This is a genomic window from Curtobacterium sp. PhB137, assembly GCF_003814955.1.
Classification (GTDB): Bacteria; Actinomycetota; Actinomycetes; order Actinomycetales; family Microbacteriaceae; genus Curtobacterium.
Window position 1 is genome coordinate 294,745 of the sequence record NZ_RKQO01000007.1, and the last position, 115,343, is coordinate 410,087.

The window sequence follows — 115,343 nt, forward strand, 5'->3', positions numbered from 1 at the left end:
CAAGCTCGCACGGGGTGACGAGGTGCGCACGGTGCGGACGGGAGGCGCGGGGCGGGCTGGCGCCGTGCCTCCCGTCCGGCGCTGGGTCGCGGTCACGGCACGGTGTGGCCTGGCTGGGCTGGTGCGGGGTTGGTCGCTGGGTGCGCTCTTGTGGCGCGGCACGGAGCGTGCAAGCTCGCACGTGGTGACGAGGTGCGCACGGTGCGGACGGGGCGCGCGCCTCAGGACAGGGCGTCGAGGGCCGCGGGGATCGGCGTGTTCCCGCTCGTGACCTCGAACTGGACCCCGACGGCAGAGTCGTCGAGCAGCGCGTGCAGCACGACCGTGGCGACGTCGGCACGGGGGATCGAGCCGCGCGGCACGGTGCGCCCGACGTCGACCGTTCCCTGCGGCGGCGTGTCGAGCAGGCCTCCCGGACGCACGATCGTCCACCGCAGCCGTCGGGCGCGCAGGTTCGCGTCGGCCTCGGCCTTCGCCCGGAGGTAGACCTGGAACACGGCGGCGTCGTCCTTCGCAGGGACCACCGCGGCCTCGGCGTCGTAGGTGTCCGCCGCCATCGCCGACACCATCACGTAGCGGTCGATGCCCGCGCGCTCCGCGGCATCCGCGAGCAGGATCGCGCCGTCCCGGTCGACGGTGAGCTTGCGCTCCGCACCGCTGTTCGGCCCGGCGCCGGCGGCGAACACCACGGCGTCGACCCCGCGGAGGCGCAGTGCCAGGTCGTCGTCGCCGAGCTGTTCGAGGTCCGCGACGATCGCCGTGGCACCCTGCTGCTCCACGTCGGCGACGTGCGCGGGGTTGCGGACGATCGCGACGGCGTCGTGTCCGGCGTCGGTGATCTGGCGGGCGAGGAGCAGTGCGATCTGGCCGTGTCCTCCGGCGATGGCGATCTTCATGTGTCAATCCTGCCCGGTCGCATCCGGTAGAGTTGTCGGCGGCTCCTCACGTGACGCCATCCAGGTGAACTCCCCCAGGGCGGAAACGCAGCAAGGGTAGCCGGGCTCTGGCGGGTGCGTGAGGAGTCTTTTCTGTCTCCGCGCCGTCTCCGCGCCGTCTCCGCGCGTCTCCGCACCGCTTCCGCATGTCTGTTTCGTAACGGGTTGCGGACAGCAACCTGATCGTGTGTAAAGATCTGCCTCAGGAACTCCCAACCAGGGTTCCTGACTCCACCGCCTCACCAGCGGGGGAGATCCGAGGATCAGGTGGCGGGTGCGCCCGCCAGGATGAGAGACACGCATGCGCAGGCACGCGTCGCAGCGCGGCACCCGGGTACCGACCGCAGCGAACAACTGGACACGACGGATCATCGATGCTGGCGACCGAGCTCGACGACGAGCATCGGACGATCGGCGTCTCCTCCTGCGCGGCAGTGTCATCGCCACGGTGACGGCGCTCGTCGCCGCCACCGTGGCGATCCAACCGGCGGCGGCGGCACAGACCGACGTCGCCGAGGGCGAGGGCGTCCTGCTCAGCGGCTCCGGGATCGTCAACGTCGACGACATCGCCCAGCTCGGTGGTGCGTACTCCGCACGCGGGGTGACCACGGGCGGCGGCACGACGAACCAGCCGCTGAACCTCACCGCCCTGAACGCGGTGGGCGTGGACCTGGGCAACGACATCGACCTGCTCGGCACCAACGGCATCCTCACGCTCGGGGTGGACGGGCAGTACGCCACCACCTCGGCATCGGGGGCCACGGCCTCGTCCGGCCTGCTGACCAACGACGGCGGCATCGGGGTCGGCACGGGACTCGGCACCGGCGCCAGCACCCTGAACCTGAACCCGCTGTTCTCGCGGGTGGGGGCGGACACCACGGTGCTGTCGAACGCGCAGCTGCAGATCGGTGCCCTGGCGTCCCGCATCCAGTCCACGCGCGGCGCCACGGTCAGCACCACGACCGACTACCGCATCGCCGGCGCGAACCTGAACCTCACCAGCCCCGCGGTCGCGGGCCTGACGACGTCGCTGCGGACCGACCTGCGCACGCTGTCGAACTCCGTGAACACCACGGTCGGGGCGAACGGCGCCCTGTCCGGCACGACGACGGCGCTGACCGCCGAGCTCCAGCGGCTGCTCCGGTCCACGGCCCTCGGACTCGTCAACCTCAACGGCACGAACGTGACCGCCTCGGTGAACCTCAACCTCGACGGCACGCTCGAGCAGGTGCTCGCACAGCCGCTGACGGACGGCGCGGTGACGATCACGCCGGCGACCGGCGCGATCACCGTCGACCTCGACAAGCTGACGACACTGAACAACCAGCCGGCGAACACCCCGGTGCTGACCGAAGCGGCCGTCAGCTCGATCAACCAGAGCATCACGACGATCCTCGGCACCCAGCTGCCGACGGCGCTGCAGACCGCCGTCGTGAACACGATCAACTCGACCGCGGTGGCCGTCAACGTCACCGCCAACGTGAACCTGGCCGGCGTCCCGCTCACCGCCCTGGCGCTCCGGGCAGACACCACGCTCGGCGCCCTGGCCGGCACCGCCCCGGCGAACGCCACCGTCACCGCGACCGGCGGCCCGCTCGGGCTGACCGTCCTCGGGAACCTGCTCGCCCCCGCCGTGAACTCCATCGTGGTCCCGGCACTCCAGACCATCGTGCGGCCGCTCGTCACCGGCACGGCCCTGACGACCCTCGGCACCACGCTCACCGCGACGACCACCGCGGTGTCCACGCTGCTGCGCCCCGTCGTGCTGCTGCTCCGCCAGGTGGTCGACCTGACCGTGAACGCACAGGACACCACCACCGGCTTCCGCGACCAGCGCGGGTACGACCCGGGGTCGCGCAGCGTGCACGCCCTCCGGCTCTCGGTGCTGCCCGGCGCGAACGTCGCCACCGTCGACCTCGCCACCTCGACCGTCCGCGCGACGGCCATCGCTCCGCCGACCATCACGGCCCCGACGGCGAACCAGCAGTTCAGCGTCCCCTCGGCCTCGTCCACCCGGAGCATCACCGTCAGCGGTGCCGGTGAGCCGGGCGCGACCATCGCCGTGAGTCTCGGCGGCGGACGCACCGGCACGGCAACCGTGGCGGCGAACGGCACGTGGACGACCTCGATCCCGAACGTCCCGGTCGGCGACCACACGGCCACGGCGAACCAGACGGTCAACGGGACGGCGGCGGGCTCCGCGACCCAGACCTTCTCGGTCGTCGCACAGCAGGCACTGACCATCACGACCCCGACGGCCGGTCAGACCTTCACGACCACCGGGACGACCACGCCGGTCACCCTGACGGGCACGGCGACCGCCAACGCGCGGATCGACGTCGACCTCGGCGGCGGCCGCACGGCGACCACCACGGCGAACGGCAGCGGCGCGTGGAGCGTCACGGTGCCCGGCGTCCCCGTGGGCGACCAGACCGCGAGCGTGACCCAGACGGTCGGCGACACGACCTCGAACCCCGTCACCCGGGCGTTCCGCGTCGTGGCCGCCGCGGGCCTGACGATCGACACCCCGACGGCGGACGAGGACTTCCCGCTCGCGGGCGACACCCGGTCCATCCCGTTCTCAGGCAGCGCGCAGCCAGGGGCCCGCGTGGACGTGGACCTCGGCGACGGCCTGACCGCGACCACCACGGCGAACGCCGGCGGCACGTGGTCGACGAGCGTCACCGGTGTCCCCGCGGGTGACCGCACGGCGCAGGTGACCCAGACGGTCGGTGGCACCACGAGCAGCCCGGTCGAGCGCGACTTCACGGTGACGGCGGCTCCGGGGCTGACCATCGACGAACCGGCCGACGGCAGCACGATCACCGTCGCGGACGCCACGTCGACGACCCCGGTCACGGTCTCCGGCTCCGCCGCCCCGAACGCGCGGGTCGCGGTCGGCATCGGCGGCTCGTTCACCACCACGGTGGACGCGGACGACGACGGCGACTGGACGGCGACCTTCGTGGGCGTCCCGACCGGCGACCGCACGGTCACGGCCCGGCAGACCGTCGACGGCACGACCTCGGCAGCGGTGACCTCGACCTTCACCATCGCGGCCGGTGACCCCATCACGATCACCTCGCCCGACGACGGTGACGTGGTCACGGTCCTCGACGCGGACACCACGGCCGACCTCGAGCTGACCGGCACGGCCGAGGGCGGAGCCGAGGTCCGGGTCTCGCTCGGTTCCGGGCGCACCGCGACGACCACGGCCGAGGACGACGGCTCGTGGACCGTCACCGTCCAGGACGTCCCGGTCGGTCGGTACACGATCGCGGCGACGCAGACGGTGAACGGCACGACCTCGCCCGCCGTCCGTCAGGTCGTCACCGTGCAGGCGGGCGCTCCGCTCGCCGTGACTGCCCCGGTGCAGGACGCGACCGTCACGGTCGCGACCGACGACTCGGTGGTGGACGTCACGGTGCGGGGGACCGCGCAGGCGAACGCCGACATCGAGGTCGTCCTGGACGGCGGCGACGCGGTCGTCACGACCGCGAACGCGCAGGGCGCCTGGTCGGTGACCCTGTCGGACGTCGGCACGGGCGACCACACCGCCTCGGTCACGCAGACCGTCGGCGGAGCGACCTCGGCGCCGATCGACCGCGACTTCACGGTCGAGGCCGGCGACGCCCTGGTCATCGAGGCACCGGGCGACGCGCAGGAGATCCCGGCGGGCACCGGCGGACAGGCGAACGTCGTCGTCCGGGGGACCGCCGAGCCGGGTGCGACCGTCGCAGTGACGATCGACGACGCGGACGCCGTCGAGGTGGTCGCGGACACGGCCGGCAACTGGGCGGTCCCGAGCACCCAGCTCGGCATCGGCGACCACACCGTCACCGCGGTCCAGACCGTGAACGGCACCGACGGTCCCGTCGTCACGCGGGACTTCACCGTCGTGCCGGGCAACGCGATCGTGATCGACACCCCGGCGAGCGGCACCCGCTTCGTCGTGGTCGACGACGACGCCACCGCGACGGTCCGGATCACGGGCTCGGCCGAACCGCTGGCCGCCGTCTCCGTCTCGGTCGGACCGGGCACGCAGTTCACCACGACCGCGGACGCCGACGGCGCGTGGGCCGTCGACGCCACCGGCCTCGCCCCCACGGGCGTGTACACGGTGACGGCGAGCCAGGAGATCGAGGACGTCGTCACGAGCGCCATCCCGACGACCTTCCAGGTCGTCACGGCGAACGCCCTGACCATCACGGCTCCGAGCACCGACCCGATCACCGTGGCCGGTCCGGACGTCGAGCGCGACGTCACCGTCTCCGGCACCGGTCAGCCCGGAGCCCGGGTCACCGCGTCGACCGCCGGCGCGGACGACCAGCTGGACACGATCGCGGCCGACGGGACCTGGTCGGTGACGTTCCCGGACCTCGGCGTCGGACCGCACCCCGTGTCGGTGACGCAGACGCTCCCGGGCACCGTGTCCGACCCGCGCACCTCGGCACCAGCCCAGCGCACGATCACGATCGAGGCCGCCGACGCGGTGTCGGTCACGTCGCCCGACGCCGACGACGTCCTGCTCGTGCCGGACGCGGACGCGACGCGTGACGTCGTCGTCTCGGGGACGGCGGAGCCGGACGCGCCGGTCACGGTGCGGCTCGGCGGCAGCACGCTGACCACCACCGCGAACGGCGACGGTGACTGGACGGTCACGTTCGGCGGGGTCGGTGTCGGTACCCCGACGCTCACCGCGACCCAGACCGTGGGCGGGACCACTGCCTCCAGTCCGACCCAGACCGTCACGGTACGGGCGGGGACGGCCCTGACCATCGCGACCCCCGAGGACGGCGACGTCCTGACGGTCGCGGACGCGGCGGGCACCGCCGACGTCGCGGCGAGCGGCCTCGCGCAGGCCGACGCCGAGGTCACGGTGCGGCTCTCCACGGGCGAGACCCAGACGGTCAGGGCCGACGACGACGGCGCCTGGCAGGCGACGTTCGCGGACGTGCCCGTGGGCGACCACCGCGTCACCGCGACCCAGGTCGTCGGCGGCCAGACGTCGTCGCCGGTCACGGCGGCGGTGTCGGTCCGTGCCGGTTCCCCGCTCGTCGTCTCGACGCCCGCCGGTGCCACCGCCGTCACGGTCGCCGACGGCGACGCCACCACCGACGTCGACTTCGCCGGCACCGGCCAGCCCGGCGCGACCGTCACGGTCGACCTGGGTGACGGCGGCAGCGCGACGGCACGGGTCGACCAGCAGGGACGGTGGTCGACCACGGTCGACGGCGTGCCGACCGGGTCGTGGACGGCCTCGGTCACACAGTCGGTCAACGGCACCACGAGCGCCGCGGTCGAACGACCGGTGTCGGTCGTGGCCGCCGCCGCGCTCACGATCCGGCAGCCGGGCGACGACTCGATCACGGTCGCCGACGACGACGCCACGACGACCGTGACGGTCGCCGGCGACGCCGAGCCGGGCTCCACCGTGACGGTCACGGTCGACGACCGCGACCCCGTCGAGGTCACCGCGGGCGACGACGGCTCGTGGACGGTCGACGTCCCCGACCTCGGAGTCGGCGAGCACACCGTCGAGGTGACCCAGACCGTCGACGGCTCCACCTCGACCACACCGGCCTCGAGCACCTTCGAGATCGTGCCGGGCGCCCCCGTCGTGATCGACGAACCGACCGTCGGCCAGGAGTACACGGTCGCCGGTGAGGACGCGACCACCGCGGTCGACGTCAGCGGCACCGCGCAGCCCGGAGCGACCGTCGTGGTCGACCTCGGCGGCGGCCGCAGCGAGTCGACCACCGCGGACGACAACGGCGCCTGGAGTGTCACCGTCCCCGGGGTGCCGGCCGGCAACCGGACCGTGAGCGTCACCCAGCGCGTGGGCGACACGGAGTCGGCTCCGGTGACGGTCCGCATCCGCGTCCTCGTCGCCGCCCCGATCACGATCGCGACCCCGGCGGACGGTTCGACGGTGCGGGTCGCGCAGCGTGACTCGGTCGTCACCCTCACCGCAGGCGGTGCGGCCGAGCCCGGTGCACGGGTCCGCGTCACGATCGACGGGGGCGACCCCACGACCGTGACCGCGACCGACGCGGGCACCTGGACCCTCGCGCTGCCCGGCCTGGACGTCGGGGAGCACACGATCCGCGCGACCCAGACGGTCGACGGCTCCACGTCCGAGCAGGTCCGGAGCACCTTCACGGTGGCCCCCGGTGCCGCCCTGACCGTGACCGCCCCCGCCGACGACGCGACCTTCTCCGTGCCGGACTCCGACCCGACCGCGACCGTCCCGGTCAGCGGCCAGGGCCAGCTCGGCGCCGACGTCCGGATCGTCCTGGACGACGACGACCCGGTGACGGTGCGGGTCGGGTCCGACGGCCGCTGGTCGACGAGCCTGACCGGCGTGCCGGCCGGTGACCACACCGTGTCGGTCACCCAGGTCGTGAACGGGACCACGTCGTCCCCGGTCGAGCGCGACGTCACCGTCGTGGTCGCCGAGGCGGACGCGATCGTCGTCACGGCTCCGGCCGACGGCACCGCGTACCGCGTGCTCGGCGGACGGACGGACGTCCGCGTGGTCGGCACCTCGGCGCCGAATGCCGCGGTCTCGGTACGCATCGACGGCGGCACCGCGGTCACGACGACCGCGGACGACGACGGCGACTGGGCGGTCACCGTCCCGGGCGTCGGCACCGGTCCGCACACGATCGCCGCCAGCCAGACGGTCGACGGCGCCACGACGGACGCACCGGAGGTCGGCTTCCGGGTGACCGTTGCGACCCCGGTCACCGTGACGAGCCCGACCGACGGACAGGTGGTCCCGACGACCGGCACGACGGCGTCGATCCCGGTGAGCGGCACGGCCGAGCCCGGGGCGACGATCACGGTCGACGTCGACGGACGGACCGCGACGACGACCGCCGGCGACGACGGCTCGTGGACGGTCACGGTCGGTGGCGTACCGGCAGGCGAGCACACGGTGTCGGTGACGCAGACGGTCGGCGGTCGGACCTCCGACCCGGTGACCAGCGCGGTCACCGTCGTGATCGCCCAGGCGACCGACATCACGATCACCAGCCCGACCCCGGGTCAGCTCATCCCCGCGAACGGTCCCGGCGACACCGGTTCCTTCACGGTGACCGGGCACGCAACCCCGGGGGCGACGGTGACGGTCACCCTGTCGAACGGCCAGGTGCGCACCACGACCGCCGACGCGGACGGTGACTGGAGCGTCACGTTCGACCGCGTGCCCGAGGGCGAGTGGACGATCCGTGCGACCCAGTCCGTGAACGGCACGACGACCGCCGCACCCGAGGTGCCGATCGTCGTCGACGCCGTGGACCCGCTCGCGGTCACGTCGCCCACGCCGGGTGCGCACCAGACGGCCTCGGCCGCCGGGTACGTCGACTGGCTGGTCACCGGCACCGCCGAGCCGGGAGCGACCGTCACGGTCGTCGCCGACGACGGGACACCGGTCACCACGACGGCGGACGAGACCGGCGCCTGGTCGGTGACGGTCCGGCTCGCGGTCGGTCCGCACGCCCTCCGGATCACCCAGACGGTGGCGGGTGCGACCTCGGCCGTCCAGACGATCAGCGTGGTGGTGGACGCCGCCACGGTGACGCCGGGTGAGCCCGGGACCCCGGGTGACCCCGGGACGCCCGGCACCCCGGGGAACCCCGGAACGCCGGGAACGCCGGGAACGCCGGGAACCCCGGGGACGCCCGGCCTGCCGGGCACGCCCGGGACCCCGGGAACGCCCGGTGCGCCCGGCAACCCGGGCAACGGCACGGGTGCCGGCACCGGGTCCGGCACCGGCCCCGGCGGACTCGCCTGGACCGGCGCGGAGGTCGCCCCGATCGCCGGGACGGCAGCCGGACTCGTGGTCCTCGGGTTCCTGCTGCTGGGGCTCTCCCGCCTGGCCAGGGGCGCCCGCCGCCGCAGCCGCGGCTGAGCCCGAGCAACGTCCCGCACCGCGCCTCCTGTCCGACCCCGTGTCGGCCGGGAGGCGCGGTGCCGTCCGTGCGCTCGGCCCAGCCCGCGCAGGCGGTCCGGTCCAGTGCCCGTGGACCTGTGGAGGGGCACGCGGGTGTCGGTCGTCCCGGCTACCCTGGTCGCGTGGTCACCGCCCTGTATCGCCGTTACCGGCCCGAGAACTTCGCCGAGCTGATCGGGCAGTCGCAGGTCACCGACCCGCTCCGCACGGCGCTCCGCACCAACCGCGTCAACCACGCCTACCTGTTCAGCGGTCCGCGCGGCTGCGGCAAGACGACCTCGGCCCGCATCCTGGCGCGGTGCCTCAACTGCGCCGAGGGGCCGACCGACACCCCGTGCGGCGTCTGCCCGAGCTGTGTCGAGCTCGCCCGTGACGGCAGCGGTTCGCTCGACGTCATCGAGATCGACGCCGCGAGCCACAACGGTGTCGACGACGCGCGCGACCTCCGTGACCGCGCCGTGTTCGCCCCCGCGCGCGACCGCTACAAGATCTTCATCCTCGACGAAGCGCACATGGTCACCCCGCAGGGGTTCAACGCGCTGCTCAAGCTGGTCGAAGAACCGCCGGAGCACGTCAAGTTCATCTTCGCGACGACCGAGCCGGAGAAGGTCATCGGCACCATCCGGTCGCGTACCCACCACTACCCGTTCCGGCTCGTGCCGCCCGCCGTCATGCTCGAGTACATCGAGCAGCTCTGCACGCAGGAATCGGTCACGGTCGCTCCCGGCGTCCTGCCCCTGGTCGTGCGCGCCGGCGGCGGTTCCGTCCGCGACACCCTGTCCCTGCTCGACCAGCTCATCGCCGGCAGCGAAGACGGCGCGATCGCCTACGAACGCGCGGTCGCCCTGCTCGGCTACACCGATGCCGCGCTGCTCGACGACGTCGTGGACGCCCTCGCCGTGGCCGACCCGGCCTCCGCCTTCGCTGCGATCGACCGGGTCGTGCAGACCGGTCAGGACCCGCGTCGGTTCGTCGAGGACCTGCTCGAGCGCTTGCGCGACCTGATCGTCGTCGCGGCGACGAACGAGAGCGCCGCGGCGGTCCTGCGCGGTGTCTCGCCGGACGAGCTCGACACCATGACCCGGCAGGCCGGTGTCTTCGGTGCCACCGGGCTGTCCCGTGGCGCGGACATCGCGAACAAGGCGCTGACCGACATGACCGGAGCGACCTCGCCCCGGCTGCACCTCGAGCTCATGACGGCGCGCATGCTCGTGCCCGAGGCCGACGACACCCAGCGCGGTGCCCTCGCCCGGGTCGAGCGGCTCGAGCGCCGCGTCGGTGTCGGGGACGCCGGCGGCCACCAGGCACCGTCCGGCGCGGTCGCAGCGCAGGGGTCGGCACAGCCGGCCGCCACCAGCACGGCGCCCGCTCCGGCCCCGTCGTCGACTGCGGCACCGCGTCGGCAGGTCCCCGCCACGCAGCAGGTCCCCGCCGCGCAGCAGGCCCCGGCCGTCCAGCAAGCGCCGGCGGCGCAGCAGGAGCCCGCCGCGGCGTCGGCGAACGCGGCTGCGGCGGCTCAGTCCGACGCCGGAAGTGCGGCACGTGACGCCGCAGCCTCCTGGGCCGCAGCCGTCCCGAGCGCTCCCGAGCCCGCTGCTCCGACCACCGAACAAGTCAGTGCTTCGTCCACGGGCCAGGGCACGACGATCGGTGACGAGCCGGCGGTCCGGACCGTCGGCGCCGTGGGCTTCCAGCAGATGCGCGACGCCTGGCCGCAGATCGTCGAGCACGTGCAGCACGCCAAGCGGTCGGCGTGGTCGGTCGTCGTCACCGCACAGGTGACCGCGCTGCGCGACGACGTGCTGACCCTGACCTTCCCGAGCCAGCAGGACGTTGCCTCGTTCAAGGAGATGTCCGACCCCTCGGCCAGCGTCAGCGAACTGCTCCGCGCCGCGATCATGGACGTCATCGGGCTCCGCGTGAAGTTCGTCGCCCGCGGTCCCGGGGGGCCTGGTCAACAGCGCACCCCGGTCCCCACGCAGCAGCCGTCCGCCCCGGCCGGCCGTCCGGCGCCGGCGAGCCAGCCCGCTGAGCAGGCGCAGCCGCAGTCGCAGCCGCAGCCGCAGACGTCGTCGGCGCCGCAGTCCGCCGCGCCCGCTCCGACGTCGGCCCCGGCCCCGGCCTCCGAGGCCGCTGCAGCCACCGGGGACGGTCCGGCCGCCCCTGCTGAGGCCGCCGCCTCCGCAGCGCCCGACACGACGGCGGCACCCGAACCCGCGGCGTCCACGCCGGAGTCCGGTCCCGCCGCCACCGAGCCGGAGCCCCGTCCGGCGCAGGCACCCGCTCCGGCGTCGGCGCCGGCTCCCGCTGCTGCGTCGGCACCCGCTCCGACGCAGGCACCCGCTCCCGCGCAGGCGCCCGCACCGTCCGGCGCACCCGTCACCGACTGGGCGGTCGCGACGATCCCCGCGAGCGACCCCACCGCCGACGCCGTGCCCGAGTCCGTCGAACCCGGCTGGGCGGCACCCTTCGGCACCGCTCCGGCCGCCGCGCCCGTCGCCCCGGCCGAGTCCGTCGACCCGCAGCAGCCCCGGTCCGAGGCGCCTGCGCAACCCGCCGGTGCCACTGCACCGCAGGGGGTGCAGCCGACCGACGGTGGCCCGCAGGCGGCGTCGTCGACGGTCGCCGCGCCTCCCGGAGGACCCGTCGTACCGGGCGTGCCCGTCGACGACTACCCGCTGGACGACGAACCGTACGACGACGGCGCGCCGTTCCCGGACCCCGGTCACGGCCGATCCGCCGCAGCGCCCGCGCAGGCGCCGGCCGCCCCGCGCGCGCAGATCGCTCCGCCGGCCGCGCCGCGGACCGCACCACCGGCACGTCGTGCGCCGGTCGCCGGTCGCTACGGCGAGGCCGTCGTGCGTGAGATCCTCAACGCCCAGTTCATCGAGGAGACCGCTCTCCACCAGGACGGTGCCTGATGTACGACGGGATCGTCCAGGACCTCATCGACGAGTTCGGTCGCCTGCCGGGCATCGGCCCGAAGTCGGCGCAGCGCATCGCGTTCCACATCCTGCAGACCGAGTCGTTCGACCCGTCGCGGCTGTCCGAGCTGCTGGCGGACGTCAAGGAGCGCGTGCGCTTCTGCGAGATCTGCGGCAACGTCACCGAGAACGTCCAGTGCAGCATCTGCCGCGACCCGCGCCGGTCGCCGGCCACGATCTGCGTGGTGGAAGAGGCGAAGGACGTCGCGGCGATCGAACGCACCCGTGAGTTCCGCGGGCTCTACCACGTGCTCGGTGGCGCGATCAGCCCGATCGACGGCATCGGCCCGGACGACCTGCGGATCCAGCAGCTCATGACGCGCCTGGCCGACGGCACGGTCGAAGAGGTCATCATCGCGACCGACCCCAACCTCGAGGGCGAGGCGACGGCGACCTACCTGAGCCGGCTGCTCGTCCCGATGGGCATCCGGACGACCCGGCTGGCCTCGGGCCTGCCGGTCGGCGGCGACCTCGAGTACGCCGACGAGGTCACGCTCGGCCGTGCGTTCGAGGGCCGTCGCGTCGTCGGCGGCTGAGACCCACGCAGGATCGTTGCGTGCGGGGCGGCTCGCACGCAACATCCTCGAAACACCGACTACCATTGTGAGACCGCGTGACCTCGCGGTGTCGCCGTCTCCGGGAGTACCAGCCAGTGGCCTTGATCGTGCAGAAGTTCGGTGGATCCTCCGTCGCGGACGCCGAGAGCATCAAGCGCGTGGCGAAGCGGATCGTCGAGACGAAGAAGGCCGGCAACGACGTCGTCGTGGCGGTGTCGGCGATGGGCGACACCACCGACGAACTCGTCGACCTGGCGCACTCGGTCACCCCGATCCCCGCCGGCCGTGAACTCGACATGCTCCTGACCGCGGGGGAGCGCATCTCGATGGCGCTGCTCGCGATGGCGATCAAGAGCCTCGGGGTCGAAGCCTCGTCGTACACCGGCAGCCAGGCGGGCATGCTCACCGACGCGCAGCACGGCAAGGCGCGCATCGTCGACGTCACCCCGAAGCGCGTGCGTGAGGCGCTCGACTCCGGCCACGTCGCGATCGTCGCGGGGTTCCAGGGGTTCAACCGCACGACGGGCGAGATCACCACGCTCGGCCGGGGCGGCTCGGACACGACGGCCGTCGCCCTCGCCGCCGCGCTCGACGCCGACGTCTGCGAGATCTACACCGACGTCGACGGCATCTTCACCGCCGACCCTCGGGTCGTGCCGAAGGCCCGCAAGGTCGACCGCATCACGAGCGAGGAGATGCTCGAGCTCGCGGCGTCCGGCGCCAAGGTCCTCTACATCCGTGCCGTCGAGTACGCCCGCCGGCACGGCGTCACCCTGCACGTCCGGTCCTCGTTCAACAACACCGAGGGCACCATCGTCTACAACCCTGCCGAGGGGGAAACCGTGGAAGAACCGATCATCACCGGGATCGCCGGAGACCTCTCCGAGGGGAAGATCACCGTCGTGGGCGTCCCGGACCAGCCGGGCAAGGCCGCCGAGATCTTCACCAACGTCGCACGCGCCGGGGCGAACATCGACATGATCGTCCAGAACGTGTCGGCGGCGTCGACCGGACGGACGGACATCTCGTTCACCCTGCCGAAGGACCAGGGCCAGACCGTGCTCACGGCGCTCGAGGTCGCGAAGTCCGACATCGGCTACGAGAGCATCCAGTACGACGACCAGATCGGCAAGCTCGCCCTGGTCGGTGCCGGCATGCGCACCAACGCCGGCGTCTCGGCGAAGCTCTTCCGCGCGCTGCACGACGCGTCGATCAACATCGAGATGATCTCCACCTCGGAGATCCGCATCTCGGTCGTCACCCGCGCCGACACCCTGAACGAGGCGATGCGGGTCGTGCACAACGCGTTCGACCTCGACGCCGAGGCCGAAGCCGTCGTCCACGCCGGCACCGGCCGCTGACCCACGCTGACCCGCTGAACCAGGAGCACCGCATGAGCACCCTCACCGTCGCCGTCGTCGGCGCCACCGGACAGGTCGGCGCCGTGATGCGTCGTCTGCTCGAAGAGCGCGCGTTCCCGGCCGACCAGGTCCGGTTCTTCGCGAGCGCCCGGTCCGCCGGCACGACCCTGCCGTTCCGCGGCGAGCAGATCGTGGTCGAGGACTCCGAGCTGGCCGATCCGTCGGGCATCGACATCGCCCTGTTCTCGGCCGGTGCCACCGCCTCGCGGGCCCTCGCGCCGAAGTTCGCCGCAGCCGGGGCACTCGTCGTCGACAACTCGAGCGCCTGGCGCATGGACCCCGAGGTCCCGCTCGTCGTGAGCGAGGTCAACCCGCACGCGATCGACCAGGCCCCCAAGGGGATCATCGCGAACCCCAACTGCACCACCATGGCGATCATGCCGGTGCTCAAGGTGCTGGACACCGAGGCCGGGCTCCGCCGTCTGGTCGCGACGACCTACCAGGCCGTCTCCGGCTCCGGGCTCGCCGGCGTCGAGGAACTGCTCGGCCAGGCGCGTGCCGCCCTCGAGCAGGACACCGCAGCGCTCACCCACGACGGTTCCGCGGTGACGTTCCCGGAGCCGGTCAAGTACGTCCGCCCGATCGCCTTCGACGTCGTGCCGCTCGCCGGCAGCATCGTCGAGGACGGCCTGGGGGAGACCGACGAAGAGAAGAAGCTCCGCAACGAGAGCCGCAAGATCCTCGAGCTCCCCGACCTGCTCGTCGCCGGCACGTGCGTGCGTGTGCCGGTCTTCACGGGCCACTCCATCTCGGTGCACGCCGAGTTCGAGCGTCCGCTGTCGCCCGAGCGTGCGACCGAGATCCTGTCGAGCGCACCCGGCGTGGAGCTGTCGGACGTGCCGACGCCGCTGCAGGCCGCCGGCCAGGACCCCGCGTTCGTCGGCCGCATCCGTGCCGACCAGTCCGCGCCCGAGGGCCGTGGGCTCGCGCTGTTCGTCAGCAACGACAACCTGCGGAAGGGTGCAGCGCTCAACGCGGTGCAGATCGCCGAGGCGATCGTCGAGCGCCGCACCGTCGCCGCGTAGCGGCAGAGTCGCCGCTCAGCGGCGCGGCCGCGCGCAGCGACTCGGTCACCGCGCGCGGCTGACCGGCCTGTCGGTCGACGCCGGTAGGATCGACGGGTGGCAGTGAAGCAGGTGGACCCGATCGATGTCGTCCTCGTCGGGGGAGGCATCATGAGCGCCACCCTCGGCGCGATCATCCACCGGCTCGAGCCTTCGTGGAAGATCCGCGTGTACGAGCGTCTCGGCGCCGTCGCGCAGGAGTCCTCGAACCCGTGGAACAACGCCGGCACCGGGCACTCCGCGCTCTGCGAGCTGAACTACACGCCCGAGCTCGCCGACGGTCGCGTCGAGATCGCGAAGGCCGTCACGGTCAACGAGCAGTTCCAGGTCTCGCGGCAGTTCTGGTCGCACCTGGTCGAGATCGGTACGCTGCCCGACCCGTCCAACTTCATCAACCCGACCCCGCACATCTCCTTCGTCTGGGGTGCGGACAACGTCGAGTACATGCGCAAGCGGTACGAGGCGATGCGGGGACACCCGCTGTTCGCCGGGATCGAGTTCTCCGACGACCCCGCTCAGATCCGCAAGTGGGCGCCCGCACTCATCCCCGGCCGCAAGAAGGACCAGCCGATCGCGGCGACCTACTCGGCGGCGGGCTCCGACGTCGACTTCGGGTCGCTCACCCGGCAGCTGTTCGACCAGCTCGAGCTCGACGGGCTCGAGTTCGAACCGAACCACCAGGTCAAGAACATCTCGCGGGTCAAGGACTTCGACGGCTGGGCGCTCGACGTCCTGAACGAGGTCGGTCGGTCGACGCAGAAGATCGCCGCGAAGTTCGTCTTCGTCGGTGCCGGTGGTGGGGCCCTGCAGCTGCTGCAGAAGTCCGGCATCCCGGAGATCCGCGGGTACGGCGGCTTCCCGGTCTCTGGCGAGTTCCTGCGCACCGACGACCCCGAGGTCGTGCAGAAGCACGCCGCCAAGGTCTACGGCAAGGCCAGCGTGGGGGCGCCGCCGATGTCGGTGCCGCACCTGGACACCCGCATCGTCGACGGCAACGCGTCGCTGATGTTCGGGCCGTACGCCGGGTTCAGCCCGAAGTTCCTGAAGCAGGGGTCGATGCTCGACCTGTTCAAGTCGATCCGACCGCACAACCTGCGCCCGATGCTGAGCGTCGCGTTCTCGAACTTCGACCTGGTGCGCTACCTGATCGGCCAGCTGCTCGCCTCGAAGCAGACGAAGTTCGACGCGCTGCGCGACTTCATGCCGAGCGCCGAGCCCGAGAACTGGCACAAGATCATCGCGGGCCAGCGGGTGCAGGTCATCAAGCCGGACAAGGACAAGGGCGGGGTGCTGCAGTTCGGCACCGAGGTCATCACGGCTGCCGATGGTTCGATCGCCGGGCTCCTCGGAGCCTCGCCGGGGGCGTCGACCGCCGTGCCGATCATGCTCGGCCTGCTCCGGAAGTGCTTCCCCGACCGGTGGGACGGCTGGCAGGACGCGGTCCACGAGATGGTCCCGACCTACGGGCAGAACCTCGGTGACGACGCCGCCCTGGCCGACGCCACCCTCGAGCGCACGGCGAAGGTGCTCGGCCTGCACCACTGACCAGCTCCGGCTTGCGGCCCGTTCGAACATGTGTTCGAATGACGGCATGCGGTGGAGTGGACAGGCGATCGATGCCGAGCAGAGCGACGCACTGCCGGGCATGGAGTCGAACAGCGGGTTCGTCCGGAGTGTGACGACGCCCGAGTTCGCGGGTGTCACGTTCCACGAGGTGCTGGCGAAGAGCGCGCTGAACCGGGTGCCGAGCGCCGACGGTTCCGGCACCTACGGGTGGACCATCAACCCGTACCGGGGGTGCAGTCACGCGTGCGTGTACTGCTTCGCGCGGCCGACGCACACCTACCTCGAGTTCGACGGCGGAGCCGACTTCGACCAGCAGATCGTCGTGAAGACGAACGTGGCCGACGTCCTGCGGCGTGAGCTCGGCAAGCCCACGTGGGACCGTCACCCGATCGCGCTCGGCACGAACACCGACCCGTACCAGCGTGCCGAGGGTCGGTACCGACTGATGCCCGGGGTGATCCAGGCGTTGGCAGACAGCCGCACACCGTTCAGCATCCTGACGAAGGGCACGCTGCTCCGGCGCGACCTGCCGCACCTGGCCGAGGCGGCGAAGGTGGTGCCGGTCGACCTCGCGATGTCGATCGCCGTGTACGACGACGACCTGCAGCAGTCGGTGGAGCCCGGCACCCCCACGACGGCTGCGCGGCTCGCCACCGTGCGGGCGATCCGCGACGCCGGGCTCGACTGCGCAGTGTTCCTCATGCCCGTGCTGCCGTACATCACCGACACCCGTGCACACCTCGACGACGCCGTCGGTCGGGCGGCGGCGGCCGGTGCCACGAGCGTCATGTACTCCGCGCTGCACCTGCGGCCGGGCGTGAAGCCGTGGTGGTTCGAGTGGCTCGGACGCGAACGGCCGGACCTGGTGGCGCGCTACCGGGCGATGTACCTCGACAACACCTTCGCGCCGAAGGACTACCGCCGCTGGCTGTCGGAGCGCATCCGACCGATCCTGGCGGCGCACGGCGTCGGCCTCGGGCGCGTGGACCCGGCGACGGGGTCGATGGGCTTCTCGGACCCCTCGACGGTGCCGCAGGAACAGTCGATCCCCACGACGTCACCGCTCAAGCGCGCGGATCCGGGCTTCGACCGCCGTCTGCTCCGACCGGTCGCGCCGCAGACGTTGTTCTGAGCAACGAAGGTTGCGCGTTCGGGGGACATCGGTGCGTGGTGGGGGCCGGTATCATCGACCGGGTCGCCGAACGGACGCTGTTTCGGGGTACACGGTCAGCACCGAGGTGTTTGATCGTGGGCGGCATTCCCGCCACCCGGAAGGACCCATCTCGTGCTCGGCATCCCCACGCACCTCGCTCCGCGAGTGAACGCGTGGTCGACGGTGCGGGCCTTCCACGCCGGTGCGATCGGATCGTTGGTGGCGGCGGCGATCGCGCTGCTGCTGTACCGGCTGTCCGAGCCCGACGTGCAGGTGATCAGTGCGGTCCTGGCGCTCGTCCCGATGCTCGGCATGATCGGCGTGCACGTGCAGTTCGGCACCTGGCGCTCCGCGGTCGCGTTCCTGATCGTCGGCGGCGTCTGTGCGTGGTGGTTCGCGATGGTCGTGCAGCAGCAGGTCCCGTTGGGCTGGGTCACCTCGTACCTGCTGTCGTTGGCGGTCATCCCGCTCATCCTGGTCGGCGGTGCCGGCGCGGTGCCGAGCCGCGTCGTGCTGTGGTCCTTCCTCGGCTTCCTGACCGGACGGGTGGCGACGTGGATCGCGGTCGTCCAGGCCGACGGCCCACCGCGTCCGCTCGTGCTCGCCTGGGTGACGCTCGGCTTCGTGGTCGTCCTGGTGCTGTTCACGAGCCGGAGCACCGGTCGGTCGGAGCGGGTGCAGCCGGAGCTGTTGCGCTCGGCGCGTGAGGAGCACGTCTCCGCGTACCGCGCCGGGGTCGAGGCCGAGGCGGCTGCGATCCTGCACGACACCGTCCTGAACCACCTCAACGCGATCGCCCTGGCGCCCGACGGACCGATGGACCCGCACCTGGCACGGACCGTCGAGGCCGACGTCGCCGTCCTGACCGGCAAGGGGTGGCTGGCTCCGGCCGCCCGGCAGCGACCGGGTGCAGCCGTCGACGCGTTCGCCGTCATGGTCGACGAGCACCGTGCGGCCGGTCTCGATGTCACGGTGTCCGGTGATCCGTCCGCCCTCGACCGGCTCGACCAGCGGGCCGTCACCGCGCTCGTCCGCGCCGTGGGGCAGTGTCTGGCCAACGTCCGCAAGCACGCCGGTGTCGACGCGGCCGAGGTCAGCGTCTTCGACGACGGTGCGTCGTGCACCGTGATGGTGGTCGACGACGGTCGCGGTTTCGACGAGGACTCCACGGGCTCCGACCGGATGGGCCTGCGTGGCTCGGTCCGCGACCGCATCGGTCGGGTGGGCGGCGACGTCCAGATCTGGTCGTCGCCCGGTTCGGGCACGAGCGTGATGATGACGGTGCCGTTCGGACCGGTCACCGCCACGACGGACGCCGTGGCCACCGACCACGCCGGCACCGTGGTCCCCGACGAGGTCGGCGGCGTGCAGGGAGCCGACCGGTGAGCGCCACGACCGAGGCCCGTCGGACCGCGCAGCAGTACGACCCGCTCGGCGCGATGGGGTCGCGCCCGCTCGCGATCGGGCTCGGCGCCGCCAGCATCGTCTGGGCGCTCCTGGTGTCCGTGTTCGACCGTGACGTCGTGGGCAGCCCCACCCTCAGCGCACTCACCGTCATCCTGGTCGCGGCGTCGGCAGCGGTCGTGTTCACCGCCTCGAGTCCGTTCCGAGCACCGTTCCCGCGGTGGGCCTTCATTGCGCACGTCGGGCTGCTCGGCCTGGCGTCGGTGACGAGCGTCGCCGCGCAGTGGGGACCCGACCGCAGCGCGCTGAACGACTTCATGTCGCTCATCACGGCGACCGGCATCGTGATGGTCGCGCCGTACCGGCCCTGGACGGACCTGACCATCGGCGGCGCCCTGCTCGCCGTCGTCAACGCCGCGACCTGGGGCGTCGGTGCAGCGACGTTCCCGCACGAGATCCCCGTCGCCGTCGCGGCCTTCCTGGCGGCGGCACCGACCCTGGTGCTGACCGCTGCGTCGGCCGTCTTCGCGTGGACGTTCGCGGGTCTGGCCGAGCGAGTGCAGATCCGGGCTGGTTCCTACTCGGTGGAGCGTGCGGAGCGGGACGGCATCGCGGCGAGCGTGCAGCAGGACCGGTCGACGATCCTCGCCCGCGACGTCGCACCGTTCTTCGCCGAGCTGCGCACGCGCGAGGTCATCACCGATGCCGACCGCGAGCGGGCACGACTGATCGCCGACGGCATCCGCCGGGCGATGGTCGCCGACGCGGACCGCACCTGGTTCGAGCAGGCCGTGCGGGTCGAGGGCGGGGAGGCCCCGGTCGTCGACGACCCGGACGGGCTCGCCGCGATGCTCGACGCCGACCAGCGCTCCGTGGTGCGGACGTTCCTGCGGGCCGCCTTCCGTGCCTCGACCGTCGACCCGGCCGGGTTCCGGGCAACGCTCCGACGCGCGGACGGGCAGGACGACGCGGCCACACGCGGCGATGCAGCGCGCACCGACCCGGCCCGCACCGACCCGGCCCGCACCGACCCGGCCCGCACCGACCCGGCCCGCACCGACCCGGCCCGCGATGCCCGCGTGCTGCTCGAACTCGACCTCGCCGTGGCCGACTCCGACATCGGGATCCACCGCACCTTCGACCCCTACTTCGCCGTCCTCCGTGTGACGTTCCCCGACCTCGACGTCGCGGTTCGTCCGTCCGCCCTCGCACTAAGGTTCTCCTATGACCAGCACTGACCCGAACAGGCTCTCGGAGGGGTCCCCGTCCCTCCCGAACCCGGGGGCACGACGTGTGCGGTTGGCCATCCTCGACGACCACGAGGTGCTGCTGGACAGCCTGTCGAGCTGGATCGCGGTGAACGCGTTCGACTTCGACCTGGCCCTGACCGCGCACACCTGGCTCGAGATGGTCCACAGCGACAGCTTCCCGACCGACCTGGTGTTCCTCGACTTCCAGCTCAAGGAGCCCGTCTCGATCGAGGCCCGTGTCCGCACCTGCCGTGCCGCCGGTGCGAAGGTGATCGTGCTCTCCAGCGTCGACAGCCGCGAGTCCCGCGACCGTGCCCTGGCAGCAGGCGCCGCGGCGTTCCTGTCGAAGTCCCTGCCGATGCGCGAGGTCATGGACGTCGCCCGCGAGATCATGGGTGTCGCACGCGAGACCCCGCAGCCGCGCGAGTGGCGTCCGCTGCCCACCGGAGCGGCCGCGCACCAGCGTCCGAAGCTCAGCCACGGCGAGGAAGAAGCGCTCCGGCTGTACGTGTCCGGCTACTCGACCAACGAGGTCGCCGCGCAGATGAACGTGCAGTACGAGACCGCGAAGACCTACCTGCGCCGGGTCCGCGAGAAGTACAGCAAGGTCGGCCGTCCCGCCTCGAAGAAGTCCGACCTGATCCGGCGGGCCGCCGAGGACGGGTTCCTCGCGTAGTGGCGAAGCTCTACTTCCGCTACGGCGCGATGAACAGCGGCAAGAGCACGGGGCTCCTGCAGGCTGCCTACAACTACGAGGAGCGCGGCCACCGGGTCCTGCTCGCGAAGCCCGCGGTGGACACCAAGGGCGACCGTGAGATCGTGTCCCGCCTCGGCGTGACCCGCACCGTCGACCTGGTCTTCGCCCCCGACGCCGACGTCCGGTCCGCGGTCGCCGCGGCCGGCGCCGTCGACCCCGAGTCCGACCGCCTCGACGGCATGGTCCGCGCCGTCAGCTGCGTCCTGGTCGACGAGGCGCAGTTCCTCACCCCGCGCCAGGTCGACGACCTGCTGCGCATCGCGGTCCTCGACGAGATCCCGGTGATCACGTACGGCATCCGCACCGACTTCCGCACCGAGGCGTTCCCGGGCAGCGCCCGCCTGCTCGAGGTCGCGCACTCGCTCGAAGAGCTCAAGACGATCTGCCGGTGCGGTCGCAAGGCGGTCTTCAACGCCCGCACCGTCGACGGCCGGTTCGTGTTCGACGGCTCGCAGGTCGCCATCGACGGCGTCGACGTCGCCTACGAGTCGCTCTGCGCCAACTGCTACCTGACGGAGTCCGGCGGCCGGCTCGACGGCGCCTGACCCGCGCTGCCGGCAGATCGTCACACACCGCTCGCGTTCGTCGAGCGGACACGTCGCGTCGCCGGTGCGCCCGTCGGGCGACCGGACGCGACCAGTCCGCGAGGTGCGCGCGGCAGGTCGTGACCGCTCGGCGCTCGAGACGCGACCGCAGACGGCCTGGAGGCCCGGTGCAGCCCCGCCACGGGCCTCCCGGCCGTCGCGCCTGACGTCCAAGGCGCGCCGCATGCGTCCGCCGTTCGGTCGCGAACCGTCGCTTGTGCGACGTCCGGGCGACGCCTGGTGACCGGTCGGCCGGCGGACGACGGCGTGTCCTGACCGGTGGAGGAGGCGGTCTCGTCGTGGAATGCGTGCGCCGCGGAGCGCGTTGGTGACCACATGAGCGACGACACCCTGCACCTGTCCGTCCTGGACCTGGCGACGCGCGAGTACGGCCAGTCCAACACCGAGGCCCTGCAGGGCTCGATCGACATGGCCGTCCACGCCGAGAAGCTCGGCTACGAGCGGTTCTGGGTCGCCGAGCACCACGGCATGCCCGGCATCACCTCGTCGGCCCCCGCGGTGCTGCTGAGCGCCGTCGGCGCGGCCACCTCGACCATCCGCATCGGCTCCGGCGGCGTCATGCTGCCGAACCACGCACCCCTCGTCATCGCCGAGCAGTTCGGCACGCTCCGAGCGCTGTACGGCGACCGCGTCGACCTCGGGCTCGGCCGTGCGCCGGGCACCGACGGGGCGACCGCGATGGCGCTGCGCCGTACCGACCGGCTCGACGTCGACGACTTCCCGGACCGCCTCGCCGACCTGATCGGGTTCTTCACCGGGATGTCCTCGGACAACCCGTTGTCGGGCATCCGTGCGGTGCCGGGGTACGGCGACGTGCCGGAGTTCTGGCTGCTCGGGTCCTCCGGGTACAGCGCGCAGGTGGCCGGGGCGCTCGGCGTCTCGTTCGCCTTCGCCCACCACTTCGCGTCGGACAACACCGAGGCGGCGCTCGCGCTGTACCGCGACTCGTTCCGGCCCTCGCGGTTCCGCCAGACGCCGAACGCGCTCATCGGCGTGCAGGTCGTCACCGACGAGGACCCGGCCGTCGTCGACGAGCAGAGCGCTCCCGGGATGATCTCGTTCATCCGGATGCGACAGGGGGCGAAGCCCGAGCCGGTCTCGATGGACGAGGCCCGCGCGTACGAGTTCACCGACCTCGAGCGTCGGTTCATCGCGGCCCGCACCGAGCGCCAGGCGTACGGCACCGCCGACCAGGTGGCGGACAAGATCAACGCGCTCGTGGAGTCCACCGGGGCGAACGGCGTGATCGTCGCTCCGGGTGCTGCGCAGGCGCGGTACCGGCACCAGGCGCTCGACGTCGTCGCGGGGCTGCACGCGGAGGGGCGGCTCGTGCGCGCTGGCGCGTCGGCGTCGGCGTCGGTCTAGCTCGTTCTCGTTCGTTCGCTTGGTGAGCAGAAATGGTCGGGTCGCCGTCGGGCACCCGACCATTTCTGCTCACCAAGTGGAGCGGAGCCTCAGGTGAGCAGACCGAGGCGCGTCGCCGCAGCCACGGCGCCGACCCGCGAACCGACGTCGAGCTTGCGGAACACGTTGTAGACGTGTCGCTTGACCGTGCCGATGGCGAGCTGCAGGTCCGCCGCGATCTCAGCATTGGTACGTGCGGCCGCGAGGAGCCGCAGGACCTCGAGCTCGCGGTCGCTGAGCGGTGATCCCGCGCGGGCCTCGGTGACCAGGTCGACCGGGAACGTCACCGGCCCGGCATCGGCGTGCGCGGCCCGGGCGATGCGGTCGACGAGCTCGCGGCTCGGGGTGTCCTTCGTGACGAAGTCGACCGCGCCGGCGTCGAGCAGCGTCCGGCGCAGGACGGCGTCGCGGTGCATCGTGAGCACCACCACGCGGACGTCCGGACGGGTGCGGCGCACCGTGGCGATCGTCGTGCGTGCCGGCGGACCGTCGAGCTCGACGTCGAGGAGCAGGACGTCGATGGCGGCAGCTTCGGGGGAGTCGAGGACGTCGGACGGACGCTCGCCGTGCGCGACCACGCGGATCGTGGGGACGGCGGCGAGGATCGTGGCCAGTCCTTCGCGGAACAGCTGGTGGTCGTCGACGATGGCGACGTGCGTGACGGTCACAGCGTGCCCCTCGGGATCGTCAGGCGGACGGTGGTGCCGGTGCCGGTGCCTGGGGTGCTCTCGACGTCGAGTCGCGCGCCGATGACCGCGGCCCGCTCGCGCATGGTCTGCTGCCCGAGGCGTCCGTCGGCGTCGGCATCGGGGTCGAAGCCCGGGCCGTCGTCGGAGACCGTCACGACGAGGGATGCCGAGGTCCACGCGAAGTGCACCTCGGCGGTGGAGTGCGGAGCGTGCTTCCGGCGGTTCGTGAGCGCCTCGAGCAGGATCGTCAGCGCTTCCTCGGCCTGCCAGTTCGGCAGGTGCTCGGACGTACCCATGGTGCTGAACGACAAACGGTGGTCGTCGGAGAACAGGTCCCTGGCGTGCCGGGCGAGCGCATCGTCGAGCAGGGCGTCGCCGACGCGGGCGTGCAGGCTCACCGCGAGGTCCTGCACGTCGCCGAGTGCTCCGCGCAGCAGCCGTGCGGCGTCGTCGAGCTGGTCGGCCCGTTCGTCGGCCGGGGGATCGGTCAGCAGCACGAGGTCGAGCCGCTGGAGCCCGGCGAGGATGCCGTGCGCCACGCGGTCGTGCAGGTCACGGGCGATCTGCGTCCGGGAGTCCAGGTGCGCCGTCGTGACGCGCTGGCGCAGCGCTTCCGTGTAGGCGACGGCCCCGGCGGGGAACCGGCTCCAGATGCCCGCGTGCAGGGCCCTGGTGGCACGCAGGACCTCGGCGGTGGACTCCGCGCCGACCTCGTCCACGAAGAGCGGCAGGTAGGCGTCGAAGAGCATCTCCGCGGCGAGCATCGCGCCGGCCGGGTGCTGGGACTGCTCGGCGTGCAGGGAGCCGGAGGCCAGGTGGTCCGGATCGAGGTACGCGCCGCTCACCACGCTGTCCTCGGCACCGGCGGCGTAGCGCTCGTGTGCCTCTGTGATCATCGACGTCACGTTGTCGACGAGGTTCTGCGTCAGGACCGGGTCGTCGGCGAGCTCGGGGAACTGTGCGGCGATCCGTTCGAGGACCGGGCGGAGGTGGTCGGCGCGTGACATCGCTGTCGAGGCTATCCGTGTCGTCGCGGCCGGGGGGAGCGGCGGCCACGTCGTGTGTCGGGAGGTGTAGTGCCGAGCGCCCGACCGTGGAGAAGCAGAAGGCCCCGGTTCCGGAGAACCAGGGCCTTCTTCGTACTGTCTCAACACAGTGTCGGGGTGACAGGATTTGAACCTGCGACCTCCTCGTCCCGAACGAGGCGCGCTACCAAGCTGCGCCACACCCCGTGGTGTGATCACTCCGTACCGGAGCAACCCGACAATACTATCCGATGATCGGGGGTGCTCACGACCATCCGGCGAACTCCCGGGCGCGTCGTCAGGAGGTTCGGGCGGTGAGGGTGACGACGACCGCTTCGGGCCGGCAGGCGAACCGGACCGGCGCGTAGATCGAGGTGCCGAGACCGGCCGAGACCTCGAGCCACGACCAGTGGTTCCGGTGCTCCCACTTGTGCAGCCCGCTGACGTACCGGCGGGGGAGGTCGCTGTTCGTGACGAGGGCACCGACCCCGGGCACCTGGACCTGGCCGCCGTGGGTGTGGCCAGCGAAGATGATGTCCGCACCCTGGGTGACGAAGGCGTCGAGCACGCGGCGGTAGGGCGCGTGCGTGACTCCGATCGCGACGGGAGCGGGGCCGTCCTCGTCCTCGGACCAGGGCACCTCGCCGCGCATCTCGTCGACGTTGGTGGGGAGCAGGTCGAGCCGGTCCCAGTCGCGGTGCGCGTCCGAGGTGCCGAACAGCTCGAACCGGGAGCCGCGGAGCTCGATGGCGCGGGCGTGGTCGTTCAGGTCGAGCCACCCGAGGGACTCGAAGAACGCCGTCTGCCGGTCGATGTCGAGCTCGACGGGCTTCGCCTCGCTGTGCATGCGGCTCGGGCCGGAGAAGTACTTCAGCGGGTTGCGCGGCGACGGTCCGAAGAAGTCGTTCGACCCGTACGCGAACGCGCCGGGAACACCCCTGAACGGCTCCAGTGCGTACTCCACCGCCGCGTTCGCCGTGGGGTGCCCGAGGTTGTCGCCGGTGTTGACGATGAAGTCCGGCTCCACCAGGGACAGGTCGCGCAGCCACTGCTGCTTGTCGGCCTGCCACGGGGCCATGTGGATGTCGGACAGGTGCAGGACCGTGACGTCACGCGACCCCGGCGGGAGGACCGGGACGGTCTCCCACCGGATGCCGAAGCGTCGACGCTCGACGAGCGAGCCCCAGGCGAACGAGGCGGCGCCGACGGCCGCGCCGGCTGCGAGGACCCCGAGCGCGGCGCGACCGCGGGTCACTTGCAGTCCTTGGGCGCCTTGCCGTTCTTGTCGCCGTACAACTGGATGTTCACGTCGGCGTTCTTGTCGGCGGCAGCGCCGATCGCGGGTTCGACGGCTGCGACCTTGCACGTCTTGTTCCCGCCGCCCTTCGCGAAGTCGTCCGACACGTTGACGTTGCCGAATCCGGCGTCGTTCAGCGCCGAGCGGGCATCGCCGAGCGAGTCACCGCCGATCTCCGGCACGTTGGCCTGCGAGCCGTCCGAGGTGTAGACCGTCACGCTCGAACCGGAGGACAGGAGTGCACCAGCGGACGGCGAGGTCGACGACACCGAACCGGGGTTGCCGGTGCCGGGGCGGGCGCCACCGTCGACGTAGGTGAAGCCGGCGCCGGAGATCGCTGCGCGGGCTTCGTCAGCGGTCTTCCCCTGCAGGTTCGGGAGTGCCTTGGCGTTGCCACGGATCGCCGTGGGCTGCGGGTCGGTGAAGGCACCGGCGGGATAGGTGGCATTGATCGCGGTCATCGCCTGCCGCCACACATCGGCGCGGGATCCGGCGTACGTGCCGTTGACCCCGTTGCTGTAGTGCCGGAGGTTGTTCTTCTTGCCGTCGGTGTTGCCCTGCCAGTAGGCGGTGGCGACGCGTGAACTCGCGCCGACGAGCCAGATCTGGTCAGCCTCGTCGGTCGTGCCCGTCTTGGCGAACATCTGGGTGCCGTCCGGCGTCTGTGCACCGCGCGCGGTACCGCTGGTGATCGTGCCCTTCATGGCGTAGATCGCAGCCTGTGCGAACGCCGGGTCAACTGCCTGCTGGCAGTCCTTCGTCTGGCCGCCGAGCTGCTTGCCGGACGGCGAGGTGATCTGGTCGATGGCGATCGGCTTGCAGTAGATGCCGTTGTTCGCGACAGCGGCGTAGGCAGCGGCCATCGTCATCGGGGCGATCTCGTTGGTACCGAGGATGGCCGACGGGTTCTGGTACTGCAGCTCGCCGCCGTCAGCGCGGTGCACACCGAGCGACTGCGCGATGTCCCGGATGTCGCAGAGGTCGAGCTTCTGGGCCATCGACGCGAACGCGCCGTTGATCGAGCCAGCGGTGGCCCCGAGCACGCTCCAGTTGCCGCCCTCGCCCGGAGCGTCATTCGAGACGTCGAACTTCGTGTAGTCGGTCTGACCGCAGATGGTCCACGGCGTGACCACACGTTCAGCACCGCTGACGGTCTCGTTGAGCCCGTGGCCGGTCTTGATCCAATCCAGCAGGGTGAAGAGCTTGTACGTCGAGCCGGTCTGGAACCCGCCGGAGTTGCCGTACTTGTAGTCGACGCTGTAGTTCAACGAGGTCGACGTCGGTGCCGACTTCAGCGACTCGTCGAAGTCCTTGTTCTGCGCCATCGTGACGATGCGGCCGGAGCCGGCCTCGATCGAGTTGAGCGTCGCACCGAGCGCCAGGTTCGTCTCGGCCTTGTTGTCGTACGTGTTGAGGAGCTGCTTCTGCTCGGCGTTCAGGTCGATGTTCAGCGTCGTCTGGATCTTGTAGCCGCCGTTCCGCCACGCGGTGTCGCGAGCCTTCTGCGACGAGCCGAGCTGCGACATCTCGAGCACGACCTTCTTGGCGTAGTCGCAGAAGAACTGCGAGCCGTCGCCGACCGATGCCCGGCAGCCCTGCGAGGGCTGCGTCAGGTGCACGTAGTCCGCGGGCTTCGACAGGCGGGCCGTGCGGTACTCGGCCTCGGTCAGGTTCTTCTGGTCGTACATCGAGCGCAGGATGACGTTGCGCCGGGCAACGTTGGCGTCGTACTTCTTCGGCGTCGACAGGTTGCGCGCCTCGGGGTACTGCACGATGGCCATCAGCGAGGCGGCCTCGGCCGGGGTCAGCTTCGTCGCGCTCTTGTTGTAGTAGTGCTGCGCGGCGGCCTGCACACCGTAGGTCTGGTCGCCGAAGTAGGCGATGTTCAGGTAGGCGGTGAGGATCTCCTTCTTGGAGTACTTCTTCGCCAGCCCGATCGCGAGCTTCATCTCCTCGAGCTTGCGGGGGATGGTCTGCTCGACGGCCTCGTTGTAGGCCTTCTGCTGCTCCTTCTTCGTGGGGAGGTTCAGCGCTTCGTTCATCTTGATGTTGCGGACGAGCTGCATGGTCAACGTCGACCCACCGCCCGAGTCGCCGAGTCCACCGGCGATGCTGCCCACGCCGGCGCGGATGAGCGAGGTCATGTCGACGCCGCCGTGGCTGTAGAAGCGCTTGTCCTCGCCGTCGATGGCCGCGTTCTTCAGCTGGTCGCTGATCTGGTCGAACTTCAGTTCCTGCCGGTTCTGGTCGTACAGCGTCGCGAAGTGCACCGACTTGCCGCCCGAGTACGCGTACAGCTCGTTGCGCTGCGGCAGGTCACCGATCTCGATGTACTCCGGCAGCGACTCGAACACACCGATCGTCGACGTCGTCGTGACACCGGCGACCGCGATGGCCGGGGTGACCCCGATCGTGACGAGCAGGCCGGCGAGGGCACTGAACCCGACGAATCCGATGAAGGCGCCGACTGCTGAGACGGGCTTGGTCCGCGAGGCAGACGTCTTCTGGGCAGACATAGGATGCAGCCTAAACGACACCCACGACTGAAAGGCTGGCAAGGAACCGCATGACTCGCTGGGAGTACTTCACCACGCCCCTGATGATCCACAACACCACCGCCATCCTCAACAACTACGGGGACGAGGGCTGGGAGCTGGTCCAGATCGTCACCGGCCCCGAGGGTGGGCTCGTCGCGTACCTCAAGCGTCCGAAGGCCGACGCATGAGCGTCGCGGACCGCCTGACCGAGCTGGGGCTGACGCTCCCGCCGGTCGCCGCACCCGTCGCCGCCTACGTCCCTGCGGTCGTCACCGGCCAGTACGTCTACACGGCCGGCCAGCTGCCGTTCGTCGACGGCGCACTGCCCGTCACCGGCAAGGTCGGGGCGTCGGTCGACGCCGAGACCGCCACCGCGCAGGCCCGCGTGGCCGCGCTCAACGCCCTGGCCGCCGTCGAGTCGGTCGCCGGCTCGCTCGACCGCGTCGCCCGGGTCGTCAAGGTCACCGTGTTCGTCGCGTCGGAGCCGTCCTTCACGGGCCAGCCCGGGGTCGCGAACGGCGCCTCCACCCTGGTCGGCGAGGTCTTCGGTGACGCCGGCGTCCACGCGCGCAGCGCGGTGGGCGTGGCGGTGCTGCCGCTGGACGCTCCTGTGGAGGTCGAGCTGGTGGTGGAACTGACGTCCTGACGGACCGTCAGCAGTGAAGCGAACGCAGGTGGGGCCTCCCGTCCGACATGGACTGGAGGCCCCACCTGCGTGACACGGACTACATGAGTTCCGCGATGGTCGCCATGATCGTCGGGTCGGCCAGCGTCGTCGTGTCGCCGATCCGGCGGCCCTCGGCCGCGTCGCGGAGCAGACGCCGCATGATCTTGCCGGAGCGCGTCTTGGGCAGTTCGGGGACGATGACCACCTGGCGAGGCTTCGCGATCGCGCCGATGCGCTTGCCCACCCAGTTGCGGAGTTCGGTCGATGCCGATTCGCGGTCGACGTCGGCGGCGGCCTCGGCGGTGAGGATGACGTAGGCGACGACCGCCTGTCCGGTGGTCTCGTCGGCGGCTCCGACGACGGCGGCCTCGGCGACGCCCTCGTGCCCGACCAGGGCGGACTCGATCTCGGCCGTCGACAGGCGGTGCCCGGAGACGTTCATGACGTCGTCGACGCGGCCCTGGATCCAGATGTCGCCCTGACCGTCGAGCCGCGCTCCGTCGCCTGCGAAGTAGCGGCCCGGGAACCGCGACCAGTAGGTCTCGACGAAGCGGTCCGGGTCGCCCCAGATGCCGCGCGCCATCGATGGCCACGGCTCCGTGATCGTGAGGTAGCCGCTCTCGCCGGGGTCGGCGCGGTTGCCGTCGTCGTCGACGATCTCGGCGACGATGCCGGGCAGCGGCGTCTGCGCGGCGCCGGGCTTGAGCTTCGTCACACCGGGCAGCGCGGAGATCATGATCGCGCCGGTCTCGGTCTGCCACCACGTGTCGACGATGGGCGTGCGGTCGTGGCCGATGACCTGGCGGTACCAGTTCCACGCCTCGGGGTTGATCGGTTCGCCGACGCTGCCGAGCAGGCGCAGGGTCTCGAGACTGCGGGCCTCGGGGATCTCGCGGCCGGCCTTCATCGCCGCACGGACCGCCGTCGGCGCGGTGTACAGGACGGTGACGCCGTACGAGTCGACGATGTCCCACCAGCGGCCGGGCTTCGGCTCGTCGGGCGTGCCCTCGTAGAGCACCTGCGTCACGCCGTTCGCCAGGGGGCCGTAGACGACGTACGAGTGCCCGGTGATCCAGCCGATGTCGGCGGTGCACCAGTAGACGTCCTTCTCCGGGTGCATGTCGAACACGTTCTTGTGCGTGTACGCCGCCTGGGTCAGGTACCCGCCGGAGGTGTGCACGATGCCCTTCGGCTTCCCGGTCGTGCCCGAGGTGTACAGGATGAACAGCGGGGTCTCGGCGGGGAAGGCCTCTGGCGTGTGCTCCGGGGCGGCCTTCGCGACCTCGTCGTGCCACCACAGGTCACGGTCGTTCCAAGCGATCTCGTTGCCGCCGCGCTTGACGACCAGGACGTGCTCGACGCTGTCGGTGCCCTCGCCCTCGAGTGCCTCGTCGACCGCGGGCTTGAGCGCTGACACCGCGCCACGGCGCCAGCCGCCGTCCGCCGTGACGACGAGCTTCGCGCCGGCGTCCTCGATGCGGGCGCGGAGGCTCTCGGCGCTGAACCCGCCGAAGACGACGGAGTGCACGGCGCCGATGCGGGCGACGGCGAGCATCGTCACGACGGCCTCGGGGATGAGCGGTAGGTAGACGACGACGCGGTCGCCCTGTTCGACGCCGAGGTCGGTGAGCATGTTCGCGGCGCGCTGGACCTCAGCGGTGAGTTCGGCGTAGGTGATCCGGCGGGTGTCGCCGGGTGCGCCCTCGAAGTGGATCGCCACCCGGTCGCCGTTGCCCGCGCGGACGTGCCGGTCGAGGCAGTTCTCGGCCACGTTGAGCGAGCCGTCGGCGAACCACTTCGCGAACGGGGCGCCGGACCAGTCGAGGGTCTGCGTGAACGGCGTGCGCCAGTCGAGCAGGCTGCGGGACTGCTCGGCCCAGAAGGCCTCGCGGTCGGCGGCGGCGGCCTCGTGCAGGTCTTCGCGCGCGACGGCGTCGGCGACGAACTCGGGTGTCGGCGGGAAGGTGGCGCCGTCGTCCTCGCGGTGGTCGGTCTGGGTCGGAGTGGACATCGATGTCCTTTCGCGTCGTTGCGTCCTCAGGGTGCGCCACGGAGACTACCCCTCGGCCCGTGCGCTGCGCGGTTGCGTGACGAGCGGCGGCCCGGGTGCTGTGCGGTTCCGTGACGAGCGGCGGCCCGGGAGCGGGGGCGCGGGGCCGCGGCGGCAGGCGCGGGTCTGGGGCAGCGGGGCCGCGACGGCGCACACCGGTGTGTCCTGGTCGCGGCGGCACGCCCGGCGGTCGTGTCGGGGGTTGCCCCGAGGGGCGGATCGTGGGGTACAGTAGTTCCTGCTGGACTCGTTTCCGGCGGCATCGAATCGGATTCCCCCCAATCCTTCGATGTCCAGGCGGCACCAGTTCCCCCCAACCGGTGCCGCCTCTTCTTTTGTCCGGGGTCCGGCTCGAGCGATCAGCGCTCGCCGGCCGCCGACGATCGGCGGCGATCCGCACGGGGACGCCGGTCGAGTGGACAGACCGGTACATGCTCACGCATGGAGCGTCCGACCGACTCGTAGCAATTGCTACTCCGTCCCGGTGCCCGTGATCGAGGGGACCTGCTCGTGTGGTCTGTCGCCGCGCTGCGTCGGGCGCTCCTCGCCGAGTGGGGTACGGCTTTCCGTTTCGGGGGACAAATCGGTCCGTTGGTGCCATCGGCGCTTACCTCTCCACAAGCTGGTTGTGGCACCGGATGCCGAAAACGGCTCTCCTCCTACGCTCTGGCGTCATGCACCGTCACCGTGCCACGCCGTTCCTGCCCGGGTCCGGGCCTGTTCCGCCCAGGGCCGGACCGTTCCTGCCCGGGGCCGGGTCCGTTCTGCCCGGGGCCGGGCCTGTCCCGCCCGGGTCCGGGCCTGTTCCGCCCGGGGTCGGGCCTGTTCCGCCCGGGGCTGCTGCCACCGCCCTTCGGCGCCGAACGCACGGTGTCGTCGAGTTCGAGGAACTCGCCGGCCTCGTGACGGACGCCGGGGTCACCGACGTCTTGGTCGTCGGCGGCGTCGGCACCTGGACCGATCGTGGCGGCGGACTCGAAGCCGCCGCGCCGCGCTTGAGCGAGGCGCGCACCCGGGAGCTCGCCACGCGGCTGGTGGCGCTCGGCGGACGCCACGTCGACGAGACCACGCCGTGCGCCGACGTCCGGCACGGCGACGGGATCCGGGTGCACGTCGTGCTCGCCCCGGTCTCGGTCGGTGGCACGGCGATCTCGATCCGGCTCCCACACCCCGCCCGGCCGACCCTCGCCGCACTCGACCGCGCCGGCACCTTCGAGCACGTGCCGCGCTCCGTCGTCGAGGCCGCCGTGCACCAGCGCCGCAACGTCCTGGTCACCGGTGCCACCGGCAGCGGCAAGACCACCCTGCTCGCCGCGATGCTCGGCGCCGTCCCGGCCGACGAGCGGATCGTCACGGTCGAGGACGTCGCCGAGCTGCGCATCGCCCATCCGCACGTGGTCGCACTCGAGGCGCGGCAGGCGAACGCCGAGGGCGTCGGCGCGCTCGGCCTCGACCGGCTCGTGCGTGAGGCCCTGCGGATGCGCCCGGACCGGATCGTCGTGGGGGAGTGCCGGGGCGCCGAGGTCCGCGAGCTCATGTCCGCGCTGAACACGGGCCACGACGGGGGCGCCGGCACCGTGCACGCGAACGGTGTCGCGGACGTCGCCGCTCGGCTCGAGGCGCTCGGCGCCCTCGCTGGGCTCGGCGTCGAGGCGCTCGCCCGACAAGCGGTCAGCGCGTTCGACCTGGTGCTCCACGTCGAGCGTCGGGCAGGCGGACGACGGCTCGCTGCGGTGGGCGCGTTCCACGTCGGGTCGGACGGGAGGCTCGGGGTGCGCCCGGTGGACGGGGCACCGTGAGCAGGGGGTCGCTCCTGGGACGTCGGGTCCGGCGTCCCGCGCCGTTCGACCCGGCGCGCGTGGCCGGCACCCTGGACCGCGTCGCGACGCTCGTCGCCGCCGGGGTCCCGCCGCCGCGGGCCTGGGAGCTCGTCGGCAGGCTCCCCGCAGGGACCGCTCCCGCGTCCGCGGACATCGCCGTCGTCCTGCGGGTCGCGGACCGGACCGGCGCCCCCGTCGCGGAGACGCTCGGGGCACTCGCCGGCGCGCTCCGCCGATCGGCCGCGTCGGACCGGGCGATCCGGGTCGCCCTCGCCGGCCCGCGCTCCAGTGCCCGCGTCGTCCTGGCGCTGCCGCTGTTCGGCCTCGGACTCGGGGCCGCGTGGGGGTCCGGAGCCGTGCAGGTCCTCACGGGCTCGCCGCTCGGCTGGGTCTGCTCGGCGCTCGCCGCCGTGCTCGTCCTGTCCGGGCGCGCCTGGACCGCGCGGCTCGTCCGGTCGGCGACGCCGGACGGACGCGTGCCCGGGGTCGTCCTCGACGCCTGGGCGGTGGCCGTCTCGGGCGGTGGTTCGTGGATCGCCGCCGGCGAGGCGGTCCGTCGTGCCGCCGACGGGATCGTCCCGCCGGCTGCCGACGTGGCTCGCCTGCGCGAGGTCCTCGACCTGGCCGTGCGAGCGGGCGTGCCCGCGGCGGGACTGCTGCGCCGCGCCGCGGAGGACGTCCGTGACGACGCTGCTGCCGCCGGCCTCGCCGCAGCCGAGCGCCTGGCCGTCCGACTGGTGCTGCCGCTCGGTGTCTGCGTCCTGCCCGCGTTCGTGCTCGTCGGGGTGGTTCCCGTCGTGGTCGGCGTCCTCTCCTCCACCGTCGTCGGTGCGCGATGACCTCTCCACAGATGCCGCTCGAGGCCCCGATCGTGCGGTGGCCCCGCGCCACGCTGGGATCACCGCAACAGAAGGGACGAACAAATGAGCACCACCCCGAACCGAATCCATCGCACCAGCCGCGTCGTCGACCGGCTCCGCGCCGTCGCGCAGGACGACCAGGGGTCCGCGACCGCCGAGTACGCGGTCGTCATCCTCGCCGCCGTGGCGTTCGCCGGCGTGCTCGTCGCCGTCATGCGCTCGGGCGAGGTGCAGACCATCCTCACCGAGCTCGTCCGCGGTGCCCTCTCGCTGTGACCAGGCGCGGCGCCCCGACCGGGACTCCGACCGGGGCTCGGTCACGGTCGAGTTCGCGGTCGTGCTGCCCGCCGTCGCACTCGTCCTCACCCTGCTCGTCGCGGCCGTGCTGGTCGTCGACGGACAAGGACGCCTGCAGTCGGCCGCCGCGGCGGCTGCGCGGGGCGTCGGGCGCGGGGACGACGCCGTCGGACTCGCCGCCGCCGAGCGGATCGCGCCGGGATCCTCCGTCACGATCCGGCGCACCGACGACCTGGTGTGCGTCGACGCCACGCGCGGCGGCACCGGTCCGTTCTCGGCGCTGCCGCTCCGGGCGACGGCGTGTGCTGCGGCCGGGGGACGCTGACCCCGAGCGCGGTTCGGTGACCGTGCTCGTCGCCGCCGTCCTCGGCGTCGGGGTGCTCGTCGCGTCGTCAGCGCTCGCCGCCGCCGGACACCGCACGCAGGCGGTCCGGGCCGGGGATGCCGCCGACGCCGCCGCGACCTCGGCCGCTGCGACGTCCATCGGACTCTTGACCGGCTCGCCGTGCGACGTCGCCGAGCGGGTCGCACGGGCGAACGGCTCGGCCCTCGTGGCCTGCGACCTCGCCGCCGCGACGGCCCGGGTGCGGGTGGTCGTCGGCTCCGGACCGTTCGCCGTCGGCGCATCCGCGGTCGCCGGTCCGGCGGACGACCACCCCGACCACGGTGTGTATGGTGTGCCTGTCGGCCACCGGTCACCGATGTCCCGGGCGACCCGGACACGTTCGTGTCCAGGGCCGACCAGCACCACGGATCAAGGAGACACGTGCCAGGCACGAAGAAGCTCGTGATCGTCGAGAGCCCTGCGAAGGCGAAGACGATCGCGCAATACCTCGGTGACGGATACGAAGTCCAGGCCTCGGTCGGACACATCCGCGACCTCGTCGAGCCCAAGAACCTGCCGGCCGAGCTCAAGAAGGGCTCCCTCGGCAAGTTCTCGGTGGACGTCGACAACGGCTTCGAGCCGTACTACGTCGTGTCCGACGCCAAGAAGAAGACGGTCGCCGAACTCAAGCGTGCGCTCAAGGATGCCGACGAGCTCTACCTCGCAACAGATGAAGACCGCGAGGGTGAAGCGATCGCGTGGCACCTGCTCCAGGTCCTCAAGCCGAAGGTCCCCGTCAAGCGGATGGTCTTCCACGAGATCACGAAGGAGGCGATCCAGCGGGCGCAGGAGGCCACCCGTGAGCTCGACACCGCCCTCGTCGACGCGCAGGAGACCCGCCGCATCCTCGACCGCCTCTACGGGTACGAGGTCTCGCCGGTCCTGTGGCGCAAGGTCGCTCCCGGCCTCTCCGCCGGTCGTGTGCAGTCCGCCGCGACCCGGCTCGTGGTCGACCGCGAACGCGAGCGGCTCGCCTTCGTCTCGGCCAACTACTGGGACCTCTCCGCTCGGTTCGAGAAGACGGGGGAGTCCTCCTTCTCGGCGCGACTCGCCCGGATCCAGGGCACCCGCGTCGCCTCGGGGCGCGACTTCGACGACCGCGGTGCGCTCAGCGGTGACGTCGTACGTCTCGACGAGGCCGCAGCCGCCTCGCTGACCACCGTGCTCGAGCGCGCCGGGGACGCCACCGTCCGCAGCGTCGACTCGAAGCCGTACACCCGCCGTCCGGCGGCACCGTTCACCACGTCGACCCTGCAGCAGGAGTCAGCGCGCAAGCTGCGCCTGTCGCCGCGGCAGACGGCGCGTGCAGCACAGACGCTGTACGAGAACGGGTACATCACCTACATCCGTACCGACTCGGTCTCGCTCTCGAAGCAGGCGATCGACGCGGCCCGCAAGCAGGCGGCCGACCTGTACGGCGCCGCGACCGTGCCGGACAAGCCCCGTCTGTACGCGAGCAAGAGCAAGAACGCGCAAGAGGCGCACGAGGCGATCCGTCCCTCGGGCGACTCCTTCCGCACTCCGCAGGAGCTCCAGGGCACGCTCACCGGTGTCGAGTGGCGGCTCTACGACCTCATCTGGAAGCGCACCGTCGCCTCCCAGATGGCGGACGCCAAGGGGTCGACCGCATCGATCGTGCTCGGTATCTCGTCGGCCGAGTCGGTCGAGGGCATCACGTCGACCGCGAACGGCACGGACGCCGAGTTCACCGCGTCCGGCACCGTCATCACCTTCCGCGGGTTCCTCAGCGCCTACGAAGAAGGCCGCGACGAAGACCGCCACGAGTCGAGCGAACGTGCCGGTCAGGACGTCGCACTGCCCGACGTCAAGCAGGGCGAGCACCTCGAGGTGCACGACGTGCTGGCGAAGGGGCACGACACCACGCCCCCGCCGCGCTTCACCGAGGCCAGCCTCATCAAGACGCTGGAAGAGCTCGGGATCGGGCGTCCGTCGACCTACCCGACGATCAGCCCGACGATCATCGACCGCGGCTACGTGTCCCTGCGCGGCACCCAGCTCGTGCCGAACTGGATCGCGTTCAGCGTGGTCCGGTTGCTCGAGGAGTACTTCGGCGAACTGGTGGAGTACGACTTCACCGCCGAGATGGAAGAGGACCTCGACCGGATCGCGCGCGGCGACGCCGACCGGGTCGACTGGCTCAAGGGCTTCTACTTCGGTGGCGGCGACGACGACCAGCGCGGCCTGCGGACCGTCATCGACAACCTCGGCGAGATCGACGCGCGTGAGATCAACTCGGTCGAGCTCGCACCGGGCCTCACCCTGCGGATCGGTCGTTACGGCCCCTACATCGAGGTGCCGAGCGACGACCCGGAGAAGCCGCGTCGCGTCAACGTCCCCGAGGACCTGGCACCCGACGAGCTGACCGTCGAGAAGGCCAAGGAACTCGTCGACGCCCCCGTCATCGGCGACCGCGTCGTTGGCATCAACCCGGACACGGGCAAGGAGGTCCTGGCGAAGGACGGCCGCTTCGGCCCCTACGTCACGGAGCGCACCCCGGAGCCCGAGCCCACCGTCGACCCGAAGACCGGCGAGGTCGTCGACGCCGCGGCCGCCGCCCCGGAGCCCGCAGCAGCCGAGGCCTCCGCCGAGACGACGACCGGCAAGAAGGCCCCGGCGAAGAAGGCCCCGGCGAAGAAGACGACGAAGAAGGCCGCGGCGCCCAAGGAACGGACCGCCTCGCTCTTCAAGTCGATGGACCCGGCGACCGTCGACCTCGAGACCGCGCTGAAGCTCCTCGACCTGCCCCGCGTCGTCGGACAGGACCCGGAAACCGGCAACGACATCACCGCGCAGAACGGTCGCTACGGCCCGTACCTGAAGAAGGGGACGGACACCCGGACGCTCCCGGGCGAGGACGCGATCTTCGACATCGACCTCCCCGGTGCGCTCGAGATCTTCTCGCAGCCGAAGTACGGCGGGAACCGTGCCGCGAGCTCCGCGCTGAAGGAGTTCGAGGCGGACCCCGTGTCCGGCAAGCCGATCAAGATGAAGGACGGCCGCTTCGGCCCCTACGTCACCGACGGCGAGACGAACGCGACGATCCCGAAGGGCGAGGACGTCGAGGCCGTCGACCACGCCCGTGCGGTCCAGCTCATCGCGGACAAGCGCGCCAAGGGCCCGGTCAAGAAGAAGACGCCGGCCCGACGGGCGCCGGCGAAGAAGAAGTGACCGGACGGTTCATCACGCTCGAGGGCGGCGACGGCGCGGGCAAGACGACCCAGGCCGAGCTGCTCTCGGCGTGGCTCGTCGAGCACGGCCGCACCGTCCTGCGCACCCGCGAGCCTGGCGGCACCGACCTGGGCCTCAGGATCCGCGAGATCGTGCTGCACGAGCGCGGGCACGTGTCGCCCCGGGCCGAGGCGCTGTTGTACGCGGCCGACCGCGCGCACCACGTCGAGACGGTCGTGCGTCCCGCGATCGCCCGCGACGAGGTCGTGCTGCAGGACCGCTACATCGACTCGTCGGTCGCCTACCAGGGCGTCGCGCGCGGCCTCGGCGCCGAACACATCCGCTCGGTGTCGGAGTGGGCGGCGGACGGCCTGGCGCCGGACCTGACGATCCTGCTCGACCTCGACGTGACGGTCGGACGCGCCCGGGTTGCCGCGGCCCGTGGCGACACGTTCGACCGCCTGGAGTCCGAGGCCGAGGCGTTCCACGAGTCGGTGCGACGGGCCTTCCTGGACATGGCGGCGGCCGAGCCCGACCGCTTCCTGGTGGTCGACGCCGGCGGATCCACCGATGACGTGCAGCGTGCCATCCGTGCCGCGGTCGCCCCGCTCGTCGCGATCGACCCGGCATGACCGTGGTCGCCCGCATGGTGGTGGTCGCCCGCATGACGGTGGTCGCTGACAGGATGGTCCCGTGAGCGTGTGGGACGGCCTGACCGGTCAGGAAGAAGCAGTCGCCTCCCTCCGGAACGCCGCGGAGTCGACCGACGGCACCGGCGGCATGACGCACTCGTGGTTGATCACGGGGCCGCCCGGGTCCGGCCGGTCGAACGTGGCGACGGCGTTCGCCGCGGCCCTCGTGGGCAACGGTCCCGACGACGACCACACCCTGCAGCAGATCACCGCGAAGACCCATCCCGACGTGTCGGTGCTCACGACGCAGCGCGTGATCATCACGATCGACGAGATCCGGCAGCTCGTGACCTCGTCGTACTACTCGCCCTCGGTCGGGCGGTACCGCATCGTCATCATCGAGGACGCCGACCGCATGACGGAACGCACCTCGAACCTGCTGCTCAAGGCGCTCGAAGAACCTCCGGAGCGCACCGTCTGGATCCTCTGCGCCCCGAGTGAAGCCGACCTGCTGCCCACCATCCGGTCGCGCGTCCGCTCCGTACGCCTCCGGGTCCCCGGCATCGAGTCCGTCGCCGACCTGCTCGTCGCCCGCACCGGCATCGACCGCGCCCTCGCGATGGACGCAGCACGGCAGGCGCAGAGCCACATCGGCATGGCGCAGCGCCTGGCCACGAGCGAGGACGCCCGCGATCGTCGCCGCCGCACCCTGACGACCGTGCTCGGCGTCCGGAGCGTCGGCGACGCCGTGATGGCCGCCGCCGACCTGCTCGCCGTCGCCGACGAGGACGCCAAGGCGATCACGCAGCAGCGCGACTCCGAAGAACGCGACGCCGCACTGCGATCGCTCGGCATCGAACCCGGCGGGACGATCCCGCCGGCCCTCCGCTCGCAGCTCCGGCTGCTCGAGGACGACCAGAAGCGCCGTGCGACCCGCAGCCTGCGCGACGGTCTCGACCGCATCCTGGTCGACGTGTCCTCGCTGTACCGCGACCTGCTCCTGCTCGGTCTCGGTGCCCCGGCGGAACCCGTCAACCTGGCGATGCGCGACCACCTCGACCAGGCCCTGCAGTCGGTCACGCCGGCCGCGGCGCTCGAGGTGCTCGACGCGATCGCCCTCGCCCGGCAGCGGATCGCGGCGAACGTGGCGGCGTTGCTCGCGCTCGAGGCGCTGCTCGTCACGATCGCCCGCGTCCGGCACTGACCGTGACGGACTCTCCCCGCGACGAGTGGGGCATGGGACAATCGCGGCATGCCCGACGCTGAACCCGGCCTGCGCGAACGGAAACGCCGCGCCACCCGCCGCGCCATCCAGGCGGCCGCGCTCCGCATCGCGATCGAGGACGGCCTCGGAGCGGTCACCGTGGACGAGATCTCGCGTCGCGCCGACGTCTCACCCCGCACGTTCTTCAACTACTTCCCGAGCAAGGAACAGGCGATCCTCGGGGACGACCCGGAGCTGCCCGACGACGCCGCGCTGCAGGAGTTCGTCGACGGGGGACCGGGCGGCGACCTGCTGTCGGACCTCGGCGCACTGCTCGTCCACTCGACGCAGGAGCTCATCGAGGAACGCGGACTCATCGAGGAGCGGCAGCAGGTGCTCCGGGCGAACCCCGAACTCTTCAGCCGTCGCATGGAGTCGATGAAGGAGTTCCAGGCCGAGATCCAGGCGGCGGTCGCCCGGCGGCTCGAACGCGAGGACCCCGAACTCGCCGCAGACCCCGATGCGCTCCGTCGTCGGGCGCGCCTGGCGTCGATCGTGGCGCTCGGTGCGCTCCGGCACGCGTGGTGGGAGTGGTCCGGGTCCGAGGCCGGTTCGCACCTGGTCGACGAGCTCCGCAGGTCCTTCGCCGAGCTCGGCGTGCTCGTTTCGCGTTCACTCGTCTGAACCTGTATAGTCATTGATCGTGCCGCTCCGGGTTCGGAGCGAGCGCGCCGCCTTAGCTCAGTCGGTAGAGCGATTCACTCGTAATGAATAGGTCGTCGGTTCGATTCCGACAGGCGGCTCAGAACACGTCCCCGGTCACGGATCTGCAACAGGTCCTGACCGGGGATTTCTGCATCTGCGGGAAACCGCACCCCTTGGCTCCGGACCAGACAGCGGAGGAGGCCGCGGGTTAGCCTCGTCAGGACGCGGGGATCCCCGCGACCGACCACCTGCACCGCCCCGTACCCCTCGGCGGACGACCGACGGAGGTACCGTGTTCAAGCGTGCGACGACCGTCGTCCTGGTGGCTGCTGCGGCTGCTGCGCTGGCCATCACGGCCGCCGCGGTACCGGAGTCGCGGGCGACGTCATCGGCGGCCCCGGCCGGTGGATCGAGCAGCAGCGCGACCCCGACGCCGCACCCGACCACGGTGGCCACCGATCCGACCATCGGGCGCACGCCGACCTTCTCGGTGGACTTCGACACGCCGGCTGCGGCGAACGGCCCGTTCGCGGCGACGTACGCGCAGTCGTGGCAGCCGTACCCGGACGGCACCGGCGGCAAGTACTGGTCGAGCAAGATGGTCAGCGCCCACGACGGGTACATGGACATCGCCCTCGACGGCGAGCACGGTTCGGCCGGAACGTTCGGCACGCCCGAGGACGCCTGGTCGCACGTCGGCGGGTCGTTCAGCGTCCGCGCCCGTGCCACCGGCGGCGACAAGAACGGCGCAGCGATCATGCTCTGGCCGACGTCGAACGACTGGGCGGACGGCGAACTCAACTACCCCGAGGGCAACTTCGACGGCTCGCCGCGGGTGTTCCACCACTCGATGCTGCCCGGGGACGAGAAGGCGTCGGACAACTACAACACCCGGGTGTCCTGGCGGGACTGGCACACCTACACGACGGAGTGGATCCCCGGGCGGGCGATCCACTACTACCTCGACGGCAAGCTCGTCTTCACGGTCGCGCGGAACGTCCCGACGACCCCGCACCGCTACATGGTGCAGGTCGGCGACTGGGGCAAGGCCGGCCACCTGCAGATCGACTGGGTCCGCACCTACGACGCGCAGTGAGCCCGGGCCGCGCCGACGCGCGGTGACGCCGGGCCGCGCCGGCCCGCTCCCCGTTCTGGGGCTGCGCCGGACCTCCGTCGTGCGGGACGATCGAACCGAAGCCGTGTTCTCCGTTCGGAAGGTCGTCATGCTCCTGTCACTCGTCTACATGAGCGCCGCCGACGAACCCTTCGACCAGCCCCGCCTCGACGCGCTCCTCGAACACGCCAGGGCCCGGAACGCCGCATCGGGCCTGTCCGGTCTGCTCGTGTACAAGGACGGCCGCTTCATGCAGCTGCTCGAGGGTCCTGAGGCCGCGGTCCTCGAGACGTACCAGCGCATCACCGAGGACCCCCGGCACACCGACGTCGGGCTGCTCGTCGAGGAGCGGATCCACACGCCGCGGTTCGGCGAGTGGACGATGGCGTTCGACCGCGACCACGAGACCGCGCTCCCCGATGGCTTCGACACGTTCCTGTCCGACGGCGACCGGAGTGCGGACACCAGCAAGGCGCGAGCGTTGCTGCGCTGGTTCCGCACCCACCCGATGGCCGCGCCCGACGCCGCACTCGGCAAGCACCGGCGCTGAGGGTCAGGGCAGGTAGTACGTCGGGTTCGGCAGCTTGACGCTGCGGTCCGCCGAGCCCCCGAGCAGGTCGCTGTACTGGTCGCCGAAGTTCGCGACCACGTCGTAGCGGCCGCCCGATCGTGACTCGATGTGCGCCCGAGTCTGCGACTTGTACTCGACGGTGGTGCACTTCGCCGTGGCGCAGGTGATGTACGACGGCTGCTGCGACGCCCCGACCCCGGTCCACTTCGTGTAGTACGTCTCGGTGCCGCGCTTCGTCGCCGAGAACTGCGGGTAGCCGACGCGCTGCAGGTTGTCGATGGTGGCGGTCTCCTGATCGGCGTTCCGGCCGGTCAGCCCGATGACCGTGCAGCCGGAACGCTGTGCGATCGACACGAGCGAGGTCATCGACGGGGTCGCGGGGAACCGTTCGTCCTGCACCCACTCGTCCTGCAGTGCAGGGTCGAACACGAAGTGCATGTCCGCGACCTCCATGTCGTAGGTCCAGAGCGTGGTGTCGTCGGCGTCGAGCACGATCGCGGGGTTGCGGTGCAGCTTGCGGCCGACGGCGCACTGGGCGGCGACGACGGGGGCCTGCCGCCGGACGAGGGACCGCATCTCGCGGATGTACGGGGAGTCGGTGCGGTTCGCGAGTCCGGTGCCGGGGTCGCCGTAGTAGGTGGCGATGGTCTTCTTGACGGAGTCGATGTTCGGGATGCCCTCACCGGACTGGGTCGCACCGGAGGAGCCGTCGGCAGCCATCGTGAACTGTGTGCGGGGCGCGAGCCGGGGCTCGGAGACGCCGGGCAGGTCGGCCGAGGGGAGGTAGTAGGTGGGGTTCGGCAGCTTGAGGGACCGGTCGGCGTACCCGCCCTGCAGGTCGCTCCACTGGTCGCCGATGTTCAGCGTGATGTCGTAGCCGAGGTCCTGCTCGATGTGCTTGCGGGTCAGCGCCTTGTACTCGACGGTCGTGCAGCTCGCGGCGGCGCAGGTCACGTACGACGGCTGCTGCGAGGCGCCCTTGCCGGTCCACTTCGTGAAGAAGCGGTCCTCGGTGAAGGCGGTGTAGCCGACCTTCGACAGGTTCTGCACGGTCGCGGTCTTCTGGTCGTCGTTCCGGCCGGTCAGTCCGAACACGGTGAAGCCCATCGCGGCGGCGCGGTTGACGAAGCCGACCATGGACGGGGTGGCGGCGAAGCGCTCGTCCTGCACCCACTCGTCCTGCCGTGCGGGATCGAAGACGAAGTGCATGTCCGCGACCTCCATGTCGTACGTCCACAGGGTGGTGTCGTCGGCGTCGAGGACGATCGCGGGCTTCTCGCCGTGCCGGACGGCATGGTCGTGGATGCGCTGCAGCGACGCTCCCTGGCGGGCGACGATCGATCGCATCTCGCGGATGTAGGGGGAGTCGGTGCGGTTCGCGAGTCCGGTGCCGGGGTCGCCGTAGTAGGTGGCGATGGTCTTCTTGACGGAGTCGATGTTCGGGATGCCCTCGCCGCCCTGCGTCGCACCGGACGTGCCGTCGGCAGCCATCGTGAAGTGCGTCCGCGGCGTCAGGCCGGCGTCGGCGGAGTGCCCCGGCGAGTGTCCCGGTCCGTGTCCTGGGTCGCCCCACCCGTGTGCGTTGGCCGGACCGCCGACGAGGGTGGACGTGAGGACGATCGCGGCGCTGGTGGCGACGACGGAGAGGACGGAACGGCGCATGGAGGACCTGCACACCTTCGACTCGGGGAGGAGTGACCCCCGGATGGGGGATCGTGGAGCACGTTAGCTGGCAATCACCAGTGGAGTCCATACCAAAGTGCTGCGGCCAGTCCTGGTAGACATGGCCGCATGACGGTTCGCTGGGGAGTCATCGGCACGGGCGGCATCGCCCGGTCCTTCGTGGGCGACTGCGTCGCCGCGGGCATCGAGTTCACGGCGGTCGGCAGCCGCACCCGCGACGGTGCCGAGGCGTTCGCGGCGGAGTTCGGCATCCCACGGGCGCACGGCTCCTACGAGGACCTCGTCGCCGACGACACGGTCGACGCCGTGTACGTCGCGACCCCGCACGTCCGGCACGCCGAGGACGCCCTGCTCGCGATCCGCGCCGGCAAGCACGTCCTCGTCGAGAAGGCCTTCACGATGACGGCGGCCGAGGCGCGGACCGTGGTCAATGCTGCCCGTCGAGCGGGCGTCGCGGTGACCGAGGCGATGTGGACCCGGTTCCTGCCGCAGATGGCGATGATCCGCGAGGTCCTGGCCGAGGGGCGCATCGGCCGGCCGGTGCTCGTCGAGGCGACGCACCACCAGGCCCTGCCCACCGACCCGTCGCACCGGCTGCGCGATCCCGCCCTCGGCGGTGGAGCCCTGCTGGACCTGGGCGTGTACCCGGTGTCCTTCGCCGTCGACGTGCTGGGGGTGCCCACCTCGCTCGTCGCGGCCGGCACGCTGAGCGAGCAGGGTGTCGACACGCAGATGGGCATCGTCCTGACGCACGACGGCGGTGCACAGTCGGTGATCCACTTCGGGATGGACGTGCGCAGCCCGAACACGGCCTCGGTGATCGGCGAGTCGGGGCGCATCGACGTCGACTCGACCTGGTACACCCCGACGACGTGGCGGATCCGGGACCGCGACGGCGTCGTGGTCGAGGAGTTCGACGCGCGCGAGGAGCTCGCCGGCTACGGCCACGAGGCGCGCGCGTTCGAGGCGATGGTCACGTCCGGCGTGCACGAGGGCGGTCCGATGGACGCCGAACAGTCGGTCGCGATCATGGCCGTCATGGACGAGGCCCGCCACCAGGTCGGCGTGCGTTACCCCGCGGACGACGCCTCCACAGCGCCCTGATCCGGGTCGCGTCGTCCACATCGGGACGATCCGGCCTGGAGGCTCCTGCCGCAGTTCCGTAGGATCGGTCGCGATGTCCGAGCAGCAGCCCACCCCGCCTTCCGTACCGGAGCGTGTCCGCGCCGCCGTCGCAGCCGCGCGCGCCTCCGCCGTGCGCCGCCCGGTGCCCTGGATCGCCGGTGGGCTCGCGGCCCTGCTCGTGGTCGGTTCGGGCGGGGCCGTCGCGGTCGCCGCGGCGATGACACCGGACACGGGCACGACGGCCGCGCCGGCGACCACGTCGCGCGCGACCTCGACGCCGAGCCGATCGACCGCCACCGCGAAGCGACCGACGAGCACGCCGACACCCACCCCGGACGCCCGCGCCGTGCCGAAGGACCCGGCCGGCCCCTCCGCCCTGCGCACCTGCTCGATCGCCGGCGCGGCGTCGGCGAGTGGTCTCGGTGCGTTCGAGGGGTACGTCATGGACGCGAAGACCGGCGAGGTCCTGTTCTCGAAGGACGGCGACAAGGCCGCCCAGACCGGCAGCGTCATGAAGACCCTGACGACGGCGACGGCGCTCGCGGTGCTCGGCGGCGACCACCGCATCCCGACCACGGTCACGCAGGAGTCCGGCGGGACCATCGCGCTGGTCGGGCACGGCGACGCCACCCTGTCCGCCGGCAACGGCACGGTCTACCCGGGGGCCCCGACGCTCGCGCAGCTCGCCCAGCAGGTCAAGGCGAAGGTCGGCGACACCCCCGTCACCACCATCGTCACCGACGACACGTACTGGAGCGACGCCGACGCGTGGGACCCCACGTGGCCGGTGTCCGAGCGCACGATCGGGTACCAGCCGGAGATCACCGCGCTCATGGTCGACGGTGACCGGGCGAACCCGGCGGCGGCGACCTCGCCCCGGTCCGAGGACCCGGTCGGCCGTGCGGGCACCGCGTTCCGGACGGCACTGGCGAACGCCGGGGTCGCCGGGGCGGGGTCGGCACAGATCGTCAAGCGCGCCACGACCAGCACGGACACCATCGCGACGGTGTCGTCGCAGCCGGTGTCGACACTGATCGGGCAGATGATCCCGAACTCGGACAACACCCTCGCCGAGATGCTCGCCCGGGTGTCGTCGAAGGAGTCCGGCTCGAACGGGTCGGCGGCGTCGCTGACCTCGGTGTACCAGTCGGCGCTCGGCTCCTACGGCGTCGACCCGGCCGGCATCGTCATCAAGGACGGCTCGGGCGAGAGCGCCGCCAACGCGGTGTCGCCGAACTTCGTCGCCCACCTCATGGTGCAGGTCGCCGCCGGTGCGAAGGGCCTCGGTACCCTCGCGAACGCTCTGCCCGTGTCGGGGCAGTCCGGCACGCTGGCCAGCCGCTTCACCGGCGCGAACGCCGTCGCCCGCGGCAAGGTGCACGCGAAGACCGGGTGGATCGACAGCGCGAACACCCTCGGCGGGTACATCGACGCCGCGGACGGATCGCGCCTGACCTTCGCGTTCTACGCCATCGGTTCGTCGCGCGCGGCCGCGCTGCCGGCGCTCGACGCGGTGACCGCGGCGGCCTACTCGTGCGGGAGCAAGCTCACCGACTCCTGAGTCACCGGGTGTTGGATGGGCCCATGGCACGGGCTCTCCTCATCGTCGATGTCCAGAACGACTTCACCGAGGGCGGTGCGCTCGGGGTGACCGGGGGTGCGGCCCTCGCGGAACGGATCAGCGCGTTCCTCGGCCGGCACGCCGAGGAGTACGACCTGATCGTCGGCTCCCGCGACTGGCACCACGGCGACGACGACAACGGCGGACACTTCGCCGGACCCGAGGGCCCCGACTTCGTCGACACGTGGCCCGTGCACTGCGTGGCCGGCACACCGGGCGCCGAGTACCACCCGGAGCTCGACACCGAGCCGATCGACGTCGACGTCTTCAAGGGCCAGGGCACGCCGGACTACTCGGCGTTCCAGGCGCGGACCGAGGCGGGCGTGCCGTTGCCGGACATCCTGACCGAGCACCGGGTGCACTCCGTCGACATCGTCGGCATCGCCACCGACCACTGCGTCCGGGCCTCGGCCCTCGACGCCCGCGCCGCCGGCATCGACGTCGCGGTCTACGAGGACCTGGTCGCCGGCGTCGACGACGAGCGCAGCGCCCGCGCGCTCGACGACATCCGAGCGGCCGGCGGGCACGTCGACCGCAGCGACATGGACGAGGGGCTCGCGAACCCCGGAGGAGCACAGTTGTGACCGAGACCAGCACCGACACGAGCGCCACGACCGGCGACCTCACCACGACCGTGGGCGACGACCACGTCACCGTGCAGGGCGTCCCGACGGGCCTGTTCATCGGCGGGTCCTGGCGCCCGTCGACGAGCGGCGCGACGTTCGCCGTCCGCGACCCCTCGACCGGCGACGTCCTGGCCGAGGTCGCCGACGCCACCCCCGAGGACGGCATCGCCGCGCTCGACGCCGCGGTGGCCGCACAGCAGGAGTGGGCGGCGACCGCACCACGCCAGCGTTCCGACGTGTTGCGCCGCGCGTTCGACCTCGTCCGCGCCCACGAGGACGACCTGGCCGCCCTGATGACGCTCGAGATGGGCAAGCCCCTGACAGAGGCCCGCGGCGAGGTGGTCTACGGCGGCGAGTTCCTCCGCTGGTTCTCGGAGGAGGCCGTCCGCATCGGCGGCGACTACCGCACCAACCCCGAGGGCACCGGACGCGCGATCGTCCTGAAGCGTCCGGTCGGCCCGGTGTACGCGATCACCCCGTGGAACTTCCCCCTCGCCATGGCGACCCGCAAGATCGGCCCCGCACTGGCGGCCGGCTGCACGGTCGTCGTGAAGCCGGCGGAGCTCACGCCGCTGACCACGCTGTTCCTGGTCGAGCTGTTCCGCCGTGCCGGGCTGCCGGACGGCGTGCTCAACGTGGTGCCGTCCCTCGACGCCAAGGGCCTGTCCGAGCCGATCATCGCCGACCGCCGCCTCCGCAAGCTCACCTTCACCGGGTCGACGCCGGTCGGGTCCGCGCTCCTCAAGCAGGCGGCGGACAACGTGCTCAGGACGAGCATGGAGCTCGGCGGCAACGCCCCGCTGTTGGTCTTCGACGACGCCGACCTCGACGCCGCCGTCACCGCTGCGATGCTCGCGAAGTTCCGGAACGTCGGCGAGGCCTGCACGGCCGCCAACCGGTTCTTCGTGCAGGACGGCATCGCCGACGCGTTCGTGGCCGCCCTCACCGCGAAGGTCGACGCGCTCCGCATCGGCCGGGGCACCGAGGACGGCACGACGATGGGCCCGCTCATCGACGACCGTGCGGTGGACAAGGCCGCTGGACTCGTCGACGACGCGGTCACCCGCGGCGCACGGCTCGTCACCGGCGGACACCGCGTCGAGCGGCCCGGCACCTACTACGCGCCCACGGTGCTCGACGACGTGCATCCGGGGTCGGAGATCCTGACGACCGAGATCTTCGGACCGGTCGTGTCGATCACCCGCTTCGCGACCGAGGACGAGGGCATCCGGCTCGCCAACGACACCGAGTTCGGGCTCATCGCCTACGCGTTCACGACGGACCTCCCACGCGGGCAGCGGCTCGCCGAACGCCTGGAGACCGGGATGCTCGGGCTGAACACCGGCGTCGTGTCGAACGCAGCGTTCCCGTTCGGCGGGGTGAAGTCGTCCGGGCTCGGCCGCGAGGGCTCGCACGAGGGCATCGAGGAGTACCTCGAGACCGTGTACGTGCTCACCCCGGACCCGTTCGCCGCCTGAACGGGCCCGACGGCGGGGCTCAGACCAGCAGCTGGTGCTTCGCCAGGTCGCGGTAGAGCGGCGTCGACTCGACGAGCTCGGAGTGCGTGCCGGCGCCGACGACCCGGCCGTGCTCGAGCACGACGATGACGTCGGAGTCCACCACGGTGGACAGCCGGTGCGCGATGACGAGCAGGGTGCGGTCCTCAGCGACGGCATCGATCGCCAGCCGCATCTTCTGCTCGTTCACACCGTCGAGCGACGACGTCGACTCGTCGAGCAGCAGGATCGGGGGAGCGGCGAGCAGCGCGCGGGCGATGGCCAGCCGTTGACGCTCTCCGCCCGAGAGCATCACGCCGTCCTCGCCGACCTGGGCGTCGAGCCCACGCGGGTCGCGGTGCAGCACCTCGCCGAGGTTGACCGCCTCGAGCACGCGGACGCAGTCGTCCTCGGTCGCGTCCGGCGAACCGAGCAGCAGGTTCGCGCGGATGGTGCCGGCGAGAACCGGGGCGTCCTGCTCGACGTAGCCGATCTGGGCGCGGAGCTCCTGGCGGTCCATGCCCCGGACGTCGATGCCACCGAGCCTGATGACGCCTTCGGTCGGGTCGTAGAACCGCTCGATCAGGGCGAGGGTCGTCGACTTGCCAGCACCCGACGGACCCACGAGTGCGACCCGCGAGCCGCGGGGAACGCGGAACGACACGTCGTGGAGCACCACGTCGTCGACCGGACGCTCGTCGGCAAGGCGATCCGGGCCTCCCGGTCGATCCACCGCGCCGGACGCGACGGCGCCGTCCGGACCGGACGCATCCGCTGCAGCCGCGTACCGGAACGTGACGTGCTCGAACGTGATGGCATCGTCGGAGGCGACCGCGGCGGCGGGGCGCGCAGCGGCGTCGTCCTGCGCCTCGGTCGGCAGGTGCAGGATCTCCTCGATCCGGCCGAGCGCACCGAGCGCCTGGGCGACCGCGACGGCGGCGCCCATCGCCTGGCCGAGCGGCATGATCATCATGAAGAGCAGCAGGATGAACGTGATGAGCGTGGCGATGGTGATGGTGCCCGCGGCGACCTGGGCCCCGCCGACGCCGAGCACGGCGATGAACGCCACCTGCATGACGATGCTCGCGACCGGCACGACGAAGGCGGACATCTTCGCGATGTCGAGGCCGCGCTGGTAGGCCTCGGTCGCGTGTCCGTCGACCTCGTGCACCTCGCGCTCGGTGGCACCCGCCGCGCGGATGGTGCGGACGGCGCCGATGCCGCGCTCGACGGCCGCGGTCAGGTCGCCGACCTTCTCCTGCGCACGCTTCGACGCGATCCGGATGCGCCGACTCAGTCCGCCGACGACCACGATCGCGACCAGGACGATGACGACCACGATCACGAGCAGCAGCGGGTCGATTATCGCCATCGCGATGATCGCGCCGATGAAGGTGAGCGCGCCACCGATCGACTCGATCAGGCCCTGGGTCAGGACCGCGCGCAGGAGCGTGGTGTCGCTGCCGACGCGGGACACCAGGTCGCCGGTGCGCCGGGTGTCGAACTCCGAGATCGGCAGGTTGAGGATGCGGGCGATGAGCTTCCGGCGCGTGGAGAGCACGACGCCCTCGCCCGCACGCTGGAGCAGGAAGTGCTGCACACCGTTCAGGACGCCGGCGACCAGGACGAGCCCGACGAGCAGCCAGACGAGCGTGCTGAGCGTGTTGCCCTGCTGCACGGCCGTGACGACCTGGTTGACGAGCAGCGGCTGCGCGAGCGACGCCCCGGCGCCGAGGATGCTCAGCACGATGATGACGACCATCGCCGGCTTGTTCTCGAACAGGTAGGACAACAGGCGGCCGAAGGTGGCGCGGGGGCCGTCGGTCTTCTTGGGGCGCGCGAAGGGGAGACTCATCGTGTTCCTAGTTTCTGCCGTACTTCTTGTGCACTGCCTGTCGGCTGACACCGAGCAGGGTCGCGATCTCCTGCCACGACGCCCCGGCGTTCCGGGCGGCACGGGCAGCGAGTTCTTCGGTCCGGTCGAGTTCACGGCGGAGTTCGCGCACGTTCGCGAGGGCGGAGAACGGGTCGTCCCCGGAGGCTCCGGCCGCGAGGCTCGTGATGGTCGGTCGGTCCATGGCTGTCAACCTACATTGACGCGCCGACATCTGTCAACCTGAGTTGACAGACAGGGTCGCGCCGTGCGTGGACGCGACGGCAGACGGACGGGCGCGCCCTGCTCAGCGGCAACGCGAAGCGTTGCGCAGGGCGCGCCGACCGAGCTTGCGAGGGAGGGGTGCCAGCTGGCACCGGGCCTCCCGTCCGTCCCTGGTGACGCCTCAGGCGTCCGCGAACTCCTTGCTCTTCGTCTCACGGACGAAGAGCAGCGCGACGAGCGTCACGACGGCGGCGATCGTCAGGTACAGCCCGACCAGGAAGATGTTGCCGTCGGCCTGCCACAGCGCCAGGGCGATCGTCGGCGCGAGCGAGGCACCGAGGATCGACGCGACGTTGTACGCGATCGCCGAACCGGTGTACCGGACGTTCGTCGGGAACAGCTCCGGCAGCAGCGCACCCATCGGCCCGAAGGTCAGCCCCATCAGGGACAGCCCGACGATCAGGAACGTCACCACCGTGATCGGACCCTGCGACGCGGCGAACCAGAACTGGAACGTCAGACCGAACAGCGCGATGCCGATCGTGGTCGGGATGAGGGTCTTCCGGCGCCCGAACTTGTCGGCCAGGATGCCGGCGATCGGGGTGAAGATGCCGAAGAACACGACGCCGATCATGAGCAGCGTCAGGAACTCACCGCGGCTGTAGCCGAGGCCGACCTTCGGGACGAGCGGACCGGCCTCGGCACCGGTGGTGCCGTACGACAGCGTGAACGTGGTCATGAAGTAGAAGAGGACGTACGTCGCGACCATGCCGAACGTGCCGACGATGAGCGCCTTCCACGAGGTGCGGAACACCCGGCCCAGCGGGATCTTCGCGACCGTGCCGGACTCCTGCACGCCGCGGAACACCGGCGACTCGACGAGCTTGAAGCGCACGTAGAGCCCGACGATGACCAGGACCGAGGAGAGCAGGAACGGGATGCGCCAGCCCCACGCCTGGAAGTCGGCGTTCGGGGTGCCGTCGGCACCGGCGGGCATCGCGGCGTTGATCGCGATGAACAGGCCGTTCGCGAGCAGGAAGCCGATCGGTGCGCCGAGCTGCGGCATCGAACCGAAGACGCCGCGCTTGCCCTTGGGGGCGTTCTCGGTGGCGAGCAGTGCCGCACCGGACCACTCGCCGCCGAGGCCGACGCCCTGGGCGAAGCGCATCACGGCGAGCAGGACCGGCGCCCACACGCCGATGGTGTTGAACGTCGGCAGGCAGCCGATCAGGAACGTCGCGGTGCCCATGACGAGCAGCGACGCGACGAGGGTCGTCTTGCGGCCCACCCGGTCACCGAAGTGCCCGAAGATGATCGACCCGATCGGCCGCGCGAAGAAGGCGAGGGCGAACGTCACGAACGACGACAGCTGCGATGCCGTGGGGTCCTCGTTCGGGAAGAACAGCGTCGGGAAGACGAGGACCGCGGCCGTCGCGTAGACGTAGAAGTCGTAGAACTCGATCGAGGTGCCGACGAGGCTGGCGATGACGACGCGCGAGCGCGGGTTGCCTGCTGGTGCCGGAGCTGAGGTCGGGGTTGCTGGTGCCGGTGCGGCGGTCATGGGTGTCGTGAGGTCTTCCGTGGTTCGCGCTCCTGGCAGGGAGCACGGATACCCGAAACGGCGGACACCGATCGGTTCGCGCTGGGTGGCGCGGGCACCGATCGGGTGCGTTCGGTTGGTGGGGGACCGCTTGTGACGGAAGACAACATCGTACGACAGATGTCGCCCACCTGCGAATCAGCCCAGAGTCAGCTGGCGGCTCCTGCGCCGGCGCCCGCCCCGGCGCTGGCGCCGGCCTCGAGGTGCGCGGGCAGCTGGTGCCCCATCCGGTCGCGCTTGGTGTCGAGGTAGCCGGCGTTCTGCGCCGAGACGCCGACGACCAGCGGCACGAGCGACTCGACGGTGATGCCGTGCTCCTCGAGCTGGCGACGCTTCTCGGGGTTGTTCGAGAGCAGTCGCACGCGGGTGATCCCGAGTTCGGCGAGGATGCCCGCGGCGCCGCCGTACGCACGGGAGTCGGCCGGCAGCCCGAGCGCCAGGTTGGCGTCGAGCGTGTCGAGGCCGTCTTCCTGCAGGCGGTAGGCCTTGAGCTTGTTGATGAGCCCGATGCCGCGCCCTTCCTGCCCGCGCAGGTAGACCACCACTCCACCCTCGGCAGCGATGGTGTCGAGCGCGGCGTCGAGCTGGGGCCCGCACTCGCACTTCAACGAGCCGAACGCCTCGCCGGTCAGGCACTCGGAGTGCACGCGGACCAGGGCGCCGTCGGACGGGGCGGACCCGTCGGGCAGCGCGCCGATGATCGCGACGTGCTCGGCGCCGGTCACGAGGTCGCGGTAGGCGCGCATCTGGAACGTGCCGTGGGTGGTGGGGACGTTCGTCGACACCTCGAACTGGACGGGGCTGCCCGGGGTGGAGGAGGTCAGCGCGTCGGTCATGGGGTGCTCCGGTCGTTCGTGGGCCCGTCGTCTCCGAACCCGGGTGCTGCGTCGTGCTGCTGCGGTGTCTGCTGCTGCGGTGTCTGCTGCTGTGGTGGCGCTGGCTGCGGCTGCGCTGTCGCGCTGCGTTGCGGTCGGGCTCGGACCAGCAGGTCAGGGCCCAGGCTGGTGGTCGATAGTACGTCCAACCGCCGACGCCCGGACATGCTTCCCACCCCGAGGTCGTCGAGGGCGACCCGGGGTCCGCCGAGCAGGATCGGGGCGACGTACACGAGGTACTCGTCGACGAGCCCGGCGGCGATGAGCGCGGACGCGACGGTGGGGCCGCCCTCGACGAACACCGAGTGCACGCCGTGCTCACGCAGGGCGGTGAGCGACGCGGCGAGGTCGTGCCCCGGCAGCGTCACGAGCCCGCGGGGGTGTCGCCGGACCGCGGCGTCGTCGGGGACGGCGCGGTCACCGAGCACGACTGCGAGCGGCTGGTCGGCGAGGAGTTCGCCCGCGTCACCCCGAGCGGTCAGGCTCGGGTCGTCGGCGAGCACGGTGCCGGTGCCGACCAGGATCGCGTCGTGCGCGGCACGTTGCTCGTGCACGTGTTGCCGGGCTGCGGCGCCGGTGATCCACTTGCTCGTCCCGTCGGCAGCCGCGGCGCGGCCGTCCAGGCTCGAGGCCCACTTCACGGTCACCCACGGGCGTCCGAGGCGGACCGACAGGAGCCACCGTTCGAGGAACGCCTCGGCCTCGTCGGCGAGCACACCGGACACGACGTCGACCCCGGCGGCGCGGAGACGGTCGGCGCCGCCGTGCACGTCCGTACCCGGGTCGTCGATCGCGTACACGACACGGGCGACCCCGGCCTCGATCAGGGCGACGGCGCAGGGGCCGGTGCGGCCGGTGTGGTTGCAGGGTTCGAGGGTGACGACGGCCGTCGCGCCGCGCAGCTGTGCCGAGTCGACCTTCGCCATCGCGTCGACCTCGGCGTGCGGGGTTCCGGCACCCTTGTGCCACCCCTCGGCGAGGACGTCGCCGGCGGGGGAGAGGATCACCGCGCCGACCCGTGCGTGGTCGCCCACGACGGGCCCGAGGGCCGCGAGTTCGAGCCCGCGGCGCATCGCCCGGACCTCGGTGGGTCGTGCCGTGTCGCTCACGGATCGAGCCTACCGGCGGAGGATCGGTGACGCGTCATCGTCGGGAACGCGGCGTCATGCGGGACTGGGTCACGAGGCGCTGCGTCATGCGGGACCGGGTCACGGAGCGCTGCGTCACGGAGCGTCGGGCCACGGGAGGTCCGATGCGAGCGCACCGTCCGCCCGGCGCAGGGCGGTCCAGGCGGTCGTCGGTCCGCCGTCGCGTCCGGGGATCCGGGCGGGCCCGACGCCGGTGAACGAGAACCCGGCGCTGCGGGCGACCGCGGCCGACGCCGTGTTGCCCTCGTAGCACTCCCAGTAGACGTCCGGAGCACCATCCTCGAACGCCCAGTCCACGACGAGCTCCACCGCATCGTGCATCAACCCGGCACCGCGGGCCGAGGGCGCCAGCCAGAAGCCGAGGTCGCGGCCGGCGGTGCGGTACCCGATGATCCCCTCGAGCCAGGAGGACCCACTCCGACGGATCGCCCAGGTGTACTCGCGGTCCGACGCCCAGCCGGGACCGACCAGGGCGTCGACGAAGGTCCGTGCGTCCTGTTCGCGGTAGGGCGTGGGGATGGTCGTCCAGCGGACGATGTCCGGGTCCTGACAGGCGTCGGTGATCGCCGCGGTGTCCGCCCGGGTCGGGACGTCGAGTCGGACCCGGGCGGACTCCAGCGTGACCGGCAGCACGGTCAGCCGCGCGAGCGCGGGACGAACCCGATCCGGTCGTACACGCGCGCCAGGGTCTCCTGCGCGATGGACTCGGCACGGTCCGCGCCGACGGCGAGCAGCCGGTCGAGCTCCGCCGGGTCGTCGAGCAGCTCGAGCGTGCGGGTGCGCACCGGCTCCAGCTCGGCGACGACGGCCTCGGCGACCGCGCCCTTGAGGTCCCCGTAGCCCTTGCCCGCGAACGATGCCTCGAGCTCGGCGACGGGGGTCCGGCTGAAGGCGGACAGGATCGCGAGCAGGTTCGTCACGCCCGGCTTCGCCTGCCGGTCGGAGCGGATCTCGCGCTCGTCGTCGGTGACGGCCGACTTGATCTTCTTCGCGGTGCGCTTCGGGTCGTCGAGCAGCCGGATCAGGCCGCTGTCGGACGCCGCCGACTTGCTCATCTTGCTCGTCGGGTCCTGCAGGTCGTAGATGCGCGCCGTCTCGGTGCCGATCCGGGCCTCGGGCACGACGAACGTGTCGCCGAACCGCGAGTTGAAGCGTCCGGCGAGGTCGCGGGTGAGCTCGACGTGCTGGCGCTGGTCGTCGCCGACCGGCACGACCTTGGTGTCGTACAGCAGGATGTCGGCGGCCATCAGGACCGGGTACGTGAAGAGCCCGACCGACGCGGCCTCGGACCCCTGCCGCGCCGACTTGTCCTTGAACTGGGTCATCCGGCTCGCCTCACCGAAACCGGTGAGGGTGTTGAGCACCCAGGCGAGCTCGGCGTGGGCCGGCACGTGCGACTGCACGAACAGCGTCGACTTCGTCGGGTCGATGCCCGACGCGATGTACTGCGCGGCCGTCGCCCGGGTGCTCGCGCGGAGCTCGGCCGGGTCCTGCGGCGAGGTGATCGCGTGCATGTCGACGACGCAGTAGATGGCGTCGAAGTCGTCCTGCAGGTCGCGCCACTGCATGAGCGCCCCGACGTAGTTGCCGAGGTGGAGCGAGCCGGCGGACGGCTGGATGCCCGAGAAGATGCGGGTCTTGGTCATGGTGGTGTTCCTGTGGGTCAGGTGGAGCGCAACGAGTGGGGATCAGAGTTCGTAGTCGACGACCACGGGGGCGTGGTCGGACCATCGCTGGTCGTACGCCGCGGCGCGGTCGACCGTGTACTCCGTGACCTTCGCCGCGAGGTCGGGCGTGGCCAGCTGGTAGTCGATGCGCCAGCCGGTGTCGTTGTCGAACGCCTGGCCGCGCCAGGACCACCACGTGTACGGCCCCTCGACGTCGCCGGCCTGCGCACGCCCGACGTCCACCCAGCCGAGCCCCTGGCCCGTCGAGCCGTCAGCGCCCTCGACCGGTTCGCCGTCGGCACCGAAGAAGCGCGAGAAGTAGGCACGCTCGCCCGGCAGGAAGCCCGCTCGCTTGACGTTGCCCTTCCAGTTCTTGATGTCGCGCTGGTCGTGCCCGACGTTGAGGTCACCGACGACGACGGCGAGCGGGTTGTGCGCGCGGAGGGCGGGCAGCCGCTCGGTCATGGCGTCGAGGAACTTCCACTTCTCGTCCTGCTTGGGGGTGTCGACCTCGCCCGAGTGGACGTAGGTGGACACGACCGTGACCGTGGTGCCGCCGATCTCGTAGTCGGCCTCGAGCCAGCGGCCGGCGGAGTCGAACTCGTCCGGTCCGAGGGCGACGCGGTGGATCTGGGCCGAGTGCCTGGACGCGATCGCGACACCCGCCCGGCCCTTGGCGGTCGCGGGGTCGTGCACGATGTCCCACTCGTCGCCGAGCAGACCGGCCAGGTCCTCGCTCGACGCACGGACTTCCTGCAGGGCGAGCACGTCGACGTCGCGGGTGGCGAGCCAATCGCCCATGCCCTTGCGGAAGGCGGCGCGGACGCCGTTCACGTTGACGGATGCGAGGCGCAGGCGTGTCATGCCGACCACCTTATCGGCGGGCGCCGACAGCCCCGGACCGCACCGGTCCGAGGTTCCACGACTCGCCGCGTGCCGTCCGCCGAGGTTCCACGGACCGGCCCGTGGCGGGTCGAGATGCCGAGATTTCGGAACCTCGGCGGGGCCGGACGGGGCCGGACGGACGGGGCGGGCGCGGGCCCGGCAGTGCGGGGGACCGCAGGACGGACGGGAGGCACGGTGCCAGCTGGCACCGTGCCTCCCGTCCGTCGCAGTGCGGCGTCAGGCCGCGTCGTGGTCCGTCTGCAGGAACTCGACCAGGCTGTCGGCGGTGGTCTCGGCGTCGTCGCCGGTCACGGTGAGGCTGACCTCGTCACCGTTCTCGATGCCCAGGCCGAGCAGGGCGAGGATGCTGCCGGCGTTGCCGGACTTGTCGCCCTTGGCGATCGTGACCTGGTGGCCGGAGGCCGTCACGGTCTGGACGAAGAGGGACGCGGGGCGCGCGTGCAGGCCGGACGCGCTGGCGACGGTCACGGTGCGGGTGGCTTCGGACATCGATGTACTCCTGTCGATGGGTGGTGCGCTCATGCTAGCGAGCGCCGGATGGGCGGGTCGGGCGAGCGGTCAGGGTCGACCGGGCCAGAACACCTCGGTGCCGGCGGCCTCGACCTCGCGGACCAGGTCGAGGTTGACGGCGGGGTCGGTGATGATCGTGTCGATGGCGGCGAGGGGTGCGACGCGGCCGAACTCCTCGCGGCCGAACTTGGTGTGGTCGGCGAGCAGGATGCTGCGGCGGGCGGACTTGATCATCGCCGACTTCACCGCGGCCTCGGCCATGTTGTGGGTCGTCAGGCCGCGCTCCGGGGTGATCCCGTTGATGCTCACGAAGGCGACGTCGACGCTCACCATGCCGATGAGCTGGTGCGTCCACGTGCCGACGCCGGCCAGGGAGTCGCTGCGGATGTTGCCGCCGAGCAGGTGCAGGTCGATGCCCGGCCGGTTCGCGACGGCCATCGCGACGGGGAGCGAGTGGGTGACGACCGTGAGTCCGCGGTCGGTCGGGAGCATCTCGGCGAGGCAGATGGTGGAGGTGCCGGCGTCGATCATGATCGAGCCGTTCTCCGGCAGCTCCTCGAGCGCGGCCTCGGCGATGACCATCTTCTCGGCCTGGTTGATGCCGCCGCGGTCGCCGACGCCGGGGTGGATCGTGATGCGCTCGACCGGGATGGCGCCACCGTGGGCACGTCGGACCAGTCCTCGTCGCTCCAGCGAGGTGAGGTCGCGGCGGATGGTCTCGGGCGTGACCTCGAGCAGCTCGGCGAGGTCCTTGACGTCGACCCGCCCCTGCGCGCGCGCCTGCTCGACGATGCGCTGGTGGCGTTCTGGTGCGTACATCGGACCTCGTCGTCTCCTGGTCGGAACGGAACGGACATGACCGGGCACGAACCTGACGGAACCGAGCCGGAGCGGCTGGCCGCCAGACGCAAACGGGCATCTGTTTCTGCATTTTTATCCCCGGATGTGTTTGTTTGTCAACGCGGATCGGGGTAGTGTGCTGCTCAGCCGCACCGGCGAGGTCCCGTCTCAGCCGTGCGCGCACCGAACGAACACCCCACCGCAAGCGCGTGTGAGATGAAGGAGTCTCGAATGTCCGAACTGCTCGGCACCGGCGTCGGTCGTGGCGTCGCCCACGGCCCCGTGCTCCGCATGGCGGACCCGCTCGGCGAACCGTCGAAGGACGCCCTGACCGGTTCGGCGGACGACGCGAAGCAGGCCGTGCACGACGCACTGGCCGCGGTGGCCGAGGACCTCAACAAGCGCGGACAGCTCGCCGGCGGCGACGCCCAGGCCGTGCTCGAGGCGCAGGCGCTCATGGCGCAGGACCCGACACTCCTCGACGACGTGCACACGCGCATCGACGGCGGCACCAACGCCGAGCGTGCCGTGTACGAGGCGTTCGCGCAGTTCCGCGACCTGCTCGTCGGCATGGGCGGCTACATGGGGGAGCGCGCAGCCGACCTCGACGACGTCGCCCAGCGCATCATCGCGAAGCTCCGCGGCGTGCACGCCCCCGGTGTCCCCGAGTCGGACTCCCCGTTCGTCCTCGTCGCCCGTGACCTCGCTCCGGCCGACACCGCACTGCTGGACCTCGACAAGGTCCTCGCGCTGGTCACCCGCGACGGCGGCCCGACCTCGCACACCGCGATCCTCGCCCGCGCCAAGGGCATCACCGCGATCGTCGGCGTCACCGGTGCCGACGACCTGGTCGACGGGCAGTCGATCGTCGTCGACGCCGTCGCCGGCACCGTCGTCACCGAGCCGTCCGAGGCCCTGGTGGCCGACGTCGAGCAGCGCATCGCCGACCGGCTCGCCGCGGCCGCCGCACCGCTCACCGCCGGTGCCCTGGCCGACGGCCACGTCGTGCCCCTGCTCGCGAACCTCGGCAGCCCCGCCGACGCCGCGGGCGCCGTTGCTCTCGGTGCGGAGGGCGTGGGGCTCTTCCGCACCGAGTTCCTCTTCCTCGACTCGCCGAAGGCGCCGACCGTCGACGAGCAGACCGAGTCCTACCGTCAGCTCCTCGCCGCGTTCCCGGGCAAGAAGGTCGTCGTCCGTGCGCTCGACGCCGGTGCCGACAAGCCGCTGCCGTTCCTCACCGACAAGGACGAGGAGAACCCGGCGCTCGGCCGTCGCGGGCTCCGTGCGCTGCGCAACCACCCCGAGGTGCTGCGCGACCAGCTCGTCGCACTCGCCCAGGCGGACGCCGCGACCGAGGCCGACCTCTGGGTCATGGCCCCGATGGTCGCCGACGCCGAGGAGACCGAGTACTTCGTCACGCTGGCCCGCGAGCTCGGCATCCGCACCGCCGGCGTGATGGCCGAGGTGCCGTCGCTCGCCCTGATGGCCGAACAGGTCTTCCAGAACGCGGACTTCGTGTCGATCGGCACGAACGACCTGACCCAGTACACGATGGCCGCCGACCGCATGCTCGGCACCGTCGCGTCCTACCAGGACCCGTGGCACCCCGCCGTCCTGCGCCTCGTCGCGCAGCTCGGTGCGGCCGGTGCCGACGCGGGCAAGCCCGTCGGCATCTGCGGTGAGGCCGCAGCCGACCCGCTGCTCGCCGTCGTGCTCGTCGGCCTCGGCGCCACCACCCTCTCCATGACCCCCGCGGCCCTTGCCGACGTGCGCGCCGAACTCGGTCAGCACACGCTCGAGCAGGCCCGCGAGATGGCCCAGGCGGCACTCGCCGCGTCCACGGCGGCGGCCGCGAAGTCCGCCGCGGCGGCCGCGCACGCCGTCTGAGCCGCACCATCCCCAACACCCGTCCGCACCAGCAGCAGCTCCACCACACAGAAAGTCACCGCACATGACAACGTCGTCCGTTGCAGCGCCCGACGCACCCGCGAAGTCGCGGGGCGGCGCACGCGTCGCCGTTCAGAAGTTCGGCACGTTCCTCTCCGGCATGGTCATGCCCAACATCGCGATCTTCATCGCGTGGGGCCTGATCACCGCCTTCTTCATCGAGACCGGATGGACCCCCGTCGGGATCCTCGGCGGGTTCGGTGAGACGGACGGTGTGGCCAACATCGGTCTCGTCGGCCCGATCCTGACGTACCTGATCCCGCTCGCGATCGCCTTCCAGGGCGGCCGGATGATCTACGAGACCCGCGGCGCCGTCGTCGGCTCGATCATGGCGATGGGCGTCATCCTCGGCGCCAACGGCACGATCATGATCCTCGGCGCGATGATCTGCGGGCCGCTCGGCGCGTACCTCATCAAGCAGATCGACAAGATCTGGGACGGCAAGATCAAGCCGGGCTTCGAGATGCTCGTCAACAACTACGCGGCCGGCATCCTCGGCTTCGGGCTGGCGATGGTCGGGTTCTTCTGGCTCGCCCCGCTGTTCAAGCTCATCGCCGAGGGCCTCGGCGACGCGGTGAACTTCCTCGTCCAGCACTCGCTGCTGCCGCTCGCCAGCGTCATCATCGAGCCGGCCAAGGTGTTCTTCCTGAACAACGCCATCAACCACGGTGTGCTCGACCAGCTCGGCGCCCAGCAGGTGCAGGACTCCGGCAAGTCGATCCTGTTCCTGCTCGAGGCGAACCCCGGCCCCGGTCTGGGCATCCTGCTCGCCTTCACCTTCTTCGGTGTCGGCATCGCCCGCTCGACCGCTCCCGGTGCGATCCTCATCCAGTTCTTCGGTGGCATCCACGAGATCTACTTCCCGTACGTGCTGCAGAAGCCGGTCCTGTTCATCGCCGTCATCCTCGGTGGTGCGACAGGCGTCGGCACGAACGTCCTGTTCGGCTCCGGCCTGGTCGCCCCGGCTTCGCCCGGATCGATCTTCGCCGTGCTGACGGCGACGGCGAAGGACAGCTACGTCGGCGTCATCCTGTCGGTCATCCTGTCCGCAGCGGTCACCTTCGCAGTCGCGTCGTTCTTCCTGCTGGCCAGCCGCAAGCGCGACCTCGCCAACGGCGGCGGCGACATGACCGCAGCGTTCGACAAGATGCAGGCCACCAAGGGCCGCGACGCGAACGCCGCGACCGCAGGGCTCTTCGGCGGCACCGCCCCGGCCAACTCGGAAGAGGCAGCCGCCGCCGGAACCACCGCCACCGCGACGAAGGTCCAGAACCTCGTGTTCGCCTGCGACGCGGGCATGGGGTCGAGCGCCATGGGCGCCAGCGTCCTGCGCAACAAGATCAAGAAGGCGGGCATCGAAGGGGTCACGGTCACCAACAAGGCGATCGCGAACCTGTCCGGTGACGAGGACCTGATCATCACGCAGGAAGAACTGACGGACCGCGCCAAGCAGAAGAACCCGAACGCACAGCACGTGTCGGTCGGCAACTTCATGAACGCGCCGCAGTACGACCAGGTCGTCGACCAGCTCAAGAACCAGTAACGCCACCACCAGTAACGAAGTGCAGTATCGGAGGGGACGGGGACATCCCCGTCCCCTCCGTCACGTCCTCGAACACCAAGGAGAACCACGATGCCCGTCCTGCAGGAGAGCCAGATCCGGATCCACACCGAGGACACCGCGCCGACCAAGTCGGAGGCGATGAAGGAGGCGGCCGAGATCCTCGAAGCTGCGGGCGCGGTCACCGCTGACTACTACCCGGCGATGCTCGAGCGTGAGAAGAGCGTGTCCACGTACATGGGCAACTTCCTCGCCATCCCGCACGGTACGAACGACGCGAAGGACGCCATCAAGTCGTCCGCGCTGTCGTTCATCCGCTACGCCAGCCCGATCGACTGGGACGGCAACCCCGTGCGCTTCGTCGTCGGCATCGCCGGCGTGAACAACGAGCACCTCGACATCCTGTCCAAGATCGCGATCGTGTTTTCGGACGAGGACGAGGTCCAGAAGCTCACCGACGCGGCCGACACCAGCGCGATCCTGTCGATCCTCGGCGAGGTCAACGAGTGAGCACCACCGACCGGGGCACCGCCGTCCACTTCGGTGCCGGCAACATCGGCCGCGGCTTCGTCGGGCTCCTCCTGCACGAAGCGGGCTACGAGGTCGTCTTCGCCGACGTCGCCGCGCCGCTCATCGACGCCCTCGCCGCCGCCGACTCGTACACCGTGCACGAGGTCGGCACCGGAGCGCAGGACCACGAGGTCACGAACTTCCGCGCCCTGAACAGCGCGCAGGACGAGGACGGCGTCGTCGCCGAGATCGCCACTGCCGCGATCGTCACCTGCGCGGTGGGCCCGAACGTCCTGAAGTTCATCGCCCCGGTGATCGCGCGGGCGCTGCAGCAGCGCGACGCGGACGCTGCGCCCATCGCCGTGATGGCGTGCGAGAACGCCCTGAACGCCACGGACCGTCTGCGCGAGTTCATCGTCGACGCGCTCCCGGCCGAGGGCCGTGACGCGGCACTCGCGAAGGCCGTCTTCGCGAACACCGCCGTCGACCGCATCGTGCCGGCCCAGCCCGAGGGCGCCGGCCTCGACGTCACCGTCGAGACCTACTTCGAGTGGGCCATCGACCGCACGCCGTTCGGCGGCAACGAGCCGGAGATCCCCGGCGCGCACTACGTCGACGGCCTCGCCGCCTCGATCGAGCGCAAGCTCTTCACGGTGAACACCGGGCACGCCACCGTCGCGTACCACGGCTTCGTCGCCGGGGCCGACAAGATCTCCGACGCCATCGCGATCCCCGCGGTGCGCTCCGAGCTCGAGTCCGTCCTCGCCGAGACGAGCGACCTGCTCGTCCGCCGCCACGAACTCGACCCCGAGGTGCACCGCGCCTACGTCCAGGCGATCATCGCCCGGTTCGAGAACCCGCACCTGCCCGACACGGTGACCCGCGTCGGCCGGCAGCCGCTCCGCAAGCTGTCGCGTGACGAGCGCTTCGTCTCGCCCGCCGCGGCGCTGGCCGAGGACGGCACCGAGCCGACCGCACTGCTCGACGCGATGGGCGCGGCACTCCGCTTCGACGTCGCCGACGACGAGCAGAGCGTTGAGCTGCAGGCGCTCCTGGCCTCGGACGCGTCCGATGCCGACGTGGTGACGCAGATCACCGGCCTGGCCGCGGAGCACCCGCTGCACGCAGCGTTCGCGGACCGGGTGCGTGTCGCGCGCGGCTGACGCTCTCGACGTGGCCCAGTGAAGACGGGAGGCCCGGTGCCAGCTGGCACCGGGCCTCCCGTCATCACGTGGTCACCGCGACGGCCCCACCCGGATGGTGAGCCCGCCGTGGTCCACCGTCAGCCGCACCGCCACCACGGTGCCGAACGGGTCGCCGTCGAGCTGGACCTGCTCGGGCTGGTCCAGCTCCAGGTCGAGGACCCGTGCACTCGTGTACCGCAGCGTCCGGGTGGCCGGGATGAGCCACGACAGGAAGCGACCGAAGCCGGTCCGGTGGAAGAAGCGGTTCAGCGACAGGCCGTAGCCGACGCCGGCCCAGCCGACCGTCCGACCGGGGCGGAACGCGACCGCCTCGAGCACCCCGTCGTCCGGCTTCGCGGCGGGCAGCAGCAGGACGCCGGCGGTCAGGGTGCCGCAGTTCCCGACGATGACGGTGTGCGCCCGCATCGTCCGGGTGTCACCGTCGTCGAGGCGGTACCGCAGGTCGATCTGCCGGTTGCCGATGACGGACCGCATGATCGGGTCGGAGTACGCGAGCCACCCGAACCGCTTCTTGAGGCGCGCGTTGGTGTTGGCCGCCATGTTCGCGTCGAGGCCGATGCCCGCCATCACCAGGAAGGCGTGGCGCGTCGTCGTGCCCTGCGGGTCGGTGAGCTCGGCGAACGCGAGGTCGACCGGCCGATCGGTCCCGGTGAAGGCGGCTCGGACCGACCCGGCGACGTCGTTCAGCGGGATGCGCAGGTTCCGGGCGTACAGGTTCCCGGTGCCGACGGGGAGCACGGCGAGGGGCACGTCGGAGCCGTGCAGCACCTCGGCTGCGACGCGCAGCGTGCCGTCGCCGCCGACGACCAGGACGACGTCCGGCGCGGTGGCGAGTGCGTCGGCCGCGGCGGCGCGGCCGTCGTCGGACGCCGCGGTCTCGAACCAGGTCGTGGGAGCCCAGCCGGTCCGATCCTCCTCAGCCGCGACGGTGTTGCGGAGCACCCGCAGGTCGACCTTGGACGGGTTGACGACGATCGCGGCGCGCGGCATGTGAGGACGATACCGAACAGCCGTCGTGGTCCAGATCGGACCGATCCTGTCCGCCATCGGCCGATCCGGGCGAACCTGGGAGTCAGGACCTCGGAACACATGCGATCCGAACACACTCGGGACACGGTGAACGCCGGGTGTCTCCGATGCCCGATCGGCTCTTCGCCATCTCAGGCAGGGGCCTCCGTGGCCAGAACGCCCATCCTCCGTCCGCTCATCGTCGTCAGCACCGGGATCGGGTTGGCCGCAGCGCTCGCCCTCGGCGCCTCCTCGGCCGCGTCCGCCGCCACCATCATCGACGGCCCCGTCGGTCTCGGGACCGCAGCGAGCTACGGCGTCCTCGGCGCGCAGACCGTGACGAACACCGGGCCGACCGTGGTCAACGGTGACCTCGGCGTCTCGCCCGGTACCTCGATCACCGGCTTCGGCGGCACCGGCAACGGGACCGTGAACGGCACCGTGCACCAGACCGACGCGGCGGCCGCGCAGGCCCAGTCGGACACCACGACCGCCTACAACGTGGCCGCTTCGCTGACGCCGACGCAGACCGGCCTCCAGGAGCTCAACGGGCTCAGTCTCAGCCCGGGCGTCTACAACGGCGACACGCTGCAGCTCGCGAACACCGGCCAGCTCACCCTGGCCGGCAGCGCGGACTCCGTCTGGGTGTTCCAGGCCGCGTCGACCCTGACCATCGGGTCCGGCACGAGGATCGTCATCACCGGTGGCGCGAGTTCGTGCAACGTGTTCTGGCAGGTCGGCAGCTCAGCGACCATCGGCAGCGCCGCCCAGTTCCAGGGCACCGTCCTCGCCGACCAGTCCGTGACCGCCACGACGGGTGCGACGGTCGTGGGCCGACTGCTCGCCCGGAACGCAGCGGTGACGCTCGACGACAACACCATCACCCGGCCGACGAACTGCCCGGCTGCGGGGACGCCGTCCGAGAGCGTCGCACCGACGATCACCTCGGGCACCCCGACCGACGCGACCGCCGGCACGCCGTACTCGTTCCCCGTCACCGCGACGGGCAACCCGGCACCGACGTACTCCGATGGCGGAACCCTCCCGCCCGGACTCACGATCAACCCGGACACGGGCGTCATCTCCGGCACGCCGACCACGCCCGGCACCACGACGGTGACGATCACGGTGGACAACGGCACGGCACCGCCGGACACCGAGACCTACGTCGTGACCGTCCGTGCGCCGGCACCGACGCCCACGGCGACGCCGACCGCAACGGCTCCCGTGCCCACCGCTCCCACGTCGACAGCACCCGCGGTCCCGGTCATCGGTGGAGGCGACACCGGCGGCGGCACGACGGAACTGGCCTTCACCGGCAGCGACCCGACGATCCCGCTCGCCGCGGCAGGAGCGATGCTGCTCGGCGGCATCGCCGTGATGGTGCTCCGTGCACGGACCCTCCGCGCACGCCGCCGGCGGATCGGGGCGTAGCGTCGGCCGCATGACGAAGCACTGGGTGGCACCGCGGTTCGGCGGCAGCGAGGTCCTCGAGTTCGTGGACACCGAGGTCGCCGCACCCGGACCCGGACCCGGTGAGGTCACCATCGCGGTCCGCGCCGCCGGCATGAACCCCGCCGACACGAAGCACACGCGGCAGGGCGACCCGGCCGACCTGCCGGTGCCCATCGGCTACGAGGTCGCCGGCGTGCTCACCGTCCTCGGACCGGACACCACCATCGCGTCCGGCGGGGGAGCGGTCGGCGACGAGGTCCTGGCGTTCCGGGTCGCCGGCGGTTGGACGTCGTCCCTCACCGTCCCGGCCGCGGACGTCTTCGCGAAGCCCGTCGGGCTCGGCTTCCCCGAGGCGGCGAACCTGTTGCTCGCAGGCACCACCGCAGCCGACATGCTGCGCGTCACCCGTGCCGCGGGGCGCGACACCGTGCTGGTGCACGGTGCCTCCGGAGCAGTCGGCGTCAGCCTGCTGCAGCAGCTCCGCCTGCTCGGCGCGCGCGTCATCGGCACCGCCTCCGAGCGGGGTGCGGACGTCGTGCGACGCTTCGGCGGCGAGTGGGTCGCGTACGGCGACGGCCTGGAGGCACGGGTCCGGTCGCTCGCACCCTCCGGCATCGACGTGGCACTGGACTGCGTGGGCACCGACGAGGCCGTCGACGTCTCGCTCGCGGTGGTCGCGGACCGCGACCGGATCGCCACGATCGCCGCGCAGGCGCGCGCCGCCGAGGCGGGGTTCGCGGCCGTCGGTGGGGCGCAGCCCGCGAGCAAGGCGTTCCGCGACTCGGTGCGGCAGCGACTGATCGACCTGGCCGGGGCCGGACAGCTCGAGGTCCCGGTGGCGCGGACGTTCCCGCTCGCCGAGGCGAAGGCGGCCGCGGAGCTGCTGGAGTCCGGGCACCCCGGCGGCAAGCTGGCGCTGGTGCCCTGAGTCGGTCGGAGCGCTGTCGGAGCGCAGTCGCTGCGCTGTCCTCCGCTGGGGGGACGCGTCCTGCCGCCGCCGCTGCCAGACTCGACGGTGATCGCAGTCGGCCTCGGAAGGAACGAACCAGTGAGTGACCAGTACCCGCCGCAGAACCCGTACGGCCAGCAGCCCGGACCGTACGGCCAGCAGCCCGGACCGTACGGCCAGCAGCCGACCGGCCCGCGCCAGCCCCCGCTGTGGGCGCCCTGGTACGGGATCCCGTTCGTGCAGGCGTTCCCGCGGTTCTGGAAGAAGTACGTCCGGTTCGACGGCCGCGCGAGCCAGTCGGAGTTCTGGTTCTGGGCCCTCTGGTACGTCATCGGCTCGGCGGCCACCGGCATCGTCGGTGGGTTCTTCAACGTGCTGCCGTTCTTCGACGACGCGTCGAACGGGTTGAGCGGGCTCTGGGCCCTGGCCTGCGCCCTCGGCTTCATCGCCCTGACGGTGCGACGACTGCACGACGTGAACCTGAGCGGGTACTTCGCCTTCCTCTTCATCATCCCGCCGCTCGGCGTCCTGTTCTCGCTCATCGTCGGTCTGATGGGCTCGAACCCGCAGGGGCAGCGGTACGACGAACCCCACCGCGCGTAGCGAGCGACGGCCGCGCGACGGTTCTGGTTGACTCGGACCCGACTACCAGCCAACGATCGAGGGGGACACCGTGAGTGACCAGTACCCGCAGAACCCGTCCGGCCAGCAGCCGGGCGGCCAGCCGAACCCGTACAACGGAACGCCGCAGTACGGCCAGCAGCCGGCGACCGGCCCGAACGGCGAGCCGCCGATCTGGGCCCCCTGGTACGGGATCTCCTTCGGCAAGGCCGTCGGACGCTTCTTCAAGAAGTACGCGACCTTCAGCGGCCGCGCGAGCCGCAGCGAGTTCTGGTGGTGGTACCTGGCGAACGCGATCGTCGGCATCGTCCTCGGCATCCTGTACGGCATCGGCATCGCCACGTCGGAGCGTTCGACGGTGTCGATGTCGACCGCGACCTCGGCGAGCGTGCAGTCGACCGTCACCAGCCCGTCAGCGCTCTTCGTGATCGCCGGCATCCTGATCGGGCTCTGGGGTCTCGCGATCATCATCCCGACGCTCGCCCTCGGCTGGCGACGCCTGCACGACGCGAACCTGCCCGGTGCCATGTGGATCATCGCGATCTTCGTCGGCATCGTCGGCATCGTGTTCGGCCTGCTGCCCTCGAACCCGCAGGGCGAGCGCTACGACCGACCGACCGGCGCTCGATGAGCAACGACACACCGCAGTGGGGCCAGCCCGGCGGCGACCAGCCGTCGGCGCAGCCTGACCCTGGGCAGCAGCAGCCGGGGTACGGGCAGCAGCCTGGTGCCTACGGGCAGCAGCCCGGACCCTACGGGCAGCAGCCCGGACCCTACGGACAGCAGCCTGGTCCGTACGGTCAGCAGCCCCAGTACGGCCAGCAGCCTGCCCAGTACGGCCAGCAGCCTGCCCAGTACGGCCAGCAGCCTGCCCAGTACGGCCAGCAGCCTGCCCAGTACGGCCAGCAGCCCGGGTACGGCCAGCAGTACGCCGACCCGTACCCGCAGGCCGGTCCGCCGATCCCGGTCGGGCCCGACGGAGCTCCACCGCTGTGGGCACCCTTCTACGGTGCCGGCTTCCTCGACGCCTTCACGCGCTTCTTCAAGAAGTACGCCCGGTTCGACGGGCGCGCCAGCCGCAGTGAGTACTGGTACTGGATCCTGGCGAACGCGATCGTGACCCTCGTTCTGTACGGCGGGTTCATCGCCGGCATCATCTCGTGGAGCGTCTCGGCCTCGACCACCGACGAGTACGGCTACACCCAGACCGAGGGTGCACCCCCGGCGTGGATCTTCATCCTGCTCGTCCTGTACGGCCTCTGGTGGCTCGCGACCCTCATCCCGAACATCGCACTGGGGTGGCGCCGCGTGCACGACGCGAACCTCGCCGGTCCGCTCTGGCTCATCGGGATGTTCGTCGGCATCGCCGCGATCGTGTTCGGCTGCCTGCCGCCGAACCCGGCTGGTGCGCAGTACGACCGCCCGGACCAGGCGTAGCAACACTGAACGGCAATCGGCCCGCACTGCGCGAAAGCGCGGTGCGGGCCGACTTTCGTCGTGCGGGGTGTCAGACCACGCGGAGTCGAGCCAGTGCACCATCGACGACGAGGTCGCGCACGGTGACCGTGGGGTCGGCGATCTGGAAGCGGAGCGCGCCACCCGGTTGCTCGAACCACGGCTGCACGAAGCGGACGTTCACCATGAACGGACGCTCGACCAGGTAGCGGTGGGTCTCCGGGACGCCGGCGACGTGCGGCGGCAGCGACCGGCTCGGCAGCGGAGTGTCGAGCGGGTGCAGCAGGTAGCCGTCCGGACCACCGATGCGGTCGACGGGGACGCCCGCGGGGATCTGGATGGTCAACCCCTGTTCTCCGGCCTGCGACACCTGCTGCGCCAGCTGCGGGTACGTCGACGCCGCACGGTCACGGAGCCCGTCGAGCTCGTGCCGGGCGATGTCGCGCGGAGCCGGGAACGGCCGGTTCAGGAACCGACGGAGCATCTCGACCGCGTCCTCCTCACCGCGCGCGGTGGCGAGGCGACGAGCCGTGCCGTAGTCGACGACCTCGAGCGCGAACTCGTCGGACGCCTCGGCCGGGACAACGCGGAGCGCACCCTCGACCGGCGGCTCGTGCAGGGTCTCTCCGGGGAGCTGCACGTAGCGGATCGTGTAGCCGAGCTGGTCGAGGATGGGGCGGGTGGCCGCGAACGTCATGGAGCGGAGCCTATCGGTGGAGTCGATGTCGAGTCTTGGACGACCCCGAGTGTCAGGCGCGGCCCCGCATGACGGCCTGCTTGACCTCGGAGATCGCCTTCGTCACCTGGATGCCACGGGGGCAGGCGTCGGTGCAGTTGAAGGTGGTCCGGCAGCGCCAGACCCCTTCCTTGTCGTTGAGGATGTCGAGGCGGACCTCGGCGGCGTCGTCACGCGAGTCGAAGATGAAGCGGTGCGCGTTCACGATCGCGGCCGGGCCGAAGTACTGCCCGTCGGTCCAGAACACCGGGCACGACGAGGTGCACGCAGCGCAGAGGATGCACTTCGTGGTGTCGTCGAAGCGTGCGCGGTCGGCCACCGACTGGACGCGCTCCTTGCCCGGGGTGGGCGCCGTCTTCGGCTGCAGGAACGGCTGGACCTCGCGGAAGGACTTGAAGAAGGGCTCCATGTCGACGACGAGGTCCTTCTCGAGCGGCAGGCCCTTGATCGCCTCGACGTAGATCGGCTTCGAGACGTCGAGGTCCTTGATCAGGGTCTTGCACGCCAGCCGGTTCCGGCCGTTGATGCGCATCGCGTCCGAGCCGCAGACCCCGTGGGCGCAGGAACGTCGGAACGTCAGGGAGCCGTCTTGGTCCCACTTGATCTTGTGCAGGGCGTCGAGGATGCGGTCGGTCGGCAGCATCATGACGTCGAAGTCCTGCCAGCGCGGCTCGTCGTCGACGTCCGGGTCGAAGCGCCGGATGATGAGCGTGACGGAGAAGGACCCGGGAGGCGCGTCGGTGGTGTCGGTCCGGGGTGCGTCGGAGACCAGGGTGTCGGTCATCTCAGTACTTCCTCTCCATCGGCTGGTACCGGGTCACGACGACCGGCTTCCAGTCCAGCGTGATGTGGTCGTCGGCGAGTGACGAGTGCGGGTCGCCCGTCAGGTACGCCATCGTGTGCTGCATGTAGTTCTCGTCGTCGCGCTTCGGGTAGTCGTCGCGCATGTGGCCGCCGCGGCTCTCCTTGCGGTTGCGGGCCGAGTAGACGACCACCTCGGCCAGGTCGAGCAGGAACCCGAGCTCGACGGCCTCGAGCAGGTCGGTGTTGAACCGCTTGCCCTTGTCCTGCACGGAGACCTGCATGAAGCGGTTCCGGAGCGTGTGGATGGTCTCGGTGACGCGGGCGAGGGACTCGTCGGTGCGGAACACCTGGGCGTTCTTGTCCATCTCGTCCTGCAGCTCCTTGCGCAGGACGGCGATGCGCTCGGTGCCGGTCGAGGCGCGCAGCTGGTCGAGCATCGCCCGGACGCCGGCAGCGGGGTCTTCGGGCAGCGGGAGGAACTCGGCGGTCTTGACCCACTCGGCGGCGTTGTTGCCCGAGCGCTTGCCGAAGACGTTGATGTCGAGGAGCGAATTCGTGCCGAGACGGTTCGAGCCGTGCACCGAGACACAGGCGCACTCGCCGGCGGCGTAGAGGCCGGGGACGACGGTGGTGTTGTCGTAGAGCACCTGCGCGTCGGTGTTCGTCGGGATGCCACCCATCGCGTAGTGCGCGGTCGGCATCACCGGCACCGGCTCGACGACGGGGTCGACGCCGAGGTAGGTGCGGGCGAACTCCGTGATGTCCGGGAGCTTGGTCTCGAGGACCTCGGCACCGAGGTGCGTGCAGTCGAGCAGGACGTAGTCCTTGTTCGGGCCGGCACCGCGGCCCTCGGCCACCTCTTGCACCATGCACCGGGCGACGATGTCGCGTGGGGCGAGGTCCTTGATGGTGGGGGCGTAGCGCTCCATGAAGCGTTCACCGGAGGCGTTGCGCAGGATCGCACCCTCGCCACGAGCACCCTCGGTCAACAGGATGCCGAGGCCCGCGAGGCCGGTCGGGTGGAACTGGAAGAACTCCATGTCCTCGAGCGGCAGACCGGTGCGCCACACGATGCCGACGCCGTCGCCGGTCAGGGTGTGCGCGTTCGAGGTGGTCTTGTACATCTTGCCGAAGCCACCGGTCGCGAAGATCATCGCCTTGGCGTGGAAGACGTGCAGCTCACCCGTGGCGAGCTCGAACGCGACGACGCCGGCCGGCTGCTGGCGCGTGACGCCGTCCTCGCCCACGACGTCGACCATGATGAGGTCGAGCGCGTAGAACTCGTTGTAGAACTCGACGCCGAGCTTGACGCAGTTCTGGAACAGCGTCTGCAGGATCATGTGGCCCGTGCGGTCGGCCGCGTAGCAGGCGCGACGGACCGGTGCCTTGCCGTGGTCGCGGGTGTGGCCGCCGAAGCGACGCTGGTCGATCTTGCCCTCGGGCGTGCGGTTGAACGGCAGGCCCATGTTCTCGAGGTCGATGACGGCGTCGATGGCTTCCTTCGCCAGGATCTCGGCGGCGTCCTGGTCGACCAGGTAGTCGCCGCCCTTGATCGTGTCGAAGGTGTGCCACTCCCACGAGTCCTCTTCGACGTTCGCGAGGGCCGCGGCCATCCCGCCCTGCGCCGCACCGGTGTGCGAGCGGGTCGGGTAGAGCTTCGAGATGACGGCCGTCTTCGCCTTCGGGCCGGCCTCGATCGCGGCACGCATGCCCGCGCCTCCTGCGCCGATGATGACGATGTCGAACTGGTGGTGGTGCACGGTGGTCTCGGTCACAGGGGTCTTTCCGTAGACGGTGGGAAGGCGGTCGGCAGCGGGGATGGTGCTACTGCGCCGGGCAGAAGGAGGGCAGGTCCGCGGCGGCTGCGCCGGCGGGGCACGGGTCGAACGTCCAGCAGACGAGCAGGCCGAGGACGATCAACACGACGCACGCGATGAGGATCGCGGCGAGGAGCGTCTTCCGGATGCCCGGCTTCGACACGTAGTCGTTGACGATCGTGCGCATGCCGTTCGAGCCGTGGATGAGCGCGAGGACGAGCATGAGGGAGTCCCACACCTGCCAGAACGGGTTCGCCCACTTGCCGGCGACGAAGGCGAAGTCGATCTGCTTGACACCCTCGCCAGCCACCATGTTGACGAAGAGGTGGCCGAAGATCAGCACGACGAGCAGGACGCCCGAGCCGCGCATGTAGATCCAGCCCCACTTCTCCCAGTTGGTGGAGCGGCGGGCGGCCGAGGCGGAACGGGGAGGTTCGACGATCTGCGTGGTCATCAGGTGCCCCTCTAGTTGAAGTCCGCGAAGAGGTTCATGAGCTGGCGGGGCAGGAAGCCCGCGATCGCGATCGCCCACAGGACGATGACGACCCAGAACATGGCCCGCTGGTACTTCGGCCCCTTGGACCAGAAGTCGACGAGGATGATCCGGAGCCCGTTGAACGCGTGGAACACGATGGCCATCACCAGGGCGATCTCGCCGAGGTTCATGATCGGGGTCTTGTACGTGCCGATGACCGCGTTGTACGCCTCGGGCGAGAGGCGCACGAGTGCCGTGTCGAGGATGTGCACGAGCAGGAAGAAGTAGATCGCGACACCGGTGATCCGGTGCAGGACCCACGACCACATGCCGGTCGACCCGCGGTACAGCGTGCCCTCGAGTTTCCGAGAGGCGCGGGGCGCCTCGATCGTGACTTCGGGGACGGCGGTCGCCGTACCGCCGCCGGTGGGCTCAGCCATGAGCTCGTCCTTCCATAGGACGGGCTCGCCCGATCGGCGAGCCCTTGCCGTTCGTGTTCGTGTGGAACACGTCCCATCCTATGCGCGGGTGCTGACCTTCTCGTCCCGACCGGCCCGCAGGCCCCGACCCACGGGCGGCGCGCCGATGTTCCTGGCCGTGTCGTGGTGCCCCAGGAGCTGGTCGCCGACGGCCTCCCACGTGGTGCCCTCGACCCGGAGACGGCCCGCCGATCCCATCCGTTCCGCGAGTGCGCGGTCGTGGTGGAGCCGCAGGACCGCCTGTCGCAGGGCCTGTGGTGCGTCGGTGTCGTAGAGCTCGCCGTCGAGTCCGGGGGCGACGAGGTCGAGCGGACCACCCGACGCCGGCGCGATCACCGGCAGCCCCGAGGCGTGCGCTTCCTGGAGGGTCTGCCCGAAGGTCTCGGCCGGACCGGTGTGCACGAAGAGGTCGAGCGAGGCGTACGCGTCGGCGAGGGCGTCGCCGCGCAACGGTCCGGTGAAGGTGACGTCGAGGTGCCGCAGTCGCCGTTCGAGCAGCGCGCGGGACGGTCCACCGCCGGCCACGACGACGCGGATGCCGGGGATCCCGCCGAGCTCGGCGAGCCGTTCGACCTCCTTCTCCGGGGCCAGCCGTCCGACGTAGCCGACGATCGTCTCGCCGTGCGGCGCGATCCGGCGTCGGAGCGCTCGGACGTGGGCGGACTCCCGTCGGGCCGGGTGGAAGAGCTCGGTGTCGACCCCGCGCCCCCACCGTGCGACGCGGGGGACGCCGTCCTCGGCGAGCATCGCGGCGGTCGCGCTCGACGGCGCGAGCGTCAGCGAGGCGCCGGCGTGGATGCGGCCGAGGATCCTGCGGACCAACGGGACGGTCGCCGTCAACCCGTTGCGGCGGGCGAAACCGGCCACGTCGGTCTGGAAGACGGCGACGGAGGGGATGCCGAGCCTCCCGGCTGCCGTGATCGCGCGCCCACCCAACAGGAACGGACTCGCGGCGTGGAGCACGTCGGCGCCGGAGGCGGCGAGGATCGTGTCGAGGACGGGGTGGGGGAGTGCGACGGGGAACTGCCGGTACGCGACGGCGGGGATCCGGTGCACGTCGAAGGAGCGGTAGCGCTCGACACTGCTGCGGGACCGGAACTGCGCGAGTCCCGGGGTGTCCGGTGCGATCACGACCGCGCGGTGGCCACGGCGTTCCAGGTGGTCGAGGACCGCCAGGACGCTGGTGGTCACGCCGTTGAGGGTGGGCAGGAAGCTCTCGGTCACGACGGCGACGGTCCGGGGGGACGTGCCGCGCTCCACGCTGCGTGCGCTCATGGTGCTGCCCATGCTCCGGGCGTCACGTGACCCCGCGGGGCCGACGACGTGAACGGGGCGGAGGCGACGGGTGAACAACGCGACGCCGTCGCCGCGCGCACGCCGACGATGCCCTGCGGGAGCCCGCATGCGGGAATCGTGCGGAGACCACCCAGGATCCGCGCGGCAGGACCGGTACGGTGAGCGCGTGGCTGACGCTCTCGAAGACTTCTACGCGATCATCCCCGCAGGGGGCATCGGATCGCGCCTGTGGCCGCTGTCGCGCGCGGACGCACCCAAGTTCCTGCACGACCTGACCGGGTCCGGCACCTCGCTGCTCCGGCAGACCTGGGACCGGCTCGCCCCGCTCGCGGGCGAGCAGCGGATCATGGTCGTGACCGGACGGGCGCACCGCGTCGCCGTCGAGTCGCAACTGCCGGGGGTCGAGGACCACAACGTGGTGCTCGAGAGCGAACCGAAGGACTCCACGGCGGCCATCGGCCTCGCCGCGGCGATCCTGGTGCGCCGCGAACCCGACGTCGTCATCGGCTCCTTCGCCGCCGACCACGTCATCGGTGACGCCCGCGGCTTCCGCCGTTCGGTGCGCGAGGCCGTCGCCGTCGCCCGCGCCGGGTACATCACCACGATCGGCATCACGCCGACCGAGCCCGCGATCGGCTTCGGGTACATCCACGCGCACGGCGACACCCTGGACATCGAGGGCGCACCGACCGCGCACGCCGTCCGGTCGTTCGTCGAGAAGCCCGACCTGGACACCGCACGCTCCTACGTCGAACAGGGCACGTACCTGTGGAACGCGGGCATGTTCATCGCCCGCGCCGACGTGCTGCTCGAGGAGATCGGCCGGAACAACCCGACGCTGCTGGCCGGCATCAACGAGCTCGCGGACGCCTGGGACACCTCGGCCCGCGGTGCGGTCGTCGACGCGGTGTGGCCCACGCTCGAGAAGATCGCGATCGACTACACCGTCGCCGAGCCAGCCGCCGCGGCCGGCCGCATGGCGGTCGTCCCCGGTGACTTCGACTGGGACGACGTCGGCGACTTCGCCTCGCTCGCCAAGCTGCAGTCCGGTGGTCGCCCGAACAACCTCGCCGTGCTCGGTGACGGCGCCCGGATCCTCGCCGACTCGTCGAGCGGCATCGTGATCTCGCACAGCCAGCGGCTCATCTCGCTCATCGGGGTCGAGGACATCGTCGTCGTGGACACCCCCGACGCGCTGCTCGTGACGACCAGCGCGAACGCACAGCGGGTCAAGGGCGTCGTGGATGCTCTCAAGATCAGCGGCCGCGGCGACGTCCTGTAGCGCTCCACCGACAACCCCCTCGAACTGGGGGTCCGAGCGTGACCTCGCGTTACGGGCGCGTTTCGGCGCGGTCGCGATCCCGTAACTGATCCGTCCGGTGCTCAGAACGGGTCCTGTACCGGCCGGGCGGTCGTGTACTGTCGCCACGATCGCCCGGAACGCACGTGGTCCGGGCACGCTCCCCGGAGGAACCCACCCGTGACATCTCGTACCCGACGCGTCGTCCTCAGCGGCTTCGCGCTCCTCGGCACCGCCGCCGTCCTCGCAGGCTGCGCCTCGGCGCCGTCCGACACGACGACCGCCAAGAAGACCGACTTCCGCCCCTGCATGGTCTCCGACGCCGGTGGCTTCGACGACAAGTCGTTCAACCAGCTCGGCTACGAGGGCATGAAGGACGCCGCCAAGGACCTCGGTGCCACCTACAAGGAAGCCGAGTCGAAGGACGCCACCGTCTACGACTCGAACATCCAGCAGCTCATCGGCCAGAACTGCAACCTCGTCGTGACCGTCGGCTTCAACCTCGCCGACGCCACGAAGAAGCAGGCCGCGGCGAACCCCGACACCGACTTCGCGATCATCGACGACAGCTCGATCGACGCGAAGAACGTCAAGCCGATCACGTTCGACACCTCGCAGGCCGCGTTCCTCGCCGGCTACGCAGCGGCGTCCTACTCGAAGACCGGCGTCGTCGGCACCTTCGGTGGCATGCAGATCCCGACCGTCACCATCTTCATGGACGGCTTCGCGGACGGCGTGAAGTACTACAACGAGCAGAAGGACAAGGACGTCCAGGTCAAGGGCTGGAACGTCGACACCGGCAAGGGCTCCTTCACCGGTGGCTTCGAGGCCGGCACGCAGGCCAAGTCGGTCGCGCAGACGCTCCTCGACCAGGACGCCGACGTGATCCTGCCCGTCGGCGGTCCGATCTACCAGTCCGCTGCCGAGGCCATCAAGGACGCCGACAACGGCTCCGTCCTGATCGGTGCGGACAGCGACCTCTACGAGGCCGACCCGCGCTACAAGGACATCGCCTTCACCTCGGTCGAGAAGGGCATGCGCCCGGCCGTGAAGGACGTCGTCGAGCAGGCGGCCGACAAGAAGTTCTCGAAGACCCCGTACGTGGGCACGCTCGAGAACGAGGGCGTCGGCATCGCGCCGTTCCACGACTACGAGTCCAAGGTCGACAAGGGCCTCCAGGGCGAACTGGACGACATCAAGGCCGGCATCATCGACGGCTCGATCAAGGTCAAGACCCAGTCCTGACCCGACGAACGCGGGCGAGGGGCTTCCCTCGCCCGCGTTCTCGTGCGCCCGAGCGGTGCACGCGAGACCGTGCGCCCGCGTGGCGCACTCGAGACCGTGCGCCCGCGTGGCGCGCGCGAGACAGAAATAGACTCCCGAACATGAAGCTCGAACTCCGCGGCATCACCAAGCGGTTCGGCGCCCTGGTCGCCAACGACCACATCTCGCTCACCGTCGAGCCGGGTGAGGTCCACTGCCTCCTGGGTGAGAACGGCGCCGGCAAGTCCACTCTGATGAACGTCCTCTACGGCCTGTACGACGCCGACGAGGGCCAGATCCTGCTCGACGACGTGGTCCAGGACTTCGACGGCCCCGGTGACGCCATGCGCGCCGGCATCGGCATGGTGCACCAGCACTTCATGCTCGTACCCGTCTTCACCGTCGCCGAGAACGTCATGCTCGGTCAGGAGCAGACCACCTTCGGTGGACGGCTCGACCTGGCCGGCGCCCGCAAGCGGGTCAAGGAGATCTCCGACCGCTTCGGCTTCGACGTCGACCCCGACGCCAAGATCGAGGACCTGCCCGTCGGGGTCCAGCAGCGCGTCGAGATCATCAAGGCGCTGTCCCGCGACGCCTCCGTGCTGGTGTTCGACGAGCCGACGGCCGTCCTCACCCCGCAGGAGACCGACGAGCTGATGGGCATCATGCGGCAGCTCCGCGAGGCCGGCACCGCGATCGTCTTCATCACCCACAAGCTCCGCGAGGTCCGCGAGGTCGCCGACCGCATCACGGTGATCCGGCTCGGCAAGGTCGTCGGCGAGGCCTCGCCCGCGGCGACCAACAACGAGCTGGCCGCGATGATGGTCGGCCGTGCCGTCTCCCTCGTCGTCGACAAGACGCCGTCGACCGGCGGCGAGGACGCCCTGGTCGTCGAGGGCCTCACCGTGACCGACCCGTCCGGCATCGTGCTCGTCGACGACGTGTCGTTCTCGGTCCGTCGTGGCGAGGTCCTGGCGATCGCCGGGGTGCAGGGCAACGGGCAGACCGAGCTCACCGAGGCGATCCTCGGTCTCGAGCCCGTCCACGCCGGCCGCATCACGCTGGACGGCAAGGAGCTCACCGGCCGCAGCGTCAAGCAGGTGCTCGACGCCGGCGTCGGCTTCGTCCCCGAGGACCGCAAGGAGGACGGCCTGGTCGGCGAGTTCACGATCGCGGAGAACCTCATGCTCGACCGGTCCGACCACGACGCGTTCGTCCGCGCCGGCACCATCCGCGCCGCCGAGCGCGACGCCTTCGCCGACGAGAAGATCGCCGAGTTCGACATCCGCACGCCGGGCCGCGCGACCGCTGCCGGTCGGCTGTCCGGCGGCAACCAGCAGAAGATCGTCCTCGCCCGGGAGCTCAGCCGCGAGCTCCGGCTGTTCGTCGCCGCGCAGCCCACGCGCGGCATCGACGTCGGGTCGATCGAGTTCGTGCACAAGCGCATCGTCGCCACCCGCGACACCGGTGTGCCCGTCATCGTCGTCTCCACCGAGCTCGACGAGGTCGTGGCACTGGCCGACCGCATCGCCGTCATGTACCGCGGCGGCATCGTCGGGATCGTGCCGGCGACCACCCCGCGAGACGTCCTCGGCCTCATGATGGCCGGCGAGATCCCAGAAGGAACGGAGCTGGCAGCGTGACCGCGCAGGACCCAGACAACACGCAGCAGCCGCTCACCGACGACCGCCTGCAGGAGGCCCCGGAGACCCCGCACCTGATGACGGACTCGGCGGACGACACCGAGCGCCGCAACGGCGCCCCCGGCACCGACCGCTGGCACGCCGCGATGCAGAGCATCCTGAACGGCTCCGTGCTCGTCACGGTCCTCGCGGTCGTCCTTGCCCTCGTCGCCTGCGGCATCCTCATCGCCCTGACCGACGAGAACGTCCGCGCCACGGCCGGCTACTTCTTCGCCCGTCCCGCCGACATGCTCCAGGCCATCGGCACCGCGGTCGGCGGCGCCTACGCCTCGCTGTTCCAGGGCTCGGTGGTCAACTTCGGCGCCACCAGCTTCCAGCAGGCGATCGCCCCGCTCACCCGGTCGATCGACTACGCGGTGCCGCTCGTCGTCGCCGGCCTCGGGATCGCGCTGTCCTTCCGCGCCGGGCTGTTCAACATCGGCGGCCAGGGCCAGATCCTGATGGGGGCCGCGGCCGCCGGCTGGGTCGGGTTCTCGTTCGACGGCCCTGCCGCGATCCACATCCCGCTCACGATCGTCGCCGGCATCGTCGGCGGTGCGGTCTGGGGAGGGATCGTCGGTGTCCTCAAGGCCCGCACGGGTGCGAACGAGGTGGTCGTCACGATCATGCTCAACTACGTCGCGCTCTACCTGGTCAGCTACCTGCTCCGGACCCCCGGTCTGCTGCAGGCTCCGGGCAGCAGCAACCCGATCTCCCCGGCAACGAAGGACAGCGCCCTCCTGCCGCAGCTCTTCGGCGAGCGGTACGGCGTGGACCTCGGCTTCATCGTCGCGATCATCGCCGTCGTCGTGGTCTGGTGGCTCGTCAACAAGTCGTCGCTCGGCTTCCGGTTCCGCACCATCGGTGAGAACCCCCGCGCCGCCCGCGTCGCCGGCATGAGCGTGCCGGCACTGACGATCTGGGTGATGGTCATCTCCGGTGCCCTCGTCGGCATCGCCGGTGCCTACCAGGTGCAGGGTGCGGTCACGACGGGCTTCACCTCGGGCATCGACGCCGGCATCGGCTTCGACGCGATCACCGTCGCGCTGCTCGGCCGCTCGAAGCCGTGGGGCGTGTTCTGGGCCGCGATCCTGTTCGGCGTGCTGAAGAACGGCGGCTACGCCATGCAGGCCGCCAACGGCATCCCGATCGACATCGTCGGTGTCATCCAGGCCCTCATCGTCCTGTTCATCGCGGCGCCGCCGCTCGTCCGCGCGATCTTCCGGATCCCGCAGCCGGGAGCCCGCCAGCGCACGAAGACGAGCAAGAACAGCAAGAAGGCGGTCGCCGCGTGAGCACCCTCAGCCCCACCGCGGCGCCCGCGTCGCCCCTGTCCGACCGTCCGGTCGAGACGACCCGCAGCTGGAAGCTCCCGATCGGGTACGCGGTGTTCACGCTGCTCGCGGTCGTGTTCTTCGTCCTGCTCAGCCGTGCCGGCACGACCACCTTCCGGCTCGCGAACGCCGGCGACTTCGTCGCGCTGCCGAACGTCCCGCTGTCGGCCGCACCGACCGGCTACGTCGTGGTCGTGCTCCTGGCGATCGCCACGGTCTACGCCTTCGTCGAGGTCCGCGCCTACCGGCACGTCCCGCTCTGGGTCACGTCGGTCTTCGCGATCGTCTTCGTCGTCGGCTTCCTGACGTGGGCAGCGGCCGGCGCGACGATCCCGCTGCCCGGCCTGCTGGTCGGCGCACTCGGGCTGAGCGTCCCGCTCGTGTTCGGTGCCCTCGGCGGCGTCATCTCCGAGCGGGTCGGCGTGGTGAACATCGCCATCGAGGGCCAGTTCCTCGCGGGTGCGTTCACCTCGGCGCTCATCGCGTCGCTCACCGGCTCCGCGTGGGTCGGGCTCGTCGGCGCGCTCGTCGCCGGTGTGCTCGTCTCGTTCATCCTGGCCGCGTTCAGCATCAAGTACCTCGTCGACCAGGTCATCGTCGGTGTCGTCATCAACGCCCTCATCTCGGGGCTGACCGGCTTCCTGTACTCGCAGGTGCTGTCCCCGAACGAGACCACGCTCAACGTCGGCGTCCGGTTCCCGAAGTTCGAGATCCCGCTGCTCCACCAGATCCCGGTGATCGGTCCGGTGTTCTTCGAGCAGAGCGTCATCGTCTACCTGGCGTACGTGGCCGTCGCGGTGGTCACCTTCGGCCTGTTCAAGACCCGCTGGGGCCTGCGCCTCCGCGCGGTCGGCGAGCACCCGCAGGCGGCCGACACGGTGGGCATCAACGTCACGAGCACCCGGTTCTGGAACGTGTCGCTCGCCGGCGCGATCGCCGGCCTGGGTGGTGCGTACTTCACGCTCGACGCGGTCGGACCGTTCACGAAGGACATGACCGCGGGCGCCGGCTACATCGCCCTGGCCGCCGTCATCTTCGGTCGCTGGGACCCGATCAAGGCCACGCTGGCGGCGCTGCTGTTCGGCTTCGCCTCGAACCTGCAGAACACGCTCGGGGCGATCGACTCGCCCGTGCCGAGCGAGTTCCTGCTGATGTTGCCGTACGTGGTGACGATCTTCGCGGTGGCCGGCCTGGTCGGGCAGTCGCGCGGTCCCGCCGCGTCCGGCAAGCCGTACATCAAGAGCTGACGGCCAGGAGGCACGGCACATGACCGACACGCACGCTGCGGACGACGGCACGGCCGCGTCCACCGACGCGATCGCCTGGACGGACCCGGCCACGGCCCTGCGCGCGGGAGGCGGCGACACCGCCGCCGACGGGGCGGACGCAGCCACCGGCCTCCCGGTCGACGACGTGGACTGGGGCGCTCTCCGCGACGCCGCCACAGCCGCGATGCGGCGCGCCTACGCGCCGTACTCGTCGTTCCCGGTGGGCGCCGCGGCGCTCACCGACGACGGTCGGATCGTCTCCGGCTGCAACGTCGAGAACGCGAGCTACGGGGTGACGCTCTGCGCGGAGTGCTCGCTCGTGTCGCAGCTGCACATGACCGGCGGCGGCAAGCTCGTCGCGTTCACGTGCGTCGACGGCGACGGGGCGACCCTCATGCCGTGCGGCCGCTGCCGCCAGCTGCTGTTCGAGCACTCGACCGAGGGCATGCTCCTCGAGACGGTCTCCGGCATCCGCACCATCGACGAGGTCCTGCCCGACGCGTTCGGGCCGCGCACCCTCGCCACCTACCAACAGGAGCACTGATCCCCATGGCCGTCGAGCCGTTCGACACCGTCGACCTCATCCGCACGAAGCGATCCGGTGGCGCCCTGAGCACCGCCGAGGTCGACTGGCTCGTCGACGCGTACACACGCGGCTACGTCGAGGACCCGCAGATGGCCGCGATGGCGATGGCGATCTTCCTGAACGGGATGGAGCGGCGCGAGGTCAAGGACCTCACGCTCGCGATGATCGCGTCCGGGGAGCGGATGTCGTTCGGGTCGCTCGGCAAGACGACCGTCGACAAGCACTCCACGGGCGGGGTCGGCGACAAGATCACGCTGCCGCTCGCACCGCTGGTGGCGTCGTTCGGCGTCGCGGTGCCGCAGCTGTCCGGCCGTGGCCTCGGCCACACCGGCGGGACGCTCGACAAGCTCGAGTCGATCCCCGGGTGGCAGGCTGCGCTGTCGAACGACCGGATGATGGAGATCCTGTCCGACGTCGGTGCGGTCATCTGCGCCGCCGGCTCGGGTCTCGCACCGGCCGACAAGAAGCTGTACGCCCTGCGCGACATCACCGGCACCGTCGAGTGCATCCCGCTCATCGCGTCGAGCATCATGTCGAAGAAGATCGCCGAGGGCACCGGTGCGCTCGTGCTCGACGTGAAGTTCGGCTCCGGTGCGTTCATGCCGACGTACGAGGCGTCGCGCGAGCTCGCGCAGACGATGGTCGACCTCGGGAACGACGCCGGGGTGAAGACCTCGGCGCTGCTGACCGACATGGAGGTCCCGCTCGGCCTGACGATCGGCAACGCACTCGAGGTGCGGGAGTCGGTCGAGGTGCTGGAGGGCGGCGGTCCGGCCGACGTCGTGGAGCTGACCGTGGCACTGGCCTCGGAGATGCTGACGCTCGCCGGGATGCCGGACGCCGATCCTGCGGCTGCACTGGCCGACGGCCGGGCGATGGACACCTGGCGTCGGATGATCTCCGCGCAGGGTGGGGACCCCTCCGCCGCGCTGCCGGTCGCCCGCGAGCAGCACGTCGTCACGGCGCCGTCGTCCGGTGTGCTGGCGCAGCAGGACGCCCTGCCGTTCGGCGTCTCGGCCTGGCGCCTCGGTGCCGGTCGTGCCCGCGCGCAGGACCCGGTGCAGGCCGGGGCGGGCATCGAGCTGCACGTCAAGCCCGGTGACACCGTGACCGAGGGGCAGCCGCTCTGGACGCTGCACACCGACGACGCGTCGCGGATCCCGCGGGCGCTCGAGTCGCTGGAGGGTGCGTGGTCGATCGGCTCGTCCGACGCTGCCGTGGCGGCCCGCGGGCCGATCGTGCGGGAGCGCATCGCGGGCTGAACGTGACCGTCCGACCGGCTGGAGGCTCTCCGCACACGTGTGGACCGGGCTCGCAGGCTCGCCCGCGCATCCCACGGATCGCTTCGCGATCCCGTTGAGTGGGATGCGCCAGTCTGTGCAGGGGTCTGTTGTGCACAGGTGCCTGCGCGTGGTCGGTGACCACCGATAGCCTGGTCGCATGAGCGCCGACGCCCCGACCTACCGCCTGCCCGACGCCGGAGCGGTCATCAACGACCTGCCGAAGGTCTCGCTGCACGACCACCTCGACGGCGGACTGCGCCCCGCGACGATCGTCGAGCTGGCTGCTGCGTCGAGTGTGACGCTGCCGACCACCGACCCGTCCGAGCTCGGGCAGTGGTTCGCCGACCAGTCGAACTCGGGCTCGCTCGTCGAGTACCTGAAGACGTTCGACGTCACCACCTCGGTCATGCAGACGGCACCGCAGCTGACGCGCATCGCCCGTGAGTTCGTCGAGGACCTGGTCGCCGACGGCGTCGTCTACGGCGAGGTCCGGTGGGCCCCGGAACAGCACCTGCAGGGCGGGCTGACGCTCGACGAGACGGTCGAGGCCGTGCAGGCCGGCATCGAGGAAGCGGTCGACGCCGCGGGCGGCAGCATCCGGGTCGGCCAGCTCGTCACCGCGATGCGCCACGCCGACCGCTCGCTCGAGATCGCCGAGCTCGCCGTCCGGCACCGCGACAACGGGGTGGTCGGCTTCGACATCGCCGGTGCCGAAGCCGGGTTCCCCGCCTCGAACCACCGTGCCGCGTTCGACTACCTCGCATCCGAGCTGTTCCCCGTCACCGTCCACGCGGGCGAAGCCGACGGACTCGCCTCGATCCGGTCCGCGCTCGTCGACGGCCGCGCGTTGCGCCTCGGGCACGGCGTCCGGATCTTCGAGGACGTCACCCTCTCCGACGCCGGTGACGGCTCGACGCTGGCCTCCCTCGGCGAGGTCGCGTCGTGGGTCCGCGACCGCGAGATCCCGCTCGAGGTCTCGCCGTCCTCCAACCTGCAGACCGGTGCGATCGCGGCCTGGGGCGACGACCTCGCCGACCACCCCTTCGACGTGCTCTACCAGCTCGGCTTCCGGGTCACGGTGAACACCGACAACCGCCTGATGAGCGGGACGTCGCTGTCGAAGGAGCTCGCACTGCTCGCCGGCACGTTCGGCTACGACCTCGACGACCTGGCGGCGTTCCAGATCAACGCGGCGCTCGGCTCCTTCCTGCCGCTCGAGGACCGCGAGGAGATCATCGCGACCATCACCTCCGGGTACTCGGAGGCCTGACGCATGGGACTGCCGCCGCTGCCGGACGCCGCCGTGCTCCTCGGGGCCACCGCGCCCACCTGGCGTGACGCGATGCGCCTGGCCGGCGGCGCGCTCGTCGCGTCCGGAGCCGCGACCGACGAGTACACGGACGCCATGATCGGCATGGTCGAGGAACACGGGCCGTACATCGTGATCTCCCCGGGTCTGGCGTTCGCCCACGCCCGACCGGGCGGCGCGGTCCTGCGCGACGGGCTCGCCGTCGTGACCCTCGAGACACCGGTCGCGTTCGGCCACCCGCACAACGACCCGGTCCGTGTGGTCCTGGGGCTCGCGGTCGCCGGGGTCGGCACGCACCTCGAGTCCATCGGTGAGATCGCGAACCTGTTCAACGACCAGGCCGTCACGGGGCGGATCGCCGACGCGACGACGGCGGACGAGGTCCGCACGATCATGGGGGTGTCCGCGTGAAGATCGTGACCATCTGCGGTGCGGGCATCGGCTCGAGCGGCATCCTGAAGGTGAACGCCGAGAAGGCGTTGTCCGCCCTCGGCCTGCAGGCATCGGTCGTCGCGGCCGACGTGGCCTCGGTGCGCGACGTGTCCGACGACGCCAACGTGATCCTCACCAGCCAGGAGTTCGTCGAGGCGATCGGCGACACCTACGCCGAGGTCATCGTGATCCGGAACCACTTCGACCAGGGCGAGATCACGGCGGCGGTGGACCGGGCGCTCGGCGAGCACTGAGGCGGGTGCGGCGGCGGCCGCTGGGGCGGGCGTCTGCCCTTTAGAGTTGGGGCATGAGCACCGAGAACCCGCTGAACGACCCCGCTGCCGACCCGTTCGAGGTCGCGCGGGACGCCGCCGCCGTCATCGCCGCGAAGTCAGGCATCGAGCGGCACGACATCGCCCTGACCCTCGGCTCGGGCTGGGGCAAGGCCGCCGACATCATCGGTGAGACCGTGTCCGAGATCCCGGCGGACCAGGTCCCGGGGTTCAGCGCCTCGGCCGTGCCCGGGCACTCCGGCACCATCCGGTCGATCCGCCTCGCCGACGGCCGCCACGCGCTCGTCATCGGCGCACGCACGCACTACTACGAGGGCCACGGTGTCCGCCGGGTCGTGCACAGCGTCCGCACCGCCGCGGCCGCGGGTGCCACGGTGATGGTGCTGACGAACGGTGCCGGTGGCATCAAGGAGCACTGGACGCCCGGCACGCCCGTGCTCATCAGCGACCACATCAACCTGACCGCCGACAGCCCGCTCGAGGGCGCGACGTTCATCGACCTCACCGACCTGTACTCGTCCCGGCTGCGTGACGTGGCGCGGTCGGTCGACCCGTCCCTGGACGAGGGCGTCTACACGCAGTTCCGCGGCCCGCACTACGAGACCCCGGCAGAGGTCCAGATGGCCAAGGCCATCGGCGGACACATCGTCGGCATGTCAACTGCACTCGAGGCCATCGCCGCCCGACAGGCCGGCATGGAGGTCCTCGGGTTCTCGCTCATCACGAACCTCGCCGCCGGCATCCAGAAGACGCCGCTGTCGCACACCGAGGTACTCGAGGCCGGCAAGCAGGCCGAGCCCGTGATCGCGGACCTGCTCGCCCGCGTGGTGACCGCCCTCGGGCAGCCGGCGTCGTGAAGATCGACCTCGACCACGTGCTCGGGACCGCTCGGTCCTGGCTCGCGCAGGACCCGGATCCGCAGACCCGCGACGAGCTGACCGCCGCGATCGAGGCCGCGTCCGACGGCTCCGGTCCGGCCGTGCAGGCCCTGGCCGCGCGGTTCGGCGGCCGGCTGCAGTTCGGCACCGCCGGACTCCGCGCCGAGCTCGGCTACGGCCCGCTCCGCATGAACCGGGTCGTCGTGTCGCAGGCCGCTGCCGGTCTCGCACGCTTCCTGATCGACACGGGCCGGTCGCGCAGCGTCGTGATCGGCTACGACGGCCGGGTGAACTCCGACGTCTTCGCACGCGACTCCGCCGAGGTCATGCGCGGCCTCGGGCTCGAGGTCACGCTGCTGCCGGTCGCCCTGCCCACGCCGGTGCTCGCGTTCGCCGTGCGGCACCTCGACGTCGGCGCCGGGGTGATGGTCACCGCGAGCCACAACCCGCCCCGCGACAACGGGTACAAGGTCTACCTCGGACAGGACGACGACGGGTCGCAGATCGTGCCGCCGGTCGACGGCCGAATCGCGGACGCCATCGACGCCGTCGCGGCGGGGTCGATCACGGACCTGCCCCGGGGCACCGACTACACCGTCGCGTCGTCCGCGCTGCTCGACGCCTACGTGGCCGCCACCGCCGCCATCGTGCCGACCCCGACCCTGGCGCCGCAGGAGCAGCCGAAGGTCGTCTACACGGCGATGCACGGTGTCGGGTGGGAGACCGCACGCGCGGTGTTCGCCGCCGCCGGGTTCGCGTCGCCCGCGGTCGTGCCGGAGCAGATCGAGCCGGACGGTGCGTTCCCGACCGTGTCGTTCCCGAACCCCGAGGAACCCGGCGCGATGGACCTCGCGATCGCCCGCGGGCTCGCCGTCGGCGCTGACCTCGTCATCGCGAACGACCCCGACGCCGACCGGCTCGCGCTCGCGATCCCGGCGGTCTCCGACTCCGGGGACCCGACCTACCGCCGCCTGTCCGGCAACGAGGTCGGGTGGCTGCTCGGGTGGCAGGCTGCCGTCCGTGCGTCGGAGACCGGCGCCACGGGCACCCTCGCAGCGTCGATCGTCTCGTCGCCGGCGCTGGCCCGCGTCGCCGCCCGCCACGGTCTGGAGTACCGCGACACCCTGACCGGCTTCAAGTGGGTCTCCCGGGTCCCCGGGCTGCTCTTCGGGTACGAAGAAGCTCTCGGCTACCTGGTTGACCCGTCGGTCGTGCGCGACAAGGACGGCATCTCGGCGGCACTGTCGCTGCTGTCGTTGGCGTCGGACCTGGCCGGTGCCGGATCGTCGATCGCCGGGCAGCTCGACGCCTTCGCCGCCGAGTTCGGGGCGTTCGCGTCGGGACAGGTCGCGACCCGCGTGGACGACCTGTCCCGCATCGGCGAGATCATGGCCTCGCTCCGGTCCGCGCCGCCGTCGTCGCTCGGCGGGCTGGAGGTCCGCACCGTGACGGACTACGTCGACGGGGTGGAGGGCTTCCCACCGTCGGACATCCTGCGGTACGACCTGACCGGTGACGCGCGCGTGATCGTCCGACCGAGCGGCACCGAGCCCAAGGTCAAGGTCTACATCGACACCGTCGCCGAGACCCCCGCCGAGGCCCAGCGCCTCGTCGACGCCCTCGCGGAGTCCGTCCGCCCCTTGGTCTCGTAGCGCCGCCGTCCGCCGCCCCCTCGTTCGCGTCGCGCCCCGGTAGCGCTCCGCTCGTTCGTGTTGCGCCCCGCTGCGGGCATCGCGCCCCGACTCTTCGGGGCGCGATGCCTGCAAGCGGGTGCGCTGCCCCGTGGCCTGTCCACAGATCGCGCAGACCCCGCTCGCGACGGACCGGGCGTCGCGATCATCGGAGCATGGAACACGAACCCATCTCGACCGTCGGCCTCGCGCAGGACCCCGGTCGTGCGTCGGCGATCCGTCGCGCAGCGGATGCCGGCGCCCTCGTCCGGGTGCACCGTGGCACGTACATCGGGTCGGGCGAGTGGGCCTCGATGACGGAACGCGAACGACATCGCATGCTCGTGCGGAGTGTGCTCGCCGGCGGGACGGGCTCCGTCGTGGTGTCGCACCGGTCAGCGGTCGCCGTGCTCGGACTGCCGTGGATCGGGGCGTTCGGCGAACGTGTCACGGTGACCGACCCTTCTCGGGACCGGGGCCAGGTCAAGCAGAGCATCCAGCGCATCGGCAGCGCCGGCCGGCGACCGTCCTCCGTCGAGGTCGACGGTGTACCCGTCACGACGTTGACCGAAACCGCGGTCGACGTCGCCCTTCGCGAACACCCGTGGCGTGCCATCGTCGTGCTCGACGCGGTCCTGCGGCGCGGCGTCGAGCGGGCGACGATCCTCGAAGCGCTCGGCAGTCGCCGTGCTCGCGGGCATCGACGCGCACGGGAACTGGTCGAGTACGCGGATCCGCTCGCCGAGTCACCGGGGGAGAGCATCACACGGTGGGGTGCGCACGTGCTCGGCGCACCGGACCCGGTACTGCAGCAGGAGTTCCGGCACGACGGCCTGCTGCACGACCGGGTGGACCTGTGGTTCGCGGAAGCCGGGGTGATCGTCGAGTTCGACGGCCGGGTGAAGTACGACGACCCGCGGCGAGGACGCACAGCGGCAGACGCCCTGGTCGACGAGAAGCGCCGTGAGGACCGTCTCCGCCGCCGCCGTGGGGTCAACGGCTTCGCACGGGTGATGTGGTCGGACGCGATGCCCGCGGGGCAGCTCCCACGTATCCTGCACGACGCCGGGGTGCCGCTCGGTCCGAACTGGGGTACTGCCTGGCGTCATGCTGCGAGCCGCGCCCTCTGACGGTCATCGCGCCCCGAAGAGTCGGGGCGCGATGACCGCAGCGGGGCGCAACCCGAGCCGACGGCCCGCGACGGCCCGCGACGCCGCGCGCCTACGCCAGCTCGAGCAGCACGTGACCGGACGAGACCGTCTGGCCGACCGGGGCGTTCAGCCCGGTGACGACGCCGTCCTTGTGGGCCTGCACGGGCTGCTCCATCTTCATGGCCTCGAGCACGACGAGCAGATCGCCCTTCACCACGGTGTCACCCTCGGCGACCGCGAGCTTCACGACGGTCGCCTGCATCGGCGACGCGACGGACCCGCCGGACTTCGCGATGCCGCCCTTGACCGCCGACGAGCGGCGCTTCGGGGGAGCGGAGGGACCGGCCGGACGACGACCGGCGACACCGGCGGCGGCACCGCCACCGACGATCGACGGCATGGTGACCTCGATGCGCTTGCCCTGCACCTCGACGACGACCGAGTCGCGCGAAGCCGGCGCCGGCAGTTCTTCCGGAGAACCGCTCCACGCCGGGATCTCGTTGACGAAGTCGGTCTCGATCCACTGCGTGTACACGGAGAACGGCGAGGAGTCATCCGTCGCGAACGCCGGGTCCGACACGACCGCACGGTGGAAGGGGAGCACGGTCGGCAGGCCGGTGACCTCGAACTCGGCCAGTGCACGACGCGAGCGCTCCAACGCCTCGGCGCGGGTGGCACCGGTGACGATGAGCTTCGCGAGCATGGAGTCGAACGAACCGGACACGACGTCGCCGCTCACGACGCCGGAGTCGACGCGGACGCCGGGGCCGGACGGCGCGTTGAACGCGTGCACGGGGCCGGGCGCGGGGAAGAAGTTGCGGCCCGGGTCCTCGCCGTTGATGCGGAACTCGAACGAGTGCCCGCGGGGCGTCGGGTCGGAGTAGTCGAGCACCCCGCCCTCGGCGATGCGGAACTGCTCGCGCACCAGGTCGATGCCGGTGACCTCTTCGGACACGCAGTGCTCGACCTGCAGGCGGGTGTTGACCTCGAGGAACGACACCGTGCCGTCGGCGCCGATCAGGAACTCGCAGGTGCCGGCACCGACGTAGCCGACCTCGCGCAGGATCGCCTTCGACGACTCGTACAGTCGCTCCTGCTGCGCGTCCGTCAGGTACGGCGCGGGTGCTTCCTCGACGAGCTTCTGGTGCCGGCGCTGCAGCGAGCAGTCACGCGTCGACACGACGACGACGTTGCCGTGCTCGTCCGCCAGGCACTGGGTCTCGACGTGGCGCGGCTTGTCGAGGTACTTCTCGACGAAGCACTCGCCCCGACCGAACGCCGCGATGGCTTCACGCGTCGCCGACTCGAACTGCGAGGCGACCTCGTCGCGCGTCCGTGCGACCTTCAGGCCACGGCCACCGCCGCCGAAGGCCGCCTTGATGGCGACCGGCAGGCCGACCTCGTCGGCGAACGCGATGACCTCGGAGGCGTCCTTGACGGGCTCGATGGTGCCGGGCGCGAGCGGCGCGCCGACCTTCTCGGCCACGTGGCGCGCGGAGACCTTGTCACCGAGGCGCTCGATCGAGTCCGGCGACGGGCCGATCCAGGTCAGTCCGGCGTCGATGACGGCACGGGCGAAGTCGGCGTTCTCGGCAAGGAACCCGTAGCCCGGGTGCACGGCGTCTGCGCCGGACCGTCGGGCGACCGAGATGATCTTGTCGATGACGAGGTAGGTGTCGGCGCTCGTGGTGCCGTTCAGCGCGTAGGCCTCGTCGGCGAGGCGGGCGTGCAGGGCGTCACGGTCCTGGTCGGCGTAGACGGCGACCGATGCCTTGCCTGCGTCGCGGGCCGCGCGGATGATGCGGACGGCGATCTCGCCGCGGTTCGCGATGAGGACCTTGCTGATACGGGGCATGAGACATCAGCGTATTCGTGCAACGGGAGCACGAATTGACTGGCACCCACAAAGAACCGTGCCGAACAAGTGCGGATGTCTACAGTGACCAGAACTCGTGCCAGCGGACGCCGAAGCCGCGGAGCAGCATCGACCGCAGCACCGGCAGGGACAGCCCGACCACCGCCGACGGTGCCCCGTCGATGCGCGAGATGTACGCCGCCGCCCGCCCGTCGATGGTGAACGCCCCCGCGACCTCGAGTGGCTCGCCCGTCGCCACGTACGCGTCGATCTCCTCGGCGGACAGGTCGTCGGCGAACGTCAGCACGGCGCTGTCGACGGCGACCACGCGGTCGCCACCGGCGGCCAGGGCCGACCCGCCGGGCGCGACGTCACCCAGCTCCGGCACGCCGGCAGGAGACGTCACCAGGCTGCGGACGGGAGGCGCGGGGCGGGCCGCATCCGGGCCTCCCGTCCGCCCCGTGGCCGGGTCCAGGTCGCGGCGCCGGTCGTCGCGTCGTCGATCGATCACGCAGTGCCCACTCCACAGCGTCCCGCCGCCGGCGGCGAGCATCTGCCGCCAGCGCTCCCGGGCCACCGACGGGTCGTGCGGCTTGCCGTACAGGCGCCCGTCGACCTCGAAGGCGGAGTCGCCGCCGAACACGAAGCCGTCGACCGGCGACCCGGCGACGTCGGCGTCCGCGACGGCCGACGCCTTGGCGACGGCCAGCAGCGACACGAGCTCCGGGCCGGTCAGGTCACGGCCGAGCGCGGCGGCGGCCGCGGACGCCGCGGCGTCCTCGTCGACCCCGGGCGACACGAGCACGGGCTCCATCCCGGACTGGGCGAGGAGTGCTCGGCGGGCGGGGGATGTACTCGCGAGGTACAGACGCATGGGACCATCGAACCATGGGTGAATCCGTCGGAACGCTGCTCGAACTCGACGTCACCGGGATCGCCCACGGCGGCATCTCGGTGGCACGGCACGAAGGCCGGGTGGTCTTCGTCACGGACGCGATCCCCGGGGAGCGCGTCGTCGCCCGGGTGACCGAGGACCGGAAGAAGTCGTTCTGGCGCGCCGACACCGTCAGTGTCGTCACCGCGAGCGAGCACCGCGTCGACCACGTCTGGGCCGAGGCCGCGCTCGACCGCGACCCCGAGACGCGCCCGGGCGGTGCCGAGTTCGGCCACATCGCCCTCGCACACCAGCGCACGCTGAAGCACGACGTGCTCGTCGACTCGTTCTCGCGCTTCGCGCACACCGACCTGACGGAGGTCCTGGGATCGGACGTCGTCGTCGAGGCCGCACCCGGTGACGACGCCGCGAACGGCCTCGGCTGGCGCACCCGGGTCCGGCTGCACGTCGACGAGCACGGCACCGCCGGCCCGTTCGCCGCGCGCTCGCACTCCGTCATCCCCGTCACCAGCCTGCCGCTCGCGAACGACGCCGTGCAGGAGAGCGCGCCGCTCGGCCGTGGCGTGATGCCCGGCTCGTCGGTCATCGACGTGCTGGCACCGAGTGGCTCCGAGGGGGCGCGCCTCGTCATCGACGAGCAGAAGCCCACCGTGGTGACCGAGGTCGTGGGGGAGCGCACCTTCGCGGTGGACGACAACGGCTTCTGGCAGGTGCACCGTGCCGCGGCGTCGGTGCTCACCGAGGCCGTGCAGGACCTGGTCGACCGCGACCGGCTCGACCCCGAGGGCACCCACCTGGACCTGTACGGCGGCGTCGGCCTGCTCGCCGCCGCACTCGGCGACCTCGTCGGCCCGAAGGCGCGCCTCACGAGCGTCGAGAGCGCCGCACGCGCGACCGAGCACGCGCAGGAGAACCTCGCCGAGTGGCTCGGTGCGCGCGCCGAGACCGGCCGGGTCGACCGCTGGCTCGCGACCACGGTGGCGAACGCCTCGCGCGCCGAGAAGGACCGGTTCCGCGCCGGCACGATCGTCCTCGACCCGCCGCGCGCCGGTGCCGGTCGTCAGGTCGTCGAGCAGATCGCGGCACTGCACCCGTCGCAGGTCGTCTACGTCGCCTGCGACCCCGTCGCGCTCGCCCGCGACGTCGCGACGTTCGCCGACCTGGGGTACAAGCTCGAGGCGCTGCGGGCGTTCGACCTGTTCCCGCACACCCACCACATGGAGGCCGTGGCACGCCTGACGCCCGCGCGCTGACGGGCAACCGGGCGGTTTCGTCCGCGTGGCGCGTCCGGTTTCCCCGGACCTGAGTCCAGCCTGGGTATCCTGGGCGCTGATGGCGATCCGGTTTCAGGGGCCGGGGACGCACATCGGAACGAGAGGCCACAGTGGGAGCAGGAACGACAACCGCAGCCGAGACGTCGGGCACGGCCACCAGGCCGGTCCGGGTCGCGATCGTGGACGACCACGAGTCCGTGCGACTCGGGATCCAGGCGGCGTGCCAGAACGAGGGCTTCGAGGTGGTGCTCACCGCCGCGAGCGTGCCCGAGTACGTCCAGAACCTCGACGGGCGCGAGGTCGACGTCGTCGTCCTCGACCTGTCCCTCGGTGACGGCTCGACCGTCACCGAGAACGTCAAGGGCGTGCAGGGGACCGGCTCCGCCGTGCTCGTGCACTCCATCGCGGACCGCGTCGCCAACGTCCGTGAGGCACTCGCAGCAGGGGCTGCCGGTGTCATCCCGAAGTCGTCCGCCACGAAGACGGTGATGGCAGCCGTCGCCACCGTCGCGCGTGGTGACGTGCTGAACAACCTCGAGTGGGCGAGCGCCATCGACGCCGACCGCGACTTCGCGAAGGCCCAGCTCGGCCGGCGCGAGCGCGAGATCCTGCACCTGTACGCCTCGGGCCTGCCGCTCAAGCTGGCGGCGCAGCAACTCGGCATCGGGTACTCCACGGCTCGTGAGTACCTCGACCGCATCCGCGTGAAGTACGTCGAGGTCGGTCGCCCGGCCCCGACGAAGGTCGACCTCCTGCGACGGGCGGTCGAGGACGGCATCCTCCCCGGGCTCGACTCGGGCATCGACCCCGACGGCGACGGTCGCTGAACACGATGGCGAGCGCGGCTGAGCCGGCGTCGCGCCGGGGGAGCGGCCCGGGGACCGGTCGGGGGACCGGTCGGTGGTTCGGCCGTGGGTCGGGCGGCACTGGTGCGGCGTCTGGCCATGCCGGCCGCGTCCCAGCAGGCTCGGGCCGTGCTCCCGGTGGCGACCCGGTCGGCTTCGGTGACGGCGCGCCGTTCGGCGCCGACCCGTCGCGCAGCGTCCGCGCGTCGATCACGCAGGCGTCGGTGGAGCGTGCCTTCGCGATCCTGCTGGCGATGACCGCGGTCGGCCTCGGCATCGTCGACACCCCGGCGGTCCTCGCCCAGCTGCCGTACCTCGACCCGTTCTGGGGCCCGGTCGTCGCGATCGCGCTCGGGGCGTCGTTCGTCCTGGTCGGGGTCTCGGCGTTCGTGCCGCGGGTGGCGCAGTTCGCGCAGATCCTGTGCGCGCTGCTCTTCCTGGTCGCGTTGACCACGTGGCCGCTCACCGTGCAGGACTCGATCCCGTCCACGCAGCAGCCGTGGCCGTGGTGGTTCTGCACCGTCGGCTCGACCGCGGCGGCCATGGGCTTCGCCACCTGGCGGGCCACGATCTACACCGCACTGGTGCCGGCGATCTACGTCGTCCTCCGGCTCACCCCGGTCGGCGGCGACGCCGGGCTCGTCCGTGCGCTGCTCGACGGCGTCTACACGGCGCTGCTCAGCGGTGCGGTGCTCGTCATCGCCGTGGTCCTGCGCCGTGCTGCTTCGTCGGTCGACACGGCGCAGTCGACCGCGGTCCGCCGGTACTCGCACGCCATCCGCGAGCACGCGGTCGAGGTGGAGCGCGTGCAGGTCGACGCGATCGTGCACGACAGTGTGCTGACGACCCTGCTCTCCGCCGCGCGGGCCGACACGCTCGAGGCGAAGACCCTCGCCGCCCGCATGGCACGGAACGCCATCGACCACCTCGAGGCCGCAGCGGCCGACGGCCCGGACGACGACACCCCGGTCACGCTCGCCGACCTCCGCACCCGCATCGGCGAGGCGATCGGTGCCCTCGCGGCGCCCGTCCGGCTCGTCCCTGCCCCGTCCGGGTCGGTCCGGCTGCCGGCGTCGGTCGCCGACGCCCTCGCGTCAGCAGCACTGCAGGCGGCCGTCAACAGCGTCCAGCACGCCGGTGGGCCCGACGTCGCCCGGTGGGTCCGCGTCGAGCAGCACGACGACGGCGTGCACATCGAGGTCGGTGACGACGGTCGCGGGTTCGAGGTCGCGACGATCCCGTCCGAACGACTCGGGGTGCGGCGGTCGATCATCGAGCGCGTCGCCTCCGTCGACGGCCGCGCCGAGGTGCACACCGCCCCGGGCGAGGGCACGCGCATCGAACTGACCTGGTCGCCCGCGACGCCCACGACGACGGGAGCCGCAGCGTGAAGGTCTCCTTGCCCGCGAGCATCGCGCTCGGCCTGGCGTCGTTGTTCTCCGTCTACCACCTGGTCCTCGCCGTCGCGTCGCTGCAGCGCGTGCACGACGTCGGCCCCGTGATCGCCTGCATGGTCCTCTACGCGGCGGCCACCGGCACCGCGTTGTTCGTGCCCGGCAAGGTCCTGCCGGTCTGGACGGCGTGCTTCTCGCTCGCAACCGCGATCATGATGCCGCTCGTCGCGGCGCCGGTCGTCGACCTGGCGAAGGGCCCGGGGTCCGCCACGTGGTGGATCGCCGCCGTCGGCACCCTGATGGTCGTGCTCGTCGTGCGGGGACGCGGCCCGTTCGCCTGGGCCGGGGTCCTGTTCCTCGCCGTGTACACGGTCGCCTGGGCCGGTCTCGATGCGCTCGGCACACTCGGGGTGCTCGGCAGCGTGGCCTGGGTCGCGATCGCCACGGTGTTCGCCATCGCCATGAACCGCGCCATCCGGAACACCCGCGAGCTCATGCGCGCCGAACAGGAGACCGCCGACTGGCAGGCGGCGCAGGACGCCCACGTCTTCGAGCGGCAGTTCCGCCTGAGCCAGACCACGCGGATGGCCCTGCCGATGCTGCAGCGGATCATCGACTCGTGCGGTGACCTCGACGACGCGGACCGGGCCGAGTGCCTGCACCTCGAGCAGGCCATCCGCGACGAGATCCGCGGCCGCTCCCTGCTGTCCGAGGACGTCCGCGACGAGGTCATGCGCCTGCGCCGCCGGGGTGCGACGGTGCAGCTGCACGACGACGGCGGTCTCGACGAGCTCGAGGTCGACGACGTCCGCCGCATCCACGCCCGCATCGCCGAGGCGCTCCGCCAGGCCCGCGAGGCCGACAACGTCATCGTCCGCACCGTCAGCGAGGGGTCCGACTCCGCGGTGACGGTCGTCGGGCTCAAGCTCGACACGGCCGCGAGCGAGTCCGCCGCCCTCGGAGCGGGCATGGAGGACGACGACGGCGACGAGGACGACTCCGTGGCCCTCTGGCTCGAGATCCCGCGGCACGAGCCCGCCTGAGGCGCGCTGCGCCCGCTCGAGCTGGCACCCGGTGCGTGCGCATCTTCCGACGGACCACGAGGTGATCGACGCGCGGAATGTCGGAACATGCGCACGCATGCGGTGCGTACGCATGTTTCGACATTCCACGAGGTGATCGACGCGTGGAATGTCGCGAAAGTGGCGCGCGCGGCAGTGGACGCGGGGCGTGGCGGCCGGGAGGCGCGTGGCGGCGCCACCACGGGCCTCCCGGCCGCACCGTGGTCGCGCCGGGCTGGCGCCGACGGCTGACGCGACCGTTCCGACAACACACGAGTCGTTCGACGCGTGGAGCGTCGCGAACGGGGTGCGCGCGCGCACGCCCCGGAAACGGGGAACGGGCCGGTCGTATCCGACCGGCCCGTTCACGACCCGAGGCTGAGCGACAACCCGAATGTCGCCCTGCCTCGCAGCGGGCGGTGGCGTCGTACCCTAGTCGGCCACCGACCTGCGATGTTCTTCGTTGAAGGACACCGAACACCAGTAACTATGCCAACCCACAACCCCTGTGTCAGTCGTCATTATGGGGGACAAATTCGGCATTTCCGGTCCTCTTCGGCGTTTCGTGTCCCCCGTGCGAGGGGATGCCGACCGGGAAGTGCAGCCTGCAACGTCCGCCGGGTCGGGGACACCAGGGGTACAGCGAGGTCAAGGTCCGTCAGCGGAGCGAACGGCCCCAGGCGCCGGGACCGTGGTCGAGCGGGCGACGCAGGCCGCGGGCCGAGGCCTGCCACCCGGTGCGCGGCTCGTCGACGACCTCGGCGCGACCGGCCGCTGCGGCCTCGTCGGCCTGACGCTGCAGCACGGCGACGACCGCTGCGAGCTCCTCGGGGGTGGGCTCACCGGCGACCACCCGGACGTCGGCCACCGAGGCGGGCTCGTCCGAGGGGACCGGTGCTGCGTGACGACCCATCAGTGCGCACCCATCAGAGTGGGATGTTCCCGTGCTTCTTGGGCGGCAGCGTCGCACGCTTGCCGCGCAGGGCACGCAGGGCCTTGATGACCGAGACGCGGGTGGCGTGCGGCTGGATGATGCCGTCGAGCTCACCGCGCTCGGCCGCCAGGTACGGCGACGCGACGTTGTAGGTGTACTCGTTCGCGAGCTTCGTGCGGACCGCTGCGACGTCCTCGCCGGACTCCTCGGCGCGCTTGATCTCGGCGCGGTACAGGATGTTGACGGCGCCCTGACCACCCATGACGGCGATCTCGGCGGTCGGCCAGGCCAGGTTGATGTCCGCGCCGAGCTGCTTCGACCCCATCACGATGTACGCGCCGCCGTAGGCCTTGCGCGTGATGACGGTGACGAGCGGGACGGTGGCCTCGGCGTAGGCGTACAGGAGCTTCGCGCCGCGGCGGATGACCCCGGTCCACTCCTGGTCGGTGCCGGGCAGGTAGCCGGGCACGTCGACCAGGGTCAGGATCGGGATGCCGAACGCGTCGCAGAACCGCACGAAGCGGGCTGCCTTCTCGCCGGCGTCGATGTTCAGCGTGCCGGCCATGGCCTGCGGCTGGTTCGCGATGATGCCGACGGTGCGGCCCTCGACCCGGCCGAAGCCGATCAGGATGTTCGGCGCGAAGAGCGGCTGGACCTCGAGGAACTCGCCGTCGTCGACGACGTGCTCGATGATCGTCGTGACGTCGTACGGCTGGTTCGTCGAGTCCGGGATCACGAGGTCGAGCTCGTGGTCGGCGTCGGTGGTCTCGAGCTCCGGGGCGACGTCGTAGGCGGGGGCGTCGGACAGGTTGTTGTCCGGCAGGAACCCGATGAGCGAGCGGGCGTAGTCGAGCGCGTCGGTCTCGTCCTCGGCCAGGTAGTGGGCCACGCCGGAGACCGCGTTGTGGGTCTGCGCGCCGCCGAGCTCCTCGAAGCCGACGTCCTCGCCGGTGACGGTCTTGATGACGTCGGGGCCGGTGACGAACATGTGGCTGGTCTTGTCGACCATGATCACGAAGTCGGTGAGGGCGGGGGAGTACACCGCGCCGCCGGCCGCCGGGCCCATGATGATCGACAGCTGCGGGATGACGCCGGACGCCTGGGTGTTGAGGCGGAAGATCTCGCCGTACTTGCCGAGCGCGACCACGCCCTCCTGGATCCGGGCCCCGCCGGAGTCGAGGATGCCGATGATCGGCACGCCCGTCTTCAGCGCGTGCTGCATCACCTTGATGATCTTCTCGCCGGCGACCTCGCCGAGCGAGCCGCCGAAGACGGTGAAGTCCTGCGCGTACACGGCGACGTTGCGGCCGTGGATCGTGCCGACGCCGGTGACGACCGCGTCGCCGTAGGGGCGCTTGGCGTCCATGCCGAACGAGGTGGTGCGGTGGCGGACGAACTCGTCGAACTCCACGAAGGAGTTCTCGTCGAGCAGCTGCTCGATGCGTTCGCGCGCGGTGCCCTTGCCCTTGGCGTGCTGCTTGGCGATCGCGGACTCGCCCGCAGCGGTCACGGCCTCGTGGTACCGCTCGCGGAGGTCGGCCAGCCGGCCTGCCGTCGTCGAGAGATCGGGGGTGTCTCCTGAAGTCACCCGCTCACCCTACCGGCGGCGACGTCGGGGCCGGTTGGAGGACCCCCACGGTTCCTGCCCGTACATTTGCGTGCATGTCCACATCCCCGTCGTCGTCGTTCCCCGCCACCAGCGAAGCGGTCCGGTCGACGGGCGCGACCCTCACCGTCCCCGACGAGACCGGCTCCACCAACGCCGACCTGCTCGCCGTGGCACCCGAGCAGCAGCACGGCAGTGTGGTCGCGACGCTCCACCAGACCGCGGGCCGGGGGCGCCTCGACCGCACGTGGAGCGCACCGGCGGGCGAGGCGCTGGCCGCGAGCCTGCTCGTGCGCGCCTCCCTCGCCGACCACGACCGTGGCTGGCTGCCCCTCGTCGCGGGTGCCGCCATGCGTGACGCGATCGCACGGGTGCTGCCCGCCGGCGCCGACGTCGCCGTCAAGTGGCCGAACGACGTCCAGGTCGCGGGCGACAAGGTGTGCGGCATCCTCTGCCAGGTCGCCTCCGACCGCAGCATCGTGGTCGGCGCCGGCGTGAACCTCACGATCCCTGCCGACCGCCTGCCGACCCCGACGTCGACGTCCCTGCTCGTGGCGGGCGCGGTCGACGACGCCTCCGCGTTGGCCGACGCGGTCCTGTCCGCCTTCCGGGCAGCCGTCCTGGAGGCCGTGGCCGGCCTGGTCGCCGGTGGTCCCGCCGCCGAGTCGGTCCGGTCCCACGTCCGCGCCGCGTGCGGCACGATCGGTCGCCGCATCCGCCTCGAGCTGCCCGACGGCACCGTGGAAGAGGCCGACGCCACCGGCATCGACGACGAGGGCCGCATCACGATCCGGGATCGAGCGGGTGACTCCAGGGGCGTCGCCGTGGGGGACGTCACCCACCTGCGGTATGCATGACGGCATGACCGCCGAGCCGCCGCCCGAACGCGTCGTCGCTCGCCTGCGACCGCACGCTCGTCGGCTCGTGCGCCCGGCGGTGTTCGTCGTGCTGGTCGTGGTCGCCGGCGGGTTCGGGTTCGGGGTGTTCCAGGCGCAGCTGGCGTGGCTGAACGCCGTCGTCGCAGGACTCGTCGTGGTGCTCGTGGTGTTCGGCGGCGCCGTGCCGCTCTTCCGCTGGATGTCCGAGCGGTACGTCGTCACGACCCGGCGGCTCGTCGTCGTGCACGGGCTCGGCACCCGTACCCGGCAGGAACTCCTGCACTCCCGCGGGTACGACGTGACGGTGCGCCGGCGCGGGCTCCAGGGCGTGTTCCGCTCCGGTGACGTCCTGGTGTTCCCGGGCGACGACCCCGCCGTGGTGCTCGCGGATGTCCCGCACGCCGACCTCGTGGTGGCCGTCCTGCACGACCTGGTCGAGGCGTACGAGGCCCGGCGGCGGCACCGCGAGCCGGACTGGGACGAGATCGTCGGCGGCCCGGACCGACCGCCGTGGGGCGACGTCCGCGCCTGACGCCGCTGCGACACCCTGGGTACCGGGGTGCTGGAACTCCCACGAGAAACCGGTACCTTCTTCGTCGTGCGTATCTCTGTCATCGGCTGCGGGTACCTCGGTGCCGTGCACGCCGCCTCCATGGCCAAGCTCGGACACGAGGTCGTCGCCGTCGACGTCGACCCGGCGAAGATCGAGCGGCTCGCTGCCGGCGAAGCCCCCTTCTTCGAACCCGGGCTCCCGGAGATCCTGACCGAGGCGCTCGCCTCCGGCCGGATCCGCTTCACCACCGACATGGCCGAGGTCGCCGGTGCCCGCGTGCACTTCCTCGCCGTCGGAACCCCGCAGAGCCCGACCGGTGCCGCGGACATGACCTACGTGAACGCCGCGGTCGCCGCGCTCACTCCGTACCTGTCGGCCGGTGAGTTCGTCGTCGGCAAGTCGACCGTCCCGGTCGGCACCGCCGCTCGCCTCGCCGCCGAGGTGTCCGAGGCGGTGCCCGGGGCGACGCTCGTCTGGAACCCCGAGTTCCTGCGTGAGGGCTTCGCCGTGCAGGACACCATCAGCCCGGACCGCTTCGTCTACGGCGTGCCGGACGGTGACGCCGGGCAGGCCGCCGTCGACGCCCTCGACGAGGTCTACGCCGAGGCGCTCGCGTCCGGCACCCCCCGGCTCGTCGTCAACCTGCCCACCGCCGAGCTCGTCAAGATCAGCGCGAACGCGTTCCTCGCCACGAAGATCTCGTTCATCAACTCGATGGCCGAGATCGCCGAGGTCGCCGGCGCCGACGTCACCGCGCTCGCCGACGCCATCGGCCACGACGCCCGCATCGGCCGCAAGTTCCTCAACGCCGGCCTCGGCTTCGGCGGCGGCTGCCTGCCCAAGGACATCCGGGCGTTCCAGGCCCGGGCGAACGAGCTCGGCGTCGGGGAGTCCCTGGCGTTCCTGGCCGACGTCGACGCCACGAACCTGCGTCGTCGTGCGCACGTCGTCGAGCTGGCGCAGGAGCTGCTCGGCGGGGTCGTCAGCGGCAAGCGCGTCGCGGTCCTCGGTCTGGCCTTCAAGCCGAACTCGGACGACGTCCGTGACTCGCCCGCCCTCGACATCGCTGCGCGCCTGCACGAGCTCGGTGCCACCGTGTCCGCCTACGACCCCGAGGCCGTCGTCACCGCGCGTCGCGTGCACCCGGAGCTCGACTTCGTCGAGACGGCGGCGGACGCGCTGTCCGGCGCCGACCTGGTCCTGGTGCTGACCGAGTGGACCGAGTTCCGCGAGCTCGACGCGACCACGGTGGCGTCCCTGGTGTCGAGCCCGGTCGTCGTCGACGGCCGCAACTGCCTCGACCGCGACGCCTGGACCGCCGCTGGCTTCACGTACCGCGGCATGGGGCGCTGACGCCGATCGTCGCGGACCGGCTCCGGCGGCTGTCCTCCGGCGTGCTGCGTCCCGCCGGGAGACTCCGCGGGCGCGACTGGGCGACCCCGGTCGTGCTCGCCGCCACCCTGCTCGTCCTGACGGCGTCGGTGGCGCGGACGTTCTCGTCGATGCCGCTCGCGAGCGTCGACGAGTCGGCCCACGTCGACTACGTCCTGCGCGTCTGGCACGGCCAGCTGCCGGTCCTGTCCGACGGCATCCGGTTCCGTCCGGGCTTCGGCGGGACACCGCCCGTCCAGTGGGTCGCACAGCACCCGCCGCTCTACTACATGCTGCTCGCCCCGGTGATGGGCCCGCTCGTCGACGCCGGGCACCCGGTGCAGGCCGTGGTGCTCGGCCGTCTGGCGAACGCCGTGTTCGTCGCCGCGATCGTGCCGGTCGCCGCGTGGGCTGCGGCCAGGTGCTTCCCCGGGGTCGTGCGGCTCCCGGGCACCGTGGCCGTCGTGATCGCGTCGACGAGCGTCCTCGTGGTGCAGGGCGGTGTCGTGTACAACGACTCGCTCGCAGCGTTGACCTGTGCGCTGGCGTGCGGCGTCGCCGGTGCAGCGCTCCGGTCCGGCGTGGGACCGGGGCTCGCCGTGGGCGGAGCGCTCGTGGCGGCGGCCGGCACGACCACCCGCCTGTCGTTCGCCCTGTGGCTCGTGGCGATCGTCGTCGCGTTCGCACTGGCCCGCACGGTCCGGTTCGGCAGGCTCCGCGGTGTCTGGGCCCGCGTCGTCGTCGCGGCGGTCCCGGTGCTCGCCGCCGCGGCCGCCTCCGGGTGGTTCTGGCTGCGGAACCAGGCCCTGACCGGCTCGTTCAGCGGTCGGCCGACCGCCTGGCCCGGGTACACCCCGCGGCCGCACTACTCCGAGGCCGAGGTCGTCTCGATGCTCGGCTTCTGGCGGCAGCTCTTCGCCCTGTACCGCGGCTCGTTGCCGATCGCGAGCCCGCTGCCGTGGGTGCTGCTGCTCGTCCCGGTGCTGCTGTTCGTCGCGGCCCTCGTGCTGCGGCGCCTGCGCCCCTGGGCACCTACCGACGACGACCGGTGGCCGCGCCGCCTCGTCGTCGCGATGCTCGTCGTGGTCACGCTGCTGTTCGTCGTCGTCGAGATCCGCTACACCGCCGGGGGCGGCGCACCGCTCAACCGGTACACGCTCACGGTGCTGCTGCCGATCGCGTTCGCGATGGCGGCGGGCTTCCTCGCCTGGCGTCGTGCGGCGACGTGGCTCGTGCTGGTGTGGGGTGCCGCGGCCGTCGTGCCGACGTGGTCGCTCGTCCGGTTCGAGGGCTCCGAGCTCGTCGGGCACTCCGGCGCCGTCGTCGTGGTCGCGTTCGCGGCGGCGGTCGTCTGCGCCGCCGGGATGCTGGTGGCCTACGCGATGGCCGCGCGCAGCACCGACCGGTAGCGCTCGCCGATCCGTTCGGTGGAGAACTCCGCCGCCGACACCACGGCCTGCTCCTGGTAGCGCGCCCGTGCGGCGTCGTCGGTGAGCACGCGCTGCAGTGCTGTCCGCAGCGCGGCGACGTCACCGGGGGGCACGAGGACCCCGGACACGTCGTCCTGCACGACGTCGCGGATGCCGGGCAGGTCGCTCGCGACGATCGCGGCACCGACGGCAGCGGCCTCGAGCAGGGTGACGGGCAGTCCCTCTTGGTCGCCGTTCGCCGCGGGGATCGACGGCACCGCCACGACGGTGGCCGCAGCCAGGGTCTCGAGCACCTCGGTGCGCCCGCGCTGGCCCAGGAACGTCACGGGCAGTCCGGCGGCCTGCTGCTCGAGCTGTGCCCGGTACGGACCGTCACCGACGACGGTGAGTCGCCACGGCACGTCGTCGCCGAGGCCGCGGAGCGCCTCGATCAGGTTGCCGAAGCCCTTCTTCTCGACGAGCCGGCCGACCGCCACGACGTGGTTCTCCTGCGCGGGGACGCGGGCGCGGGTGTCACGGGCCGGGCCGAGGTCGACGCCCATCGGGATCACGGTCGACCGCGCCTCGGGCACGCCCCACTCGGTCAGCCGCTCCCGCATCTCGGAGTTCACGGTGGTGACGTGCGCCGAGCGGCCGAACACCCAGCGCTTCAGGCGGACCAGGGGAGCGGCACGGAGCGCGTAGATGTCCCCGCCGTGCGTCGTGACGACGATGGGGACACCAGGGGCCGCCAGCGTCGCGACGAGCGCCTGCGGGATCGCCCAGTGCGCGTGGATGACGTCGGGCTTCGCGGAGCGGACCACGCGGCGGATCGCGAACCACTGCGCGAGCACCAGGGCCGGCACCTGCACGATGCGCGACCGGCGTTCCTTGAGGTTGTCGAGGATCGCGCCGTCGGCCAGGTCCTCGAACGCCTTCGGGAAGTACGGGAACCGCCGGACGCCGACGTCGCCGATGCGTTCGGTGGTGGCACCGCCCGGGACCCGCGGCGTGAGCACCATCGTGTCGAACTCGAGCGCCTCTTGGTGCGCGAGGTCGAGCACGAACGCCGGCACGCCGTCGTCCGGACGGGCCGGGAACGTCGAGCCGAGGACGAGCAGGCGGGGACGGGCGGAGGGGGTGGGGCGGGACATCGTGCCTTTCCGGGGGTCGCGGGGGACGGTCCGGTAGGCTCTCCACCCGTGCGCGTTCTGATCCACAATAGCGATTCGCCCCACAACCGCGGGGACCGGGCGATCCTCGCCGGCAACGTCGAGCTGGTCCGCAGGCGGTGGCCGGACGCCGAGATCGTCTCCCTGTCGCAGTACCCCGAGCGGGACGCCGCCTGGTTCGGGATCCGGTTCCTGCCGGTCTCGCCGTACAGCACCGGCATCGGCGACCTGTTCGCCCTGCTGCGTGCCGCGCGCAGCGCCGACGTCGTACTGTGGGGCGGCGGCGAGATCCTCAAGGACTACACGAACAAGCTCGGCCTCGTGTACTGGTTCGGCAAGATGCTGCTCGTCCGCGCGGTGAACAAGAACCTGATCGGCGCCTTCCAGGGCATCGGTCCGACCACCGCCGGCGTCAGCAAGCGCCTGATCCGCGCCACCGTCGACCTGAGCCGCTCGTTCGCCGTCCGCGACGACGAGTCCCGCGAGAAGCTCCTGGCGTGGGGCGTCCGCACGCCGATCGTGTCGTCGTTCGACCCGGCCGTCGTCGGGACCGTCACGACGCCCGACGCCGACGTGCTCGAACGGCTCGAGCGCACCACCGGACTGACCGCCGAGCGCCTCGAGGGTTCGATCGGCTTCGGCGTCCGCCGCTGGTTCCACTACAAGCGCAGCGGCTGGATCCCGTTCCGCTTCCTGCCGAAGCGCTTCCGGCAGACCGGCGTCGACAGCGACAAGCTCGTCACCTACCGCCAGGCCGTCGCCGACCTGGCCGACCGCGTCATCGACCGCTGGGACGCCGACGTCGTGTTCTACCCGATGCACATGGAGGCGTCGGAGGGCGACGCCGCCTTCGCCCGCGAGGTCATCGCCCTCATGCGGCACGCGGACCGCACCCACGTGGTCGAGGCCGACGAGTTCTCACCGTCCGAGTACGCGGGCCTGATGTCCTGCAGCCGCCTGTTCCTGGCGAGCCGGCTGCACTCCGCGATCGTCGCGACCATCGCCGGCGTCCCCGCCGCGGTGCTCTACTACGTCGACAAGGGCCGGCTGTTCTTCGAGCAGATGGGCCAGCAGGAGTTCTCGAAGCCGATCGAAGCAGCACTCGAGCCGACGTTCGTCGACGACGTGACGGCGCAGCTGGAGCGGCTCGACGCCGACCGCGACGCGGTCCGCGCGCAGCTCGCCGAGGGCGTGGCCCGGATGGCGACCGCGCTCGACGCCGACTTCGCCGAGGCGACCCGCGACGTCCGCTGACACCAGCGGCTCGCGATCGTGAGCCGATGACGGACGGGAGGCCCGTGGCGACACCGCCACGGGCCTCCCGTCCGTCCGGGCGAAGCTCGCCGGCGCGTGGTGCGTGGGCTGCGCATCGTGCGTGCGTCGTCGTCCGGTGCGGGCTTGCCCGCTTGGTGCGCGGTTGTGTGTCGGCACGGGGCGTGCAACGGCGCACCGGGTGTCGGAGTCCGCACCGTGCGGCGGACGGGAGGCCCGTGGTGCGTGGGCTGCGCACCGTGCGTGCGTCGTCTGGTGCGGGCTTGCCCGCTTGGTGCGTGTTTGTGTGTCGGCACGGGGCGTGCAACGGCGCACCGGGTGTCGGAGTCCGCACCGTGCGGCGGACGGGAGGCCCGTGGCGACACCGCCACGGGCCTCCCGTCCGTCATCCGCACCCGCTCAGGGCGTGACGCGCGTCACTCGGTCTTGGCCGCGAAGCGCTTCAGGTACGTGATGTCGTTCCGGTAGACGTCCTGGTCACCCGGGAGCACCCCGCTGGACGCCCACTGCCAGAAGGTCCACTTCGACCAGCTGCGCCCGAGCGTGCCCGGCGTAGTGAAGTTCTTGACCGGGTAGATCGCGACGAACAGCGGGTTCTTCGAGAACTGGTTGCTGTTGTTCGTGCAGCGCTTCCACCAGTCGGTGGTCGTGTAGATCGCGGGGTAGCGGTGGATCTTCTTGTAGACGGTGTTCGAGAAGTCCTTGATCCAGCTGCGCATCTGGCCCCAGGTCTTGCCGTAGCAGGTGCCCTGGGCCGCGCTGCCGTACTCGATGTCGAGCAGGGGCGGCAGGGTCTTGCCGTCCTTGCTCCACTGCCCGCCGTGCGCGAAGAAGTAGTTCGCCGTCGCGGCGCCGCTCGCCTGGCTCGGCTGCGCGTACACGTAGCCGCCGCGGTACAGGTTCCGCTGCTTGGCGGTGGCGTACTGCTGCTTGTAGGTCGAGCTGACGTAGGAGGTGCCCTCGGTCGCCTTGACGTAGGCGAACCGGGCGCCGTTGCGGTACGCCTGCAGGAAGTTGACGCTCGGCTGCCACGCGCTGATGTCGAACCCCTGGACGCGTCCCGGTGGTGGGCCGGACGCGGTGGCGGCGGAGGAGGTGCTCAGCGACTGGGCGCTCACGCCACCGGCGGCGCTGTCCGGCGCGGTCACCGTGACGTGTGACTCTCCGGCGTGGGCGGCGATGCCGGCCCCCATGGTGTGGTTCCCGGTGCGGTCCATCTCGGCGATGGAGAGCTGCTCGGCAGCGGGAGCCGCGGCTGTCGTCGTCGCAGTCGGTGCCGGCGTGGCCGGGGCAGTCTCGGCGACCGCCGTCCCGCTGCCGAAGGTGATGGCCCCGGCGACGGCGGCAGCGGTGCCGAGTCCGAGGATCTTGGTGATCGGTGCGCGCATGTGGTCTCGTCTTCCCTGTCGAGATGCCGTGGGCCCCTGATCACCCACGCCGCGGTCCGAGCGATGCTACCTGGCGAGCGACCGTGCTGTCCGCCACGCGCAGGACGTCAGCGCAGGACGTCGGCGCATGACGTCAGCGCAGGACGTCGGCGCATGACGTCAGCGCAGGACGTGCTGCGGCACGCCGCGGGTGCGTCAGCGCGCGGTGCGGCTGCTCGCGTCGGTGGCGGCGTCGTCGCTCTCGACCTCGGGCAGGCGGCCGCGGTGCGAGACCTCGGCCGTGGCGTGCTTCTGCCGGCGGTTCATGAAGTTGCGCTCGACGAGCCACCAGAAGCCGATGCAGATGCCGATCACGACCGGGATCACGACGAACACCATCATCAGGAACTGGTACTTCGGGTACAGGCCGAGGGGGAGGAGCAGCAGGTTGCCGAGGCCCAGCAGCGGGCTGTGGAACAGGTAGATCGAGTACGACACCAGACCGGCGAGCACGAACGGCTTCCACGCGAAGAAGCGCGCGAGCCAGGTGTGGTTGCCGGTGACCGCCTGGCGTCCCATCCAGGTGAGCAGGATGCCGGCGAGGATGCCGGTGACGACCTCGGACGGCCAGGTCTGGTGCTGCCAGTAGTCGCGGTTGCGGAAGAACACGAGCAGGGTCCCGAGGGCCATGGCGCCGACGAACGCGCCGCTCGCCCACCGCGGGCCACCGAGCTTCGAGCGCTCGCGGACCACGCCGGACAGGTGTTCGTCGCGCGCCTTCACAGTTAGTTCGGCGGCGAGCATCCCCACCGCGAACAGGCCGACGAACCACGGGTGCATGAACGAGTAACGGCTCTCGGCGCCCATCCACATGCCGATGAGGACCAGGCTCGACGCCGTCGCCCACCCGCCGAAGACCCGCCACAGCGGCAGGATCAGCAGCGGCATCAGGAAGTAGATCTGCCACTCGACCGCGACCGTCCACATCGGGCCGTTGATCTTGCCGATGTACTGCGGGAAGAAGTCGTGCACCAGGAAGAAGTGCGTCAGGAACGTGCCCCAGCCCATCGGCAGCTTCGTGTCCCACTGCGTGCCGCCGGGCTGGCCGAGCACTGGGACGAACAGGATCAGGAGGGCGAACAGCACGAGCGACGCCCAGTACGGCGGGATGATGCGTCGGGCGCGACGCCAGACGAACTTCCAGAACCCGCCGGGCAGACGGTAGCGGTCGAACCGGGTGAGCACCGGCAGCATGAGCACGTAGCCGGACAGCACGATGAAGAGCGGGACGCCGAGGTAGCCCCAGCCGATGATCGGGCGCAGCCAGGGCAGCTCGGTCGGGCCGGTGCCGGTCGTCCCGGTGAAGAGGTACGCGTGGTAGAAGACCACCGCGAGTGCGGCCAGCCCCCGGAGTCCGTCCAGGTAGGGGAACTCGAGTCGGCCGCCGGCGCGGGGCGCGGGGGCAGCGGAGTCGGCTGCGGGTACTGCGGCGCGGGTTTCGGTGGCCAACGATCGTCCTCGTGGTGGTCGGAGCGGGGTCGCAGGCAGTCTCCCACACGCCGACCCGGCGCCGCGATCAGGCACCCTGTGCCTGGTGTTTCGGTTCGGATGTCATGATGAAGCACGTGACCTCGACGAGCGCAGCCGCAAGGCAGATCACCCACGAGCCCGTCCACCGGCGTTCGGGGGCGGTTCCGAGGCGGTACAAGCACGTCGTCGCGCCGGTCATCCTGGCGGTGCTCGTCGTCGTGGGCGTCGCGCTCAGCGCCGCCGTGGCGTACCACAACCGCCTCGGCGTGACGAACGTCGACGGCATCTCCTACATGGGCATCGCCCGCGAGTACGCGAACGGCTGGCTGCCCGACGCGATCAACGCCTACTGGTCGCCGATGGTGTCCTGGATGATGGCGCCGTTCATCGCGGCCGGCCTCGGCATGCAGACGGCCTTCGCGGTCGTGAACTGCTTCGCGGTCGCCGTCGTGCTCGGCGTCGGTGGCTGGCTGGTGTGGTCGCAGAACCACCGCATCGTGCCGGCTGTCCTCTTCATGGTCACCGCGATCCCGGCACTGATGAGCGCGGTGTCGGTGCAGACCCCCGACCTGCTCGTCGTCGCGTGGGTCGTCGGCTACCTGTGGGCACTCCGGTGGGCCGACCAGGCGTTGCACGGGTCGACGCGGGCCCGGTTGGTCTCCGGCGGGGTGCTCGGCGCGGTCGCGGCCATCGGGTACTTCGTGAAGCTCTTCCTGCTGCCGGTGGCGGTCGGCGCGGTGATCCTGTGGCTGCTGCTCCGGGTCTGGTCCGCACGACGCCGTCGTGAGCCGGTGCTGCACTGGTGGACGTCGCCCGTGGCCACGATCGTGGTCTTCGCCGTCGTCATCGCACCGTGGGTCGGTGCCCTGACCATGAAGTACGGGTCGCCGACCCTGGGCTCGTCGCTCTCGGTGAACATCGGCTCGAAGTTCGACGACGGCGGGCGTGCGACCGACTGGCCGTTCCTGCCCGTGCCGCCGAACTCGCACGCGTTCTCCCCGAACGAGGACTTCACCCCGTCGGTCTACAAGCAGGGCCCGATGGAGAACCCGGACCCGTCCGTGGTGCCGCCGACGACCGAGTCGACCACCGAGGACACCGCGCCGAAGATCACCAAGGACTCCGGCATCGCTGCCCGCGCTGGCTACTACCTGCACGAGCGCATGCTCGCGCTGCCCTACTACCTGCAGAAGATCAGCACGTTCGCGCCGTTCGCTGCACCGATCGCCCTGCTCTTCGCCGCCGCCCTGGTGATCGGCGTGGTCCGGTTCCGCCGGTACGCGTTCACCTGCATCGTCGCGGCGACGACCCTGGTCTACTTCGTCGGCTACGGCATGATCACGTCGTCGTCGAGCGGTGGCGGGAACGCGCGCTACTACTGGCCGCTGTTCTACCTGACGGCGATGATCGGCGCGCTCATGCTGCCGGCCGTCTGGCGGTTGGTCCGACGACGCGGCGTGGTCCGGACGATCGTGGCGTGCGTCGCGATCGCCGTCGTCCCCGTGGCGTCGTTCACGCAGAACTGGATCGGGTCGCCGGCACCCTTCTACCCGTCGGTGAACCGCACCGAGGCGCTTCGTGTCACCGGCCCGACCGACGTCCCCGAGATCGTGCGGCTCGCCGACCAGATCCGGGCGAGCGGAGCCCTGCCCGAGGACGCCACCGTCATCGGCTCGAACTACCGGTCGCTGTCCTCGTTGGCGTTCCTGACCGACACGCGTGTGTACGGTCGCTCAGGTCAGGGCTACACGTACCACTCGGACGCGATGCGCAAGCTGTTCATCGACGAGGGCGTGCAGTACTTCGTGCAGTTCGACCCCGCCAACGCGCCGGCACGCGACTACTCGATGGCCGGGAAGCTCGTCGGCACGTACAACGCGACGATCTCGTGCAGCGCCGACCGGTCCACCGATCCCGAGATCCCCTGCCGCGTCCAGATCGTCAAGTTCGCCAAGTAGCCGCCGCTCCAGGGAGCGCGCCACACCAGCGTCTACGATGACCTGGTCCCGAAGCCCGGCAGGAGACCACGTTTGTCAGGAACCACCAGCGACACCCCCGCGCCCGAGGGGAAGCGTCCGCCGACCTGGCGACGGTTCCTCGGCAAGGCGATCCCCATCGTCTTCTACGTGCTGCTCGCGGTCTTCCTCGTGCTGTACGTGCGGAGCGTCGACTGGGGACAGCTCGCCGGGTTGGACTGGCAGTGGGGCTGGGTGATCCTGGCGACCGTGATCAGCCTGGGCTTCCGCTACTGGGGCGTCGGCATCTGGTTCTACCTGCTGCGGCGGCTCGGTGCGACCGGCCTGAAGGGCAGCGGCGTCACGCTGACCTACGTGTACGCGAAGTCCTGGATGGGCCGCTACATCCCGGGGGCCGCGACCTGGATCATCGGCAAGGTCTACTTCGCCTCGAAGCACGGCGTCTCGAAGGCCCGGCTCGGCGTCAGCGGCCTGCTCGAGGGCGCGCTGCAGATCGCCGCCACCCTCGCCCTGGCGCTCGTCCTGCTGCTCATCGACCCCCGCACGCACGCGCTCAGCCCGTGGCTCATCGCCCTGATGATCGCGGCGTTCGTCGCCTGCGTCGTGTGCCTGATCCCGCGGGTCTTCGTGTTCCTGATCGGCATCGCGCTGAAGATCCTGCGTCGCAAGCCGCTCGAGGCCGACGTCCGCCCGAACCTCGGCACCGTCCTCGGCGGCGCCGGTCTGTACGTCGCCGGTGCGATCCTGTCGGGCACGGCGTACTACTTCATCACCCTCGGGGTGTACCCGTCGCTCAAGCTCAGCGACGCGGCGTTCGTCATCGGTGCCGCGAGCATGGCCTCGGCGATCAGCATGCTGGCCGTGTTCGCCCCCGGCGGCCTCGGCGTCCGCGAGGGCGTGCAGGCCCTGCTCCTCACCCTCGTCATGCCGCCGGGGATCGCCCTGGTCGTGGTCGTCGTCACCCGCGTGTGGAGCCTGGCGGTCGACGGCCTGTTCCTGCTCTGCGCCGCAGCGCCGACCTGGTTCCGCCGTGGTCGTCCGACCGACGACCCGTCGGCCGTCGAGGGCAGCGCCCCCGCCGCCTGACGCGCACTTCGTGAGCAGGAATGGTCGGGTCCGCGGTGCGCGACCCGACCATTCCTGCTCACCATCCGGGGGCACGTGACGCGCGTGACGACGGACGGGAGGCCCGGTGCCAGCTGGCACCGGGCCTCCCGTCCGTCTGGTGGGGCGTCCACCCCGTCAGCCGCACGCCCGACGTGCGGTCACGACGCGGGGGCGGCCACCCGACGATCGGCGCGGGCGACCTGGACGACCGACGCGACCAGGCCGACGGCCACCAGCGCGACCACGACCACGAGCACTGCGGGCGGCACCGGCCCGATCTCCGTGTAGCGGAGCAGCCCGCGCCCCGTCACCGGGAACAGGGCGGCGTTCCAGAACCACGCCGACGCCACTGCGAACCCGTACACGCCCACGGCGGGCAGCAGGACGGCCAGCGCCACCGCGACCCACGAGCGTGCGCGTCCGGCGGGCACCAGCCGACGCCAGGCCAGGGCGCTCAGCACGATCAGGCAGACGATCGCGGGGAAGTAGTAGCGCCCCTGGGTCGCGGCGACCTCGGTGGTGGTGAGGTACGAGTGCGCGCTCGTCCGGTTCTGGATGCCGATGAGGAGCGCCGGGAACACCGCCAGGCACAGGGCCACCCGCAGGTCGGGGCCGCGCCGGAACGCCCAGCCGACGAGCACGACGAGCGCGATGACCGTCAGGACGGCCGTGAGCAGGTCGCCCATGCTGACCTGTGCCCGACCGCCGAAGCTGCCCCAGAACGTGCGCGCGAGCGTGCCCCAGCTGACGTCGAGGAAGTGCCCGAGCGTCGGGTGCTCGCCGGGCGGGAAGTCCTTCGGCGGACGCATCGCCGTGTAGCCGTTCGGCTGGATCCGGCCGTAGGCGAACCAGTTGTGCACCCACCACCACGCCCCGATGCCACCGGACACGGCCATCGTCACCACGGTGCGGACCACCCGTTGCCGCAGCGACAGCACTCCGGCGCCGGCGAAGAGCACGACCACCGCCACGAACGGCACGGCGGGCAGTCCGGTGCCCTTGACCCAGACCAGGGCGCCGAGCACCACCGCGAGCGCGATGGTGGTGCGCCACCGGGTGTCACCGGTGAGCAGCCGGGTGGCGAGCCACACGACGATCCCGGCGACGAGCAGCACGGGGGCGTCGTTCGAGAACGAGGAGCCGATGGACGCGAGCTCGGGCGTCGCGAACACGGCGAGCCCACCGACGAGCGCGGCCCGCGGCGACCGGGTCACGCGGCGGACGGACGCCCACGCCAGCAGCGGCAGTGCGGTGACGGCGAGGACGTCGGCGAGCCGCAGCGCGGTGAACGCCCGGTCCCATCGCAGGTCGCCGAAGTCCACGGCACGGAGCACGGCGGCACCGGCGAGGTAGGCGGTCGGCGGGTGCTGGGTCATCTGGTTGACGGTCGACGACGGCCCGGGGGCGTTCTGCAGCAGCTCGCTGACGGTCGACCACTCGCTGGACGGCTTCGTCGCCTGCTCGACCTTCGCGGCCTGCACCGCGTTGGTGACGGACAGGTCGCCCGGGGCGGCCCAGGCGTCACCGAGCGCGACGTGCACGGCGGCGTCGATGTGCGCCGTCTCGTCCGGGGCCTCGAAGACCGGGACGATCAGCGCCCAGGCGACGAGCCACAGGCCGAAGGTCGCCGTGACGACGGCGATCGCCACACGCTCCCAGCGGGCGGTGCGGGGTGGTGCGGTGGTGCTGGTGGTGGTCTCGTGGGCCGTCACCCGGTCGAGTCTAGGGCGCGTCCCTCGGGTGCGACGTCGGCGGCCGCGGGCTCGGAGCCGGTCCGCTCGGGGTGGTACACCCACACCTTGTAGAGCCAGAAGCGGAACACCGTGCCGAGCACCAGGCCGACGATGTTCGCGACGTTGTCGGCGAAGACGGAGGTCAGTCCCATCACGTAGTGGGACACCCCGAGGCACGCGAGCGCGATGACCATGCCGCCGAGCGAGACGACGACGAACTCGATGCCCTCGCGGGTGGCGACGGCACGGCGCTGCTCGCGGAACGTCCAGTACCGGTTGCCCATCCAGTTGACGAAGATGGCGACGACGGTGGAGATGACCTTCGCCCAGAACGGCCCGGAGTGCACCTCGTCGGGGTTCAGGACGGTGATGCGCAGCACGTTGAACACCGTGGTGTCCACGACGAAGCCGACGGCACCGACCACGCCGAAGCGTGCCAGTTGGGCAATGAGGCGCCGCACGTGCCCTCCAGGATCCGTAGAGTTGTCGCGGGCCGTGCACAACGCGACCCGAACAGCGATTGTAGACAACGCGTTCACCCCGGATGGTGCGAACGCCGGAAGGATCACACAGCATGGCGTTGCGCGTCGGGGTCATCGGTGGGGGACAGCTGGCACGGATGATGGTGCCGGTGGCCGTCGAGCTGGGGATCGACATCCGGGTCCTCGCCGAGGGGCCGGGCATGTCGGCCGCCATCGCCGCCACAGCCGAGGGCGACTACCACGACGTCTCGACGGTGCTGGCGTTCGCCCGCGACGTCGACGTGGTGACGTTCGACCACGAGCACGTGCCCCAGGACGTCCTGCGCGCCCTGGTCGACGCCGGCGTGGCCGTCCGCCCCGGACCCGGTCCGCTGGCCGTCGCCCAGGACAAGATCACGATGCGCACGAAGCTCTCCGAGCTCGGCCTGCCGGTGCCCGACTGGGCCGCGGTGCACGACCCCGACGAGCTCCGGGCCTTCCTCGACGAGCACGGCGGCCGCGCGGTCGTGAAGACGCCCCGCGGTGGCTACGACGGCAAGGGCGTGCGGGTCGTGTCCGACCCGTCCGACGTCGACGACTGGTTCATCGCCGTCGCCGAGGCCGGCGGCGGGCAGACGCTGCTCGCCGAGGAGCTCGTCCCGTTCACCCGCGAACTCGCGCAGTCCGTCGCCCGCCGCCCCTCCGGCCAGGTGGTGGCGTGGCCGCTGGTCGAGACCGTGCAGCGCGACGGTGTCTGCGCCGAGGTCATCGCCCCCGCGCCCGACAGCGCCGGACGCATCGCCGACGTGACGGAGTCGATCGCGGTCCGGATCGCCGAGGAGCTCGGGGTCACCGGGGTCCTGGCCGTCGAGCTGTTCCAGACCGCCGACGAGCGCATCCTGATCAACGAACTCGCGATGCGACCGCACAACACCGGTCACTGGACGATCGACGGTGCGACGACGAGCCAGTTCGAGCAGCACCTGCGTGCCGTCCTCGACCTGCCGCTCGGTGCCACCGGGTCGTTCGCCCCGGCCGCCGTGATGATCAACGTGCTCGGCGGACCGGCCGACGGCGACCTCGCCGCCCGGTACCCGGCCGCGCTCGAGGCGTTCCCCGAGGCGAAGTACCACTTCTACGGCAAGGCCCCTCGACCCGGTCGGAAGATCGGCCACGTGACGGTGATCGGCGACGACGTCGACGACGTCGTCTACCGGGCACGCGCGGCCGCGGCGCACTTCGACGACTGACGAGGGGGTGTCGGCACTGTTGCCGACACCCGCTCGGGTGCCACCCGCACTGGCGGCTGGCCGCCACTGCGGGCGCATGGTGCCATGGACGGGTCCAGGGGTCCGATCGTCCAGGGGAGTGTCCATGCGCCGCCGTCCGCGCCGTGTCGTCGTCTGCGGCGCCGCCGTCGCACTCACCGCCCTCGTCGGCGGGCTGCTGCCCGTCGCGTTCGGGTCGAGCGCCACCGCCGCGACGTCCGCGACGACCATCCGCTCCGCATCGGCTGCGTCGCTGTACGGTGCCGGCCCGTACCGGTCGCCCACGAGCGAGGCAGCGAAGGCGGCCACCGCGCTCGCCGC

General features: G+C 71.4%; 96 protein-coding genes, 2 tRNA genes, 1 other RNA gene and 1 pseudogene (1 of these 100 running past the window's edge). 66 read left to right on the plus strand and 34 right to left on the minus strand.

From position 1 onward, the window contains the following. Nucleotides 1–221: 221 nt before the first annotated feature. Nucleotides 222–896 (minus strand): SDR family oxidoreductase, encoded by a 675-nt coding sequence (locus EDF28_RS13540; protein ID WP_123292136.1) that lies wholly within the window; start codon nt 894–896, stop codon nt 222–224. A 37-nt stretch (nt 897–933) separates the two neighbouring features. Here EDF28_RS13540 and ffs point away from each other — a divergent pair. The 13 genes from ffs (at nt 934) to EDF28_RS13605 (ending at nt 23,018) form a co-directional block, all read left to right on the plus strand. Next, nucleotides 934–1,030: signal recognition particle sRNA small type (gene ffs / locus EDF28_RS13545), an RNA gene on the plus strand. 206 nt (nt 1,031–1,236) lie between these two features. After that, the gene (locus EDF28_RS13550; RefSeq protein ID WP_123938643.1) at nt 1,237–8,850 is read left to right on the plus strand and encodes a choice-of-anchor G family protein; all 7,614 of its coding nucleotides are present in this window, start codon (nt 1,237–1,239) and stop codon (nt 8,848–8,850) included. A 164-nt stretch (nt 8,851–9,014) separates the two neighbouring features. Further along, complete coding sequence (locus tag EDF28_RS13555; protein WP_123938644.1) at nt 9,015–11,813, plus strand: DNA polymerase III subunit gamma and tau; 2,799 nt, start codon at nt 9,015–9,017, stop codon at nt 11,811–11,813. Beyond that, nucleotides 11,813–12,412 (plus strand): recombination mediator RecR, encoded by a 600-nt coding sequence (recR, locus tag EDF28_RS13560; RefSeq protein WP_111084231.1) that lies wholly within the window; start codon nt 11,813–11,815, stop codon nt 12,410–12,412. The genes EDF28_RS13555 and recR overlap by 1 nt, the downstream gene beginning before the upstream one ends. A gap of 116 nt (nt 12,413–12,528) precedes the next feature. Then, nucleotides 12,529–13,794: an aspartate kinase gene (locus tag EDF28_RS13565; RefSeq protein WP_123292139.1), complete on the plus strand. Its 1,266-nt coding sequence runs from the start codon at nt 12,529–12,531 to the stop codon at nt 13,792–13,794. Between the two features lie 32 nt (nt 13,795–13,826). Beyond that, nucleotides 13,827–14,879: an aspartate-semialdehyde dehydrogenase gene (locus EDF28_RS13570; protein ID WP_123938645.1), complete on the plus strand. Its 1,053-nt coding sequence runs from the start codon at nt 13,827–13,829 to the stop codon at nt 14,877–14,879. Nucleotides 14,880–14,975: 96 nt separating this feature from the next. Beyond that, nucleotides 14,976–16,463: a malate:quinone oxidoreductase gene (locus EDF28_RS13575; RefSeq protein WP_123938646.1), complete on the plus strand. Its 1,488-nt coding sequence runs from the start codon at nt 14,976–14,978 to the stop codon at nt 16,461–16,463. Between the two features lie 46 nt (nt 16,464–16,509). Next, nucleotides 16,510–17,616 carry an Rv2578c family radical SAM protein gene (locus EDF28_RS13580; RefSeq protein ID WP_123938647.1) on the plus strand — a complete coding sequence of 369 codons (1,107 nt, stop codon included), beginning with the start codon at nt 16,510–16,512 and terminating at the stop codon, nt 17,614–17,616. Between the two features lie 153 nt (nt 17,617–17,769). Then, nucleotides 17,770–19,023 carry a sensor histidine kinase gene (locus EDF28_RS13585; protein ID WP_123938648.1) on the plus strand — a complete coding sequence of 418 codons (1,254 nt, stop codon included), beginning with the start codon at nt 17,770–17,772 and terminating at the stop codon, nt 19,021–19,023. Continuing rightward, nucleotides 19,020–20,279, plus strand: coding sequence for a hypothetical protein (locus EDF28_RS13590; protein WP_123938649.1), 1,260 nt, complete (start codon nt 19,020–19,022; stop codon nt 20,277–20,279). Before EDF28_RS13585 ends, EDF28_RS13590 begins: the two co-directional genes overlap by 4 nt. Continuing rightward, a complete protein-coding gene (locus tag EDF28_RS13595) occupies nt 20,266–20,967 on the plus strand; it encodes a response regulator transcription factor (RefSeq protein WP_235035937.1) in 702 nt (233 codons plus the stop codon). Before EDF28_RS13590 ends, EDF28_RS13595 begins: the two co-directional genes overlap by 14 nt. Further along, entirely contained in the window at nt 20,967–21,593 is a 627-nt protein-coding gene (locus EDF28_RS13600) for a thymidine kinase (protein WP_123938650.1), read from the plus strand. Before EDF28_RS13595 ends, EDF28_RS13600 begins: the two co-directional genes overlap by 1 nt. Nucleotides 21,594–21,968: 375 nt before the next feature. Continuing rightward, nucleotides 21,969–23,018 (plus strand): LLM class flavin-dependent oxidoreductase, encoded by a 1,050-nt coding sequence (locus EDF28_RS13605; protein ID WP_123938651.1) that lies wholly within the window; start codon nt 21,969–21,971, stop codon nt 23,016–23,018. Between the two features lie 89 nt (nt 23,019–23,107). Here the strand turns inward: EDF28_RS13605 and EDF28_RS13610 are convergent, their stop codons facing one another. From EDF28_RS13610 to EDF28_RS13630, 5 genes are all read right to left on the minus strand, one after another. Continuing rightward, nucleotides 23,108–23,725 (minus strand): response regulator transcription factor, encoded by a 618-nt coding sequence (locus EDF28_RS13610; RefSeq protein ID WP_123938652.1) that lies wholly within the window; start codon nt 23,723–23,725, stop codon nt 23,108–23,110. Next, nucleotides 23,722–24,753 (minus strand): sensor histidine kinase, encoded by a 1,032-nt coding sequence (locus tag EDF28_RS13615; RefSeq protein WP_123938653.1) that lies wholly within the window; start codon nt 24,751–24,753, stop codon nt 23,722–23,724. The genes EDF28_RS13610 and EDF28_RS13615 overlap by 4 nt, the downstream gene beginning before the upstream one ends. Nucleotides 24,754–24,904: 151 nt before the next feature. Then, nucleotides 24,905–24,978 (minus strand) — tRNA-Pro (locus tag EDF28_RS13620). Between the two features lie 91 nt (nt 24,979–25,069). Beyond that, nucleotides 25,070–26,026, minus strand: a complete 957-nt coding sequence (locus EDF28_RS13625) for a metallophosphoesterase (protein WP_123938654.1) — start codon at nt 26,024–26,026, stop codon at nt 25,070–25,072. After that, nucleotides 26,023–28,584 carry a transglycosylase domain-containing protein gene (locus EDF28_RS13630; RefSeq protein WP_123938655.1) on the minus strand — a complete coding sequence of 854 codons (2,562 nt, stop codon included), beginning with the start codon at nt 28,582–28,584 and terminating at the stop codon, nt 26,023–26,025. The genes EDF28_RS13625 and EDF28_RS13630 overlap by 4 nt, the downstream gene beginning before the upstream one ends. A gap of 50 nt (nt 28,585–28,634) precedes the next feature. Between EDF28_RS13630 and EDF28_RS13635 the strand changes: the two genes are divergently transcribed. Next, the gene (locus tag EDF28_RS13635; RefSeq protein ID WP_017888699.1) at nt 28,635–28,793 is read left to right on the plus strand and encodes a DUF4177 domain-containing protein; all 159 of its coding nucleotides are present in this window, start codon (nt 28,635–28,637) and stop codon (nt 28,791–28,793) included. Beyond that, nucleotides 28,790–29,251, plus strand: a complete 462-nt coding sequence (locus tag EDF28_RS13640; RefSeq protein WP_123292150.1) for a RidA family protein — start codon at nt 28,790–28,792, stop codon at nt 29,249–29,251. The genes EDF28_RS13635 and EDF28_RS13640 overlap by 4 nt, the downstream gene beginning before the upstream one ends. Before the next feature lie 79 nt (nt 29,252–29,330). On the opposite strand, the gene acs is transcribed toward EDF28_RS13640, so the two are convergent. Then, nucleotides 29,331–31,283, minus strand: a complete 1,953-nt coding sequence (gene acs / locus EDF28_RS13645; RefSeq protein ID WP_123938656.1) for an acetate--CoA ligase — start codon at nt 31,281–31,283, stop codon at nt 29,331–29,333. A 941-nt stretch (nt 31,284–32,224) separates the two neighbouring features. On the opposite strand from acs, the gene EDF28_RS13650 reads away from it, so the two are divergent. From EDF28_RS13650 to EDF28_RS13705, 12 genes are all read left to right on the plus strand, one after another. Beyond that, on the plus strand, nt 32,225–33,121 hold the full coding sequence (locus tag EDF28_RS13650) for a CpaF family protein (RefSeq protein WP_123938657.1): 897 nt from the start codon (nt 32,225–32,227) through the stop codon (nt 33,119–33,121). 59 nt (nt 33,122–33,180) lie between these two features. Then, nucleotides 33,181–33,981, plus strand: coding sequence for a type II secretion system F family protein (locus EDF28_RS13655; RefSeq protein ID WP_185094243.1), 801 nt, complete (start codon nt 33,181–33,183; stop codon nt 33,979–33,981). Between the two features lie 84 nt (nt 33,982–34,065). After that, nucleotides 34,066–34,278 (plus strand): DUF4244 domain-containing protein, encoded by a 213-nt coding sequence (locus tag EDF28_RS13660; protein ID WP_123938659.1) that lies wholly within the window; start codon nt 34,066–34,068, stop codon nt 34,276–34,278. Next, nucleotides 34,262–34,624: a TadE family protein gene (locus EDF28_RS13665; RefSeq protein ID WP_123938660.1), complete on the plus strand. Its 363-nt coding sequence runs from the start codon at nt 34,262–34,264 to the stop codon at nt 34,622–34,624. The genes EDF28_RS13660 and EDF28_RS13665 overlap by 17 nt, the downstream gene beginning before the upstream one ends. A 16-nt stretch (nt 34,625–34,640) precedes the next feature. Further along, entirely contained in the window at nt 34,641–35,090 is a 450-nt protein-coding gene (locus EDF28_RS19275; protein WP_185020917.1) for a hypothetical protein, read from the plus strand. Then, the gene (topA, locus tag EDF28_RS13675; protein ID WP_123938661.1) at nt 35,066–37,873 is read left to right on the plus strand and encodes a type I DNA topoisomerase; all 2,808 of its coding nucleotides are present in this window, start codon (nt 35,066–35,068) and stop codon (nt 37,871–37,873) included. Before EDF28_RS19275 ends, topA begins: the two co-directional genes overlap by 25 nt. Then, nucleotides 37,870–38,505 (plus strand): dTMP kinase, encoded by a 636-nt coding sequence (tmk, locus tag EDF28_RS13680; RefSeq protein ID WP_123938662.1) that lies wholly within the window; start codon nt 37,870–37,872, stop codon nt 38,503–38,505. Before topA ends, tmk begins: the two co-directional genes overlap by 4 nt. A 61-nt stretch (nt 38,506–38,566) precedes the next feature. Continuing rightward, nucleotides 38,567–39,709 (plus strand): DNA polymerase III subunit delta', encoded by a 1,143-nt coding sequence (locus EDF28_RS13685; RefSeq protein WP_123292158.1) that lies wholly within the window; start codon nt 38,567–38,569, stop codon nt 39,707–39,709. 48 nt (nt 39,710–39,757) lie between these two features. After that, a complete protein-coding gene (locus EDF28_RS13690; protein ID WP_123938663.1) occupies nt 39,758–40,393 on the plus strand; it encodes a TetR/AcrR family transcriptional regulator in 636 nt (211 codons plus the stop codon). A 46-nt stretch (nt 40,394–40,439) separates the two neighbouring features. Beyond that, nucleotides 40,440–40,512 (plus strand) — tRNA-Thr (locus EDF28_RS13695). A gap of 194 nt (nt 40,513–40,706) precedes the next feature. Further along, the gene (locus EDF28_RS13700) at nt 40,707–41,510 is read left to right on the plus strand and encodes a glycoside hydrolase family 16 protein (protein WP_123938664.1); all 804 of its coding nucleotides are present in this window, start codon (nt 40,707–40,709) and stop codon (nt 41,508–41,510) included. 127 nt (nt 41,511–41,637) lie between these two features. After that, on the plus strand, nt 41,638–42,078 hold the full coding sequence (locus EDF28_RS13705; protein ID WP_123938665.1) for a BLUF domain-containing protein: 441 nt from the start codon (nt 41,638–41,640) through the stop codon (nt 42,076–42,078). Nucleotides 42,079–42,081: 3 nt separating this feature from the next. Here EDF28_RS13705 and EDF28_RS13710 read toward each other — a convergent pair whose 3' ends face one another. Then, nucleotides 42,082–43,761, minus strand: a complete 1,680-nt coding sequence (locus EDF28_RS13710) for an HAD family acid phosphatase (protein WP_123938666.1) — start codon at nt 43,759–43,761, stop codon at nt 42,082–42,084. A gap of 129 nt (nt 43,762–43,890) precedes the next feature. On the opposite strand from EDF28_RS13710, the gene EDF28_RS13715 reads away from it, so the two are divergent. The 4 genes from EDF28_RS13715 to EDF28_RS13730 all read left to right on the plus strand — a co-directional run bounded on the left by EDF28_RS13715 (nt 43,891) and on the right by EDF28_RS13730 (nt 48,632). Beyond that, a complete protein-coding gene (locus EDF28_RS13715) occupies nt 43,891–44,886 on the plus strand; it encodes a Gfo/Idh/MocA family protein (protein ID WP_123938667.1) in 996 nt (331 codons plus the stop codon). A gap of 73 nt (nt 44,887–44,959) precedes the next feature. After that, complete coding sequence (gene dacB / locus EDF28_RS13720; protein WP_123938668.1) at nt 44,960–46,468, plus strand: D-alanyl-D-alanine carboxypeptidase/D-alanyl-D-alanine-endopeptidase; 1,509 nt, start codon at nt 44,960–44,962, stop codon at nt 46,466–46,468. Nucleotides 46,469–46,491: 23 nt separating this feature from the next. Next, a complete protein-coding gene (locus tag EDF28_RS13725) occupies nt 46,492–47,112 on the plus strand; it encodes an isochorismatase family protein (protein WP_123938669.1) in 621 nt (206 codons plus the stop codon). A gap of 50 nt (nt 47,113–47,162) precedes the next feature. Next, nucleotides 47,163–48,632 (plus strand): NAD-dependent succinate-semialdehyde dehydrogenase, encoded by a 1,470-nt coding sequence (locus EDF28_RS13730; RefSeq protein WP_123938779.1) that lies wholly within the window; start codon nt 47,163–47,165, stop codon nt 48,630–48,632. A gap of 19 nt (nt 48,633–48,651) precedes the next feature. Here the strand turns inward: EDF28_RS13730 and EDF28_RS13735 are convergent, their stop codons facing one another. The 10 genes and pseudogenes from EDF28_RS13735 to EDF28_RS13780 form a co-directional block, all read right to left on the minus strand. Beyond that, nucleotides 48,652–50,505, minus strand: a complete 1,854-nt coding sequence (locus tag EDF28_RS13735; protein WP_123938670.1) for an ABC transporter ATP-binding protein — start codon at nt 50,503–50,505, stop codon at nt 48,652–48,654. Between the two features lie 7 nt (nt 50,506–50,512). Next, a complete protein-coding gene (locus EDF28_RS13740; protein ID WP_123292166.1) occupies nt 50,513–50,728 on the minus strand; it encodes a helix-turn-helix domain-containing protein in 216 nt (71 codons plus the stop codon). A gap of 201 nt (nt 50,729–50,929) precedes the next feature. Continuing rightward, the gene (locus tag EDF28_RS13745) at nt 50,930–52,309 is read right to left on the minus strand and encodes an MFS transporter (RefSeq protein ID WP_123938671.1); all 1,380 of its coding nucleotides are present in this window, start codon (nt 52,307–52,309) and stop codon (nt 50,930–50,932) included. Nucleotides 52,310–52,497: 188 nt separating this feature from the next. Further along, nucleotides 52,498–53,151: pseudogene (ribA, locus tag EDF28_RS13750) on the minus strand (GTP cyclohydrolase II); the annotation flags it as partial. Nucleotides 53,152–53,180: 29 nt separating this feature from the next. Continuing rightward, nucleotides 53,181–54,296 (minus strand): bifunctional diaminohydroxyphosphoribosylaminopyrimidine deaminase/5-amino-6-(5-phosphoribosylamino)uracil reductase RibD, encoded by a 1,116-nt coding sequence (ribD, locus tag EDF28_RS13755; RefSeq protein WP_260155034.1) that lies wholly within the window; start codon nt 54,294–54,296, stop codon nt 53,181–53,183. A 150-nt stretch (nt 54,297–54,446) separates the two neighbouring features. Further along, entirely contained in the window at nt 54,447–55,004 is a 558-nt protein-coding gene (locus EDF28_RS13760) for a GNAT family N-acetyltransferase (protein WP_185094245.1), read from the minus strand. Nucleotides 55,005–55,006: 2 nt separating this feature from the next. After that, complete coding sequence (gene trpS / locus EDF28_RS13765; protein ID WP_123938674.1) at nt 55,007–56,017, minus strand: tryptophan--tRNA ligase; 1,011 nt, start codon at nt 56,015–56,017, stop codon at nt 55,007–55,009. Nucleotides 56,018–56,059: 42 nt separating this feature from the next. Beyond that, the gene (locus EDF28_RS13770) at nt 56,060–56,902 is read right to left on the minus strand and encodes an exodeoxyribonuclease III (protein WP_123938675.1); all 843 of its coding nucleotides are present in this window, start codon (nt 56,900–56,902) and stop codon (nt 56,060–56,062) included. A gap of 258 nt (nt 56,903–57,160) precedes the next feature. Beyond that, a complete protein-coding gene (locus EDF28_RS13775) occupies nt 57,161–57,433 on the minus strand; it encodes an HPr family phosphocarrier protein (RefSeq protein ID WP_111086640.1) in 273 nt (90 codons plus the stop codon). A gap of 69 nt (nt 57,434–57,502) precedes the next feature. Next, the gene (locus EDF28_RS13780) at nt 57,503–58,273 is read right to left on the minus strand and encodes a DeoR/GlpR family DNA-binding transcription regulator (RefSeq protein ID WP_111086639.1); all 771 of its coding nucleotides are present in this window, start codon (nt 58,271–58,273) and stop codon (nt 57,503–57,505) included. Between the two features lie 252 nt (nt 58,274–58,525). Between EDF28_RS13780 and ptsP the strand changes: the two genes are divergently transcribed. The 4 genes from ptsP to EDF28_RS13800 all read left to right on the plus strand — a co-directional run bounded on the left by ptsP (nt 58,526) and on the right by EDF28_RS13800 (nt 63,475). After that, nucleotides 58,526–60,181, plus strand: coding sequence for a phosphoenolpyruvate--protein phosphotransferase (gene ptsP / locus EDF28_RS13785; protein ID WP_123938676.1), 1,656 nt, complete (start codon nt 58,526–58,528; stop codon nt 60,179–60,181). Nucleotides 60,182–60,245: 64 nt separating this feature from the next. After that, nucleotides 60,246–61,784, plus strand: a complete 1,539-nt coding sequence (locus EDF28_RS13790) for a PTS mannitol transporter subunit IICB (protein WP_165903544.1) — start codon at nt 60,246–60,248, stop codon at nt 61,782–61,784. Between the two features lie 90 nt (nt 61,785–61,874). Next, complete coding sequence (locus EDF28_RS13795) at nt 61,875–62,312, plus strand: PTS sugar transporter subunit IIA (protein ID WP_027466426.1); 438 nt, start codon at nt 61,875–61,877, stop codon at nt 62,310–62,312. Beyond that, nucleotides 62,309–63,475: a mannitol-1-phosphate 5-dehydrogenase gene (locus EDF28_RS13800; RefSeq protein ID WP_123938677.1), complete on the plus strand. Its 1,167-nt coding sequence runs from the start codon at nt 62,309–62,311 to the stop codon at nt 63,473–63,475. Before EDF28_RS13795 ends, EDF28_RS13800 begins: the two co-directional genes overlap by 4 nt. A 72-nt stretch (nt 63,476–63,547) precedes the next feature. Here EDF28_RS13800 and EDF28_RS13805 read toward each other — a convergent pair whose 3' ends face one another. Beyond that, nucleotides 63,548–64,507 carry a diacylglycerol kinase family protein gene (locus tag EDF28_RS13805; RefSeq protein ID WP_123938678.1) on the minus strand — a complete coding sequence of 320 codons (960 nt, stop codon included), beginning with the start codon at nt 64,505–64,507 and terminating at the stop codon, nt 63,548–63,550. 186 nt (nt 64,508–64,693) lie between these two features. On the opposite strand from EDF28_RS13805, the gene EDF28_RS13810 reads away from it, so the two are divergent. The 5 genes from EDF28_RS13810 to EDF28_RS19420 all read left to right on the plus strand — a co-directional run bounded on the left by EDF28_RS13810 (nt 64,694) and on the right by EDF28_RS19420 (nt 68,987). Continuing rightward, nucleotides 64,694–65,959: an ice-binding family protein gene (locus tag EDF28_RS13810; RefSeq protein ID WP_185094246.1), complete on the plus strand. Its 1,266-nt coding sequence runs from the start codon at nt 64,694–64,696 to the stop codon at nt 65,957–65,959. A 10-nt stretch (nt 65,960–65,969) separates the two neighbouring features. After that, on the plus strand, nt 65,970–66,908 hold the full coding sequence (locus tag EDF28_RS13815; protein WP_123938680.1) for an NADP-dependent oxidoreductase: 939 nt from the start codon (nt 65,970–65,972) through the stop codon (nt 66,906–66,908). 120 nt (nt 66,909–67,028) lie between these two features. After that, nucleotides 67,029–67,532, plus strand: coding sequence for a DUF805 domain-containing protein (locus EDF28_RS13820; RefSeq protein WP_123938681.1), 504 nt, complete (start codon nt 67,029–67,031; stop codon nt 67,530–67,532). A 70-nt stretch (nt 67,533–67,602) separates the two neighbouring features. Next, complete coding sequence (locus EDF28_RS13825; RefSeq protein WP_123938682.1) at nt 67,603–68,181, plus strand: DUF805 domain-containing protein; 579 nt, start codon at nt 67,603–67,605, stop codon at nt 68,179–68,181. Then, on the plus strand, nt 68,178–68,987 hold the full coding sequence (locus tag EDF28_RS19420; protein ID WP_123938683.1) for a DUF805 domain-containing protein: 810 nt from the start codon (nt 68,178–68,180) through the stop codon (nt 68,985–68,987). Before EDF28_RS13825 ends, EDF28_RS19420 begins: the two co-directional genes overlap by 4 nt. Nucleotides 68,988–69,057: 70 nt before the next feature. Here the strand turns inward: EDF28_RS19420 and EDF28_RS13835 are convergent, their stop codons facing one another. From EDF28_RS13835 to EDF28_RS13860, 6 genes are all read right to left on the minus strand, one after another. After that, complete coding sequence (locus EDF28_RS13835) at nt 69,058–69,702, minus strand: TNT domain-containing protein (RefSeq protein ID WP_111086631.1); 645 nt, start codon at nt 69,700–69,702, stop codon at nt 69,058–69,060. Nucleotides 69,703–69,754: 52 nt separating this feature from the next. Continuing rightward, a complete protein-coding gene (locus tag EDF28_RS13840) occupies nt 69,755–70,525 on the minus strand; it encodes a succinate dehydrogenase iron-sulfur subunit (protein WP_123938684.1) in 771 nt (256 codons plus the stop codon). A 1-nt stretch (nt 70,526) separates the two neighbouring features. Then, nucleotides 70,527–72,320 (minus strand): succinate dehydrogenase flavoprotein subunit, encoded by a 1,794-nt coding sequence (gene sdhA / locus EDF28_RS13845; RefSeq protein ID WP_123938685.1) that lies wholly within the window; start codon nt 72,318–72,320, stop codon nt 70,527–70,529. Nucleotides 72,321–72,369: 49 nt separating this feature from the next. Next, a complete protein-coding gene (gene sdhD, locus EDF28_RS13850) occupies nt 72,370–72,816 on the minus strand; it encodes a succinate dehydrogenase, hydrophobic membrane anchor protein (RefSeq protein ID WP_111086628.1) in 447 nt (148 codons plus the stop codon). A gap of 11 nt (nt 72,817–72,827) precedes the next feature. Then, entirely contained in the window at nt 72,828–73,277 is a 450-nt protein-coding gene (gene sdhC, locus EDF28_RS13855) for a succinate dehydrogenase, cytochrome b556 subunit (protein WP_123292180.1), read from the minus strand. 78 nt (nt 73,278–73,355) lie between these two features. Then, on the minus strand, nt 73,356–74,591 hold the full coding sequence (locus EDF28_RS13860) for a glycosyltransferase family 1 protein (protein ID WP_235035928.1): 1,236 nt from the start codon (nt 74,589–74,591) through the stop codon (nt 73,356–73,358). Between the two features lie 187 nt (nt 74,592–74,778). Here EDF28_RS13860 and EDF28_RS13865 point away from each other — a divergent pair, with 187 nt between their 5' ends. From EDF28_RS13865 to EDF28_RS13925, 13 genes are all read left to right on the plus strand, one after another. Beyond that, nucleotides 74,779–75,894, plus strand: coding sequence for a mannose-1-phosphate guanylyltransferase (locus EDF28_RS13865; RefSeq protein WP_123672266.1), 1,116 nt, complete (start codon nt 74,779–74,781; stop codon nt 75,892–75,894). A gap of 198 nt (nt 75,895–76,092) precedes the next feature. Then, a complete protein-coding gene (locus EDF28_RS13870; RefSeq protein ID WP_123292183.1) occupies nt 76,093–77,157 on the plus strand; it encodes a BMP family protein in 1,065 nt (354 codons plus the stop codon). Between the two features lie 140 nt (nt 77,158–77,297). Further along, on the plus strand, nt 77,298–78,818 hold the full coding sequence (locus EDF28_RS13875) for an ABC transporter ATP-binding protein (RefSeq protein WP_111086621.1): 1,521 nt from the start codon (nt 77,298–77,300) through the stop codon (nt 78,816–78,818). Next, nucleotides 78,815–80,152 (plus strand): ABC transporter permease, encoded by a 1,338-nt coding sequence (locus EDF28_RS13880; protein ID WP_395875255.1) that lies wholly within the window; start codon nt 78,815–78,817, stop codon nt 80,150–80,152. Before EDF28_RS13875 ends, EDF28_RS13880 begins: the two co-directional genes overlap by 4 nt. Then, a complete protein-coding gene (locus tag EDF28_RS13885; RefSeq protein WP_123338926.1) occupies nt 80,149–81,438 on the plus strand; it encodes an ABC transporter permease in 1,290 nt (429 codons plus the stop codon). The genes EDF28_RS13880 and EDF28_RS13885 overlap by 4 nt, the downstream gene beginning before the upstream one ends. A 166-nt stretch (nt 81,439–81,604) precedes the next feature. Beyond that, nucleotides 81,605–82,003: a cytidine deaminase gene (locus tag EDF28_RS13890; protein WP_123339066.1), complete on the plus strand. Its 399-nt coding sequence runs from the start codon at nt 81,605–81,607 to the stop codon at nt 82,001–82,003. A 5-nt stretch (nt 82,004–82,008) separates the two neighbouring features. After that, entirely contained in the window at nt 82,009–83,307 is a 1,299-nt protein-coding gene (locus EDF28_RS13895; protein ID WP_123938686.1) for a thymidine phosphorylase, read from the plus strand. Nucleotides 83,308–83,485: 178 nt separating this feature from the next. After that, on the plus strand, nt 83,486–84,598 hold the full coding sequence (locus EDF28_RS13900; protein WP_123938687.1) for an adenosine deaminase: 1,113 nt from the start codon (nt 83,486–83,488) through the stop codon (nt 84,596–84,598). A gap of 3 nt (nt 84,599–84,601) precedes the next feature. Continuing rightward, entirely contained in the window at nt 84,602–85,048 is a 447-nt protein-coding gene (locus EDF28_RS13905; protein ID WP_123938688.1) for a PTS sugar transporter subunit IIA, read from the plus strand. Then, nucleotides 85,045–85,323 carry a PTS sugar transporter subunit IIB gene (locus EDF28_RS13910; protein ID WP_123292189.1) on the plus strand — a complete coding sequence of 93 codons (279 nt, stop codon included), beginning with the start codon at nt 85,045–85,047 and terminating at the stop codon, nt 85,321–85,323. The genes EDF28_RS13905 and EDF28_RS13910 overlap by 4 nt, the downstream gene beginning before the upstream one ends. A 53-nt stretch (nt 85,324–85,376) precedes the next feature. Further along, on the plus strand, nt 85,377–86,219 hold the full coding sequence (locus tag EDF28_RS13915; RefSeq protein ID WP_123938689.1) for a purine-nucleoside phosphorylase: 843 nt from the start codon (nt 85,377–85,379) through the stop codon (nt 86,217–86,219). After that, on the plus strand, nt 86,216–87,892 hold the full coding sequence (locus tag EDF28_RS13920; RefSeq protein WP_123938690.1) for a phospho-sugar mutase: 1,677 nt from the start codon (nt 86,216–86,218) through the stop codon (nt 87,890–87,892). The genes EDF28_RS13915 and EDF28_RS13920 overlap by 4 nt, the downstream gene beginning before the upstream one ends. A 194-nt stretch (nt 87,893–88,086) precedes the next feature. Then, nucleotides 88,087–89,040 carry a hypothetical protein gene (locus tag EDF28_RS13925; RefSeq protein ID WP_123938691.1) on the plus strand — a complete coding sequence of 318 codons (954 nt, stop codon included), beginning with the start codon at nt 88,087–88,089 and terminating at the stop codon, nt 89,038–89,040. Between the two features lie 91 nt (nt 89,041–89,131). Here EDF28_RS13925 and EDF28_RS13930 read toward each other — a convergent pair whose 3' ends face one another. Continuing rightward, nucleotides 89,132–90,916 (minus strand): biotin carboxylase N-terminal domain-containing protein, encoded by a 1,785-nt coding sequence (locus EDF28_RS13930; RefSeq protein ID WP_111086611.1) that lies wholly within the window; start codon nt 90,914–90,916, stop codon nt 89,132–89,134. 79 nt (nt 90,917–90,995) lie between these two features. Further along, entirely contained in the window at nt 90,996–91,790 is a 795-nt protein-coding gene (locus EDF28_RS13935) for a nucleoside triphosphate pyrophosphatase (RefSeq protein ID WP_123938692.1), read from the minus strand. A gap of 14 nt (nt 91,791–91,804) precedes the next feature. Between EDF28_RS13935 and EDF28_RS13940 the strand changes: the two genes are divergently transcribed. The 4 genes from EDF28_RS13940 to EDF28_RS13955 all read left to right on the plus strand — a co-directional run bounded on the left by EDF28_RS13940 (nt 91,805) and on the right by EDF28_RS13955 (nt 96,367). Further along, nucleotides 91,805–93,064, plus strand: a complete 1,260-nt coding sequence (locus EDF28_RS13940) for a class I SAM-dependent RNA methyltransferase (protein WP_123938693.1) — start codon at nt 91,805–91,807, stop codon at nt 93,062–93,064. Between the two features lie 131 nt (nt 93,065–93,195). After that, nucleotides 93,196–93,912 carry a response regulator transcription factor gene (locus tag EDF28_RS13945; protein WP_111086608.1) on the plus strand — a complete coding sequence of 239 codons (717 nt, stop codon included), beginning with the start codon at nt 93,196–93,198 and terminating at the stop codon, nt 93,910–93,912. Between the two features lie 5 nt (nt 93,913–93,917). After that, nucleotides 93,918–95,321 carry a sensor histidine kinase gene (locus tag EDF28_RS13950; RefSeq protein WP_123938694.1) on the plus strand — a complete coding sequence of 468 codons (1,404 nt, stop codon included), beginning with the start codon at nt 93,918–93,920 and terminating at the stop codon, nt 95,319–95,321. Next, entirely contained in the window at nt 95,318–96,367 is a 1,050-nt protein-coding gene (locus EDF28_RS13955) for a hypothetical protein (protein ID WP_123292196.1), read from the plus strand. The genes EDF28_RS13950 and EDF28_RS13955 overlap by 4 nt, the downstream gene beginning before the upstream one ends. Before the next feature lie 676 nt (nt 96,368–97,043). On the opposite strand, the gene EDF28_RS13960 is transcribed toward EDF28_RS13955, so the two are convergent. Together EDF28_RS13960 and EDF28_RS13965 are read right to left on the minus strand one after the other, a co-directional pair. Then, nucleotides 97,044–97,298 carry an acyl-CoA carboxylase subunit epsilon gene (locus EDF28_RS13960; RefSeq protein WP_123938695.1) on the minus strand — a complete coding sequence of 85 codons (255 nt, stop codon included), beginning with the start codon at nt 97,296–97,298 and terminating at the stop codon, nt 97,044–97,046. Between the two features lie 13 nt (nt 97,299–97,311). Beyond that, the gene (locus EDF28_RS13965) at nt 97,312–98,907 is read right to left on the minus strand and encodes an acyl-CoA carboxylase subunit beta (protein WP_123292198.1); all 1,596 of its coding nucleotides are present in this window, start codon (nt 98,905–98,907) and stop codon (nt 97,312–97,314) included. Nucleotides 98,908–98,981: 74 nt separating this feature from the next. On the opposite strand from EDF28_RS13965, the gene EDF28_RS13970 reads away from it, so the two are divergent. The 4 genes from EDF28_RS13970 to EDF28_RS13985 all read left to right on the plus strand — a co-directional run bounded on the left by EDF28_RS13970 (nt 98,982) and on the right by EDF28_RS13985 (nt 103,136). After that, complete coding sequence (locus EDF28_RS13970) at nt 98,982–99,782, plus strand: biotin--[acetyl-CoA-carboxylase] ligase (RefSeq protein ID WP_123938696.1); 801 nt, start codon at nt 98,982–98,984, stop codon at nt 99,780–99,782. A gap of 4 nt (nt 99,783–99,786) precedes the next feature. Then, nucleotides 99,787–100,335, plus strand: coding sequence for a PH domain-containing protein (locus tag EDF28_RS13975; RefSeq protein WP_123292200.1), 549 nt, complete (start codon nt 99,787–99,789; stop codon nt 100,333–100,335). 66 nt (nt 100,336–100,401) lie between these two features. After that, the gene (locus EDF28_RS13980; RefSeq protein WP_123938698.1) at nt 100,402–101,709 is read left to right on the plus strand and encodes a UDP-glucose/GDP-mannose dehydrogenase family protein; all 1,308 of its coding nucleotides are present in this window, start codon (nt 100,402–100,404) and stop codon (nt 101,707–101,709) included. A gap of 41 nt (nt 101,710–101,750) precedes the next feature. After that, nucleotides 101,751–103,136, plus strand: a complete 1,386-nt coding sequence (locus tag EDF28_RS13985; protein WP_123938699.1) for a hypothetical protein — start codon at nt 101,751–101,753, stop codon at nt 103,134–103,136. On the opposite strand, the gene EDF28_RS13990 is transcribed toward EDF28_RS13985, so the two are convergent. Continuing rightward, the gene (locus tag EDF28_RS13990) at nt 103,103–104,290 is read right to left on the minus strand and encodes a glycosyltransferase family 4 protein (protein WP_123938700.1); all 1,188 of its coding nucleotides are present in this window, start codon (nt 104,288–104,290) and stop codon (nt 103,103–103,105) included. The two genes, EDF28_RS13985 and EDF28_RS13990, sit on opposite strands and share 34 nt — an antisense overlap. A 48-nt stretch (nt 104,291–104,338) precedes the next feature. Between EDF28_RS13990 and EDF28_RS13995 the strand changes: the two genes are divergently transcribed. Continuing rightward, the gene (locus tag EDF28_RS13995) at nt 104,339–105,562 is read left to right on the plus strand and encodes a polysaccharide pyruvyl transferase family protein (protein ID WP_185094247.1); all 1,224 of its coding nucleotides are present in this window, start codon (nt 104,339–104,341) and stop codon (nt 105,560–105,562) included. Nucleotides 105,563–105,996: 434 nt separating this feature from the next. Here EDF28_RS13995 and EDF28_RS14000 read toward each other — a convergent pair whose 3' ends face one another. Next, a complete protein-coding gene (locus EDF28_RS14000; protein ID WP_221182564.1) occupies nt 105,997–106,968 on the minus strand; it encodes a GH25 family lysozyme in 972 nt (323 codons plus the stop codon). A gap of 195 nt (nt 106,969–107,163) precedes the next feature. After that, nucleotides 107,164–108,456, minus strand: coding sequence for an acyltransferase (locus EDF28_RS14005; RefSeq protein WP_165918799.1), 1,293 nt, complete (start codon nt 108,454–108,456; stop codon nt 107,164–107,166). A gap of 107 nt (nt 108,457–108,563) precedes the next feature. Here EDF28_RS14005 and EDF28_RS14010 point away from each other — a divergent pair, with 107 nt between their 5' ends. Both EDF28_RS14010 and EDF28_RS14015 read left to right on the plus strand, forming a co-directional pair. Next, entirely contained in the window at nt 108,564–110,435 is a 1,872-nt protein-coding gene (locus EDF28_RS14010; RefSeq protein WP_123938703.1) for a glycosyltransferase family 39 protein, read from the plus strand. Nucleotides 110,436–110,507: 72 nt separating this feature from the next. Continuing rightward, nucleotides 110,508–111,539 carry a lysylphosphatidylglycerol synthase domain-containing protein gene (locus EDF28_RS14015; protein WP_165901173.1) on the plus strand — a complete coding sequence of 344 codons (1,032 nt, stop codon included), beginning with the start codon at nt 110,508–110,510 and terminating at the stop codon, nt 111,537–111,539. Between the two features lie 179 nt (nt 111,540–111,718). On the opposite strand, the gene EDF28_RS14020 is transcribed toward EDF28_RS14015, so the two are convergent. Together EDF28_RS14020 and EDF28_RS14025 are read right to left on the minus strand one after the other, a co-directional pair. Next, nucleotides 111,719–113,272 carry a DUF2142 domain-containing protein gene (locus tag EDF28_RS14020; protein ID WP_123938705.1) on the minus strand — a complete coding sequence of 518 codons (1,554 nt, stop codon included), beginning with the start codon at nt 113,270–113,272 and terminating at the stop codon, nt 111,719–111,721. Next, nucleotides 113,269–113,754, minus strand: coding sequence for a GtrA family protein (locus EDF28_RS14025; protein WP_111086012.1), 486 nt, complete (start codon nt 113,752–113,754; stop codon nt 113,269–113,271). The genes EDF28_RS14020 and EDF28_RS14025 overlap by 4 nt, the downstream gene beginning before the upstream one ends. A gap of 113 nt (nt 113,755–113,867) precedes the next feature. Here EDF28_RS14025 and EDF28_RS14030 point away from each other — a divergent pair, with 113 nt between their 5' ends. Then, entirely contained in the window at nt 113,868–115,004 is a 1,137-nt protein-coding gene (locus EDF28_RS14030) for a 5-(carboxyamino)imidazole ribonucleotide synthase (protein WP_123938706.1), read from the plus strand. 124 nt (nt 115,005–115,128) lie between these two features. Beyond that, nucleotides 115,129–115,343, plus strand: the 5' portion of a protein-coding gene (locus tag EDF28_RS14035; protein WP_185094248.1) for a glycoside hydrolase family 6 protein. Its footprint extends 1,456 nt past the window's final position; the window shows 215 of its 1,671 coding nt (coding positions 1–215); the start codon lies at nt 115,129–115,131; the stop codon falls past the right edge of the window.

What these genes read in the sequence shown, in the direction of transcription:
- EDF28_RS13835 (WP_111086631.1), bottom strand. Translation starts at nt 69,702, where the DNA reads ATGACGTTCGCGGCCACCCGCCCCATCCTCGACCAGCTCGGCTACACG.
- ribD (WP_260155034.1), bottom strand. Translation starts at nt 54,296, where the DNA reads ATGCGCCGCGGGCTCGAACTCGCGGCCCTCGGGCCCGTCGTGGGCGAC.
- EDF28_RS13740 (WP_123292166.1), bottom strand. Translation starts at nt 50,728, where the DNA reads ATGGACCGACCGACCATCACGAGCCTCGCGGCCGGAGCCTCCGGGGAC.
- EDF28_RS13640 (WP_123292150.1), top strand. Translation starts at nt 28,790, where the DNA reads ATGAGCGTCGCGGACCGCCTGACCGAGCTGGGGCTGACGCTCCCGCCG.
- EDF28_RS13900 (WP_123938687.1), top strand. Translation starts at nt 83,486, where the DNA reads ATGAGCGCCGACGCCCCGACCTACCGCCTGCCCGACGCCGGAGCGGTC.
- EDF28_RS13725 (WP_123938669.1), top strand. Translation starts at nt 46,492, where the DNA reads ATGGCACGGGCTCTCCTCATCGTCGATGTCCAGAACGACTTCACCGAG.
- trpS (WP_123938674.1), bottom strand. Translation starts at nt 56,017, where the DNA reads ATGACCAAGACCCGCATCTTCTCGGGCATCCAGCCGTCCGCCGGCTCG.
- EDF28_RS13905 (WP_123938688.1), top strand. Translation starts at nt 84,602, where the DNA reads ATGGGACTGCCGCCGCTGCCGGACGCCGCCGTGCTCCTCGGGGCCACC.
- EDF28_RS13735 (WP_123938670.1), bottom strand. Translation starts at nt 50,505, where the DNA reads ATGAGTCTCCCCTTCGCGCGCCCCAAGAAGACCGACGGCCCCCGCGCC.
- EDF28_RS13895 (WP_123938686.1), top strand. Translation starts at nt 82,009, where the DNA reads ATGGCCGTCGAGCCGTTCGACACCGTCGACCTCATCCGCACGAAGCGA.
- EDF28_RS13795 (WP_027466426.1), top strand. Translation starts at nt 61,875, where the DNA reads ATGCCCGTCCTGCAGGAGAGCCAGATCCGGATCCACACCGAGGACACC.
- sdhC (WP_123292180.1), bottom strand. Translation starts at nt 73,277, where the DNA reads ATGGCTGAGCCCACCGGCGGCGGTACGGCGACCGCCGTCCCCGAAGTC.
- EDF28_RS13605 (WP_123938651.1), top strand. Translation starts at nt 21,969, where the DNA reads ATGAGCGACGACACCCTGCACCTGTCCGTCCTGGACCTGGCGACGCGC.
- EDF28_RS14030 (WP_123938706.1), top strand. Translation starts at nt 113,868, where the DNA reads ATGGCGTTGCGCGTCGGGGTCATCGGTGGGGGACAGCTGGCACGGATG.
- EDF28_RS13935 (WP_123938692.1), bottom strand. Translation starts at nt 91,790, where the DNA reads ATGCGTCTGTACCTCGCGAGTACATCCCCCGCCCGCCGAGCACTCCTC.
- EDF28_RS19420 (WP_123938683.1), top strand. Translation starts at nt 68,178, where the DNA reads ATGAGCAACGACACACCGCAGTGGGGCCAGCCCGGCGGCGACCAGCCG.
- EDF28_RS13690 (WP_123938663.1), top strand. Translation starts at nt 39,758, where the DNA reads ATGCCCGACGCTGAACCCGGCCTGCGCGAACGGAAACGCCGCGCCACC.
- EDF28_RS13960 (WP_123938695.1), bottom strand. Translation starts at nt 97,298, where the DNA reads ATGGGTCGTCACGCAGCACCGGTCCCCTCGGACGAGCCCGCCTCGGTG.
- EDF28_RS13925 (WP_123938691.1), top strand. Translation starts at nt 88,087, where the DNA reads ATGGAACACGAACCCATCTCGACCGTCGGCCTCGCGCAGGACCCCGGT.
- dacB (WP_123938668.1), top strand. Translation starts at nt 44,960, where the DNA reads ATGTCCGAGCAGCAGCCCACCCCGCCTTCCGTACCGGAGCGTGTCCGC.
- acs (WP_123938656.1), bottom strand. Translation starts at nt 31,283, where the DNA reads ATGTCCACTCCGACCCAGACCGACCACCGCGAGGACGACGGCGCCACC.
- ptsP (WP_123938676.1), top strand. Translation starts at nt 58,526, where the DNA reads ATGTCCGAACTGCTCGGCACCGGCGTCGGTCGTGGCGTCGCCCACGGC.
- EDF28_RS13805 (WP_123938678.1), bottom strand. Translation starts at nt 64,507, where the DNA reads ATGCCGCGCGCCGCGATCGTCGTCAACCCGTCCAAGGTCGACCTGCGG.
- EDF28_RS13710 (WP_123938666.1), bottom strand. Translation starts at nt 43,761, where the DNA reads ATGCGCCGTTCCGTCCTCTCCGTCGTCGCCACCAGCGCCGCGATCGTC.
- EDF28_RS13615 (WP_123938653.1), bottom strand. Translation starts at nt 24,753, where the DNA reads ATGTCACGCGCCGACCACCTCCGCCCGGTCCTCGAACGGATCGCCGCA.
- EDF28_RS14000 (WP_221182564.1), bottom strand. Translation starts at nt 106,968, where the DNA reads ATGCGCGCACCGATCACCAAGATCCTCGGACTCGGCACCGCTGCCGCC.
- EDF28_RS14010 (WP_123938703.1), top strand. Translation starts at nt 108,564, where the DNA reads ATGAAGCACGTGACCTCGACGAGCGCAGCCGCAAGGCAGATCACCCAC.
- EDF28_RS13815 (WP_123938680.1), top strand. Translation starts at nt 65,970, where the DNA reads ATGACGAAGCACTGGGTGGCACCGCGGTTCGGCGGCAGCGAGGTCCTC.
- EDF28_RS13990 (WP_123938700.1), bottom strand. Translation starts at nt 104,290, where the DNA reads ATGTCCCGCCCCACCCCCTCCGCCCGTCCCCGCCTGCTCGTCCTCGGC.
- EDF28_RS13540 (WP_123292136.1), bottom strand. Translation starts at nt 896, where the DNA reads ATGAAGATCGCCATCGCCGGAGGACACGGCCAGATCGCACTGCTCCTC.
- EDF28_RS13860 (WP_235035928.1), bottom strand. Translation starts at nt 74,591, where the DNA reads ATGAGCGCACGCAGCGTGGAGCGCGGCACGTCCCCCCGGACCGTCGCC.
- EDF28_RS13580 (WP_123938647.1), top strand. Translation starts at nt 16,510, where the DNA reads ATGCGGTGGAGTGGACAGGCGATCGATGCCGAGCAGAGCGACGCACTG.
- EDF28_RS13790 (WP_165903544.1), top strand. Translation starts at nt 60,246, where the DNA reads ATGACAACGTCGTCCGTTGCAGCGCCCGACGCACCCGCGAAGTCGCGG.
- EDF28_RS13950 (WP_123938694.1), top strand. Translation starts at nt 93,918, where the DNA reads ATGGCGAGCGCGGCTGAGCCGGCGTCGCGCCGGGGGAGCGGCCCGGGG.
- EDF28_RS13975 (WP_123292200.1), top strand. Translation starts at nt 99,787, where the DNA reads ATGACCGCCGAGCCGCCGCCCGAACGCGTCGTCGCTCGCCTGCGACCG.
- EDF28_RS13745 (WP_123938671.1), bottom strand. Translation starts at nt 52,309, where the DNA reads ATGACCGCCGCACCGGCACCAGCAACCCCGACCTCAGCTCCGGCACCA.
- EDF28_RS13875 (WP_111086621.1), top strand. Translation starts at nt 77,298, where the DNA reads ATGAAGCTCGAACTCCGCGGCATCACCAAGCGGTTCGGCGCCCTGGTC.
- EDF28_RS13635 (WP_017888699.1), top strand. Translation starts at nt 28,635, where the DNA reads ATGACTCGCTGGGAGTACTTCACCACGCCCCTGATGATCCACAACACC.
- EDF28_RS13715 (WP_123938667.1), top strand. Translation starts at nt 43,891, where the DNA reads ATGACGGTTCGCTGGGGAGTCATCGGCACGGGCGGCATCGCCCGGTCC.
- EDF28_RS13915 (WP_123938689.1), top strand. Translation starts at nt 85,377, where the DNA reads ATGAGCACCGAGAACCCGCTGAACGACCCCGCTGCCGACCCGTTCGAG.
- sdhD (WP_111086628.1), bottom strand. Translation starts at nt 72,816, where the DNA reads ATGACCACGCAGATCGTCGAACCTCCCCGTTCCGCCTCGGCCGCCCGC.
- EDF28_RS13780 (WP_111086639.1), bottom strand. Translation starts at nt 58,273, where the DNA reads ATGTACGCACCAGAACGCCACCAGCGCATCGTCGAGCAGGCGCGCGCG.
- EDF28_RS13570 (WP_123938645.1), top strand. Translation starts at nt 13,827, where the DNA reads ATGAGCACCCTCACCGTCGCCGTCGTCGGCGCCACCGGACAGGTCGGC.
- EDF28_RS13660 (WP_123938659.1), top strand. Translation starts at nt 34,066, where the DNA reads ATGAGCACCACCCCGAACCGAATCCATCGCACCAGCCGCGTCGTCGAC.
- EDF28_RS13930 (WP_111086611.1), bottom strand. Translation starts at nt 90,916, where the DNA reads ATGCCCCGTATCAGCAAGGTCCTCATCGCGAACCGCGGCGAGATCGCC.
- EDF28_RS13630 (WP_123938655.1), bottom strand. Translation starts at nt 28,584, where the DNA reads ATGTCTGCCCAGAAGACGTCTGCCTCGCGGACCAAGCCCGTCTCAGCA.
- EDF28_RS13775 (WP_111086640.1), bottom strand. Translation starts at nt 57,433, where the DNA reads ATGTCCGAAGCCACCCGCACCGTGACCGTCGCCAGCGCGTCCGGCCTG.
- EDF28_RS13705 (WP_123938665.1), top strand. Translation starts at nt 41,638, where the DNA reads ATGCTCCTGTCACTCGTCTACATGAGCGCCGCCGACGAACCCTTCGAC.
- recR (WP_111084231.1), top strand. Translation starts at nt 11,813, where the DNA reads ATGTACGACGGGATCGTCCAGGACCTCATCGACGAGTTCGGTCGCCTG.
- EDF28_RS13840 (WP_123938684.1), bottom strand. Translation starts at nt 70,525, where the DNA reads ATGACCGACACCCTGGTCTCCGACGCACCCCGGACCGACACCACCGAC.
- EDF28_RS13970 (WP_123938696.1), top strand. Translation starts at nt 98,982, where the DNA reads ATGTCCACATCCCCGTCGTCGTCGTTCCCCGCCACCAGCGAAGCGGTC.
- EDF28_RS13940 (WP_123938693.1), top strand. Translation starts at nt 91,805, where the DNA reads ATGGGTGAATCCGTCGGAACGCTGCTCGAACTCGACGTCACCGGGATC.
- EDF28_RS13550 (WP_123938643.1), top strand. Translation starts at nt 1,237, where the DNA reads ATGCGCAGGCACGCGTCGCAGCGCGGCACCCGGGTACCGACCGCAGCG.
- EDF28_RS13770 (WP_123938675.1), bottom strand. Translation starts at nt 56,902, where the DNA reads ATGACACGCCTGCGCCTCGCATCCGTCAACGTGAACGGCGTCCGCGCC.
- EDF28_RS13595 (WP_235035937.1), top strand. Translation starts at nt 20,266, where the DNA reads ATGACCAGCACTGACCCGAACAGGCTCTCGGAGGGGTCCCCGTCCCTC.